Origin of the sequence: Microbulbifer zhoushanensis, from assembly GCF_021729055.1 — a bacterium.
In the GTDB taxonomy this organism is placed as follows: domain Bacteria; phylum Pseudomonadota; class Gammaproteobacteria; order Pseudomonadales; family Cellvibrionaceae; genus Microbulbifer; species Microbulbifer zhoushanensis.
This window is the reverse complement of the sequence record NZ_JAJSAO010000001.1, coordinates 461,371-576,713: the sequence shown is the minus strand read 5'-3', so window position 1 is coordinate 576,713 and position 115,343 is coordinate 461,371. Positions and strand designations below refer to the sequence as shown.

At 58.5% G+C, this 115,343-nt stretch carries 94 protein-coding genes and 5 tRNA genes (2 of these 99 only partly in view); 70 read left to right on the top strand and 29 right to left on the bottom strand.

Annotated features, from left to right (window positions below):
* Positions 1 to 1,020, top strand: the 3' portion of a protein-coding gene (gene katG / locus LVD10_RS02485) for a catalase/peroxidase HPI (RefSeq protein ID WP_237061697.1). Its footprint begins 1,251 nt before the window's first position; the window shows 1,020 of its 2,271 coding nt (coding positions 1,252-2,271); the start codon falls outside the window, past its left edge; the stop codon is at positions 1,018 to 1,020.
* Between the two features lie 565 nt (positions 1,021 to 1,585).
* On the top strand, positions 1,586 to 2,167 hold the full coding sequence (locus tag LVD10_RS02480) for a GIY-YIG nuclease family protein (protein WP_232942853.1): 582 nt from the start codon (positions 1,586 to 1,588) through the stop codon (positions 2,165 to 2,167).
* Between the two features lie 98 nt (positions 2,168 to 2,265).
* On the opposite strand, the gene acnB is transcribed toward LVD10_RS02480, so the two are convergent.
* Entirely contained in the window at positions 2,266 to 4,881 is a 2,616-nt protein-coding gene (gene acnB / locus LVD10_RS02475; protein ID WP_232942852.1) for a bifunctional aconitate hydratase 2/2-methylisocitrate dehydratase, read from the bottom strand.
* 320 nt (positions 4,882 to 5,201) lie between these two features.
* Here acnB and LVD10_RS02470 point away from each other — a divergent pair, with 320 nt between their 5' ends.
* The 3 genes from LVD10_RS02470 (at position 5,202) to LVD10_RS02460 (ending at position 7,141) form a co-directional block, all read left to right on the top strand.
* Positions 5,202 to 5,657: a DUF1289 domain-containing protein gene (locus LVD10_RS02470; protein ID WP_237061695.1), complete on the top strand. Its 456-nt coding sequence runs from the start codon at positions 5,202 to 5,204 to the stop codon at positions 5,655 to 5,657.
* An 84-nt stretch (positions 5,658 to 5,741) separates the two neighbouring features.
* Positions 5,742 to 6,689, top strand: coding sequence for a lipid kinase (locus LVD10_RS02465; RefSeq protein ID WP_237061694.1), 948 nt, complete (start codon positions 5,742 to 5,744; stop codon positions 6,687 to 6,689).
* A gap of 17 nt (positions 6,690 to 6,706) precedes the next feature.
* Positions 6,707 to 7,141 carry a hypothetical protein gene (locus LVD10_RS02460; RefSeq protein WP_232942849.1) on the top strand — a complete coding sequence of 145 codons (435 nt, stop codon included), beginning with the start codon at positions 6,707 to 6,709 and terminating at the stop codon, positions 7,139 to 7,141.
* A gap of 21 nt (positions 7,142 to 7,162) precedes the next feature.
* On the opposite strand, the gene LVD10_RS02455 is transcribed toward LVD10_RS02460, so the two are convergent.
* Positions 7,163 to 8,140, bottom strand: a complete 978-nt coding sequence (locus tag LVD10_RS02455; RefSeq protein ID WP_237061692.1) for a hypothetical protein — start codon at positions 8,138 to 8,140, stop codon at positions 7,163 to 7,165.
* A gap of 160 nt (positions 8,141 to 8,300) precedes the next feature.
* Here LVD10_RS02455 and LVD10_RS02450 point away from each other — a divergent pair, with 160 nt between their 5' ends.
* Both LVD10_RS02450 and LVD10_RS02445 read left to right on the top strand, forming a co-directional pair.
* Complete coding sequence (locus tag LVD10_RS02450; RefSeq protein ID WP_237061690.1) at positions 8,301 to 9,041, top strand: iron-containing redox enzyme family protein; 741 nt, start codon at positions 8,301 to 8,303, stop codon at positions 9,039 to 9,041.
* Between the two features lie 147 nt (positions 9,042 to 9,188).
* The gene (locus LVD10_RS02445; RefSeq protein WP_232942846.1) at positions 9,189 to 9,818 is read left to right on the top strand and encodes a MiaE family protein; all 630 of its coding nucleotides are present in this window, start codon (positions 9,189 to 9,191) and stop codon (positions 9,816 to 9,818) included.
* A 70-nt stretch (positions 9,819 to 9,888) separates the two neighbouring features.
* Here LVD10_RS02445 and LVD10_RS02440 read toward each other — a convergent pair whose 3' ends face one another.
* Positions 9,889 to 10,146 (bottom strand): DUF3081 family protein, encoded by a 258-nt coding sequence (locus LVD10_RS02440; RefSeq protein ID WP_232942845.1) that lies wholly within the window; start codon positions 10,144 to 10,146, stop codon positions 9,889 to 9,891.
* An 81-nt stretch (positions 10,147 to 10,227) separates the two neighbouring features.
* Between LVD10_RS02440 and LVD10_RS02435 the strand changes: the two genes are divergently transcribed.
* Positions 10,228 to 10,719, top strand: coding sequence for a DUF3429 domain-containing protein (locus LVD10_RS02435; RefSeq protein WP_232942844.1), 492 nt, complete (start codon positions 10,228 to 10,230; stop codon positions 10,717 to 10,719).
* A 55-nt stretch (positions 10,720 to 10,774) separates the two neighbouring features.
* The gene (locus LVD10_RS02430) at positions 10,775 to 11,407 is read left to right on the top strand and encodes a malonic semialdehyde reductase (RefSeq protein ID WP_232942843.1); all 633 of its coding nucleotides are present in this window, start codon (positions 10,775 to 10,777) and stop codon (positions 11,405 to 11,407) included.
* 21 nt (positions 11,408 to 11,428) lie between these two features.
* Here the strand turns inward: LVD10_RS02430 and LVD10_RS02425 are convergent, their stop codons facing one another.
* The 4 genes from LVD10_RS02425 to LVD10_RS02410 all read right to left on the bottom strand — a co-directional run bounded on the left by LVD10_RS02425 (position 11,429) and on the right by LVD10_RS02410 (position 14,385).
* Complete coding sequence (locus LVD10_RS02425; RefSeq protein ID WP_237061688.1) at positions 11,429 to 11,893, bottom strand: DUF2269 domain-containing protein; 465 nt, start codon at positions 11,891 to 11,893, stop codon at positions 11,429 to 11,431.
* A complete protein-coding gene (locus LVD10_RS02420; RefSeq protein ID WP_237061686.1) occupies positions 11,890 to 13,050 on the bottom strand; it encodes a saccharopine dehydrogenase family protein in 1,161 nt (386 codons plus the stop codon). Before LVD10_RS02420 ends, LVD10_RS02425 begins: the two co-directional genes overlap by 4 nt.
* 78 nt (positions 13,051 to 13,128) lie before the next feature.
* Positions 13,129 to 13,854, bottom strand: coding sequence for a UDP-2,3-diacylglucosamine diphosphatase (locus LVD10_RS02415; protein WP_232942840.1), 726 nt, complete (start codon positions 13,852 to 13,854; stop codon positions 13,129 to 13,131).
* Between the two features lie 21 nt (positions 13,855 to 13,875).
* Complete coding sequence (locus tag LVD10_RS02410; protein WP_232942839.1) at positions 13,876 to 14,385, bottom strand: peptidylprolyl isomerase; 510 nt, start codon at positions 14,383 to 14,385, stop codon at positions 13,876 to 13,878.
* A gap of 220 nt (positions 14,386 to 14,605) precedes the next feature.
* On the opposite strand from LVD10_RS02410, the gene LVD10_RS02405 reads away from it, so the two are divergent.
* From LVD10_RS02405 to LVD10_RS02360, 10 genes are all read left to right on the top strand, one after another.
* Positions 14,606 to 16,279 (top strand): glutamine--tRNA ligase/YqeY domain fusion protein, encoded by a 1,674-nt coding sequence (locus LVD10_RS02405; RefSeq protein WP_232942838.1) that lies wholly within the window; start codon positions 14,606 to 14,608, stop codon positions 16,277 to 16,279.
* A 106-nt stretch (positions 16,280 to 16,385) separates the two neighbouring features.
* On the top strand, positions 16,386 to 17,759 hold the full coding sequence (gene cysS, locus LVD10_RS02400; RefSeq protein ID WP_237061875.1) for a cysteine--tRNA ligase: 1,374 nt from the start codon (positions 16,386 to 16,388) through the stop codon (positions 17,757 to 17,759).
* Between the two features lie 108 nt (positions 17,760 to 17,867).
* Entirely contained in the window at positions 17,868 to 18,068 is a 201-nt protein-coding gene (locus LVD10_RS02395; RefSeq protein WP_232942837.1) for a DUF3012 domain-containing protein, read from the top strand.
* Positions 18,069 to 18,083: 15 nt separating this feature from the next.
* Complete coding sequence (locus LVD10_RS02390) at positions 18,084 to 19,544, top strand: Wadjet anti-phage system protein JetA family protein (RefSeq protein WP_237061684.1); 1,461 nt, start codon at positions 18,084 to 18,086, stop codon at positions 19,542 to 19,544.
* Positions 19,537 to 20,310: a DUF4194 domain-containing protein gene (locus tag LVD10_RS02385; RefSeq protein ID WP_232942835.1), complete on the top strand. Its 774-nt coding sequence runs from the start codon at positions 19,537 to 19,539 to the stop codon at positions 20,308 to 20,310. Before LVD10_RS02390 ends, LVD10_RS02385 begins: the two co-directional genes overlap by 8 nt.
* Positions 20,311 to 20,434: 124 nt before the next feature.
* Entirely contained in the window at positions 20,435 to 24,061 is a 3,627-nt protein-coding gene (locus tag LVD10_RS02380; protein ID WP_237061681.1) for an ATP-binding protein, read from the top strand.
* Between the two features lie 170 nt (positions 24,062 to 24,231).
* Positions 24,232 to 24,684, top strand: a complete 453-nt coding sequence (locus LVD10_RS02375; RefSeq protein ID WP_232942833.1) for a hypothetical protein — start codon at positions 24,232 to 24,234, stop codon at positions 24,682 to 24,684.
* Positions 24,685 to 24,837: 153 nt separating this feature from the next.
* Positions 24,838 to 25,308, top strand: coding sequence for a free L-methionine (R)-S-oxide reductase MsrC (locus LVD10_RS02370; protein ID WP_232942832.1), 471 nt, complete (start codon positions 24,838 to 24,840; stop codon positions 25,306 to 25,308).
* Positions 25,308 to 26,063 carry a spermidine synthase gene (locus LVD10_RS02365; RefSeq protein WP_237061679.1) on the top strand — a complete coding sequence of 252 codons (756 nt, stop codon included), beginning with the start codon at positions 25,308 to 25,310 and terminating at the stop codon, positions 26,061 to 26,063. Before LVD10_RS02370 ends, LVD10_RS02365 begins: the two co-directional genes overlap by 1 nt.
* Positions 26,064 to 26,171: 108 nt before the next feature.
* A complete protein-coding gene (locus LVD10_RS02360) occupies positions 26,172 to 26,627 on the top strand; it encodes a hypothetical protein (protein WP_232942830.1) in 456 nt (151 codons plus the stop codon).
* A 68-nt stretch (positions 26,628 to 26,695) separates the two neighbouring features.
* Here LVD10_RS02360 and LVD10_RS02355 read toward each other — a convergent pair whose 3' ends face one another.
* From LVD10_RS02355 to folD, 3 genes are all read right to left on the bottom strand, one after another.
* The gene (locus LVD10_RS02355; protein WP_237061677.1) at positions 26,696 to 27,706 is read right to left on the bottom strand and encodes a class I SAM-dependent methyltransferase; all 1,011 of its coding nucleotides are present in this window, start codon (positions 27,704 to 27,706) and stop codon (positions 26,696 to 26,698) included.
* A gap of 34 nt (positions 27,707 to 27,740) precedes the next feature.
* The gene (gene rsuA, locus LVD10_RS02350) at positions 27,741 to 28,433 is read right to left on the bottom strand and encodes a 16S rRNA pseudouridine(516) synthase RsuA (protein WP_237061675.1); all 693 of its coding nucleotides are present in this window, start codon (positions 28,431 to 28,433) and stop codon (positions 27,741 to 27,743) included.
* A 106-nt stretch (positions 28,434 to 28,539) separates the two neighbouring features.
* A complete protein-coding gene (folD, locus tag LVD10_RS02345) occupies positions 28,540 to 29,388 on the bottom strand; it encodes a bifunctional methylenetetrahydrofolate dehydrogenase/methenyltetrahydrofolate cyclohydrolase FolD (protein ID WP_232942827.1) in 849 nt (282 codons plus the stop codon).
* Positions 29,389 to 29,775: 387 nt separating this feature from the next.
* On the opposite strand from folD, the gene LVD10_RS02340 reads away from it, so the two are divergent.
* From LVD10_RS02340 to LVD10_RS02310, 7 genes are all read left to right on the top strand, one after another.
* Positions 29,776 to 29,852: transfer RNA gene (locus LVD10_RS02340), tRNA-Pro, on the top strand.
* A gap of 20 nt (positions 29,853 to 29,872) precedes the next feature.
* A tRNA-Arg gene (locus tag LVD10_RS02335) sits at positions 29,873 to 29,949 on the top strand.
* Between the two features lie 460 nt (positions 29,950 to 30,409).
* Positions 30,410 to 30,485 (top strand) — tRNA-His (locus LVD10_RS02330).
* A gap of 217 nt (positions 30,486 to 30,702) precedes the next feature.
* Complete coding sequence (gene cysC / locus LVD10_RS02325; RefSeq protein ID WP_232942826.1) at positions 30,703 to 31,326, top strand: adenylyl-sulfate kinase; 624 nt, start codon at positions 30,703 to 30,705, stop codon at positions 31,324 to 31,326.
* A gap of 317 nt (positions 31,327 to 31,643) precedes the next feature.
* Complete coding sequence (locus LVD10_RS02320; protein WP_232942825.1) at positions 31,644 to 34,016, top strand: DUF6351 family protein; 2,373 nt, start codon at positions 31,644 to 31,646, stop codon at positions 34,014 to 34,016.
* A gap of 132 nt (positions 34,017 to 34,148) precedes the next feature.
* Positions 34,149 to 34,224 (top strand) — tRNA-Val (locus LVD10_RS02315).
* A gap of 45 nt (positions 34,225 to 34,269) precedes the next feature.
* Positions 34,270 to 34,346 (top strand) — tRNA-Asp (locus tag LVD10_RS02310).
* Between the two features lie 668 nt (positions 34,347 to 35,014).
* Here the strand turns inward: LVD10_RS02310 and LVD10_RS02305 are convergent.
* On the bottom strand, positions 35,015 to 35,995 hold the full coding sequence (locus LVD10_RS02305) for a zinc-dependent alcohol dehydrogenase family protein (protein WP_237061673.1): 981 nt from the start codon (positions 35,993 to 35,995) through the stop codon (positions 35,015 to 35,017).
* 224 nt (positions 35,996 to 36,219) lie between these two features.
* Between LVD10_RS02305 and LVD10_RS02300 the strand changes: the two genes are divergently transcribed.
* The 17 genes from LVD10_RS02300 to LVD10_RS02220 all read left to right on the top strand — a co-directional run bounded on the left by LVD10_RS02300 (position 36,220) and on the right by LVD10_RS02220 (position 59,754).
* Positions 36,220 to 36,585: an MbcA/ParS/Xre antitoxin family protein gene (locus LVD10_RS02300; RefSeq protein ID WP_232942823.1), complete on the top strand. Its 366-nt coding sequence runs from the start codon at positions 36,220 to 36,222 to the stop codon at positions 36,583 to 36,585.
* Positions 36,582 to 37,367 carry an RES family NAD+ phosphorylase gene (locus LVD10_RS02295; protein ID WP_232942822.1) on the top strand — a complete coding sequence of 262 codons (786 nt, stop codon included), beginning with the start codon at positions 36,582 to 36,584 and terminating at the stop codon, positions 37,365 to 37,367. The genes LVD10_RS02300 and LVD10_RS02295 overlap by 4 nt, the downstream gene beginning before the upstream one ends.
* 69 nt (positions 37,368 to 37,436) lie before the next feature.
* Positions 37,437 to 38,372 carry a 1-aminocyclopropane-1-carboxylate deaminase/D-cysteine desulfhydrase gene (locus LVD10_RS02290; protein ID WP_237061671.1) on the top strand — a complete coding sequence of 312 codons (936 nt, stop codon included), beginning with the start codon at positions 37,437 to 37,439 and terminating at the stop codon, positions 38,370 to 38,372.
* A 212-nt stretch (positions 38,373 to 38,584) separates the two neighbouring features.
* Positions 38,585 to 39,460: an NAD(+) kinase gene (locus LVD10_RS02285; RefSeq protein WP_237061668.1), complete on the top strand. Its 876-nt coding sequence runs from the start codon at positions 38,585 to 38,587 to the stop codon at positions 39,458 to 39,460.
* Positions 39,461 to 39,674: 214 nt separating this feature from the next.
* A complete protein-coding gene (locus tag LVD10_RS02280) occupies positions 39,675 to 40,508 on the top strand; it encodes a hypothetical protein (RefSeq protein ID WP_237061666.1) in 834 nt (277 codons plus the stop codon).
* A 72-nt stretch (positions 40,509 to 40,580) separates the two neighbouring features.
* On the top strand, positions 40,581 to 42,218 hold the full coding sequence (locus LVD10_RS02275) for a class I SAM-dependent methyltransferase (RefSeq protein WP_237061659.1): 1,638 nt from the start codon (positions 40,581 to 40,583) through the stop codon (positions 42,216 to 42,218).
* 410 nt (positions 42,219 to 42,628) lie between these two features.
* Positions 42,629 to 46,177: a glycosyltransferase gene (locus tag LVD10_RS02270; protein WP_237061658.1), complete on the top strand. Its 3,549-nt coding sequence runs from the start codon at positions 42,629 to 42,631 to the stop codon at positions 46,175 to 46,177.
* Between the two features lie 39 nt (positions 46,178 to 46,216).
* Entirely contained in the window at positions 46,217 to 47,266 is a 1,050-nt protein-coding gene (locus LVD10_RS02265; protein WP_237061657.1) for a hypothetical protein, read from the top strand.
* Between the two features lie 74 nt (positions 47,267 to 47,340).
* A complete protein-coding gene (locus LVD10_RS02260; RefSeq protein WP_237061656.1) occupies positions 47,341 to 48,405 on the top strand; it encodes a GSCFA domain-containing protein in 1,065 nt (354 codons plus the stop codon).
* A gap of 13 nt (positions 48,406 to 48,418) precedes the next feature.
* The gene (locus LVD10_RS02255; RefSeq protein ID WP_237061655.1) at positions 48,419 to 49,843 is read left to right on the top strand and encodes a glycosyltransferase; all 1,425 of its coding nucleotides are present in this window, start codon (positions 48,419 to 48,421) and stop codon (positions 49,841 to 49,843) included.
* A 329-nt stretch (positions 49,844 to 50,172) separates the two neighbouring features.
* Positions 50,173 to 50,514 carry a MarR family EPS-associated transcriptional regulator gene (locus tag LVD10_RS02250; RefSeq protein ID WP_237061654.1) on the top strand — a complete coding sequence of 114 codons (342 nt, stop codon included), beginning with the start codon at positions 50,173 to 50,175 and terminating at the stop codon, positions 50,512 to 50,514.
* A 104-nt stretch (positions 50,515 to 50,618) separates the two neighbouring features.
* Positions 50,619 to 53,834 (top strand): glycosyltransferase, encoded by a 3,216-nt coding sequence (locus LVD10_RS02245; protein ID WP_237061653.1) that lies wholly within the window; start codon positions 50,619 to 50,621, stop codon positions 53,832 to 53,834.
* A 49-nt stretch (positions 53,835 to 53,883) separates the two neighbouring features.
* Positions 53,884 to 54,711, top strand: a complete 828-nt coding sequence (locus tag LVD10_RS02240; protein ID WP_237061652.1) for a hypothetical protein — start codon at positions 53,884 to 53,886, stop codon at positions 54,709 to 54,711.
* 607 nt (positions 54,712 to 55,318) lie between these two features.
* Positions 55,319 to 57,073: a hypothetical protein gene (locus LVD10_RS02235; RefSeq protein WP_237061651.1), complete on the top strand. Its 1,755-nt coding sequence runs from the start codon at positions 55,319 to 55,321 to the stop codon at positions 57,071 to 57,073.
* A 61-nt stretch (positions 57,074 to 57,134) separates the two neighbouring features.
* Entirely contained in the window at positions 57,135 to 58,001 is an 867-nt protein-coding gene (locus LVD10_RS02230) for a glycosyltransferase (protein ID WP_237061648.1), read from the top strand.
* Between the two features lie 62 nt (positions 58,002 to 58,063).
* Positions 58,064 to 58,831: a glycosyltransferase family 2 protein gene (locus tag LVD10_RS02225; protein ID WP_237061646.1), complete on the top strand. Its 768-nt coding sequence runs from the start codon at positions 58,064 to 58,066 to the stop codon at positions 58,829 to 58,831.
* On the top strand, positions 58,828 to 59,754 hold the full coding sequence (locus tag LVD10_RS02220) for an NAD-dependent epimerase/dehydratase family protein (RefSeq protein ID WP_237061645.1): 927 nt from the start codon (positions 58,828 to 58,830) through the stop codon (positions 59,752 to 59,754). The genes LVD10_RS02225 and LVD10_RS02220 overlap by 4 nt, the downstream gene beginning before the upstream one ends.
* A gap of 89 nt (positions 59,755 to 59,843) precedes the next feature.
* On the opposite strand, the gene LVD10_RS02215 is transcribed toward LVD10_RS02220, so the two are convergent.
* From LVD10_RS02215 to LVD10_RS02190, 6 genes are all read right to left on the bottom strand, one after another.
* On the bottom strand, positions 59,844 to 61,505 hold the full coding sequence (locus LVD10_RS02215) for a BatD family protein (RefSeq protein WP_237061644.1): 1,662 nt from the start codon (positions 61,503 to 61,505) through the stop codon (positions 59,844 to 59,846).
* Positions 61,506 to 61,573: 68 nt separating this feature from the next.
* The gene (locus LVD10_RS02210; RefSeq protein ID WP_237061643.1) at positions 61,574 to 63,538 is read right to left on the bottom strand and encodes a VWA domain-containing protein; all 1,965 of its coding nucleotides are present in this window, start codon (positions 63,536 to 63,538) and stop codon (positions 61,574 to 61,576) included.
* Positions 63,535 to 64,581, bottom strand: coding sequence for a vWA domain-containing protein (locus LVD10_RS02205; RefSeq protein ID WP_237061641.1), 1,047 nt, complete (start codon positions 64,579 to 64,581; stop codon positions 63,535 to 63,537). Before LVD10_RS02205 ends, LVD10_RS02210 begins: the two co-directional genes overlap by 4 nt.
* A complete protein-coding gene (locus tag LVD10_RS02200; RefSeq protein WP_232942794.1) occupies positions 64,574 to 65,140 on the bottom strand; it encodes a DUF4381 domain-containing protein in 567 nt (188 codons plus the stop codon). Before LVD10_RS02200 ends, LVD10_RS02205 begins: the two co-directional genes overlap by 8 nt.
* Positions 65,137 to 66,126, bottom strand: coding sequence for a DUF58 domain-containing protein (locus tag LVD10_RS02195; protein WP_232942793.1), 990 nt, complete (start codon positions 66,124 to 66,126; stop codon positions 65,137 to 65,139). Before LVD10_RS02195 ends, LVD10_RS02200 begins: the two co-directional genes overlap by 4 nt.
* Entirely contained in the window at positions 66,126 to 67,100 is a 975-nt protein-coding gene (locus LVD10_RS02190) for an AAA family ATPase (protein WP_232942792.1), read from the bottom strand. Before LVD10_RS02190 ends, LVD10_RS02195 begins: the two co-directional genes overlap by 1 nt.
* Before the next feature lie 310 nt (positions 67,101 to 67,410).
* Here LVD10_RS02190 and LVD10_RS02185 point away from each other — a divergent pair, with 310 nt between their 5' ends.
* Positions 67,411 to 72,309 (top strand): NAD-glutamate dehydrogenase, encoded by a 4,899-nt coding sequence (locus LVD10_RS02185; RefSeq protein WP_233006756.1) that lies wholly within the window; start codon positions 67,411 to 67,413, stop codon positions 72,307 to 72,309.
* A gap of 36 nt (positions 72,310 to 72,345) precedes the next feature.
* Entirely contained in the window at positions 72,346 to 73,425 is a 1,080-nt protein-coding gene (locus LVD10_RS02180) for a quinone-dependent dihydroorotate dehydrogenase (RefSeq protein ID WP_237061639.1), read from the top strand.
* Between the two features lie 100 nt (positions 73,426 to 73,525).
* On the opposite strand, the gene rmf is transcribed toward LVD10_RS02180, so the two are convergent.
* Positions 73,526 to 73,777 (bottom strand): ribosome modulation factor, encoded by a 252-nt coding sequence (gene rmf, locus LVD10_RS02175; protein ID WP_232942790.1) that lies wholly within the window; start codon positions 73,775 to 73,777, stop codon positions 73,526 to 73,528.
* Positions 73,778 to 74,421: 644 nt separating this feature from the next.
* Here rmf and rlmKL point away from each other — a divergent pair.
* The gene (rlmKL, locus tag LVD10_RS02170; RefSeq protein ID WP_237061874.1) at positions 74,422 to 76,599 is read left to right on the top strand and encodes a bifunctional 23S rRNA (guanine(2069)-N(7))-methyltransferase RlmK/23S rRNA (guanine(2445)-N(2))-methyltransferase RlmL; all 2,178 of its coding nucleotides are present in this window, start codon (positions 74,422 to 74,424) and stop codon (positions 76,597 to 76,599) included.
* 27 nt (positions 76,600 to 76,626) lie between these two features.
* On the opposite strand, the gene LVD10_RS02165 is transcribed toward rlmKL, so the two are convergent.
* From LVD10_RS02165 to LVD10_RS02155, 3 genes are read right to left on the bottom strand one after another with little or no spacing between them, the layout of a single operon-like run.
* Positions 76,627 to 77,016, bottom strand: coding sequence for a hypothetical protein (locus LVD10_RS02165; RefSeq protein WP_232942789.1), 390 nt, complete (start codon positions 77,014 to 77,016; stop codon positions 76,627 to 76,629).
* Between the two features lie 32 nt (positions 77,017 to 77,048).
* Complete coding sequence (locus LVD10_RS02160; protein ID WP_237061637.1) at positions 77,049 to 79,520, bottom strand: bifunctional serine/threonine-protein kinase/formylglycine-generating enzyme family protein; 2,472 nt, start codon at positions 79,518 to 79,520, stop codon at positions 77,049 to 77,051.
* Positions 79,521 to 79,534: 14 nt separating this feature from the next.
* A complete protein-coding gene (locus LVD10_RS02155; protein ID WP_232942787.1) occupies positions 79,535 to 80,440 on the bottom strand; it encodes a PP2C family protein-serine/threonine phosphatase in 906 nt (301 codons plus the stop codon).
* Positions 80,441 to 80,886: 446 nt separating this feature from the next.
* Between LVD10_RS02155 and LVD10_RS02150 the strand changes: the two genes are divergently transcribed.
* Together LVD10_RS02150 and LVD10_RS02145 are read left to right on the top strand one after the other, a co-directional pair.
* Complete coding sequence (locus tag LVD10_RS02150; RefSeq protein ID WP_232942786.1) at positions 80,887 to 81,771, top strand: FHA domain-containing protein; 885 nt, start codon at positions 80,887 to 80,889, stop codon at positions 81,769 to 81,771.
* A 3-nt stretch (positions 81,772 to 81,774) separates the two neighbouring features.
* The gene (locus LVD10_RS02145) at positions 81,775 to 82,044 is read left to right on the top strand and encodes a glutaredoxin family protein (protein ID WP_232942785.1); all 270 of its coding nucleotides are present in this window, start codon (positions 81,775 to 81,777) and stop codon (positions 82,042 to 82,044) included.
* A 114-nt stretch (positions 82,045 to 82,158) separates the two neighbouring features.
* On the opposite strand, the gene LVD10_RS02140 is transcribed toward LVD10_RS02145, so the two are convergent.
* Positions 82,159 to 84,120 (bottom strand): transglycosylase SLT domain-containing protein, encoded by a 1,962-nt coding sequence (locus LVD10_RS02140; protein ID WP_237061635.1) that lies wholly within the window; start codon positions 84,118 to 84,120, stop codon positions 82,159 to 82,161.
* A 158-nt stretch (positions 84,121 to 84,278) separates the two neighbouring features.
* On the opposite strand from LVD10_RS02140, the gene LVD10_RS02135 reads away from it, so the two are divergent.
* Positions 84,279 to 86,150, top strand: a complete 1,872-nt coding sequence (locus LVD10_RS02135; RefSeq protein ID WP_232942783.1) for an ATP-binding cassette domain-containing protein — start codon at positions 84,279 to 84,281, stop codon at positions 86,148 to 86,150.
* Between the two features lie 99 nt (positions 86,151 to 86,249).
* Here the strand turns inward: LVD10_RS02135 and LVD10_RS02130 are convergent, their stop codons facing one another.
* Entirely contained in the window at positions 86,250 to 86,690 is a 441-nt protein-coding gene (locus LVD10_RS02130; protein WP_232942782.1) for a universal stress protein, read from the bottom strand.
* 154 nt (positions 86,691 to 86,844) lie between these two features.
* On the opposite strand from LVD10_RS02130, the gene LVD10_RS02125 reads away from it, so the two are divergent.
* The 4 genes from LVD10_RS02125 to LVD10_RS02110 all read left to right on the top strand — a co-directional run bounded on the left by LVD10_RS02125 (position 86,845) and on the right by LVD10_RS02110 (position 91,196).
* Positions 86,845 to 87,366, top strand: coding sequence for a hypothetical protein (locus tag LVD10_RS02125; RefSeq protein ID WP_232942781.1), 522 nt, complete (start codon positions 86,845 to 86,847; stop codon positions 87,364 to 87,366).
* Positions 87,367 to 87,576: 210 nt separating this feature from the next.
* Positions 87,577 to 90,276 (top strand): type I DNA topoisomerase, encoded by a 2,700-nt coding sequence (topA, locus tag LVD10_RS02120; RefSeq protein ID WP_232942780.1) that lies wholly within the window; start codon positions 87,577 to 87,579, stop codon positions 90,274 to 90,276.
* Between the two features lie 5 nt (positions 90,277 to 90,281).
* Positions 90,282 to 90,779 carry a DUF6586 family protein gene (locus LVD10_RS02115; RefSeq protein ID WP_232942779.1) on the top strand — a complete coding sequence of 166 codons (498 nt, stop codon included), beginning with the start codon at positions 90,282 to 90,284 and terminating at the stop codon, positions 90,777 to 90,779.
* A 162-nt stretch (positions 90,780 to 90,941) separates the two neighbouring features.
* Positions 90,942 to 91,196, top strand: coding sequence for a hypothetical protein (locus LVD10_RS02110; protein ID WP_232942778.1), 255 nt, complete (start codon positions 90,942 to 90,944; stop codon positions 91,194 to 91,196).
* A 341-nt stretch (positions 91,197 to 91,537) separates the two neighbouring features.
* Here the strand turns inward: LVD10_RS02110 and lexA are convergent, their stop codons facing one another.
* On the bottom strand, positions 91,538 to 92,143 hold the full coding sequence (gene lexA / locus LVD10_RS02105) for a transcriptional repressor LexA (RefSeq protein WP_232942777.1): 606 nt from the start codon (positions 92,141 to 92,143) through the stop codon (positions 91,538 to 91,540).
* 175 nt (positions 92,144 to 92,318) lie between these two features.
* On the opposite strand from lexA, the gene LVD10_RS02100 reads away from it, so the two are divergent.
* A complete protein-coding gene (locus LVD10_RS02100) occupies positions 92,319 to 92,960 on the top strand; it encodes an LOG family protein (RefSeq protein WP_232942776.1) in 642 nt (213 codons plus the stop codon).
* Between the two features lie 9 nt (positions 92,961 to 92,969).
* On the opposite strand, the gene LVD10_RS02095 is transcribed toward LVD10_RS02100, so the two are convergent.
* Positions 92,970 to 93,290: a DUF6763 family protein gene (locus LVD10_RS02095; RefSeq protein WP_237061632.1), complete on the bottom strand. Its 321-nt coding sequence runs from the start codon at positions 93,288 to 93,290 to the stop codon at positions 92,970 to 92,972.
* A gap of 134 nt (positions 93,291 to 93,424) precedes the next feature.
* Between LVD10_RS02095 and LVD10_RS02090 the strand changes: the two genes are divergently transcribed.
* The 4 genes from LVD10_RS02090 to LVD10_RS02075 all read left to right on the top strand — a co-directional run bounded on the left by LVD10_RS02090 (position 93,425) and on the right by LVD10_RS02075 (position 96,931).
* Complete coding sequence (locus LVD10_RS02090) at positions 93,425 to 94,063, top strand: TetR/AcrR family transcriptional regulator (protein WP_232942774.1); 639 nt, start codon at positions 93,425 to 93,427, stop codon at positions 94,061 to 94,063.
* Positions 94,064 to 94,125: 62 nt separating this feature from the next.
* Entirely contained in the window at positions 94,126 to 95,151 is a 1,026-nt protein-coding gene (gene nagZ, locus LVD10_RS02085) for a beta-N-acetylhexosaminidase (protein WP_237061630.1), read from the top strand.
* A 151-nt stretch (positions 95,152 to 95,302) separates the two neighbouring features.
* Positions 95,303 to 96,400 (top strand): mechanosensitive ion channel family protein, encoded by a 1,098-nt coding sequence (locus LVD10_RS02080; protein ID WP_233006754.1) that lies wholly within the window; start codon positions 95,303 to 95,305, stop codon positions 96,398 to 96,400.
* Between the two features lie 315 nt (positions 96,401 to 96,715).
* The gene (locus tag LVD10_RS02075) at positions 96,716 to 96,931 is read left to right on the top strand and encodes a cold-shock protein (protein ID WP_091512424.1); all 216 of its coding nucleotides are present in this window, start codon (positions 96,716 to 96,718) and stop codon (positions 96,929 to 96,931) included.
* A gap of 284 nt (positions 96,932 to 97,215) precedes the next feature.
* Here the strand turns inward: LVD10_RS02075 and LVD10_RS02070 are convergent, their stop codons facing one another.
* The 3 genes from LVD10_RS02070 to mfd form a co-directional block, all read right to left on the bottom strand.
* Positions 97,216 to 98,451: a DUF819 family protein gene (locus LVD10_RS02070; protein ID WP_232942772.1), complete on the bottom strand. Its 1,236-nt coding sequence runs from the start codon at positions 98,449 to 98,451 to the stop codon at positions 97,216 to 97,218.
* A gap of 59 nt (positions 98,452 to 98,510) precedes the next feature.
* Complete coding sequence (locus LVD10_RS02065; RefSeq protein WP_237061628.1) at positions 98,511 to 99,239, bottom strand: peptidoglycan binding protein CsiV; 729 nt, start codon at positions 99,237 to 99,239, stop codon at positions 98,511 to 98,513.
* Between the two features lie 63 nt (positions 99,240 to 99,302).
* Positions 99,303 to 102,758 (bottom strand): transcription-repair coupling factor, encoded by a 3,456-nt coding sequence (gene mfd, locus LVD10_RS02060; RefSeq protein WP_232942770.1) that lies wholly within the window; start codon positions 102,756 to 102,758, stop codon positions 99,303 to 99,305.
* Between the two features lie 309 nt (positions 102,759 to 103,067).
* Here mfd and LVD10_RS02055 point away from each other — a divergent pair, with 309 nt between their 5' ends.
* The 11 genes from LVD10_RS02055 to LVD10_RS02005 all read left to right on the top strand — a co-directional run bounded on the left by LVD10_RS02055 (position 103,068) and on the right by LVD10_RS02005 (position 114,044).
* On the top strand, positions 103,068 to 104,528 hold the full coding sequence (locus LVD10_RS02055; RefSeq protein ID WP_370636830.1) for a glyceraldehyde-3-phosphate dehydrogenase: 1,461 nt from the start codon (positions 103,068 to 103,070) through the stop codon (positions 104,526 to 104,528).
* 369 nt (positions 104,529 to 104,897) lie between these two features.
* Positions 104,898 to 106,238, top strand: a complete 1,341-nt coding sequence (locus tag LVD10_RS02050; RefSeq protein ID WP_232942768.1) for a Na(+)-translocating NADH-quinone reductase subunit A — start codon at positions 104,898 to 104,900, stop codon at positions 106,236 to 106,238.
* A gap of 2 nt (positions 106,239 to 106,240) precedes the next feature.
* Positions 106,241 to 107,452, top strand: coding sequence for an NADH:ubiquinone reductase (Na(+)-transporting) subunit B (locus tag LVD10_RS02045; RefSeq protein WP_232942766.1), 1,212 nt, complete (start codon positions 106,241 to 106,243; stop codon positions 107,450 to 107,452).
* A complete protein-coding gene (locus LVD10_RS02040) occupies positions 107,445 to 108,227 on the top strand; it encodes a Na(+)-translocating NADH-quinone reductase subunit C (RefSeq protein ID WP_232942764.1) in 783 nt (260 codons plus the stop codon). Before LVD10_RS02045 ends, LVD10_RS02040 begins: the two co-directional genes overlap by 8 nt.
* A 2-nt stretch (positions 108,228 to 108,229) precedes the next feature.
* On the top strand, positions 108,230 to 108,886 hold the full coding sequence (locus tag LVD10_RS02035) for an NADH:ubiquinone reductase (Na(+)-transporting) subunit D (RefSeq protein WP_232942762.1): 657 nt from the start codon (positions 108,230 to 108,232) through the stop codon (positions 108,884 to 108,886).
* A gap of 3 nt (positions 108,887 to 108,889) precedes the next feature.
* Positions 108,890 to 109,498: an NADH:ubiquinone reductase (Na(+)-transporting) subunit E gene (gene nqrE / locus LVD10_RS02030; protein ID WP_232942760.1), complete on the top strand. Its 609-nt coding sequence runs from the start codon at positions 108,890 to 108,892 to the stop codon at positions 109,496 to 109,498.
* A gap of 18 nt (positions 109,499 to 109,516) precedes the next feature.
* On the top strand, positions 109,517 to 110,740 hold the full coding sequence (nqrF, locus tag LVD10_RS02025; protein WP_232942758.1) for an NADH:ubiquinone reductase (Na(+)-transporting) subunit F: 1,224 nt from the start codon (positions 109,517 to 109,519) through the stop codon (positions 110,738 to 110,740).
* Positions 110,741 to 110,823: 83 nt separating this feature from the next.
* Positions 110,824 to 111,828, top strand: a complete 1,005-nt coding sequence (locus tag LVD10_RS02020; protein WP_237061626.1) for an FAD:protein FMN transferase — start codon at positions 110,824 to 110,826, stop codon at positions 111,826 to 111,828.
* The gene (nqrM, locus tag LVD10_RS02015) at positions 111,825 to 112,064 is read left to right on the top strand and encodes a (Na+)-NQR maturation NqrM (RefSeq protein WP_232942754.1); all 240 of its coding nucleotides are present in this window, start codon (positions 111,825 to 111,827) and stop codon (positions 112,062 to 112,064) included. The genes LVD10_RS02020 and nqrM overlap by 4 nt, the downstream gene beginning before the upstream one ends.
* 121 nt (positions 112,065 to 112,185) lie before the next feature.
* On the top strand, positions 112,186 to 113,583 hold the full coding sequence (gene sthA / locus LVD10_RS02010) for a Si-specific NAD(P)(+) transhydrogenase (RefSeq protein WP_232942752.1): 1,398 nt from the start codon (positions 112,186 to 112,188) through the stop codon (positions 113,581 to 113,583).
* The gene (locus LVD10_RS02005; protein ID WP_232942750.1) at positions 113,580 to 114,044 is read left to right on the top strand and encodes a thioesterase family protein; all 465 of its coding nucleotides are present in this window, start codon (positions 113,580 to 113,582) and stop codon (positions 114,042 to 114,044) included. Before sthA ends, LVD10_RS02005 begins: the two co-directional genes overlap by 4 nt.
* Before the next feature lie 59 nt (positions 114,045 to 114,103).
* Here the strand turns inward: LVD10_RS02005 and LVD10_RS02000 are convergent, their stop codons facing one another.
* A complete protein-coding gene (locus tag LVD10_RS02000; protein WP_232942748.1) occupies positions 114,104 to 114,415 on the bottom strand; it encodes a hypothetical protein in 312 nt (103 codons plus the stop codon).
* A 198-nt stretch (positions 114,416 to 114,613) separates the two neighbouring features.
* Between LVD10_RS02000 and LVD10_RS01995 the strand changes: the two genes are divergently transcribed.
* Positions 114,614 to 115,343: the start of an alpha/beta hydrolase gene (locus LVD10_RS01995; RefSeq protein ID WP_237061624.1), read on the top strand. 902 nt of this gene lie beyond the right edge of the window; 730 of the gene's 1,632 nt are visible here — the first part of the coding sequence; the start codon lies at positions 114,614 to 114,616; its stop codon lies off the right edge, out of view.

Genomic DNA, 115,343 nt, shown 5'->3' with positions numbered 1-115,343 from the left:
TGGTTCAAGCTGACTCATCGCGACATGGGGCCCAAATCCCGCTACCTGGGCCCGGAAGTACCCGACGAAGACCTTATCTGGCAGGACCCCGTGCCCAAGGTGGATCACAAGCTGGTCAGTGACGGGGACATCCAACAGTTGAAAGCCAAAATACTCGATTCAGGGCTTACTGTTCCCCAGCTGGTCCGCACCGCCTGGGCCTCGGCCTCCACCTTCCGTGGTTCTGACCTCCGCGGTGGCGCCAACGGTGCCCGTATCCGCCTGGAACCGCAGAAAGACTGGCCGGTAAATGATCCGCAGGAGCTTGCCTCTGTGTTGAGCAAGCTGGAGAGCATCCAGCAGGACTTCAACAAATCCGCGTCCGGTGGCAAAAAGGTATCACTGGCGGATGTCATCGTGCTGGGCGGGAATGCCGCGGTTGAGCAGGCAGTTAAAAAAGCCGGCCATAACGTCACCGTGCCCTTCACGGCCGGACGTAGCGATGCCACCCAGGAGATGACCGAAGTGGACTCTATTGCTTTCCTCGAACCCAGGGCGGATGCCTTCCGCAATTTCTATGGCAAGGACAACAGTATGTCCCCAACCGAGATGATGGTGGACCGCGCCGACCAGCTGACGCTGACCGTACCGGAACTGACCGTGCTGGTCGGCGGGATGCGGGCCCTGGATGCCAACACCGGAGGCGTAAAACACGGTGTATTCACGGACAAGCCCGGTACCCTCACCAACGACTTTTTCGTCAACCTGCTGACCATGGATACCGAGTGGTCCAAGTCCTCGAAAGGGGAGGGCATCTACGAAGGCAAGGATCGCAAGAGTGGCAAGGTTAAGTGGACCGCCACCCCGGTAGACCTGATCTTTGGCTCCAACTCGGAGTTGCGGGCCGTGGCTGAGGTCTACGCCACGGAGAATGGCGAGAAGCGGTTTGTGAATGACTTTGTGGATGCCTGGGTGAAAGTGATGAACCTGGATCGGTTTGATAAACCGAAAGATGGTTCGCAGCAGACCGCAGGCAGGTGACTGCTGGGCGGGCAGGGGGCCGAAAGGCCCCTTTTTTGTTTCCTTGACTTTAGGGCGGCAGGTTGTAAACGCAAAAGGCAGCTGCGCTATTCCCGACTCCTTCTTGACGCGGCGGGAAGTCATAGCTTTCCGCCCAATGCTTTCCGCTGAATTTACCAATCGTCTTTATTGTCAATCCGGAGCAGTAAGCTGTTCGCGTGTCGGGACGGATAAAGCCATGCCGCAAGTGCCCCGGCCGTTAATTGGAAGTCCAATGCCTAAGTAACGCAGCTGCAACGTCGCTACTTTTTGCTAGATTGCTCAACATAAAGAACCAGGTAAAAGCCGCTGTGAAGCTGCCGCCGGCCATACACAGCCGGTCGGTTGTGGCTGGCGAGGGGAAACCAATCCCTGTTTAATTTCTGAACACGGTCACCGCTGGATACTGCCTGAGCGGACCGGCTCAATTCTGCTTGTATTCCCACCAAGTCAAGACTGCACTTTTATTGATATCTCATTAGAATGCGCGCCCATTTACCCGTTTGGAGACTTCTGAATGGGTGCCAGTGTTGTTGTTTGAGGTTGTATGATCGTATTTACCCTTATTAATGAAGTGACGGACGATGTCTGGGTTGGCACCGCGCGCGAGGGTGTGTCACCGGAAGCCCGGTTCAGGCAGTTTCAGGATGCGCTTGAGCTGGGGATTGACCATCCCTTTTATAAGGAACTAAAGGAATTTGGCCCGGATGCTTTCTCGGTGAACCTGTTCGCAGCGGCGGAAGATGCGGCAGAACTGAAGATGCTCCTGGAGGAGGCGCTGGAGGCCTATGGGGGGAAAAGCCTTGCGGGCATAAAAACGGTCCGACCTGGCACCACCAAAGCGGCCCTGGCGCCACGGCCCAAGCCCGGGTCCAGAACCTCCGCCTCCAGAAAGACCAAGACAGAAAGTAGCTCCAATTCCAAAGTTGCCACCAGGGTGGTCAAGGAAAAGCTGCCGAGTGGCCGTACCGGCAGCGCCGCCAAGGAAAAGAAGATCAGGGAGGCCATCGAGGCCGAGAAGGCGGCCATCGCAGCTGCCAGGGCAAAGCGGGCCGAGGAAGAGGCCGCTGAGATGAAAGCGATCCTGGCGGGACTTGATGCCCGGGGTTCAACCCTCAGGAAGCGTTGAGTTAGGTCTCAATGCCGGGGCCATGCCTGGGCCGCGGTCCTGCAGGCAAAAAAAAGCCCCGCGATGCGGGGCTTTTTCATTTCAGGCCAGGCTAGCGCTTAAACACTCACTTCCTGAATCTCGGTCGCGGCGATCCGCTTGCCTTCCTCGGCAGACTTCTGGAACTCCTCGATCTGGTCGAAATTCATGTAGCGGTAGATCTCTGCCGCCATGGAATTGATGTTGTTGGCGTACTTCATGTACTCGTCGGGCGTGGGCAGTTTGCCCAGGATGGCGCCCACAGAGGCCAGCTCCGCGCTGGTCAGGTACACGTTGGCACCGTCGCCCAGGCGGTTGGGGAAGTTACGGGTGGAGGTGGACAGCACGGTGCTGTTGGCCGCCACGCGCGCCTGGTTACCCATGCACAGGGAGCAGCCCGGCATCTCGGTGCGGGCACCGGAAGCGCCGTAGATGTTGTAGTAGCCTTCCTCCATCAGCTGGTGCTCGTCCATCTTGGTGGGCGGAGCGATCCACATGCGGGTGGGGATGCTGCCCTTGTGCTGGGACAGCAGCTTGCCCGCGGCGCGGAAGTGACCGATGTTGGTCATGCAGGAACCCAGGAACACCTCGTCTACCTTGTCGCCGGCTACTTCGGACAGCAGGCGGGCATCGTCCGGGTCGTTCGGGGCGCACACGATGGGCTCCTTGACCTCGGCCAGGTCGATCTCGATCACCTCGGCGTACTCGGCGTCCTTGTCGGCTTCCATCAGCTCCGGGTTTTCCAGCCACTCTTCCATGGCGCGCGCGCGGCGCTCCAGGGTGCGGGCAGAGCCGTAGCCCTCGGCGATCATCCAGCGCAGCAGGGTGATGTTGGAGCGCAGGTACTCGGCGATGGTGTCCTTGGACAGCTTGATGGTACAGCCGGCGGCGGAGCGCTCGGCAGAGGCGTCGGACAGCTCGAAGGCCTGCTCCACGGTCAGGTTCTCGAGGCCCTCGATCTCGAGGATGCGGCCAGAGAAGGCGTTCTTCTTGCCCTTCTTCTCAACGGTCAGCAGGCCCTGCTGGATGCCGTAGTAGGGGATTGCATGGACCAGGTCACGCAGGGTAATACCCGGCTGCAGCTCACCCTTGAAGCGCACCAGCACGGATTCCGGCATATCCAGCGGCATTACGCCGGTAGCCGCGGCAAAGGCCACCAGGCCGGAACCGGCCGGGAAGGAGATGCCCATCGGGAAGCGCGTGTGGGAGTCGCCGCCGGTGCCCACGGTGTCGGGCAGCAGCATACGGTTCAGCCAGCTGTGGATGATGCCGTCCGCCGGGCGCAGGGAAACGCCGCCGCGGTTCATGATGAAGTCCGGCAGTTTGTGCTGGGTGTCGATGTCCACCGGCTTCGGGTAGGCGGCGGTGTGGCAGAAAGACTGCATTACCAGGTCGGCCTGGAAGCCCAGGCAGGCCAGGTCTTTCAGCTCGTCGCGGGTCATCGGGCCAGTGGTGTCCTGGGAGCCCACGGTGGTCATCTTCGGCTCGCAGTAGGTGCCCGGGCGCACGCCTTCCATGCCGCAGGCCTTGCCCACCATCTTCTGCGCCAGGGTGAAACCCTTACCGGTGTCATTGGGCTGCTCCGGCTTGCGGAACAGGTCGGACGGCTCCATGCCCAGCGCCTCGCGAGCGCGGGTGGTCAGGCCACGGCCGATGATCAGGTTGATACGGCCACCGGCCTGGACTTCGTCCAGCAGTACTTCGGACTTCAGTTCGAACTCGGACAGGACCTTGCCGTCCTCGCTCAGGATCTTGCCGTCGTACGGGCGGATCTCGATGATGTCGCCCATGTTCAGGTCGTCGACCGGTGCCTCGAATACCAGTGCGCCGGCATCTTCCATGGTGTTGTAGAAGATCGGGGCCACCTTGCCACCGATGCAGATGCCGCCGGCCTTTTTGTTGGGTACGCCGGGCATGTCTTCGCCGAAGTACCACAGCACGGAGTTGGTGGCAGATTTACGGGAGGAACCGGTGCCGACCACGTCGCCCACGAAGGCGACCGGCATGCCCTTGGCTTTCACTTCCTCGATCTGCTTCAGCGGGCCGGTAACGCCCGGCTCTTCCGGCTCCAGGCCGTCGCGCTTCATCTTGTACATGGCCAGCGCGTGCAGCGGGATGTCCGGGCGGGACCAGGCATCCGGGGCAGGGGAGAGGTCATCGGTGTTGGTTTCGCCGGTTACCTTGAACACGGCAACCTTGATGCTTTCCGGTACTTTGTTGCGCTTGGTGAACCATTCGCCCTCGGCCCAGGACTGCATCACTTCTTTGGCGTGCTCGTTGCCGGCCTTGGCTTTCTCTTCCACATCGTGGAAGGCGTCGAACATCAGCAGGGTGCCTTTCAGTTGCTCGGCTGCCAGTCCGGCCAGGTCGCCGTCGTCCAGCAGGTCCACCAGGGTGGAGATGTTGTAGCCGCCCAGCATCTGGCCCAGCAGCTTGGTAGCGTGTTCACGGTCGATCAGCGGGGATTCTGCCTCGCCCTTGACGATGGCGGAGAGGAAGCCGGCTTTCACGTAAGCGGCCTCGTCCACACCCGGCGGTACGCGGTGGGTGATCAGGTCGACCAGTTCCTGTTCCTCGCCGGCCGGCGGGTTCTTCAGCAGCTCAACCAGCCCGGCCACTTGTTCGGCGTCCAGGGGCTTGGGCGGAATACCCTGTTCGGCGCGTTCGGCGACGTGTTTGCGATAGGCTTCAAGCACGGATAAGTCCCTCTTTGTGTGTGGGGTGGACCAACAGCTGGTGGAATTCACCGCAGTTATTTCAGTGCGGATTTTTCCGGTTTCTTGGCCGCTGGGGATGGGCGCGGATTCTACAGGAAAGCCCCACGGCTGTTAAGTTTATTGAAAAATCAATAACTTATGCGAATTGCCACTATTTGTCTGGTGAATTTTGGTCGTAAAATATGCAGCGACGGTCTGGCATCTTCCCATTGGAATGCAAACAAAATAGTCTACGGGCTCAATTTTACCGCCGCCCGGCGACCGGCCCGTGAAAACTTCGCGCAACTTCTGGTTAATTGATGTACAAGAAAGTCCGCACTCCCTGTATTGGCGTCTGCTCCACCGGTATCGGTGACGATGTCTGTCGTGGCTGCAAGCGCTTTGCCCACGAGGTAATCGACTGGAATGCCTACACCGAGGAGCAGCGCCGTATTATTGCCGAACGGCGCGAGGGATACCTGGCCAACGCGGTGCGCAGCCAGTTGGAGATTGTCGACCAGCGCCTGCTGGAGGCCCAGCTGCGCCACCAGCAGATCCGATTCGACGAGCAGCAGAATCCCTATTGCTGGGTGTTCGAACTGCTGCGCGCCGGCGCCAGCCAGATCAGCGACCCGGCCGACTACGGCCTGCAGCCGACGGTGCAGGGCCGGGATGCTTCCCTGGTGGAGTTGCGCCGGCGGATCGATGAGGATTTCTACGCGCTGTCGGTTGCCTATTACCTGCGTTTTGTCGCCCCGGGCCTGCAAAGCGCCTGACCGGTCGCCCGGCGGCTGGCCTAGAATCGGAAGAAGCGCGCGGCCGGGCCCGCGCAGTGAACAGGAGTTCTGCCTATCAGCCAGATGCCGTCGGCGCCCCTGCGCGCGCTGCTCGTCCTGAACCCCAAGAGTCGCAGTGGCTCCAGTGCCGACCTGGATGCCGGGCTGGCGCTGCTGCGCGATGCCGGCATGGAAGTGGAGGAGGTTGCCTCCAGCAGCCCCGAGGAGACGCGCGAGGCTATCCGCAGCCGCTGTGGTGAATTTGACCTGGTAATCATCGGCGGTGGGGACGGCACCATCAGTTCCGCTGCCGGGGTGCTGCTGGAATGCAAACTGCCCCTGGCAATCCTGCCGCTGGGTACCGCCAATGACCTGGCGCGTTCCCTTGGCATAGGTAATGACCTGCAACAGGCGTTTTCGGTTATCGCGGCCAATCACCGCAGGCAGATTGACCTGGGCGAGGTGAACGGCAAGTACTTTTTTAATGTCGCCAATATCGGGCTGGGCGTTATGGTGACGCGGGAGCTGTCGGACGAGGTCAAGCAGCGCTGGGGTGTCTTCAGTTACCTCCGGGCCCTGGGCCTGGCCCTGGCCCGCAGCAACCAGTTTCGCGTGCGGCTGATGATCGACGGCCAGAAGAGGGTCCTGCGCTCCATCCAGCTGGCGATTGGCAATGGTCGCTTTTATGGTGGTGGTAACGTGGTGGATGACGATTCGACCATTGATGACGGGTTACTCAATCTTTACAGCCTGCGTCCGCAGCGGCTCTGGGAATTGTTGACCCTGGCGCCGCTGCTACGAGGTGGCCGCCACGACCTGGCCCGACGGGTCTTCAATACATCGGGCCGGGAGATCGAGCTGGTGACGGTCCCTGAAGGGATGGAGGTGCATGCCGACGGCGAGCCGGTGACACGCACGCCGGCGATGTTCAGGGTGTTGCCCCGGGTGTTGGAGGTGGTTGTGCCCCGGGATGCGCCCGGGCTTTCCGCTAACGGGCCGGAAGCGGCGGAAAATAATTTGAGTGGGCAATAACAGGGAGAAAGGCTTAGATGGCTCTGATTCGCGATGATGTACAGGTGGCCCTGCATGACCTGCATGTGGCACTGAAACACAGCGCCGATAGCTACAGCCACGCGGCTGATTTCCTCAACGATGCGGGCGCCAGCAATCGCTGCCGGAGCATTGCCAGTGAGCGTGACAAGCTGGCCGCCCTGGTGGCTGCAGCGGTCCGCGAAGCCGGTGACCTGCCGGCGGTTCCGGACAGTGAGCGCGAGGTGGGCGAGCAGTTGCTGCAGCGATTGGAGTCCCTCTTTTCTGCGGACCAGGCCCGGGAGGTCATGGCGCAGCGCCGTGAGGCGGACCGGGAGCTGCTGACCTGGCTGGAGGGTGAGGATCTATCGCCGCTGGAAAAAGGCTACAGCGACCTCCTGTTGCGTTGCCGGGCGAGTGTGAGCGACACGCTGGCGCATTTCGACAGCGAATAAGCCTCGGTGTCGGTTGGGCGCTCAGCTCCCGCCGCGCAGGTGCACCCGCAATGCCGCCAGGAAAGGCTCGCGGGGCAGGGCCAGGTCACGGCGCTGGCGGCGCCGGCCGGCGCCGGGCTCGTGGTCCACGCGACTGAAGTCGGGCAGGCGGCCCGCTGCATCCGATCTCACCAGTACCGGCATGGCCGCGTACCCCACCTGGCGATAGCTTTCTCCCGCGCTCCCATCACTCGAACCCTGCCCATTCACGTCTTCACGGAAAATCTCCGCCACCTGGAGGTTGGGGCGGCTCTGTACCTGCACCTGGCGCAGGTCGTCATGCCGGTTCCGAGGCAGGTTGGCCAGTAGCTGGCGCTGGTACTGGATACCCGGATCTGCTCCCTGTGGATCCATGGCTACGAGCTTTCTATCGCACCAGCTGACCGTGACCTTGCGGATCGACTTGCGCGCCTTGATCCAGCTCAGCGCAATAGCGTCGGGATGGGTGGGGCAGAGCAGCACCTGGCGGTAACACTGCCGCAGGTGCGTGCGCGGATGGCCGACTTCTGCAAACAGGTCGCGCAGGCGGCGGTCCCGTTCCGGGGCAGGGCGGTCTTCGACTGCGTGGCGGAAAGCACTCACGGCCCCGGCAAAGCTTTCCTTGGCCCTGTTGAGTTCCGCCGCTGCGCTGATCACATTCTCCGGTACTGCCAGTACCCCGGGAATTTGCAGGGTGCCGCGGGCGTCCCCGCCCGTGAGATCGGTGTGTTCCAGGGCGGAATAAAGCGCGCCGGCAAGGGAGAAGGGACGCTCGAAACTCCCGCCAAGCTGCTGTGCCGCGTCCTGCGCAAACGCCGGCTGCAGCAGGTAATGCTCCCACTGCCGGGACGACGCCTGCATGCGCTCCAGATCGCCCTGCAGCACATGCGCGCAATGATGCAGCCTCTCCAGTTGCGGCCCGACCTTTCGCGCCAGCTGGGCGATCTCGCGCTGTTGTTGCGGCCCGGTCCCGTTCGCCATGAAAAAGCTCCTGTTGGGATTACCGGATAATAACCATGTAATAAGTCGTTATCAATTTATCGTTTCTTGTATGGTCCCATCTTGGCCTCGTGCCACCATCGACGGTTAGCCAGGCAGGGCGATTACCCGCCGGGACCGCTGCGCCCTAATATTCCCGGCTATGAACCGAACTGAATTCAGGGATTCCCTGCTGCGCGTTATGGAGCGCAAAGTGCACTGGTCCGACCCGGCAGTGGAGCATGGCCAGCTGCCGCCCGACCGGCTGCACATCCTGCTTGAGCAGGAATATGCCACCTGGGTACGGGACTACGGCATATTCCTGGGGAGAGCCTATGCACAGTGCCCGCTGCCAAAGGTCAGGCGGGAACTGGCCGAGAGCCTCTATGAAGAGGAGACCGGCAAGATCAGTGGCTCTGGGCCCCATGCAGAGCTGTTCCTGGAAATCCCCCGGGGCCTGGGGATGAACGTGGACCGTTTTCGCCACCCGCAATTGCTGCCGCAGGCGGCCGCATACCGCGCCGTACTGGATGAGGCCACGGGAGAGAAAGGCTGGGCAGTGGCCTCTGCGGTTACCACCCTGTTCCTGGAGGGGTCACGCCACGAGCGGTGGGTAATCGAGCCGGGCCAGGAAAAGCCACCCGTGCCCCGACCGCACCACCACCCCCTGGTAAAGCACTACGGCCTGCCTGTGGGCTGCCTTGCTCTAGAGCGCGCGCAGCGCGCGGTCAACAGCGCGCACCGCAAGGCCGCCTGGCACCTGATGCTGGATTTTGTCGATGAGCGGGAGCGCCCCGCGGTGCTCACGTGGATGGGCCACGTGCTCCACGCCTGGATCCATTACCGGGATGAGCTTGCCGGGCAGTGTGGCCTGGTGACCGGTCATGTCCGGGCGGCCGGGTAGGGCCCGGGACTCCTGGTATCCTGGCCTCCCGGAGGTGTGGCTGTAGTGGCCTGGTGTTCGCCGGCGCGGGCCTGCTGCGATTCACGGGAAGCGGTGACGCCGCTATAATCGCGCCCCCTGATACTGCCAGCGCGATGATGTGTGCCGATGACTGACAAGACTGCCCAGGTTCCCGACCTCTCTGCCATTCACGATTTCCTGCTGTGTCCCACGCCGGATGCTTGGGTCGAGGCAGCCCTGGCCGAGCCCGAACTTATGCTGGTGGACCACGCCAACTGCGAGAAAAAGGCAGCCGGCACGGCCCTGAACCTGATGTTCCGCTACCTGGACAATTTCGATTTGCTGAACAAGATGTCACGGTTGGCGCGGGAGGAACTGCGACATTTCGAACAGGTGCTGTCCATCATGCAAAAGCGCGGTATCGCCTATCCCCACCTGAGCGCCTCGCGATATGCGGCGGGTCTGCGCGAGCAGGTGCGCAGTGCCGAGCCGGGGCGCCTGGTGGATACGCTGATCTGTGGCGCCATCATCGAGGCGCGCTCCTGCGAGCGCTTCGCCCGTATAGCGCCACAGCTGGATGACGAGTTACAGAAGTTTTACCTTTCACTGCTCAAGTCCGAGGCGCGGCATTTCCGTGATTACCTGACGCTGGCGCAGGGAGCCACGGAAGAGGATATAGCGCCGCGTGTGCAGGAGTTGCTGGAAGTGGAAAAGTCACTGGTGCAGGACGTCGATGGTGAGTTCCGCTTCCATAGTGGGGTTCCTGCCAAGGGCTAGGGCTGGTTTGCGTCCAGTACGAGGTGCGTTCGAATCCCCGGGAAGTGGGCCGGTTCGGCGCGAGAAGCCTTTATTTATCCAGCTTCTTCAGCAGTTCGACAAACTCCCCCAGTTCGTGCGCGTTCTTGTAGTCCACCGTGTACTTGTTATGGAAGAACACGGTGAGCCTTACTTTTGGTGAACTGATAAACACGGTGTAACCATCGAAATCGGTTTCCGCGGTCAGTCCCCGGTAGTGCCAGCCATCGTCGCGTTTTTCTCCCTCCCGCGTGATCCGGTCAAACACACGCAGCGCCTGCTTCACGTCAATCTTGTGTTCCTGTTCCACTGGGACTCCCGGTTTTGTATGGACTAAGCTTGGACTGCCACCTGGCGGTGCGCACAATTGCAGCTTGTCAGCTTAGACCACATGACTCAAGGCAGCGAGACAATAACAACCCCAGCCCCCAGTACCCGCCTGTTCAATATGCTGGCCTATGCCGGTGTTGCCCCGTTTGTGATCGGTATCCTGATGGAGCTGGCGGGGGTGGAGGTAATGGGCGTGGGCGGCCTTTTCCTGTTCGTGGCCTACAGTGCCTGCATCCTGAGTTTCCTCTGTGGCATCTGGTGGGGTGGGGCTTTGAACCGGGGCGCGCACCCGCATCGTATCCTGCTGGGGATACTGAGCAATGCTGTATGTCTTGGAGCCTGGGTGGCGCTCCTGTTGTTCCGCTCGCCAATGGGATTGGCGCTGCTGCTATTTGGGTTCGCCTTTACGCGCTGGGCGGAAGCGCGGCTCAATCCCAATGTGCCGGGGCTCTATGCATACTTTCGTACACGCAGCCGGGTCAGTTATATCGTAATGGGCTGCCACGTGGTGATGTTGGCCTTGTTGCTGATTCGCCAGCCAGTAATCAGCTGAAGATATTTCGCGGGCTTCAGTTGCAAAAATGGAAACCGACTGACAGGAGATGTTTATGGGCCATTCGCTTTCACAGCATGCGCTGGAGCAGTTGTTCACCGAGGCGCGTACCCACAGCCACTGGCTCGAGCGCCCGGTGACCGACGACACCCTGAAAAAGCTTTACAACCTGATGAAAATGGGGCCCACCAGTGCCAACTGTTGCCCCGCGCGGGTCTTGTTCCTGCGCAGCAGGGAGGCCAAGGAGCGCCTGCGCCCGGCCCTCAACGAGGGCAATGTGGACAAGACCATGGCGGCCCCGGTGACGGCGATTATCGCCTACGATATGCGGTTTTATGATTACCTGCCGAGACTGTTTCCCCACGCCCCGGCGCGCGACTGGTATGTCGATAACGCTGAGCTGGCTGCAGCCACGGCATTTCGCAATGGCTCGTTGCAGGGCGGTTATTTTATCCTCGCGGCGCGCTCCCTGGGCCTGGACTGTGGCCCCATGTCGGGCTTCGACAACGGCAAGGTAGACAGTGAGTTCTTCAGTGATGAGGGTGATGGCATCACCTTCCAGCAGGAGCATGGGCCGGGCTGTCACATCAGGTCCAATTTCCTGTGCAACCTGGGTTATGGCAACCCGGAGATGCTGCATCCCCGCAGTCCGCGGTTCGACTTTGACGAGGTCTGCAAGGTTCTCTGACTGCGACGGTTCGTGCGGTTGTCAGAAGGCGGGCTTCATTACCATCAGGAATACGATCGCGACCATCAGCGGTAGGGCCAGTGCACCCAGCAGGTACCAGCAAACCAGCAAGCGCCGGATGCCCGGGGAGGCTTCGCGGGCGGGCGCAGTTCGCAGGCGCCTGCGGATGTTGTACTGGATAAACACGACCGGTACCCAGAGGCAAAACACCAGAAATGTCAGGAACGCGGAGAGGCGCAGCCAGGGCATTTCCAGAAGAGTGGGGCTGGCATACAGCATGCCGCTGGCGCTGCCCAGCAACAGCAGAATCGCGGCGGCGGTGAAAATCCAGTCAGCCGCCACGGTCTCGGCACTGATCCATTGCATGATATGAATATCGCCGGTGCGCCAGCCACGGAGCGCATACCATGCAATGCCGATTCCCGTGCCGAATACCACCATCGCGCCCAGTACATGCAGCGCCTTGAATACAAGGTATGCATTCATACCTGGAAATCCGGCAGCACCTGCCGGCCACAGGTTTCATCCAGTCTTTCACAGGCACTGATCACCGAGAAGCGGTTCAGCTCCAGCAGAATGTCCCGCAGGTCCAGCAATTGCCAGCAGGCCCGGGCCCCACTTTCGCTGAATGTGCCATCGAGGATCTTGCGGGCCATGGCGGCCGCCGGGGCGGCCGGGATCCAGGTGCCATCGCCACCCAGGCCCAGCACCTGCCAGCGATAGCCCAGTGGGGCCTGCTGGTGATCGAGCCCGCCGATATGCACCACCATGCCGCCATGGGGCGATCCCCCGGGCCAGCGGGCAGCCAGTCGATGTCCCTGCCGGGCGAGCCACGGCATTGATAGTGGCAGGTGAGCACGGGCCAGCCGGGCGCAGAGCGCCAGGCCCAGCTGTAGTGTTCGGGGCTGGACCCCGGTACCGAAACGGGCATTTTGCAGCCCGGGCAGGGCGCGGGGCCACAGCTCGAGGTCCGGGACATCGAAGTCGCACAGCCAGCGGTCCCCCACCGGGTGGGCCAGCTGGATCTTGCGCAGCTGGGCGCCGGTGTAGGACTCCCGCCACTGCCCATCCTGCAGGGCCGGGAAGCCCTGGCCCAGGGATTCGAATCCGGCGCGCACGGTGGCCAGGCCGCGGTCGATACGGTGTGCAGGGGCAATGGCGATATCGACGGAATCAATGCGGCTGAACTCGTCACGCAACTCCGCCAGCACTGCCGAGCTGAGGGCGGGCAGTGAGCTGGCACCGGAGACCAGCGGCACACCGGCGTGCTCGGCGGCGGGGGAGAGTCGATGGAAGTCACACACGAAACGGCGCGCGTCGGCGATATCGAGATAGGGGGTGCGGGAATCGATACAGGCCCGGGCTACCCGGTAATCCTGCTCCTGGAAGGGGCCCGCGCAGTGAACCAGGAGATCCAGGTGCAGTGTCTGTAGCTGCGCTGTGAGATTGACTGAGTCCCGCTCCAGCCGCAGGCCTTCGGCCGGGCCGGGCAATTCCGCAGCCAGTTGTTCTGCCTTTGACCTGTGGGGCCCGGCAATAATGAGCTGCAGGTCGTCCCGGTCCGACAGCAGCCGGGCAATGCGGGAGCCAAAGGTCCCATAACCGCCGAGAATCAGTACGCGTTTTTTGAGGTTCCTGACCAAACTGCCACTCCGTTCGGCCCCGGCAGAAACCGGGGCTGGCCGTTTCCGTGAATCATTTCCAGATTCGATCTCAGGAAATCATGCTATGGGCCAGTGGACCAGATCAAGGGAATTCTTGTCCGCGCGGATGCACCAGCCGTTTTCCCCCCAGTCGCCGAGCACGATGCGCTGCGCAGCTTCGCCATCGACTTCCAGGTCGTGAGTGGCCGGGCGGTGGGTGTGGCCGTGCACCAGGGTGCGGACACCGTGCTCGCGCATAACGGCCTCCACTTCGGAGGGTGTGACATCCATGATGTCTTCCGCCTTGCGGCTGTTCATGCTCTTGGATGCGGCGCGGATCTCCGCGGCGATCTGGCGGCGCTCCGCAAGCGGCTTGGCCAGTAGAGCCGCCTGCCAGTTGGGGTCGCGGGCCTGCTGGCGGAAGGCCATGTATTCCTCGTCGCGGGTGCAGAGGCTGTCGCCATGCATCAGCAGGACCTTGCGGCCGGCCAGGGTGACCAGGCTCGGGTCGGGCAGCAGCACCGCGCCGGCCCGGTGGGCAAATTCCTCGCCCAGGAGGAAGTCACGGTTACCGTGCATCAGGTACAGCTCGGCGCCGGTGCCGCTGTAGCGGCTGAGCTCGTCGGCTACCTCGCGGGCGAGGGGGGCATCGTCGTCGTCCCCGATCCAGACCTCGAAAAAGTCCCCGAGGATGTACAGGGCCTCTGCGCCGGCGGCCCGCCCGCGCAGGAAGTCAAAGAAGGCCCGGGTAATCTCCGGGCGGTTCTCATCGAGATGCAGGTCTGAAATCAGGTAACTGGACAAAGTGACGCCCTTTCGTCTGCTTTACTTATCGGCGTAGTCTTCGGAAATGGTTACACCGGTGATCTCGATGGTTTCCAGCGGCACGTCCTGGTGGAAGCCCTTGCTGCCGGTCTTGACGCCCTTGATCTTGTTGACCACGTCCATGCCCTCGACAACCTTGCCGAATACACAGTAGCCCCAGCCCTGTGCGTCCTTGCTGCGGTGGTTCAGGAAGTCGTTGTCGTTGACGTTGATGAAGAACTGGGAGCTGGCGGAGTGCGGGTCCATGGTGCGGGCCATGGCCAGGGTGCCGGTGTCGTTCTTCAGGCCGTTGTCAGCCTCATTCTCGATCGCGTCGCGGCTGGCTTTCTGCTCCATGTCCGGGGTCATGCCGCCACCCTGGACCATGAAGTTATCGATCACCCGGTGGAAGATGGTGCCGGTATAGAAATCGTCGCGACAGTATTGCAGGAAGTTGGCGGCGGTCTTCGGCGCCTTGTCGAAATCGAGTTCAATGGCAATATCGCCGTGGGTTGTGTGTAGGGTGATCATAAAACATCCTAATCAGGGTGAAGTTGGGGCGGCATGATACCTGTTCGCTGGTAGCTGTGAAACGGACTTTCGCTGACTACCGTAGCAGTGGTCGAAAAGTGATCGCGTCCGGGCTGCAGGGTTCGTTTTGCGCAAAAATCGACCAGTGCGCGGTCGGTATTCCCGGCGCCAACTAGGCTATAATCCGCCGCTTAAGTTTGCACAGCTGTAAGAGAAGATTATGACATCCGAGAGCAAGCCCGCTCACTTTCTGCAGAACATCATCCGCGAGGACCTGGCCGAGGGCCGGGTGTCCCAGGTGGTCACGCGTTTCCCGCCGGAGCCCAACGGCTACCTGCATATCGGCCATGCCAAGTCCATCTGCCTGAACTTCGGCCTGGCGCAGGAGTTCGGCGGCATGTGCAACCTCCGCTTTGACGACACCAACCCGGCCAAGGAAGAGGCCGAGTACGTGGCCTCCATCAAACGCGATGTGGAATGGCTCGGGTTTGAATGGGCTGGCGACGTGAAGTACACCTCCGATTACTTCGACCAGCTGCACGACTGGGCCCTGCACCTGATCCGGGAGGGCAAGGCCTATGTCTGTCACCTGAACCCGGAGCAGGCACGGGAGTACCGCGGCACCCTGACCGAGCCGGGCAAGAACAGCCCCTATCGGGATCGCAGTGTGGAAGAGAACCTGGCGCTGTTCGAGCAGATGAAGAACGGCGAGATGGAAGAGGGCGAGTGCAGCCTGCGCGCCAAGATTGACATGGCCGCGCCCAATATCAACCTGCGGGACCCGGTCATCTACCGGATCAAGAAGATGGCCCACCACCAGACCGGCGACAAATGGTGCATCTACCCCAGCTATGACTTTGCCCACGGCCAGTCCGATGCTGTCGAGGGCATCACCCACTCCATCTGCACCCTGGAGTTCGAGGACCACAAGCCGCTGTACGACTGGTTTATCGAGAACCTGCCGGTTCCGGCCCGCCCGCGCCAGTATGAATTCGCCCGGCTGAACCTGAACTACACCGTGGTTTCCAAGCGCAAGCTGAAACAGCTGGTGGACGAGGGGCACGTGGACGGCTGGGATGACCCGCGCATGCCGACCCTGTCCGGGCAGCGCCGCCGTGGTGTCACACCGGCGGCCATCCGCAACTTCTGCGAGATGATCGGCGTAACCCGCTCCGACTCCGTGGTGGATGTGGGGATGCTGGAATACTGCATCCGCGATGACCTGGACAAGAAGGCCCCCCGCGCCATGTGCGTGCTGGAGCCGCTCAAGGTGACCCTGACCAACTACCCGGAGGGCCAGGTGGAGACGCTCTCGGCCCCGGGGCACCCGGTACGGGATGACCTCCCGGCGCGCGAGCTGCCGTTCAGCCGGACCGTGTACATCGAAAAGGAAGACTTCCGCGAGGAAGCCAACAAGAAATACAAACGCCTGGTATTGGGCAAGAAAGTGCGCCTGCGCAATGCCTACGTGATCCAGGCCGAGGAAGTGATCAAGGACGATGCCGGCGAGATCGTTGAGGTACGCTGCTCCGTGGACCTGGACACGCTGGGCAAGGACCCGGCTGACGGCGTCAAGCCCAAGGGCGTGATCCACTGGGTGTCTGCCGATCGCCATGTGGATTGCGAGGTGCGGTTGTACGACCGCCTGTTCGACGACCCTGCACCGGATTCCGGCGGCAAGAACTTCCTCGAGCACGTAAACCCGGAAAACCTGAAAGTGCTTTCCGGCTGCAAGGCGGAAATCGGCCTCGCCAATGCCGAGCCTGAGCAGGGCTACCAGTTCGAGCGCCAGGGTTACTTCTGTCGCGACAACAGCTACGGCAGTGCCGACAAGCCGGTGTTCAACCGTACCATCGGCCTGCGGGACAGCTGGGCGAAAGAGCAGAACAAGTAATAGCCCGTTGAGCGGCTGTAGCACTGGGTTCCGGCGCTGGCCGGAATCCAGCGCCCACTGAGTGCGCCAGATGGTGCAAAACAAGATTCAGGCATTGAAGGAAGTTATGGCACTCCAGCTCTACAACACCTTTTCAGGCACGAAAGAACCCTTCCGGCCGCTGGTGGAAGACCGCGTGCGCATGTACGTTTGTGGCCCCACGGTCTACAACCGGGTCCATATCGGCAATGCGCGCCCTGCGGTGGTATTTGACACCCTGTACCGGTTGCTGAAGGAGCAGTTCAGCGACGTTGTCTACGCGCGCAATATCACCGATATTGACGACAAGATCATGAAGGCCGCCCGAGACCAGGGTGAGGAGATCGGGGCCCTTTCGGCCCGTTTCTCCCGGGCCTATTTCGAGGATATGGCCGCGCTCAACAACCTCGAGCCGGATATCATTCCCTACGCCACCCAGCACCTGCCGGAGATGATCGAGATGATCGAGGCCCTGCTGGAGAAGGGCAACGCCTATGTAGCCGAGGGTCATGTCCTGTTTGCGGTGGAGTCCATGCCGGACTACGGCAAGCTGTCCAGGCGCTCCCTTGACGACATGCTGGCCGGGGCGCGGGTAGAGGTTGCGCCGTACAAGAAATATGCCGGCGACTTCGTATTGTGGAAACCGTCAAAAGACGATGAGCCGGGCTGGGACAGCCCCTGGGGCCGCGGGCGCCCGGGCTGGCACCTGGAGTGCTCGGCGATGATCAAGAAGCACCTTGGCGAGACCATCGATATCCATGGCGGTGGCCGGGACCTGACTTTCCCGCACCACGAGAATGAGCGTGCGCAGAGTTGCTGCGCCAACGGTACCGACTTCGTGCGCTACTGGATGCACAACGGCTACGTCAATATCGAAGGCGAGAAAATGTCCAAGTCGCTGGGCAATTTCCGTATGGTCAATGACCTGTTGCAGCAGTACCCCGGTGAGGTCTTGCGCTTCGCGCTCCTGTCGGCACACTATCGATCTGAGCTGAATTTCAGTGCGGACCTGCTGGACCAGGCCTGGCGCAGCCTCGATACGCTCTACGGTTTCCTGCGTGATGTGGAGCAACTGGCGGTTGACGGTGACGCGTCCGCGGATGCGGCATTCCTTGAGGCCCTGGACGATGACCTCAATACCCCTGTCGCCATCGGCGAGCTGCACCGTATCGCCCGCGAGCTGAACAAGGCAGAAGAGGCGCAGAAACCGCGTCTCAAGGCTGCCCTCCTTGCGTCCGGGCAGCTGCTGGGCATTTTGCAGCAGGACCCCGAAACCTGGTTCAAGCAGGCGCGCGGTGGGGAATCAATTTCCGAGGAAGAGATCGAACAACTGATTGCCGAGCGCCAGCAGAGCAAGAAGGATAAAAACTATGCCCGCGCCGACGAGATCCGCGAGGAGCTCAAGGCCCAGGGGGTAGTGCTCGAAGACAGCCGCGAAGGAACCAAGTGGCGGCGTGAATGACACCTGCCGGTTTTCCCTTTGCCTGCGAGCGATGGGAGCCGGCAAAGCCTACTCATATATTCGATAACAAGGCCGTACAACAAAGCCCTGATAAAAAGGAACAGTTCCATGAAAAAACTCTTTACCCTGATTTTCGCTGCAAGCGCCCTGGTTACCCTGACTGCCTGCGAGCCCGAGCGCGGTTCCGATGCCTGGTGCAAGAAGATGGATGACGTTCCCAAGGCCGAGTGGACCCTGCAGGACGCCGGCGATTACACCAAGTACTGCGTGCTCAACCAGAAGCCGGGCGAAGACAAAAGCGGCCAGTAACCGGACCTGACCGCGTTGTTTTTCGATGACCCCTACCAGCACTTCTTCCGCCCGCTCACCGGTAAGTACCGGGAGCAGGTGGTGGAGTGCCTGCGTTTGCTCTACGAGCGGCTTTACACCGCCAAGGCGGACTATGGTGAGTCGCTCGGGCGCGAGCAGATCCTCGAGATTTTTTCCGAGGCGCTGACCCGTGCGCCCCAGCTCGATGGGGATGACAGGGGAGAGGCGGGGACTCCCGGGAACCATGCGTCTGCCACCACCAGGGAGCATCGCTTTCGCAACCTGCGGGAGCAGGCTGGCTGGACCCTCAACAGCCTGCTCGAGGCCGGCTGGCTGGAGAAGCAGGTGGACAGCGCCACCCTGACCGCGACTTACCCGTTCAGCCGGCGGGGCCGTCTTTTCACCCAGCCGCTGGTCGAGGTAAACAGTGCCCGGGTGCGCACGCGACACCGCAACACCCGCAATACCCTCAACGCCCTGGAAGCCTTTGCCGCACGCGGCGAGATCCACGACCTGATCGATGCCTGGGAATACTCCGAGCGTATCGTCGCCGACTTCACCGATATGATTGCCGAGCTCGAAGAGCGCAAGCGCGAGCTGGTCCGCGAGGTGGAGGCACAGTTGCTGGTGCAACAGGCCACGGACGAATTCTTTTCCTTTATGGAGAGCCGGTTCCAGCCGGACCTGGCAATCCGACTGTCTGCCGACAGTGTGGAGAAGCACCGCGATGCGATCGGTCGGGTGATTGCCCGTATCCGGCGCAAGGATCGGGAGCGCAAGGCAGAGTGGGAGCGGCGCCTGCGGCAGTTGCTGCCGGAATTTGTGGAAGAGGGCCGGTCGCTGTTGTGGCTGATGCTCGACACCATCGAGGATCGTATGCGCCGCGCCTGCGAGGTGAAACTGCCGGCACTGCGCCGTGCACTGCAGGGTTTTACCAAGCGTGCCGATATCATTATTCGCCAGCTCAGCTATATCAACAGCCAGGCCGAGGGCCAGTTTGCCGACCTGAGCCAGCAGCTGGGCGAGCGGGACGACCGGGACAAGTTATTGGGCAGCCTGGGCGATCAGCTGGGAGGATTCCAGCTGCGCCTGTTTGACCCCAAACAGACGCAACTCTGGCAGCGCCAGCGCCGCGAACCGGTCAACACCCGTGTGGAAGAGGCAGTGGAGCTGGGCGAGGACAATCGCCGGGATATCCTGTTGCAGCAGATGCTGGACCAGGCTTTCAATTTCAACAGCGCTGACCTGCGCGACTACCTGGCCCGGGCCCTGCGGGGCGGTCGCCGCGTCCACAGCAGCGAACTGCCGCTGGAGAGTGCGCGCGACCTGCTTGCCATGAGTCACGCGCTGGAGGCCGCCGCCGTCAGCCAGGGTGGCGGTCCGGCAGTGACGGTGGAGTTTACCGGCGGGACCGCCAGTAACGATTACTTCGCCGCGTACGATGAATATTACCTAGAGCTGAAAGAAAGTGATTGAACAGGCCCTGGAAGAAGCGCTGGCACAGAGCCGCGTGACAAGAGCGGAATTTTCCGAGTTGCTGGTCCGGTTGCTCGATTACGGTGTCATCTGCCGGGACGAGAGCCAGGTAGAGACCCAGCTGTACGACCGTTTCCTGCGCTGCGAGCAACTCCTGCGCGAATGGCTGGCGCCGCTCGGCCTGCGCCTGCAGCATGACAGCCGCTTCCAGTTTATCCGGGTCTATCCCCCGGGCGCCGAGGTGCCGGGCATGCCGGACCAGGAAGAGCCGCACCATGGGGGCTTCCGCGCGCGCCTGACGCAGCAGGAGGTGGCCGCAATCCTGGTGCTGCGGGTGGAGTACGACAAGGCACTGCGCGAAGGCCAGGTCGATGAGCATGGCTGCGTGGCGCTGTCCCTCGAGGCCCTGGAGCTGGGGTTGCGCAATCTGCTGAAGATGTCGCTGCCGGACAAGCTGGCCGAGCGTCGCAGCCTGCTGCGCCGCCTGCGGCAACTGCGGCTGGTACAGCTGGCCGGTGAAGAGTCGGAATCGGTGGCGGAAGTGTGGCTGAGGGTGCGGCCGACCATCGCCCACTTCGTGACTGAAGCCGCACTGCAACAACTGCTCGAACCCGGGAATGACCAGGTGATTGGCGACCCGGCTGGCTCCACCACAGCGGACGGGGCCCAGCCTGGCGCGGGCGAGCCCGCAGTCTCCACCGGCAGTGATGAGCGCCTCACGCCGGAGAGCGAGGACCACAGCCTCTTCGCCGCCAACGAATCATAACCAGACCACGAATTTAAGAACTGCAGGCGCGGGCATTCCACGGGGACCGCTCCCGGCCGGACCGCCCCTGCAGGGCACTATTCAGCATCAACGCTCTGTTCAGGCACTGGCGCCAGATAAAAATATGTTTCTAAAAAAACTGATACTGATTAACTGGGGCAATATCCCGCAACTCGAATACGACTTCGGGCCGATCAATCTTTTTTCCGGGGGCAATGGTTCCGGCAAGACCACCGCTGCCGATGCCATCCAGACCCTGATGACGGCTGCCCACGACACGCTGTTTACCTTCAACCCGGGCCAGGATGAAACCACCCAGCGCGGGCGAGGCGGCAAGCAGGTGCGGACCCTGGCTTCCTATGTGCTGGGTTGTGACGATGGCAGCTATGCGCGCCTGCAGCCCACCGATTGCTACATTGCCGGAATTTTCCACCCTACTGAGGGTGAAGACGGTGAGCCGTTTACCGCGGTGATGGCAATTCGTGCCCACCTGGACAGGAGCAGCCGCCCGGCCCAGGCGCGGCAGGATGACCTGCGCTTCTTCCTGTTCCCCGGCGAGCAACTGGCCATGGGGGACTTTGTCCGCGAGTACAAGGACGGCAAGCACCTGGTCCCGCTGGACAAGTTCTACCCGGTGCTGGGCAAACAGTTCGGCAAGGTGGAGCAGTACGACAAGAAAAAGGCTTACCTGCGTCGTCTCTATGGCGCGCTGCGGGGGCGCCGGGATGCTGTCCCGGATCGCGAGGCCATGCATGCCGCGCGTACTTTCGCCAACTTCATGGCCTACAAGCCGGTCAAGAGTATCAATGACTTTGTCGCCCGGGAGGTGCTGGAAAAGCGCGACCTGGGGGAGGCCATCCGCTCTGTCTCGGAGCTGATGAAAACCATTCATTCCATGGAGCAGGAAGCGCGCCAGATCGTCGATCGTGTCGCTTCCCTCGACCAGCTTGCCCAGTGTGCCGGGCTCTACCGTGAACAGTGGCTGGAGCTGCGCCTGCAGGAGTACCGGCGGGCGCGCCATCGCCACGGGCGGGTGCAGAAAACCTACCTTGCCGGTAAGAACAGCCAGCAGCAGCTTCAGGCGCAGCAGCGGGATAACGAACGTGAAACCCGGGTGGCTGCGGAGCGGGTCGAGCAGCTGGGGCAGCAACTGGTGGAACTGCAGGCACAGCGGCTTGGCGTCGGCGCACTGCGGGACAAGGACCAGCTGGAGCAGCGTATCGAGCGCGCGCACCAACAGCTCTCCGGTCTCGGGGCGCCACTCTCGGCCCAGGAGACGCGCTGGCAAGGCAACCGTGAGGCCGCCGGCGAGTTACTGTCGCTGTTGAACGGTTCCGCCGCGGAGCTGGAGCTGCCGGCGCTGCGCGATCCTGCGCTGGTGAAAACCATCAAGCAGGTCGCCCGGGAGGAGAGCCTGCCCGACCTGCAGAAGTTGCTGGGCAAGGACTGGATCGACCTGGCAGCGCTGGAGCCGTTGCGGGAGGGGGCCGCCTCCATTGAGGTATTGCACAATCGGCTGTGTTCGTTGCTGTCCGGTTCCGGTTCCGCCGAGGTATCCCTGCGGGAGGAGTTGAACCAACAGGTTTCCCGCTGGGAGCTGCGGGTCCAGCAGACACAGAAGCAGTTGCACCAGCAGGAAAACCGTATCCAGCACCTGCAGGCCAATCGGGTGCGCTACCCGCAGTCGGTTGAGCTGGCCCTGGCAGCCATCCGTGAGCAGTGCCCGCAGGCTGATCCCCGGGTCCTTTGTGATTATGTGGAGATCATCGACGAACGCTGGCAGATGGCGGTCGAGGGTTACCTGGGCGGTGCCCGCTTTGCGATCCTGGTGGAGCCGGAGCACGAGGCCACGGCGATCCGAATCGTGCGGGGCCTTTCCGGCCGTGGCAGCCGGGCCCGTGTGATCCAGGGGGACAAGGCGCGTCGCGACGCCGAACGCGCATCCACTGCCCAGGGTTCGATTGTCGACCTGATGGCGTTCAGTCATCGCACGGCGGAGGACTACCTGCGGGCATCCTATGGTTCCGTGCTGCAGGTGCGGGATGCTGAGGAGCTGCGCGGTACCCGCCGGGGCCTGACGGCCGACGGTCTAGCCAGTGGCAGTTACTCCATGTGGCGCTGCGATATTGACGAGGGCGAACTGGTATTCGGCCAGGGCGCGCGGGCACGGGCGCTCGCTGCCCAGCAGCAGGCCCTGGAGCAGTTGCTGGTTGAGGCGCAGCAGGTCAATGGCCAGCATGCGCTATATCGCCGGGTTGCCCGTTCGGTTCGGGAGCTGGCGGAACTCGACCTGGTGTCCCTGGTGGATACCGCGTTGGCGGCGCAGCGGGACTGGCGCAGCGCCGAAACCGCACTGGAGAACCTTGACCTGCAGGACAGTGAGCAACTTGAGCAGCAGGTGGCTGACCTGAAAGCCCAGCTGCAAGGGCAGCAGCAGGCGCACTCGGCGCTGTTGCAAGCGGCGGGCAAGCTGGAGCGCGACCTTGAGAATACCGCGAAGCAGCTGAAGGCGCTGGCGACAGAGCTGGATGTGCTGGATGAGGAGCTGACGGACAGCGAGGCTGCAGTACGCAGGGTGGCCGCTATTTACCCGGATTTTGACGCCGAGGTGGCCCTGCAGCGCGCCGATGACCAGGTGGCGCAGGCCGGTGACACCTTCGACTTCGCTGCTGAGATCGAGGAATGGCAGGGGCGGCTGGAAAAATACTGCCGCCAGCTGGACCGGGCAGTGATGGACTACAATGCCGCCACCGCGGCCGGCGATACCCTGGTATTCGAGCCGGATCCGGGTGCAGGGCACGGCGAGCCGACCTTCAAGCTGGTCTGTGGCCTACGCGACCAGGTAGATACGCTGCACAACCGGCTGAAGAACAACATGCTGGTGGAGCGGCACGAGCAGTTGCAGGGGCTGAAAAAGTCTTTCAACACCACATTCGTTACCCACCTGTGCCATGCGATTTACCAGTCAATCAACGATGGCAAGCGGGTGCTGGACGACCTGAACAGCGAGCTGGAACACCACCGGTTTGGCGCCGACCGCGAGCGATTCCGTTTCGCGTATAGCTGGGTGCCGGAATTCCGTGAGTACTGGAACTTCTTCAAGGCGGTCATTGAATTGCCGAACCTGGGCGAGGAGCAGAGCCTGTTCGATGCCGACCTGCCGGCCAAGCACCAGCGGGTGCGGGACCGCCTGCTGGATATGTTGCTGACCGAGGACGAGCAGCTGGCCCGCCGGGAGCTGGAGCGCATCAGCGATTACCGTAATTACCGCAGCTACGAGATCTACAAGGAGCCGGAGGGCAAGGAGCCGATTGCCCTGAGCCAGTACGGCACCGGTTCCGGTGGCCAGCTGGAGACGCCGGCCTATATCATCCGCTCGGCAGCTGTGACCTCGGCGTTCCGTTTCAACGAGGGCAGCTCACACCTGCAGATGGTGCTGGTGGACGAGGCATTCTCCAAGATGGATGAAACCCGCTCGCGAGAGGTGATTCGTTACCTGACGGAGACACTGGGCCTGCAATTGCTGTTCATCATGCCCAGCAGCAAGTCGGGGCCATTTATGGACCTGATCTCGAACCAGTTCGTGTTCAGCAAGTGTCCCAGCAGCCAGCCTGTGGGCGAGTTGAACACGCGGGTTTTCGTGGACCGCAAGGTCTGCAACCGGGAGAGAATTGCCGAGCTATGGGCCAATCACCGCCGCACCATCCGCCAGCAGGCGTCGCTGGACTTTATGGAACTGGTGGATGCCTGACCCGGGCCCTGGCGGCCGGGGGAGGGCGACTTTGCGACCGGAAATTGAGCTTCCGGTCACAAAAATCTGCCCGGGTAGCTTGCGGGACTTGCGCTGATTCGCAGAAGATAGCCCCACGTTGATTACATAATTGGAACAGTTGTAATAAAGGGACTTATCGGGGGGATAGTATGCGTTATTTTCCGATTCTGGTGTTTTTCGTACTGGCATTTGGCGGTGCGGCGGTCTTTTACGAGAAAGAAAGCCGCAAGGTAAAGGGTGTCCTGAGCCAGATCACCGACCTTCAGGCGAAGGTGGGCGATCTGCAGGCAGAGGTCAAGCAGCTCCGCAGTGAACTGGAAGCTTCGCAGGTAGCCGAGCGCCGCCGGCCAAGCCTCAGGAATATCTCCCAGGCGAGCGCTCGTCGCTCCCAGGCGACCCGGCCGGCCGAGACGCGCCAGGCTCGCACAGGGCAGTCCAGTGACAGCGGCCTGGTGGCCTCGGATGTGACCTCCGCGGGACCGGCAATCAGCAGGGAGGCCGAGGACGACGAATGGGCCCGCCCGACAATGGACGCAGATGAGTATCGCCCCGAGGGCGAGGCGGATACTGACGCGGAGCCGGTCACCGATCCCTACCAGTAATCCCATTTGCCATCAGCGGCGCCCCGCGCCTTGAAAGCCGTGGCGCCGCCCCCAGATACAGCGCAGTGAGAGGCGCTGTATCCGGGCCGGGAGCATTCCGGCCCGGCTTGCCAGTTGCCTCCCGGACACGATTTCCCGGCTGAGGTCAGACCCATGTCTTCCAGTGATTTCTATTCCTCCCTCGCTGCACAGCTCGAGGGCCTGCTTTCCGGTGAGCGCGACTGGCTCGCCAATACCGCCAATGCCAGTGCGCTCCTGTTCATGGAGCTGCCGGACATTAACTGGGCGGGCTTCTACTTCCTGCATGGGGATGAACTCCGGGTCGGCCCCTTCCAGGGCAAGCCGGCATGCACGCGTATTCCGGTAGGTGCGGGTGTCTGCGGCACCGCCGTCGCTACCGGGGAATCGCAGCTGGTGGAGGATGTGCATGAATTTCCCGGACATATCGCCTGTGATGCCGTGTCGGCGTCGGAGGTGGTGATTCCGCTCTATAACGGTGACCAGTGCCTCGGGGTGCTGGATGTGGACAGCCCCAGCAAGTCGCGCTTTACCCGGGAAGACCTCGCCGGGCTGCAGTCGTTTGCCCGTGTCCTGCTGGCCCAGTCCGACCTGCCCACCGGCTGATGGCCCTGGTCTGGGAGCAGCACCTTGAGGGGAACCATTACCAGGTGCGTAGCCACGGCGCCAGCGTGCGGCTGTACACCAACGGTGTCTTCCATAGCCAGTGGAATCCCCGTGACCCTCTGAAGGGGTCCCTGTGGGAGCTGTTGCTGCTGCCGGCATTTTTCCGTGATGCGCGCCAGCTGCGATCGGTGCTGGTCCTGGGGGTTGGCGGTGGGGCGGTCATTCGCCTCCTGCAACGCTTTGTCGGCCCTGAGCGCATTGTCGGCGTTGACCTCGACCCGGTGCACCTGGATGTAGCCCGTAACTATTTCGGTGCCGGCTCCGGTACCGGCCAGATCGAGCTGGTATGTGCGGATGCCCGTGAATTCATGGCAGACACGACTTCCCGGGCCAGTCAGTACGACCTGGTGATCGATGACCTGTTCGGCCATATCGATGGCGAGGCGCGGCGCACGGTGCCCGTGGATCCTGCCTGGTGCCATCGATTGCTGGGCTCTCTCAGCCCCGCGGGGGTCCTGGTCGGCAACTTCGGCAGTCGCCGTGAAATGCTCGCCAGTGGCTGGCGCTCACCTGGGATACGCCGGGTCCTGCAGGGAAGCTGGAGCGCCGAACTGCCAGGCTACGAAAACTGTGTCCTGGCAGTCAGTCGGGCACCGCTGTCCCGGGCTGAACTGGTTGCCCGTGCGCCCGCCGCCATCAATCCCGCCAGTGCCTCCAACCGACTTCACTGCAAGCTGGGCCGTCTGCGCGGTTAGGTTTGCCCGGGTGCCGGGGCGCCCGGATTTTCTCCCTGTCTGATTTGGCGTCATTTACGACTAGCTGTCTATACTCAATGGAAACACGGTCATTTCCGGGGTTGGTGCATGCGTTACAAAACCGTCGAGGATGTTATCCAGGAGGGCAGGGAGTTTCACCAGAAGTTGGCCCGGCAGTATGGGGAGTACGAGCAGCTGGCGGGGGATCGCCGGGTGGTCTTGTTACTTGACCAGCTGAAGCGGCGTGAAAATGAAATGACTCACACGCTGGAGGAATTCCTCATGGATGTGTCCCCGGGGGCCCTGCATACCTGGGTTCAGTTTGCGCCCGAGGGGCGGGAGCCTGAATTCCTGCAGCGCCTGCGGCAAATTGACCTCCACGACGCGGACGGCATCGCCAAACTGGCAATGGACATCGATATGTATCTTGTCGACCAGTATCGCGACCTGTTGCAGGATGCGGATACGCCCTCGGCGAAGGACGCCTTCCAGAGGCTCCTGGAGCTGGAGGAGCTGGACGAGCACCACCTGTCAATGAACCTCTACAACCTGCGCGACTACTGATGATTGCCAGCTGCTGGGCAACGCTGGTAATCGGTGAGTCGCGGTGATGGGATAATGTGCGGGAGTGGCTAACGTGCCAGCCGGAAGGTACGGAATCCATCCCGATGTTCCAGGGGCGTAATCCCGCTAAAGTAGGCAGTCGCCTTTTTTTGCAGCGGAATAAACTCGTTCACCACGAAGAGTGCCATACCGTCACTCTTCAACAGGCGCGCCGCATTTTCCAGGAAGCGCCCGGTGAGATCACCCTCTACCTGGAAACCCTGGTGGAAGGGCGGGTTGCAGATCACCAGGTCGGCGAACCCGGACTGCAGGTCCCGGCCGGCATCGGATGGGGTTACCACGCCGGCAATTCCCGCTTCATGAAAGTTGCGTTCGCACGCGACCAGCGCAGCGGCATTATTGTCTGTGGCGGTAAAATGAAACTCACCCAGCTTTGCCAGTTGGCAACTCAGGTAGCCGTAGCCACACCCCAGGTCAACGATATTTGCACCGGGCCCGGGCAGGTGGGTAAGGAACTGGGCAGCCAGCAGGGCACTGCCCCGGTCAATTTTATTCCAGCCAAACAAGCCCGGTTTACTGTACAGGCCTGCCAGCGAATCCAGCTGGCGTAAGCGGGGATAGTCCTGGTCATCGAGCAGCTCTCCGCCGTCATGGTGTAAAACCAGTGTGCTGGTATATTCCTGGCCGTGTTTGTCCAGGTTCTTGCCACAACCAAGTCGAACCGCAGCCTTCGTGGCATAGGTCTTGATCCCGCTTTGCTTGCCTCCCAGTAGAACCAGCTCACCGCCCTCGCCAAGAATCCGGGGAACGCAGTTGATGATGTGGTGTACCACGGCTTTTTCCTTGGAAACAGGGAAAACGACCCGGCGGTAGTGCCGCCCGGCCTCCGTGAAATGGAAGTCACTGAAGAAGCTGCGATTGCAGCGACCGTCTGCGAGGTGGGCGATATCCCAGCGGTTGGTGATCAGGTCCCCGGCAAAAGTGAAACCGGCCTGCAGCAGGGCCTTACTGTTTTCGTCTGCGATCCACAGGGTCTCGCGTGGATTTTGCTGTAGCAGCTGTTGGAGCAGGTGTGGCATGGATTTCAGTATTATTCCCTGTTCCCGGCAATAGTCACTTCACCGAGCTGATTTCTTCCGGGGTCAGGGAGCGGTAATCGCCCTCGACCAGCTCCTCGTCCAGGAGGATATCGCCAATACGTTCCCGGTGCAGTTCCAGCACCCGGTTTCCCAGCGCCGCGAACATGCGCTTGACCTGGTGGTAGCGCCCCTCGTTCAGCGTGACCCGGGCCTCGTTGGCAAACAGGATTTCCAGTCTGGCGGGACGGGTACGTTTTTTCTCGCTGTCTAACCACAATCCCTTTTCGAACTTGGCGACTGCGTCTTCCTCTATGCGATCGGCCAGGTGCGCATAATAGGTTTTGTCGCAGTGGTGGCGCGGGGAGGTGATCCTGTGGGACCACTGGCCATCGTCGGTGAGCAGCACCAGGCCGGTGGTGTCGATATCGAGCCGGCCGGCAATATGCAGCTGGTGCTTGTTGGGCTCGTCGATCAGGTCGAGCACGGTGGGATGCTCGCTGTCCTTGGTGGCGCAGACGTAACCGAGGGGCTTGTTCAGCATAAAGTAACGAGGACCCGGCTCACCGACGGGCTCGCCGTCGAGGCAGATCTCGTCGGTTTCCACAATCTTGGTGCTGGTGTCGGAAACGGGTTCGCCGTTGACGGTAATGCGCCCGGCGCGGGCGGCACGTTTCACATCGGCGCGGGACAGGTCGGTAACCTGGCTGACGGCTTTGTCGAGTCGCATGGGAATGATATCTCCCTGGTCCTCCCGGTGAGGGAGGTTTCAGTCAGTGATGTGGGCTTTGCTCCCCCGGTGCCGTAATGCCCGCGGGGGAGCGTAAGGGCACGGATCAGCGCCCGATCTTGCGCTCACCGGAATCAACAGACTGGTAAATCAGGGTATTGATGGTCATGGGGCCGACACCGCCGGGCACTGGCGTATAGGCGGCGACCCGGTCGACCAGCGGGGCAAGTTCGATATCGCCCAGTCCGCCCGGGTGGTAACCGGCATCCACCACCACGGCGCCGTCCTTGATCCATTCCGCCTTGATAAACTCCGGCCGTCCCACCGCACCGACAATGATATCTGCCCGGCTGATATGTTCCGCCAGGTCCTGTGTACGGGAGTGGCAGATGGTGACGGTGGCGTTGGCATTCAGCAGCATGGCGGCCATCGGCTTGCCCAGGATCGGGCTGCGACCCACCACGACAGCGTGCTTGCCGGCGATGTCGATCTCATAGGCTTCCAGCAGGCGCATGATGCCCTTGGGAGTGGCGCAGCCATAGGCTTCCTCGCCCATGGCCATGCGGCCGAAGCCGAGGCAGGTGACCCCGTCCACATCTTTGTCCAGGCTGATGGCATCGAAGCAGGCCCGCTCATCGATCTGCTCCGGCACCGGATGCTGCAGCAGGATGCCATGCACGTTGTCGTTGGCGTTCAGTTCTTCGATCTTGGCCAGCAGTTCTTCCGTAGTGGTGGAAGAGGGCAGCTCTACCTGCATGGAATCCATGCCGATGCGCCGGCAGGCGTTACCCTTCATCTTTACGTAGGTGGCGGAAGCGGGATCATCACCTACGAGGATGGTGGCCAGGATAGGGGTCTGGCCCCCGCTCTTTTCCTTCAGGGCCGCCACGCGGGCCGAAAGCTCTTCCTCGGTCTTCTGTGCCAGGGCTTTGCCGTCCAGAACCAGTGCAGACATACAGTATTCTCAACTTAACCGTCAGTGTGGGACCGCTGGTGGCGGACCCGCTTGGGAAATCATCCGGACGCCGCAGTCTGCAGGATAATAAATGGCGTACCTGCAGGGGCGCCGGGCTCAGGGCGCGCTATTTTCGCACAGGCCGAGAATAATTTCGCCATGTGGTCACCGTTCCCGGCTGCGGTCGCTGGTCATCGGGTAAACTTCTGCAAAAAGAATAGCTTAGCGGCGTTGACTCCCCCGGGGGGTGTCAGTATTATGCGCGCTCTCGCAGGGGAGGCGGCAGCTGACCGGTGAGATTCGGGGCATTTTTCGGGCCCGAACAGCCTGCGAGTCGGGCTGGCGCAGGCCCGGGTTGTTGCTCCGTGATACAGTTAGATGATGTATCGGGGCATAGCGCAGTCTGGTAGCGCGCCTGCTTTGGGAGCAGGATGTCGGGGGTTCGAATCCCTCTGCCCCGACCAGACATAGACCGGGTTTCCTTGCGCCCGTAGCTCAGCTGGATAGAGCATCCGCCTTCTAAGCGGATGGTCGCAGGTTCGAGTCCTGCCGGGTGCGCCAACCTTTAAAAGGTGGTCATAGTCAGGCAGTCTCGACTTAGTCCGCTGTCGGATTGTAGTTGCAGGACTATTCCGGCCGATCAGCACAGCTGATCGGCGCCGAAGCAAACGCGAAGCAGTACTTCGCAGGCGTTTGCAGCGGCCCTGCCGGGTGCGCCAACCTTTAAAAGGTGGTCATAGTCAGGCAGTCTCGACTTAGTCCGCTGTCGGATTGTAGTTGCAGGACTATTCCGGCCGATCAGCACAGCTGATCGGCGCCGAAGCAAACGCGAAGCAGTACTTCGCAGGCGTTTGCAGCGGCCCTGTCGGGTGCGCCAACCTTTAATAAGGTGGTCATAGTCAGGCAGTCTCGACTTGGTCCACTGCCGGATTGTAGTCGCAGGACTATTCCGGCCCTGCCAGGCCTCGTGCCAGGGCAGGTTCAGCGTTGCCACAAGACGCTGTACATAGCACTTTCAATGGTGGCCGTAGCTCAGTTGGTAGAGCACAGGATTGTGGCTCCTGAGGTCGCGGGTTCGATCCCCGTCGGCCACCCCATATTTTGCCCCCTCCCGGAGGCGCGAGAAAGCCCCGCTTATAAGCGGGGCTTTTTTGTATATGCCGAAATCGATGGCGGTAACTTTTGCGCCAGCCGGCGGGATACAGGATAATGATCATATTGGAAGGGCCGCAGTGACTGGTGGTCCGCGAACTCGAATCTAATACCCTCGCGCGTTTGCGGGGGTTTTGTTTAACGGGAACAGGGGACATTTTGGTGACGGTATCTGCAGAGCCTAAAGCAACCAACGTACACTGGCATCATGGCGAGGTGAATCGTCAGGACCGCGCAAGCATTCTTGGCCACAAGGGTGTGACCCTGTGGTTCACCGGACTGTCCGGTTCCGGCAAGAGTACCGTGGCAGTGGCGCTGGAGAAGGCCCTGGCCGCCCGCGGTGTCCTGAGCTATCGCCTGGACGGGGACAACATCCGCCTCGGGATCAACTCCAACCTGGGCTTTTCGGCGGAAGATCGCGCCGAGAACATTCGCCGGGTGGGTGAGATTTCCCGCCTGTTCGCCGACAGCGGTGTGGTTGTGCTCAGCAGCTTCATCAGCCCCTATCGCCAGGATCGGGATATGGTGCGCCGTATCCACGAGGAAAATGACCTGGAGTACCTGGAGGTATTCGTTGATTGCCCGCTGGAGGAAGCGGAATCCCGCGACCCCAAAGGCCTGTACAAAAAGGCCCGGGCGGGTGAGATCAAGGGCTTTACCGGCATCGACGACCCCTACGAGGCGCCTGAGGCCCCGGAGCTGCACCTGCGCACGGCCGAGATGACCCTGGAGCAGGAAGTTGATGCCATCATCAAGAACCTGCAGGAGCGCGGGATCATCGTCTGAAGATGATCGCGCGCCGGGCTGGCCTCCCATAAAGGGCCAGCCCGGTTAATTCTTCGAAATCCCAGTTATCCGCCCCCAGCTGTTCCCAGAATATCCTTTCCCATTTCCTGCGTAGCCAGCAATAACCCTGTTGCCGGTTTCCCTGCCATGGTTCCAAACCGGGTGTCGGCTCTCTCGTCGTAGGTAATTGTTGTTGCGCCCCCCGTTCGTCTCTCTCCGCACTGTCGTTGATGGGAACGCCATCTGTCCGGATGGTCGGGTTTTCCCTTCTTATACTCATGCTGTACCAAAAGGAAGTTCGCTGAGCGGAGGCGATTATGCAGGGACGGAGAGCAAGGATTCTCTCTGGGGTAGGGCTCGCGCTGCTGGTTGCAGTGGCGGCTGGCGGATGGTTTTTTATCGATCGCCTCCCGCATATTCCCGATACACCCCCGGCCCCGGTCGTGGGAGTGCCGGATGGCGCACTTGAGCATGCCCCCACACCGGCATATTCCGGACCGCACCCCCGCACGACAGAGCGACCACCCGAGTACTTTCCCTTCCCGATCAGTATTGGCGAGATAGGACCCGTTGAGACGCTGTTTTCCGGGCCTTCGACCTATCCCTTCTACTGCGGCATAAACAACGTGACCAACCGCCAGCCTTTAGTGGATAACCATGACCGGGAGGGGGTTCCTGTATTTGCCCTGGACGAGGAGGGCAAGCGGACAGATGAAGTGATCGGCTACAGCAGGGACTGCAGTCACCCCACACAGGTTGCCTATTATTATCGGAGCACGGAAGACGGCGATTTCCACCCGCTTGAGGCGGCGAACGGGGACATCGACCAGGTGACGGTCAACGGGCGCTCGGTCGATTTTGTCGTGCGGCTCGAGACCGGGACCATCAATCGTTTTTTCTATGCCATCGCCGCATTGAGGGGGGAGGGTGAAACTGCCGGCAAGCCCAACCCTGCCAACTGGAATCGACGGCTGATCTACCAGTTTCGTGGTGGCGTTGGGGTTGGCCGGCGCCAGGGGGATATCAGCAAGGGGGACATTGTCAGTCGCCGGGCCGACCAGTTGGCGCGCGGCTACGCCATTGTCTATTCGTCCGGTAACCAGACCAGTAATCACTACAACATCTGGCTCGCAGAGGATGTGGCCCGTCGTCTCAAGCAGCAGTTTGTCGCGCTATATGGAAAGCCGCTGTATACGGTCGGTGTTGGTGGTTCTGGTGGTGCGATCCAGCAGTATCTCTTTGCCCAGAACGCCCCGGGGCTGATCGATGCGGCGCTGCCGCTTTACTCCTACCCGGATATGGTCAGCCAGACAATTTACGTATTCGATTGCGAGCCACTGGAGTACTTTTTTGATGTGGTGGATGCGGAGAATCCCCGCTGGAGACAGGTCACGGAGCGTTCACTGGTGCAGGGGCTGCCGGCCAGCCGGGAGGTCACCAGTCGTTTCCACGTACTGGAGACAGCGGCCGCATTGTTCGATGGGAGATACCGCACCGGGCGGGATGGCACCACCGAGTGCACCCAGGGCTGGCGGGGGCTGGTGCCGCTGGTTAACAACCCCAATTTCGTGCACTTCATCAAGAGCTATGCGGATGATGTCGCGGAGCAAACACACTGGTCCCACTGGGAGGACCTGCGGGCATTCTATGGTGCCGATGAAACCGGTTATGCCAACAGCGCCTGGGACAACGAGGGCGTCCAGTACGGATTGGAGGCATTGCGGTCTGGTGACCTGTCGATGGACACCTTCCTGCGGATGAACGCCACGGTGGGTGGCTGGAAGGCCCCTGAAAACCAGGGCGGGGAGAAGCTGTGGTTCCTGAATGGGCGCGTGTTCCCGATGGAACTCTCCGTCTGGAGCGAACACAACATGAACCTGGGTAGCCTGGATAATCCTGCGCCGCGATCCCGCGCCAGCACGGCGGCAATCGAGGGTATTTACCGGTCCGGCCATGTTTTCCTGGGTGATGTGGAAATCCCTATTATCGACCTGCGTCACTACCTGGATGACGACCTGGACATGCATCACAGTGTGGCCTCCTTTTCTGCGCGGGAGCGCATCCGGCGGGCCCGCGGCCATGCGGATAACCAGCTGATCTGGACCAGCCACAAGGACTATACGCCGCTGGATGAAGCCCTGGATACCATAGACCGGTGGATGCAGAACATCATCGACAGCCCGCAACTCGGGGTTGCCGCAAACCGCCCGGTGGATGCCAGCGACCAGTGTTTCGATAGCCAGGGCAATGTGATTGCGGCGGGGGAGGGTGTCTGGGACGGGGAATGGAACGGCCGCCCGGCAGGTGCCTGCATGCGGAAATACCCGATTCATAGCACTCCGCGCCAGATGGCTGGTGGCCCGATGACGGATGACGTATTCAAGTGTCGCCTTCAGCCCGTTGCGGCAGCGGTTGAGCGGGGGGTATACGGTGGGGCAACCGAATCCGTCGCCGAGCGGTTGCAGGACCTGGAGCGGGTATTCCCATCCGGGGTGTGTGACTACAGTGCGCCAGACCTGGCCCGCCCCGAAGAACAGCTGATACCCGGCCGGACCCCGGTTTCGATCGCGGGCCACATGATCCTGCCGGACTACCGGCAGCCAATTCAGCGCTTTGCCGGGGACAAAGAAGACGCCCCGGACCCTGTCACCCCCGAGCCGGTGGCCCTGCCGGCCAGTAACAGCGATTGAGGCCGGCACTGGTATACCCCAAGTGCCGGAAATGAAAGGAAAAAGATGCAAATTGTGGCGCGGAATTTGTTGACAGGGCAGCCCAATCGGGTATGATTCGCGTCGCTCGAGAGGCACAGCCCGGAGCAATACGGGTGGTTAGCTCAGTTGGGAGAGCGACGGCCTTACAAGCCGTAGGTCACAGGTTCGACCCCTGTACCACCCACCATCTCTCTGGCAGTAGCCTGCAAAAATTGAGAGATGCGCCTACCGCGGACCGGTAGTTCAGTTGGTTAGAATGCCGGCCTGTCACGCCGGAGGTCGCGGGTTCGAGTCCCGTCCGGTCCGCCATATACGAAAAAGGCCCACACGAAAGTGTGGGCCTTTTTCGTATATGGCTGATCGTCGTGACAGAGCCCCCGTTCGACAAAATTGCCAGGAGCAATTTTGGACGCCGAAGGCGCCCGCAGGGCGAGGGCCATGGATGGCCCGAGTCAGTCCCGCAACTGGAGTTTCAGTTGGCAGGGGCGTTCTTCGAAAGTGTGGGCCTTTTTCGTATATGGCTGATCGTCGTGACAGAGCCCCCGTTCGACAAAATCGCCAGGAGCAATTTTGGGCGCCGAAGGCGCCCGCAGGGCGAGGGCCATGAATAGCCCGAGTCACTAAATTGCCTGGAGCAATTTTGGACGCCGAAAGGCGCCCGCAGGGCGAGGGCCATGGATGGCCCGAGTCAGTCCCGCCACAGTTGTTCCAGTTGGCACGGAAAGATCAACCCAGGCGAGGTTTTTTTGTGTATCGCTGATCGCCATGGCAAAACTGTCTGGAACAGTCTGGGACGCCGGGGCGGAGAGGCGACGCCCGCCTCAGATGCAAGTCCGTGACCTTCTATCCCGTCGTTCCGGCGCAGGCCGGAACCCAGCTGCTACTGCCAAGGATGCCGACCTCCCTGGGTTGACGAGTACCTTTATCTAGAGTCAGCTGCCCCGCGAGCGAAGACAAGCGGGCCAGCATCCCTCTCGTCACGCGGTTACCAGCACCTTACCTTCTCGCCCACCTTGCGCCGCCATCGCAACAGCATCCTTGATATCTTTCACGCTGAATGTGCTGTCGATTGGCGCTTTCAGTTTTCCGCCAATAATCAGCTTTGTCAGTTCGCCGTAGACCCTCTGCTGGTCCTGGGTAGATGCCTCCTCGAACCACCGGGCCAGCCAGAAACCGCGCATGGAAACCCCCTTGAAGATCAGCGCGGTGGGGGAGATCTTGCACGGTTTGCCGCTCATCATGCCGTAATTGACCAGGGTTCCACCTTCAGCCAGGCAATCGGCGATACGGCCAGTGGCGGTATCGCCCACGGCATCGATCCCCAGTTTGATATCCGCCCCGCCAGTCGCTTCCTTGACCCGGGCAGGCAGGTCGTCACCGTCTACCAGCACCACATCGGCGCCCTGTGCCTTGAGAGGCTCCACCAGGGATTCCCGGCGGACAATGTTGACCGTCTTGAACCCGCGGATATGCGCCAGCTGGATCAGGTAGTTTCCCACACCGGAGTTGGCTGCGTTCTGGATTACCCAGTCACCTGGCTGCAAATCCACGAACTCGCTGAGCATCAGTGAGGCCGTCGGCGGATTGATGGAAATCATCGACAGCTGCAGCGGGTCTGCCTCATTGGGGAGGGGAAGCAACTTGTCTGCCGGAACCGTGAAATGGGTGCGCCAGGTACCGATGCCTACCGGGAGCAGTACTGTCTGCCCGATTTCTGGCGCGCTGACGCCTGGCCCGTGTTCGACCACCCGGGCGACCCCCTCGTTGCCGCCGACAGCGGGGAGGGGCGGCAGCATGCCGTAATCACCGGTGAGGGTCAGGACGTCGGAAGGGTTGATGGGAGAAGCCAGGAGCTCCAGGAGCACCTCGCCTTCCTTCAGTTCGGGTGTTTCACATTCGACTGCTTCGATGACTTCCTGCGGTACCGGGCCGCGGGACTGGTATTCTGCTTTGAGCATCTGTTGCTCCTCCTGTTTCGGGTCTCTGGCTTCCGTTAGAACCATGGACCGCAATTTAGTCGATCTGTTTTTGCCGTGACCACTTTTAATCATTGATGGCGCCTTATCACGCAGCTTGATAAGCGTCAGGTCAGGGCGGTGCCGTGGATCCTTGCCAGGGTTGCCAAATGGCCGAAAAGCGGATAAATTTGGTCATATGTCCAGACCAAAACGGAGGGGTGGATATGGCGTCAATGCCTTCCCTGGAGCCGCAGCCGGCAGAAGACGAGGTATTGCTGGAGGCCCTGCTGAATACCGCATCCTACCTGGGCCTGCGCAAGCGCGAGCTGGCCGACATCATCCATATGGATGAGCGTACCCTGAGGCGAAAATCCGGCCTGGCCCCGGACAGTGCCCCGGGCCAGCTGGCCCTGTTGCTGGTGCGGGCCTATCGAGCGGCCTTTGTATTAATGGGCGGCGCGGAAGGGGCCCGGCACTGGTTCGATACCCCCAACAAGTCACTCAATGGCACCCCGCGGGAAATGGTTGTCCAGATTGAGGGCCTGGTGCGGGTGGTCAATTACCTCGATGCCATGCGGGGCAAGGTATGAGCGACGGGCTGGGCCAGCTGATCGACAACAGCCGCCAGCGACTGATGGGCAGGCTTTTCCGGATGGTGGAGTCACAGGAGGATGTCGCTACCCGCAGCCTGGTGGACAGCCTGCAGAAGCAGGAGGCCCTGGAAAACCTGCTCGAGCGCAGTAAGCCCAAGCGCCTGCCCGGCACAGAACAACTCCATTACCTGCTGGCCACGCCTTTCCGCTATCCACCACTGCCCTGGGGATCCCGTTTCGGCAGCACTGCGGAGAACGGCATTTTTTATGGCAGCAAGACCATTCCCACCGTACTGGCGGAATCCGCCTATTATCGCCAGCTGTTCTTCAATGACATGGAAATCCCGCCAGCGGTGCCGATCACCAGTTACCATAGTATTTTCTCCGCCCGCTATGCCGCCGATCCCGGGGTGCGCCTGCAGGCGCCGGACTGGGAGTCGCACTGGGACAGGATTGCCGACCCGGTGAATTACAGCTTCTGCCAGCAACTGGGGGCGCGTATGCGGGCATCGGGAATTGTCGGCATTGAAGCTCCCTCCGCCCGGGCCCGCCAGGCTGGCATCTCGCCATTTCCGCCCACTGACAGTGAGGGCGTCAATGTGGCGCTGTTCTCCCCGGAGGTCCTGCTGCGGCGGGCGCCGATGCAAGAGGCGGAGGTTACGGCGGAAACCGGTGCTGATGGGGTCGCCTTCCTGCTCAAGCTGGGTGACGGCACCGTTACCCATCGCTTTCCCGCCACTGCTTTCCGGGTCGGCGGCCGCCTGCCACAGCCGGCCTGACCCGCGCCCGCCAGGCCTGGTGCGTTCTTGCTCCAGGCCGGCAAAGGAACTTTCTCTCGAGGCCCAGCCATGCTCCCGCGTTACCTGACCCGCTTTGACCCGGACTATATCCGCGGCGTCGCTCGCCAGATTCCATACCAGCGGCTGCAAGGGGGACTCTTCCCGGGTATAGAGGTGTGGATGCGGCGTGACGACCTGCTGGATCCCCTGGTTTCGGGTAACAAGGCCTACAAGCTGCTCTACAACATACAGCGGATGCGGGATCAGGGGCTGGATACCATCATTACTTGCGGTGGCGCCTGGTCAAATCATATACATGCGACCGCGGCAGCAGGGCAGCGCTTCGGCTTCAAGACCCTGGGAATTATCCGTGGGCACCGTCCAGCCCGATTCAGCGCAACGCTTCGGGATGCCGAGCGGTTTGGTATGGAGCTCTATTTCGTTTCCCGGGCTCATTACAAAAAGCGAGCTGCTGGCGATTTCTTGGCCAGCCTGGATCTCCAGACCCGCCGGGGACACTTCATCCCCGAAGGTGGAGCGAATATGGAAGGGCTGATGGGCCTCCGCATGTTGGGTGAGGTGATTAACGAGAGCTCTCCCGTAGATTTTGACCAGGTGTGGCTAGCGTGTGGGACGGGGGTGTCACTCGCGGGGCTGCAGGCAGGCCTCGGTACGGCAAAAGTAGTGGGCATTCCTGTACTCAAGGCTGAAAGTGGCATTCGGAAAGAGGTGTCCACCTGGCTGGCAGACGCCCGCTGCCGTCGGACCCCGGAGGTGCTTAACGGATACCACTGTGGCGGATATGCCCGACAGACTGTCGAACTAACGGATTTCCAGCAGCACTTTGAAAGAGTAACCAGAATCCCGCTGGAACCTGTTTATACGGCCAAGCTGGCCTATGCGCTGAGCAAAGAAATTGACGCCGGTAACCTCGCTCCGCACTGTCGCATACTGCTGCTCCATACCGGCGGCCTGCAAGGTCGCCGGGGGCTTTGCCTTGGCTAAAAAATGAGCGGCTATATGGTTTGTCGTTCTGGAAAATCCCGGCTCTCGCGCCCACCTGACTGCCGGGACTTGGTTCGACTCACACCCAAAGCTCAGGCATAATCGCCTATCGCTTTTCGGGGCGGAGTGGACGCCCTTTGATTAGAAAACAAACAGTTAACCTGGGAAAGAACCAAATCGCTGGGCCCGTCTCCGGGCACCATGGGGGAGCGGTGTCGGAATTCAAGAATATCGGGCTAATCGGCCGGACAGAGAGCGATAGTGCGGTTCTCTCGCTCAAGCGCCTGATGGCGTTCCTGCAGCGGGAGGGCTACGCAGTGGTACTCGAGCAGGAGACCGCCAAGGCGGTAGCTGCTCAAGGCACCCGCATTTCCTCCAAGGATAAACTTGGTGAACTCTGCGATCTTGTGATCGTTGTAGGTGGTGATGGTAGCCTACTCGCAGCCGCCCGTGCATTGGCCAAATTCAGTGTTCCCCTCCTGGGAATAAACCGTGGTCGCCTGGGTTTCCTAACAGACATCACCCCCGATGAAATCGAATCCAAGGTTGGCGAAGTCCTGTCTGGCAAATACATGGCGGAAAGCCGTTTCCTGCTGGATATGTCAGTGACACGCGATGGCAAGCCAGTGGGCAAGGGTTCTGCACTCAACGATGTGGTGATCCACCCGGGCGAATTTATCCGGATGATCGAATTTGACCTCTTTATCGATGGTCAATTTGTATACACCCAACGATCTGATGGCCTGATCATCTCCACACCGACAGGATCAACAGCCTACGCCCTCTCGGGGGGTGGCCCCATCATGCATCCGAAACTTGATGCCATCGTGCTTGTCCCATTGAACCCGCACACGCTGAGCAGCCGTCCCATCGTGGTTGAGGGGAGCAGTGAGTTCAAAATCATCGTGGGAGAACACAATGTGGCAAGGCCGCATGTGACTTGTGATGGGCACGATCAGGTGATTACCCAGCCAGGGGATGTGGTGCGGATACATAAGAAGCCCCACCGACTGACATTAATACATCCGATTGATCACAATTTTTATGAAACATGCCGCTCAAAATTGAATTGGCAATCAGGAGCTTAATGTGGTGTGCGTCAAACAAATTGGGTCAAATGAATCTAAAAAGTTAGAAACAGAAGTTTTCGGCGGCGAAATTCTTATCGGCTTATGAAACAACAGAATTTTAAAAAAAAGGTGATGCCGTGTATTGCTGGCTTAGATGCAAGTCAGATATCAAAATCGGTGAAAATCACTTCAATAACAACGATATACATTAAAGACCTGGGAGTTCGTTAGAATGGCTTTGATTGTAGGCGCTATGCCTGGGACCAATTGGAAGCGGATCGCCCCACTGCTGGAAAGCTTGGGCTGGAGTAGGGTGGAGCCACTGGAAGCTGAAGAATGGTATAAGTGCGGCAAGCATAGTCCTGCTGAAGCTACTTCAGATAAATATCTATTGTTGCATTCGCGTCCAGAGATCATTGTTGCGAATGCGATGAGTCTTGAGAGAGACCCGATGGAGACCCTTGAACAATGGAAAGCCTCAGCAAATTGTTTAATTGATTTTTATCTGAACAATCGGGAACGCTCTTTGCTGCTGGAAGTTGAGGCAATTCTTCAGAACCCAAAGCGTTTTATGACAAGTGTGATTAAGCACTTTCAGCTCACCCCGGAAAGTCCCGAAAAGAGAATCATCCCTGATACATTGGAAGCCCCCCCAATGTACCAACTGCTAGCCAACCAATTACTGGCTCAAACTGATGAGCTGTCACGAATGATTCCTGAACTTCAGGCTTGCACTTTGCCATTGTCGGAAAATTCCTATGTTGTTCCAGATGTGGATATCTTTAGTCTGTGCGAGGAGCATAGAGCTCGTCGACCACTTGAGAAAGAGAATAGTCTTTTACTGGAACAACTACACCGAGTTCAGGAGCATTTAGAGAATTATTTTCTGAGCAACAAAAGCTTAACCGCCAAGCTTGAAAGTGCTCTGGCTGAAAATAAAAAGCTGAGAAGCGAGAGTAAGCGTGCGAAGGATAAGGTAGAGCAGATAAGGTATAGCACGTCATGGAGAATTATGGGCCCGGCCAGGGTAATAAAGAGAACTCTTTCTGGAAGTAAAAAACCCTAGCCAGCATTGGGTGATATAGTCTTACCCCTATTTTCTGCCATTTAGATGATAAGTATAAGTGAAGCATTTACTATGCAAGAAGTTCCAGTCGGGATAGACAAAATAATTCACATTGGTGCAGGCAGCGGGGAGGAGCTACATTGCTATCTGGCATCGGATGCTCATGATATTCTCTTGGTGGAGCCTAATCCCTCGATGGCAGAATACCTACGGATACGGACGCAGGTTGACTCTCGTGTAAGAGTTTTAGAGTATGCCGTGACTGATGAAAATAAACTGAATAAGCTGGCTACTTATAACTTTTCTGCTGTTAATAGTATTTACCCTGCAGTTGATATATCCCATGTTCTTCCTGGACTACGGTTGCAAGAATTATTTCCCGTTGAAAACAAATCAGTTTCCGATTTCCTCGTGGACTTAGATCTTGGAGGAAAAGGCAACCTTCTAGTGATTCAGGCGCCTGGTGCTGAAAGTGCGATTATCTCTGGTCTTATGGAGAATCGGGTCCTAGACCATTTTTCGGAAATCCGTCTCACCTTTAACCGGAGTGTGACGTATGAAAATTCATGTAATGCTGGAGAACTTCTGGAGCTACTCCGCGGCCAATGCTTTGACAGTCAAAGAATTACTGATGTAAAGCCTTACTTGACGCAATGGAGGTTGAGGCTCAATCGAACTGCGCAAGAAGTCAAGTCGCTGAAGAGTGACAATCACTTACTGGAAAAGAGCATAGAAGAGGTAAAGTCTGTCAATAAACGGTTGGTAAAGGAAAACCGAGAGATTCAGATCCGTCTCAACCTTTTAGTTGAGGAGCTGAAGAAATTCGGAGATCAATCCGAGCTAACCAATAGCCTGGAATCATTAGACACTGAGATTTTGATCCGCCTCGCCGAGCGGGCTCATCAGGAAAGTCGCTATGATGATGCAATTCGGCATTGGCAATCCTTGGCTGGTGTGATGCAGGAGTCCATGCCGCAAGTATATTATGATCGCCTTGATGAAGCTTATAGATTACAGGATAGCTTTCCCCTTGCTTCTGAAGAGAAGGAACGATTGTCTGGTCAAGGCGATAAGCACCAGCTGTTAACACAAATTCATCAACAGCTCAAGCCAAGCTTGTATGTTGAAGTTGGAGTACAGACTGGAAAGAGCTTGCTCTTGGCCGAGTGTAAAGCTATTGGCATCGATCCAATGCCCCGCCCAAACATTCCTCTTCAAGACAATCATCATTTGCTTCGAATGAGCAGTGATGACTTTTTTAGGCTCCATGCAGGTCAGTATTTAACGCAGTCACCAGATTTGGTGTTTATTGATGGAATGCACTTATTTGAATATGTTCTAAGAGACTTTATCAATGTGGAGCGCTACGCGGCGGCAAATACCGTCGTGGTAATAGATGACATATTCCCAGGTCATGCCGCTCAAGCAGAGCGAGAGAGGCAAACGAGAGGGTGGACCGGTGATGTCTGGAAGCTGCCTGCGCTGTTGGAAAAATACCGTCCCGATTTAACCATCCGGAAGGTAGATGTATTCCCCACAGGCTTACTTGTGGTAACGGGGTTTAACAATATACCGGTTGATAATGACCTTTTATTAGAAAAATCTGAACGAGAGGATTTTTCAGAGGAGTTACTTAAAAGTTTCATTAAGCGAGAAGGAGCGATGTCGCCTCAAAGTCTGCTAGATTCTCTGGTTGAAGAGATTGGCTAAAGACTAATGAAATTCTGTCTTAACGAAATATGCCCGGCAAGAATAGACCCAAAATGCTATTTGACAGGCTACTTGAATCTGGAGTTATCAAGCTCAATAGATATCGGCCTTACTGACTACCAAATTTTCGGGACAAGTTTTGAAAGGGTTTACTGGGTAGTTTTAAGAGTAAGCAGAATAAAGAATTCGCCGTTATTGGGCATACATTGTCGATTTCCTGTAACGCCAACCGCGTTGGTCAGAATTTTTTCTAGTGCCTCTCGATGATAGTTCAATGAATAAAGGCTACACCCTGCAAATAGTGACAGGCAGTCCCTCGGCACCCAGTGCGCGATATCAGGCAAGATAGCTTTAAATTAAAAGTTCGAATATTTGACATAAATATAAAGTAAGTACGGAGTTGGATTGATATGTCCAAGAGTGCAGAATTAAAAGAAACGGCGTTATCTAAGGGGAATAGTGCGTTTCGTGAAGGGGACATAGATCTTGCAATTGCTATGTATAAAAAGGCGTTAGCAGCTGCGCCTGAGCTAGCTGATCAAATAACGTTTAATCTTGAATATGCGAGGAGTGTCAGGGATCATCAAGAATTTGATGTTTCTACAGCTCCCAAGCTGAATGATGTAAAGCGTATATCTAAAGAGTTATCTCCGTCAGATAAGGTGTTGCTTGACCGGGTTAGGGAATATAACGCTGCCAAAGCGAACCGTAAGGCAAAAGTTACTGTTTATACTTCAATAACGGGTGGCTACGATGATGTCATCTTGCCCGAATTGATTGTTGATGATTGGGATTATGTTATTTTCACTGATCTGGAGATTTTCGGCGAAACTATCTTTGAGGTTCGGCCGCTACCAGTAGATGATTTAGACCCGGTAAGGATTGCCAGGTATATAAAGCTAAATCCACACAAGGTGCTTCCCGATAGGGAATACACACTCTGGATTGATGGAAATGTGCTTTTAAAATCCGGTGATTTTTCTGAGTATATCAATGAGTTAATCAAAGAGGAAGTCGGAATAACGTTCAGGAAACACCCGGAACGCACTTGCATTTATCAGGAAATTGAGAAATGCAAGGAGCTTAAGAAAGACGATTTTGGTCTGATGAGTAACCAGCTTGAAAAATATCGAGCGGAGTCATTCCCGGAAGATTACGGTCTGTTTGAAACGAATGTAGTCCTTCGAAAAAACGATCCAACTGTTAACAAGTTTAATGAAGCCTGGTGGAGCGAGTTAGATTGTGGCAGTCGGCGAGACCAGTTGTCAGTTATGTATGCTATACAAAAGCACTCTATAGACTATCGACTGTTCGAGGAGAAGAACGATATTCGGGAGCAAGCGAATCCCTGGTATTACATTTTTTCTCATAATACAGGAAAAGTGGATAGTGGGTATAAGCAGCCAGGATTTTATCGTTCTGTGTATTCGGGTAGTAGCTCTGTAGAAAATCAGGCTTTATCAAAAGAGCCACTAAAGAAGGAGTACTCACGCTACAAGCCTCCGTATAAAGTTAAAAAAGCCGCTTGTCTACTAAAAGAGCTCGGTTTTTCAAACGAAGGATATGAAGAGCTCACCTTTCTTGCAGAGAATGACAAGTCCCACGAGATTCGTGAGCATGCTCTTTGGCAAATAGTCTTGCATCGCCTGGATAATCCGCAAAAATTTAAGGCTTCTGAAACTCAAAATCTCATCATTACGCTACGACGCGACTGCAAGAACCCGATTATCCTTAAGTACTTGGAGTTTCTTCTCTTTGATTCGTTTAGCGAGAGCGGATCAGGCGATGAAATTTCCGCCAAAAGTCAAGATTCACTGCATGTCGATTACCTAGTGTCCGAGATGAATAGTGCGGGAACGGAAAATGGGAAGATTGAACTTATAAACCAGGTTTTTTCCAAATACAATTTGTCGCCGGTTCGCTATGTGAAATTCGGCCAGGAAGCCTTGTACGATTCAATTTTTCCTGCAAGTCCTATTAATAGGTTTAGGTATATAGAATCACAACTAAAGGTCTCCGTTATTGTTCCCGCTTATAATGCTGAACACCAGATAAAAACTACCCTTTTTTCAATGCTTTCTCAGACGTGGTACAACATTGAAATTATAGTTGTCGATGATAACAGTTCAGACAACACCGTGCAGGTAGTTGAGGAGTTGGCGCGTTTTGATGATCGGATAAGGCTGTTAAAGAATAGTTGTAATTCAGGGCCCTATGTATCGCGTAATTCAGCGCTAAAGATTGCGAATGGTAATTTCGTGACAGTGGTTGACTCTGATGATTGGAGCCATCCACAGAAAATTCAGTTACAAGTCGAGTCCCTGATAGAAAATCCCAATCTGGTAGCAAATGTTGCCTGCTGGATTCGGACGACAGAAAACTTAGACGCAATTCGCAGGGGAAATCCGTTTTATAAGCATCTCAATATCTCATCTCTGATGTTCCGAAAAAATGAGGTGCTGCCATTTCTTGGAGGCTGGGATGCAGTTAAGTTTGGAGCGGATGGCGAGTTTTACAAACGGCTTATAAGGATGTTCGGAAGAGACAGAGTTCAAGAGTTGGACGCTGTGACTTCTTTGGGGAGAGTAGAAGAACGCTCTCTTACAAACAGCTCTAAGTTCGGGTATAACGGATTTCCGTTTGGTGCACGAAGAGAGTACTTGGAAAGCTATGAGTTTTTCCATCGACATAGTGAGGATTCAGAGCTTAATTACGGTCTAGGAGGTCAGGTAAGGTATCCAGTGCCTTTGCCTATGCGACCGGGAATATCTTCATACGAATCCAAAGTCGATCTTTGCTTGATCGACGACTTTAGAAATATCAATTCAGCAGACAACGCTATTGATTTTATTGAGAGCTGTCGTGATAAGGGCCTTACATTTTGCTTGGTACAAATCAATTCACCTGAATTTGACCCTAGAGCTAAAGTTCATGATCGCCTTCGAAGTTTCCTGGTCAAGCATAGTTTAACACTTACGGTTTATGGTGAAGCCATCCTGGCTAAGGAAGTGATCGTTCACAGTGTCAAGTCTCTTCTTCATCAACAGAGATATGTACCCAACATCACTGCTGGCATAGCAAAGTTAGTTTTTCGGCAAAGGGATTTTCGCGCTCATTTCCTATCTGATCTTGAGGAGATAAAGGAGAAAGCTTCATCTTTTATCAGATCTACCTATTCTCCAATACTCTTTGATAGTGACGCTGAAGCTGCTGCCTCCAGGTATGAAGTCAATCAACTTTTTGGGAGCGCTCTATATTCTGAGAATCTCATCGTTACATCGTCGAGCAAACTTGATAACTTTTCGTACAATGGCTCAAAGAAAGTTTGTGTTGTGATGCCATGTATTGATTTGGAGCTTGGAAAGAAAGCTGCAGAAATAATGCTTTCCAGGGCCGGCATTGATTGCTCTGTAGTTATAGTAATGGATGACATTCGCAAAGGTTTTATAGCTACCTTAAATCAAGCTGCCAGAAAAATTGATTCCCGCTTTATTTGCTACGTTGCGCAAGACGCTTTTCCGGGCCGGAACTGGCTAAATGAGGCATATGCTGCACTTGAGAATTCCGGCAAGGGGGTGCTCGGTTTTAACGACGGTAAATGGAAAGGTCGTATCGCAGCTTTTGGTATGGTTCGAAAGCGCTGGGTTAGAAAGTTTTATGATGATGAAATACTTGCTTCAAGCTACCGTTCGCATAAAGCTGATAATGAAATAACAGTTTTGGCCAAACTTGATAATAACTACGTGTACTGTTCAGACAGCGTGTTGCTCGAAGTGGATTATCGGAAAGATGCGGGCGGCTCTAACTTATATGATGACCAGATTTTTGCTGAGAGATTCAATTCATACTTCGGTGGTCGGTTCGAAGCTGAGGAGGTGGAATCCCTTAGAAAGGAATACAAGGTTAAGCCGGAAACTAAAAGTAAGAGCGGCAAGAAATGGCGTTTTTTACCTGTGTAATCATTGCTTCTTGAAGGGAAGCTTTTTTACTGAAATCATATGAAAAAATTGCTTTTACATATTGGCACAGGAAAGACTGGCAGTAGCTCAATCCAGCGAGTCTTCTCGGATCTCTCACGTTCGAGAGGTTTGCGAGACCTAACGTACCCCGTGCTCTCAAAGAAGACAAATCATAATGAAATAACAACGATATTTCAGACTCACCAAAGATGTGCCCGAGAGTTCAGATCTAAGTACCCGGACGATGATTTGAAGTTTAGGCGCTTTGTTTCCAAAATTGAGTCGAAGTTCCGTAATTACCTTTTCTCTGAGGATAATCTGGTCGTCTCTTCTGAGTATCTTTCTGGTTTCAATGAAGGTGAAGTCGCTGATTTTGCCAGCTATCTTAGGGATTTTAATTTTGACCAGATAAAGGTATTGATCTATTTGCGGGAGCCTTCTTCATATTATTTGTCAGCGGTGCAGCAGAGAATAAAAGCGTCACACACATTTGAAAGCCCCACCAGTTTCTTTTTTGATTATGTTTCGATTATAAAGAGGTGGAAAAGGTTCTTCCCTGATACTGAGATTAGAGAGTTTGATCCGAAAGAATTGATAAATGGCAGTGTGGTCGCTGACTTTATCGATGTTTGTGGAAGGTTCTTAGGTTGCGAATTTAACTCAGTGGAGGGCAGCTTCACTTCGTCCAATCAGTCGTTATCTGCGGCCGGCATGAGATTCCTTCAAACCTATCGATCGGTATGCCATTCTGGCAGAGATAATCAAATTAATGCTGCAACAAACCAATTAATTAAGATGGTCCAAGAGGTTGAGAAATCGAGATCCGCAAGGTCTTGTAAGCCTCGGCTCTCTCACCAGGTGGAGCGGATAATCAGGTGCAATCACAGTGAGCAAGTCAAGGAGCTAAGGAAGCTATTAGGCTGTGACATATTTAAGGGGTTCTCCCCCCCCGAGAGTTGCGGCGGGGCTGAGGAATTGGAATTTAGTGGATCCGTGATGGATATCTTGCACCCTGACTCTGTTGATTGTGAAAGCGTGGATAGGCTGATTATGGAAGTTGTGGACAAGTTGCTGTTGGTTAAAGCGTGAATCGTAGATTAGTTATATTATTGTCAGTCCAATATTGATTATAGCCATGTGAATAAAGTTATTTTGAGGTTAATATGAAACGATATAACGCTAGAGATGCCTTGAAGCGTGCTAAAGCGAATACTTATGGTAAGTGGTCACAGGGGGAGTTGTCTGCGAGAACTCGTCTTGAAAAATCTGTAACGATTCCCTATCTTGAACCTACATTTAAGCTTACGAAGGGCAGTAAAATTTTTGCTATAGGGTCCTGTTTTGCCAGGAACGTTGAAGAATCGCTTTCTCAGAGCGGTATTGAAGTCAAAAGCTTAGAGCTAGAGTGTCCCTATAAAGTAAATTCCGCGCGAAAAACGGGAATTATTAATAAGTATAACCCGGCACAAATCTATCACGAGTTAGCCTGGGCATTTGAGAAAGAAACGTTTTATGACGATATTTTAATTGATGTTGGTGGGAAGTTTATTGATCCATGCTTGAAGTCTGGTGAAGAGCCCCAAGAGCTGAGTCTGGCTCGCGATTTTCGAGGTACATTGAAAAAGTACTTTCAGTCCGTTGCTGAATGTGAGGCAGCGATATTGACGCTGGGCATGGTTGAGTGCTGGTATGATAAGGAGTTTGAGGTTGTTTTGAATCAGCCTCCGCACCCTAAAGCGGTTAATAGTTTTCCAGATCGCTATCAGTTTGTTTTGTTGGAACTGGATGATATCCTTGATTATTTGCGAAAATCTGTAGAAATATTACAAGAAAATGGTGTGCGGAATGTAGTTATTACGACTTCTCCGGTATCGTTGGCTCGTACATTTACGGATAAAGATGTGGTTGTTGCCAATTGCTACTCTAAATCTTTATTGCGAGTCGCTTGCGAGATGGTTGTTGATGAGTTCACGGGCGTGGACTATTTTCCAAGCTTTGAGTCTGTCATGTACAACCGCACTGAAATCAGCTGGCAGAACGATTTGGCTCACGCAAGTGACTACGTGGTAGGCAGGATCATTGATCAGTTTATACAACGTTATGTTGAAGGTGCCAATACTTTACTTTCTTCAGAAGAGAGTGGTCGTTCTTTATCCGATGTTGAGCTGCTTAGGAGGCAAGTTGATCGCTATAAAAACCTGTTAATCAAAGCAGGTGTTTCATTCTAATGATGATGTAATTATGTCGAACAAATTTCAGGGATTGACGCTACGTGAAGTTGCGTACCAGTCATTGCGGTCGGAGCTTCCAGAAAAAGCGGTCGCGCTCTATTTTTTGGATTCTCTTAGGGGGTGTAACCCTGCAGACTGTTCAGAGTTCTGGCTGAGCCTGGCTCGAAAGCGATGGCTGCGCTCTCGTCGTGGACAGCGTAAGAAGGTCGGCGTATGTTGCTGGAGCCTCTCTCACAATCCCGCTGGCCGTGCAATGGCTCTGGCTGAAGCCTACGCCCCACATGCAGACGTGGAGATTCTTGGCTGCATGATGCCAGGTTATGGTGACGAACTTTGGCCACCTATACGTTCGTCTTCGTTTAATTGCAGCTACATTATTGTAGAATCCGATGCAGAGTTTGCCAGACAGGCATTAGAGCTTGTGATTCAGCATCCTTATGATGTTGTCCACCTGTCGAAGCCCAGAATTCACAATGTGATTTTTGGATGGCTATACCAGTTGGTATGGGGGGCTCGTGTCATTATGGACGTTGACGATGAGGAGCTCGCATTTGTCGAGGCAGACGCGCCACTCAATCCCCGGGAATTTATACGAAATCATGGTGCCCTCCCGGAACTTAAGGATTTACGTCAAAAGCTGTGGACTCAATTGGCTGTCGGAATGGTTGATCAATTTGATGGTGTTACTGTTTCGAACCCAGCCTTACAGAAGCGCTATGGTGGACAGATAATTCCCCATGTTCGTCCTGAGAGCCGCTTTCGTCCTTCCCTTCTTCGCAGCAAAGCGAGTCGTCGAGAGTTTGGTATTTCCGAAGATACCAAGGTTGTACTTTTTTTTGGTACACCTAGAAAGCATAAAGGCGTTGCAGAGACGGCCCGTGTTCTGGCCTCTCTACAGAGATCAGACATTTGTTATGTTGTTGCCGGAGGCGAGCCAGATGTAGAGTTGAAAAGGGAGCTAGCTAATATTTCTGGGCTTGAAATAATCTTGATTGGCGAGCAACCATATGAGCGAGCACCAGACATTATCGCCTTAGGAGATGTCTGTATACTACTTCAAGATGAGACAGCACAGGTCTCCCAGTTCCAGTTGCCGGCTAAATTAATTGATGCTTTAGCCATGGGCTTGACTGTCTTTGCGCAGAAAACACCTCCCCTGGAAGGTTTGGTCAATCAGGGTGCGATTATCCCTGTTACCCGAGAAAATATCGCTACTAAGCTTCAGGCGCACTTTAATGACCCTGATCCATGCCAGTATTTACGAGCACGAGAGGCTTTTGTTTCTGGCCTGACGGTTGAGGCTGTTACTCCAGTTGTAGACGGTATACTTAAAGATGATTCTCCCCGCCGAGCTGAGCATTTAACTTGGCAAGGGCAGTTAGAGCAGATTCTGAAAAAGAGGAAGTTGCCTCTAGGAGTTCCGGTTCCCAGATAGGCGCAGTAATCTGGCTTAGTTGCCTTTTAGCACAATGTTTAATATTGATGCGTCAATACGCTGTGCTCATTGATGGAGGTCACTATCTTTCTCTGAGTTGCTAGCTCGCGCTCAAAATATAGCCAATACGATTGAAGCCTGCGCAGTGCCAACTTTTTTTTCCGCCCACCAATTTGTCTCCATTCTTGCGTTGAGTGCCGGACAGGATTCGAGTATCATTCCGTTCAGCCGTTGAACGGTCATGAATTGGTATGCATGTTTAAGCCACATGAAAGCGACTTCAGTCGTCGGATTGTCGAAGTTTTAACGCTAGGAATAGGGTACTTTTGATGCCTAGTGACGAATACAGCTATAGAGTGTTGAAGCTACTCTCACAAAACCCTCACCTCAGTCAGCGAGAACTCGCCAAGGAGCTAGGTATCAGCCTTGGGAAGGTTAACTATTGCCTCAAGGCTTTGATTGAAGTGGGACTCATTAAAGCTAAAAACTTTAAAAGCAGTCGAAACAAGCAAGCTTATGCTTACCTGCTGACCCCGAAGGGCATCGAGGAAAAAGCTAGAATCACTCTTAGGTTCCTGAATTCCAAGGTTGCAGAGTTTCAAGCACTGCAAGCGGAGATCGAGGATTTACAACGCGAAGTTGATGGAACGGTTGAATCACTTTCGAAATGAAAGCTGAAGCTGCGATAGGCGTTGCCTGTTACATCATTCTTGCCAGGTCCTAGTACAATTTCGAGCCTGAAAGTGATGGTGCTCATTGATTTTTGGAGTAAATAATGGCCGGAAGAGCTACGTTTATACGCAAGGCATTTAAAGAAATGAAAATAATCGCCTATCGTGCTGCAAGGTATATTTATCGTAAGCTCAAAAATGAGTGTGGGATCGATGCGCTGAATCTTAAACTGCCTTTCTCAGGTAGAACCCTGAAAGGATTAATATACCCAGGAATTCGACTGAATACTGTCCGGGAGTCCGCAACACGCCCTCCAATATATAAAATACCTAAACGCAAACCAGGCCAGTACATTCTTTTTGTGAGAACTATAGGGAACGACATTCAGGGCTTGCATGATGAGAACCAGAGCCTGGGTAATCTGGAATATATTCTTAAAAATGAAGGTGAGTTTCCTGGAGTCGACAAGCTATTCATTATCAACCGAGTCGTATCAAGGCACAAGCTGGAAAAGATAGTAAGGCTATTGCGTTACTATAAAATGCCCTATCTCGAATTGGCCTTTGAGGCCGACCGATTCAAAGAGATTCCGCTAGTTGAGCAGCCTACCCCTGGTGAGGGGGAAAATTGTATTAGGGCACTCCCTGATCTTCGTGAGTTAGTCCATAAGGTGGCAATTCGTTCCCACCGTAGCGCATACCTTCTTAACAATCTAGGCGCCAAAAACTTTGCTCTTAATTGTGGAGCAAAGAATGGCTATAAGTGGGTTCTTCCGTGGGATGGCAATTGCATTTTGTCAAATGAAGAGTTTCTGAAGATAAAAAAAGTTATAGACTCTGCCGGCAAAAAAGCTAAATATTTTCTGGCTTCTATGGAGCGTTGCCCTCAAGAGCCCTCGATGCTTCGACCCTCCCCAGCGGACAACGTGGCAAGTGGCCGGCAATTAATTCTAAGAGCTTCGTCCAAGAATTCAATTGACCTTAGCCAGTTCTTCTCGGGGGGGCGCAAACCGCAAGGATTATCCTCCGAGATGCCCTCTGGACTACGTGATGCCTGGATTTATGAACAAGCTTGCGGTGCGAGCGATTTTTTGAACGACCGCGGGATGTCGGACTCACCCGAAAATGGTGCAGCCTTAGTCAGTCTCGGTGAGGCTATCGCTAAGTGCTCGCCTGCTGGTCTAGGGATGGATAGCAGGCCAAGTTCCATTATTGACTTCATTGATGAGATATACGACTACAGCACAAGGAAGTTGGCAGGTAAGAGTCAGGTTGATTATCTGTATTATCGCCAGGTTAAGGCAGATCAATCGAAGTGCCCTGAAAACTGCGTCGAGTTAAGCGCTGTCTTTGACAAGGTCTATTTGGTTAGTTTGGAGCATGACCTGGAAAAGAGGATTAAAGTCGGCTTCCAGCTTAGATCTCTAGGCATTGACTATGATTGGTATCCGGCAGTAAATGGTTATGAAGGGCGACCGTTGCAGGACTTTCAGGAGTATATGAAGAGGCCGCTGGGCAAGATGGCTCATTTTTCGGATTGCAGTGACTACGAAAAGAGGCGTGGATCAAAGATGATCGAGTCTCCCGGCGCGCTAGGATATATATACACGTATATATCTATAATGAATGATGCAAAGTCGCGGGGTTTTAAGAATATTCTTATAGTAGAGGATGACATAATTCTTTGTTATGACTTTAAGCAAAGATTTCATCGATTCATCACTTCCGTATCTGATGATTGGAGAATTTTGCTGCTGGGAGCCTCTCAATATGACTGGGGTGGAGTCGATGTTTCTGAGTCTCTAAAAAGGGGCTTTTACAGACCTGAGTTACATAAAACCAAGGGGTCTTTTGCGATTGGGGTCAATGAATCGATCTTCGATGAGTTAATCGAAAACCTCAGTTATTTGGATGCACCATTTGATAACTTCCCGATTGGCTACCTCTATGAAAAATACCAAAGTTCATGCTTTGTCGCCTATCCCTATCTCGTGATGCCTGATGTGGGTGATAGCGCAATCCGGGGTGCTCGTTCACAGTATACGCATTCTAATCGCGTCGGTTGGTGGGTCTCCGACTTCAAATATCCTGCACAGAAACCATGTGTTGGAGTTGTACTGAAGTCAAGTGACAACTTGCGGTTACTCGATTTTAAGGCTGACCCTGGTTTACCTTATCTTGTTAATTTTTATTTCGTTAATGAGAACGGGATATCTCCTCTTCACAACAGAGCGATGTTGCCAAGTGAGTACCATGTAGAGAATGTAAATGATCAGTTATATGCATCTACATCTTTGACGCTCGACGTTTTGTTTGAGGCGGAAAAAGAAACTCCTCTTAGCGAGAAGGATATTCATGATGCGGTTCTAGACACCCTTTCCGGTGGATCGACTAGTGGTCCCCTCAAGGAGGTTAACCTATCAGTAGAGGAGCGGGTGGCAGGTCGAGTTTCAGTCGTAATTCCAACCTATAAGCGATCTGAACATCTTCAGAGGGCAGTTGAGAGCGTCTTGGAGCAAGACTATCACGATACTGAGCTGATCGTTGTTGATGACAACGGTGTAGATTCCAGTTTCTCGCGCGAGACGAGTCAAGTCATTGAAGACTGCGGCAAACGCTATCCTAAGAGGCGTATCAGGATGGTCCAGCATGTTAAAAATGCTAACGGGGCTGCCGCTCGAAATTCGGGAATCTTCGCTAGTACTGGAGAGTATATTTGTTTTCTTGATGATGACGACATTTATCTGCCCGGAAGGATATCCAAGAGTGTCCAAGAGCTGATAGGGTCAAGCGAGTCAATCGGGGCTGTCTACTGTGGTTTCCTTGGCTGGAATTCGCCCAGATTGGACTTGGGTAGATTCAAGGATGGAGATTTGACGAGGGAAATTTTCATGCTTGACTATTTTAGGCACTATTTGCATACCAATACTGCAACATACAAGGCAAGCGCGATCTTGGCAGTGAACGGTTTTGATGAGTCTTATCGACGGCATCAGGATCTCGAATTCAATTTGCGTTTCTTCGAGCAGTTCCAAATTGGCGTAGTAAGAGAGGCTCTGGTCAGGTTGGCTCCTGAAAAGTCCGCAGTGGACAATAAGCTCTATGGAGCTGACATGTTGAACTTGAAGAGGAAGTTTCTGACTGACTTTGAGTATCTAATTGCTAAGTTCAGCGAGGAAGAGCAAAGGCGAATTTACGATGTCCATTGCCGAGAAGTCTCTCGTTACACAGGGGAACTTGCTAGTAATATGGATATCTACGAATTTATTAGCGGTGGTAATGTGAGTGATAATGTACGCTTAAGTTTGGCTGCTGATTAATTGATTGTTAAATTTTGTTTTTAAGCACAAGTTGGTTGGATAGCGATTAATGAGAAGTTTAGGAATTGTCTCACCAAATTTCGGTGGTAGCACAGTGTTTGGTCACTTACTAGGCGGATACGAGGGGCTTTCCCATGTGGGCGAGATACACAAGGTGTACTCTGGAAGAGAAGGTGAATGCAGAGAGTGTGGTTCTTCATGCCCGCTATTCACCGCCGAAAATATTGCCAAAATTCAAAATGTAAAGCGTCCAATATACAATAAATGTGCGGACATCCTTGGTTTGGATGTGCTCGTAACTGGCGATAAAAATCCCTATTTTTATGATAAGACTACGGGTCTCCCAGATGCGTTGGTTGTTCTGCTTAAGGATCCAATGGCTCATACTTATAGCTTTTACACCCGCTCATTGAAGCAAAGCTTTCACTCCTATAGCAACGAGTTTAGGTGGCTAAAGTTCAGAGAATCTGCGCTCACATACTATACAACCCTGGTTGACAGAGTGGCCTGGGCGGCTGAAGTAAGCCAGCGGCACGGCATACCTGTCAAGGTGGTTTCACTTGAAGAGTTTATCGACTTAGATGACGAGGGTAAATCGGGGTTGGCCCAGTCATGGTTAAATGGGCGAAAATACGATTCTTCACGTTTAAAGGCAGGATCACATTACATTGCCGGAAACCACAAGATCAGCAATGGGGGCAATGCAAGAGGGATTAAGTTTTTTAAGGGCATGTTTAAGAGGGATGATCGCTACAGCTCCGAGTTTGGGCAGGCTCACGTCGATGAGCTCAATTACTCCCTGAATGAATTTTCTGAGTTGCGGGGGTATGTGTCTCGTCTTGATGTTTTAACTCCTGTGAGCTGGCTGGGTGTATAGCTCTATCATCTGTGAGTTACGACGAACTCTATGAAGATCCCAGCTATTGTCCTTTTTTGACCGCAAAGCTAGTGGACCGTTTAGACGTTTAGCGCGTAGATGACAGGGGCTTTTGTCTTGAGCACGGTGGTCTGGAGTAGAGCTTACATATCGCGACAAGAAAGTAGCTATGCGTCTTGCACGCATTGAGTTGCTGGGGATCGCAAAGGAATCATGTCGATTAATAAGTGGATAGTACAATTCTACCCCCTGGCTTCAGGCAATTGCGGGGTCTCTAAGGGCATTTATGTACCCATACTTCGCAGTTGAAAAATATTTGGGTGAAAGATATCACTACTCTCAGTACGGGTCGGTAACCGTTCTCTTACCGGCCCGGCATGGCTTGCATAAAGCTGTTGAAGTTCTACAGGGTAAACTTTGGGAGCGGCTGTAAGTTGATTTATCTTAGCTCTGATGTGAGCAGTGATGTACGTAGCGTAGGAGTAGTATTGCTGGCTCCCCCCTCTAAGATCCACACGTCGCTATTGGGTCGCTGTGTAGCCGATGTGAGAACGAGCTGTCCTCCATCGAGAATATTTTTTGGAGTATTTCCTAAGGAAATTAAGGTATGACTTCTGGCGTGCGTAGCTCTCTGCGCTGGTGCCTCTCACTCGCTTCCAAGTTTAAAAGGGTGGTATTCTGGCGCACTTCTCTTATTGTTGTTCTTACCCTCGTGTCGCAGATTGCAATGATACTTGCCTTCTTTTTGCCATTGAAGGTTGTAATTTTGCTCGGCTCTACCGGCATACCTCGGTATTTCCCAGAGTTCCTTGAAGCCCTTGGTCGTGACGTTTTGATACTTGGGATCAGTTTGTCTGCAGTCATATTTTATGTTGTGCATTTAGCTTCTGAGCGGCTGATTAATGTTGTGACTGAAGGAGCATCAAGCCAAGTCCTGTCTCATAACAAAAAAGTCGTACTATTTCAAAATCAAGACACTATAGCCAGGAACGCCTACAAACGTGTTTCCCGTGTTTTTGCTGGTGGCGTATTCATTGTTCTTTCGCTGACCGCGATTGCCATATTTTATCTGGATATGGCGGCCGTATTGATATGCTATGTTATCGCTTGGGCGGTTGGTGTTAACTCTTTCGCCAAGTTAAGCTCTTCCTTTCAAAGTCATTTGAGTGACAACCCTCAGGGTGTAACAGGGTTGTTTGCGGGAGTAGGTTTTTTTGTCGCCTTTGCATACTTGGTTATTGACTTTACCTTTATGACGCCCCCATCAGTTATTGTTGCAATCTTATCAGTTCTCCTGTGTCGGCAGCTTTTTGGTCGATTCTCTGCCGTTATAAATGATGTGCATCGTCTCTCTTCTCAACGCCTAAAGATTGATGCTCTGTTCTTTCACAAGAAAGTTCTGCTGCCTAACCGAGATGCTAAAGCTAAGGGTATCTGGTCGCTTCTGAATCGAGATACTGTAGTCGAATGGGTTAATTCCATCATTTCTGGCCTTGTTGAGGCTTGGAAGGGGTGTGATGGGGTTTTTTGGCATGCATCAAGCTCTCCAGGAATCGCAGTATTGCTTGTGAAGGGTACCGAGGGCTTGGACAATTACCTAGTAAAGTTCTATGACAAAAAAAATAATAACCTGGCGATGCATGAATCAACCCTTTTGAGCGAGTTCCCACAAGGTCTACCAGCGCCTGAGCTCGTTGGGGTTGACGGTATTAATGATTTTACCTGTCAGGTTTACAGGCTACCGTGCTCTGAATTACCTGCGAAGCCGAAGGATATACGGTCAGCGACATATGCGCTACGAACCAGTATTTTGAAGGTAGAGCCCCCGCTAGTGCTTTCGGACCGCTACCAACGGTCCAAAGCGTTACTTTGGCAGCGTCTGCACGAATCTGATATTAAAAAGATCTCTATTGCGGTCTCCTCTGAAAATGAGAAAGAGCAAGTAAATCGCCTAATAAACCATTTGCCGGAAATTAAAACTAAATTACGGTTGTTGCCACTTACTTTTTTTAATCCAGATATGCGTCCTGTTAATGTTGGTGAGTTACATCAAGCTAACTCAGAAGTTCTAGTTAACTGGGGTCGTTGGTCACTTGAGCCTATTGGCGTTGGTTTTGGCGTGGGCCAGAAAGAGATAAAGCAGGTTGGTGATGCGCTTCGTGAGGCGGCTTCTGTTCGGCGTTGTCTTGAAGGTGTTGATGTAAGAGTCGTTGAACTGGCCGCATTCTTGTCTGTTCTTGAGGCAAGATGCGCAAAGCATCAGTTTAATGAGGCTCTTGAGATTGTCGCTCCTATATTGGAGCGATGCGACTCATTGTCTATGGGTTTTTCATCGAGGGAAGCTCATTCAGAGGCGTTGTGAGGAGGTAAGTGCCTCCCCCTTGACTTTATCAGTTTTGGAACTAGCTGCTGGAACTTCTTCTATGTGTGTTGAGATATCTATCATTATTCCGATTTTTGAGCAGTGGAAGTTTGTACCTGAACTCCTCAATTGTCTTTACTCGCAGTCGTATCCGATGGATAAGGTTGAGGTTGTGCTAGTTGATAATGGCTCCCGGGGGATTCACGTTCCTGCTGACCTGCCAGATGGCGTAAGGATCCTCCACTGTGAAACTCCTGGTGCCTACGCTGCGAGAAATTTCGGTGTTCAGCATTCGCGTGGGGAATGGCTGGTTTTTACCGATGCAGATTGCTTGCCTTCCAGGAATTGGCTTAGTGAGATTGCGAAAGCAGGAGTTTTTGGGCGGTGTGGTAACGAGTTCGTTGCCGGCAGGGTTGATTCAATTGATAAGGAGTCTCCTTCCGTATACGAAATTTATGACATGGTGAGAGGTATTCCCCAGGCACACTATGTTAGCAGGGGGTATGCCGCAACTGCGAACCTCGCAGCTTCTAGGGCCATGATAAATCGGGTTGGTGGGTTTAACGAGCAACTTTACTCCGGAGGTGATGCAGATTTTTGTCGCCGTGCCGGTAAAAGTGGTTTTAAGATCGTATATGTCGATTCTGCGGTTGTGAGGCATAGGACTAGGACAAGCTGGAAAGAGATTGCGACTAAGGCGCGAAGGGTTAAGGGAGGTCAGCTTACGCGTCGAACGCTGCAGCACAAGTTATGGGTGTATTTTCGCACTATAGTGTCTCCTGGAATAACAGCAATTCGCCTCTTAAGAAACCGCCAATTTCCTTTCAAATATCGGGTAATTGCAAGTTTTGTATATTTGCGGGTCTGGGGCGTTGAGCTTATAGAGTTGATTCGTGTTGCTTTAGGCAGAGAGCCAGAGCGCCGGTAGTTGTTTTTTATTTCATGGGTTTAATTGATTTATGTGTGACTGGGGTGGGGTGGAAATCCTAGATGCCAAAAAAATTCGATAACAGCATCAGTGTTATAATGCCTGCCTTCAATGTGGCTCCCTTTATTCAGGAAGCAATTGAGTCAGTCCTCCAGCAGAGTCATTCAGAGCTTGAGCTCATCATTGTTAATGATAGTTCTACAGATCGAACATGTGACGTTGTAGAAAGTTTTTGTGCTGTTGATCCGAGAGTGAGGGTGCTTAACAGCAGGAAGAACCTCGGTGGGGCCGGTGCTCGAAACTTGGGGCTTGAGGCTGCACGATTTCGTTATGTGGCCTTTATTGATGGTGATGATCTTTGGCACTGTGAAAAGCTAAAGCGTCAATTGTCTGCTTTAAAGAGTAGGGGTGCTCAGCTTACTTACACCGCAGTCCAGAAAGTCGATTCCACAGGGTGTCCATTTGGGGCAATGCAGGCCGTCGAGCTCGAGGTTAATTACAATACCCTCCTTGCTAACCCACTTATAGTGTGCTCAAGCGTGCTGATTGACTACGATGCTCTGGGTAGGCCATTAATGCCAGATATTAGAAAGCGTCAAGACTTTGCTTTTTGGCTCAAGTTGCTCCGGGAGGGAGCGCTTGCGCATGGAATTAATGAACCCTTAACCTACTACAGAGTTAGAGCAGGATCTCTCTCCTCTAATAAATTGAGTGCCGCCCGTTATACATGGCGTGTCTATAGGGATTTTGAGTTACTTCCTTTGAGTGAGGCTATCCCAAGTTTCGTTTCTTATGCTTTGCGCGCCTTTTTAAAAAGGTTGAACCGATGACTGGCAATCGATTTCTGGTGACGGGTGCAACGGGAATGGTGGGCAGCGCACTGGTCTCTCGTTTAAGGACTTCTGGAAAATCTGTGATAGCTGTGGGTGGAACGGCAAAGACAGATGCTGAGGCGGATTATTATTGGGGATTGGGTGATCGAATGGGTGGGGCGCTGGCTGATGTACACACGGTGATTCATCTGGCAGCCCGGGTGCATGTTAGAGGCCGGGGTTTCTCGGATAGGGTTGGTTTCAATCGGGATAATGCCGAGAGTACATTGGAGTTGGCAAAAGAGGCTCACTCCCAAGGAGTTAAAAGATTTGTTTTTGCAAGCTCAATTGGGGTTCTAGGGGCAAGCTCTTCATCTGCTGTTGATGAGTCTCGTGCTCTTTCCCCCCATAATGCCTATACCCTTTCCAAGGGGTTGGCCGAGGAGAAGCTTGAAGCATTTGCCCGCAGTGCTGGTATGCAGCTGATTATATTGCGTTTCCCTGCTGTTATTGGTCCTGGCGTAAAGGGGAATGTTGAGAGCCTGATTCGTGCGATCAAGCTGCGAGTCCCGTTGCCTTTTTCTAAAATTAATAACCAGCGTCAGTTTATAACCCTCAAAAACTTAGTTGATGGGATAGCACTAGCATCCCACCATGGTGAGGCCGCAGGCGAAACCTTTCATTTAGCGAATCCTGAGCGCGTATCGACTTTGGAGCTATGTGAGATTATCGCCCATGAGCTTGGAGTTGGTCTCCGTAGTTGGCCTGTGCCTGCAAGACTTCTGAGGGCAGGGTTTTTGGCTGTTGGCCGTAAGTCCCTCGCTGACGCTCTAACAGCGGATATGCTTGTGGATACTTCAAAAGTCTCGAATATGCTGGGTTGGCGAGCGGAGCAAAGCTTGCAGTTGGGGTTGCGTGAGGTAGTTACCCGCAGCATTTAGCTTAGCATGACGAATGATAGGCTAAGTTGAACGGATAAAAAGTTCGGGTATCTACTAGCGCGGAGGGGTGAGGCCGCGGCCAGAATGATTTATGTGAATAATTCAGGTAGGGCGCCAGCACGCTTGTTATTCATTCTTTTTCTTTCTCGCTTAAGTAGTCTTCGCACTAATATACCTACCTGCTGACGATTCAATGGCCGTGGCGGTTGCACGTAGAGAGCGTTATCCAGTAGCGCGTGTAGCTTGTCTAATTCGTCGAAGTCCAGAATTCCCCGTGCCTCCTGAAAGCTCTTGCCTCTAAGATCGGGCCAGCGGGCCTGGAGCCAGTTTTTCAGCCCATCCTGTAGTTGTGCCGGATCTCCATTTTCGGCAGCCGCCAGTAGTTGCTCGGCTTGCCTTCGGGCATCCGGTGTTATCTTTTTGGGCTTAACAGGTGCGGGGGCCACCAAATGCCGCCGGAACCACCAGAAGTAGAAAATCCACAACAGGTGCGAGGCCACGGCGGCAATGGCCAGGGTGCGCCAGAAGTTCTCGGCGGGTAGCTGGCTGGTGCGGGCCGGACCGGGCAGGGCGGTTGGACTGCCGTTACTGCCCATAGCCGCGGGTGTACCGCTGACGGTAAACCGGAACGCGGGCAGCTGGGTCACGCGCTGGCGCCCGGACTTGGTGTCCCACCAGCTGAGGGTCACCGGGGGTAGCCGGTACTCGCCGGGCTTGGTGGCGACGATGGCAGTGGTCTCGATGCGGCTGCCACTGATGCCGTTGGCGCCGGCCTGGTCATCCTGTTGGGGCTGGTCGGGATAGGTCTTGAGCCCATCCACATTGATCTTGGGCAACGGTGGCAGCTGTGCGGCGCGCAGCCCTTCGGCGCGGATGGTGATGATTCGGGTGATGGGCTCGCCCACCTTGAAACTGTCGGGATCCTGGCTCCAGCTCTGGACAATGCCCAGGCTGGCGGCCGGGAGCCAGTGCTCGCCACTATAGCTGTCCGGCTTTGGCAGTACCTCGATCTCCTTTGCCTCGGAGCGCAGGCGCAGCCGCTGGGTATTGCGATTGAACAGGGAGAAGGGGTCGCGCCGGCCGGCCACCGCGACGTAGGTGAGGGCGGGGATACGCAATTTGCCCGAGCTCTCCGGGAAGATGGCGTAGGTCAGTTCGTAGACGGCGTGCCCGACACCATTTATGCGTCGCTCATAGCGCTGCTCATCCACTTTCTCGATATGGGCGCCGGGAATCTGTAGCGGCTCAGTGGAGATGTCGTGCAGGCCAATGACAGTATACAGGCGCACTTTCACCAGCAGCTGTTCCTGAACGTAGAGCTGCTCCTTGTCCAGTTCCACTTCCAGGAATGCCTTGCGGTCCTCACTGTCCGGGGCCGAGCCGGCCTCGGTGACGGTAATGGGGATGGCATCTGATACCTGGCCGTGGAGGTGAAGGGAGGGGACGAACAGCCGGCCCTCGCGCTTGGGGGCGAGGGTGAGCATCCATTCCACATAACTCTCGGCGCGTCCGTTGATTACACGGTACTGGTTGGACTGCTGCCGTGAGAGAATATCGAAATCCTGCTCCAGCAGCTCGAAGTCCGGCTGGCCACCACTCTCCTTGCCCGAATAGCGCAGGCGCAGGTTCAAAGTCTCATCCACACCGATGGTATTGCGGTCGACGGTGGCGGTGAGCTCGCTGTCCGCGGCGGCGGTGTTGGCCAGGAGCAGTAGCATGGTTGCGATGAGCAGCAGGGTGACTCTGAACATGCAGCTAAAGGGTTCTCCTGGTTTTTCGCGGCCATGGGCCGCTCCTACGGCGAATTGGGAAGGTGAGGCTACCATCTTTCTGTGGCTCCGTTCTCCGGCGGCTTCCAGTCGCCAGTGCGGTACTCGCGCCGGCGTTGCAGGCTCTCATACTTGAATTTCTCCCGCATCAGTCCGGCGGGATCATCGGGAATTTGTCGGAGCCACTGGTCCAGGGCCTGCTGCGTTTCCGGGTCGAGCGCGTTTTCGGCGGTTGGCTGTTTCTGCTGCGAATCGCTTTCCTGGTCGGTTTCTTCGCCCTGGCCGCCCTGGGACTGTTGTTGCTGGCTTTGCTGCTGTTCTTCTTCGCTACCGGACTGTGAGTCTTTGCCAGCCTGTTGCTCCTGTTCCCGGGAAGACTGGCCGGATTGGGAGCCGGACTGCTGCTCGCCCTGTTGTTGCCCCTGCTGGTCCTGTTGCTGCTGGCCCTGCTGCTGCTGGTCCCCGGACTGCTGCTGTTGTTGCTGGCCCTGCTGTGATTGCTGTTGCTGCTCCTGCTGCTTTTTCTGCTGTTCGCGGAGCTTGCGGGCGATCTCGCGGTTGTGTTCGGCGTCCGGGAATGCCGGTTGCCGCTCGAGAGCCTCGTCGTAGGCGGCGATGGCCTCGTCGAAGCGTCCCTGGCGGGTAAGGCTGTTGCCCAGGTTGTACAGGCTTTCGGGATCGCTGCCGCCGCGGGAAAACTGCTTGGCGGCAGCGGGGAAGTCCCCGGCGCGGTACTTCGCTGTGCCGCGCCACTGGGGGTCCTCGAATAGCTCTGCTGCCTGTCCCGGGTTGCCCTGTTCCAGCAGGCGACGGGCCTGCTGGTCCTCGCGCAGCCACAGGTCCTGCCACAGCCCGCCTGATCGCGATGCTCCGGCCCGGGCGGAATCGGGCCGGGTCCCGCCTGGTTGGGGTATATCGGCCTGGCTGTCAGCCTGGGCCTGGCGCGATCCATCCGCAGTGGCCGGCTCGGGTAGCGCCAGGGTCATTGGCAATGTCAGTGCCAGTGGCAGGGTGCAGGCCAGGGCCCCGCGCCGGAAAAGCAGGGCGGCAAGGGGGAGCAGTAGCAGCACCAGCCAGGGTCCCTCCTCACGCCACTGGTCGAATTCGCGTTCGGTGAGGGCGGCTTGCTCGGGCGTTTCTCCCCGGGCCATCAGGTGCGTGATGTCCCGGTCGTCTACGGCAATTTCTGCGAAGCGGCCGCCGCCCTTGCGGGTGAGCTTGCGCAGCTGGCCCTCATCGTAGCCGGCAATCACGATGGCGCCGTTAGCGTCGGTGATAAACCCACCGCCGTTACCCCGCGGGATCGGGCTGCCCTCGCCACTGCCCACGGCGAGTACGGAAAAATCGATGGCCGAACTGTCGATCATCTGTGCCAGGGGGCCCAGCGCCGCGTCGTCAATACCATCTGTCACGGCGAGGATACGGCCGCGACCGTTGGCGCCATCCTGTAGCAGGCGGATCGCCGCTTCCACAGCCATTTCAATATTGCTTCCCGGTACGGGGATGATTTTCGGTGACAGCGCCGGTACCAGGTTGGCGATGGTGGCGGTGTCTTCCGTCAATGGCGTGACAACGTGGGCCTCGCCGCCATAGGCGACCAGGGCCGTCAGCCCGTCCTCCCGCTGCTTGAGGATGTCCAGCACTTTCAGCCGTGCCCGGGTAAGGCGGTCCGGTGACAGGTCGGTGGCCATCATCGACGGGGACAGGTCCAGCAGTATCACCAGGGCATCCTGGTTGCTGAATACGGGGGTCGGCAGCTTGCGCCAGGTGGGCCCGGCGAGTGCGATGATCATGCCCGCCAGTAGCAGGAAGATCAGCGAAAAAAGCAGCGGGCGGCGTGACCCGCCCCGCAGTAACAGGTGGGGGAGCAGGTCGGCATCTACCAGCTTCTGCAGCTGGCCGCTGTTGAACACCGTTCGCGCCAGGCCCCAGCACGCGAGTGCGGCCGGCAGCAGGAGCAGTAACAGGTACGGCCGCAGGAAATGAAACTGTTGCAGGTCGGCCAGCAGGTTCATGTCAGTTCCTCCCCGCGCTGGCGCTGTCTTATGCCAACTCGTCCGGCGAGGAATGTGATGCCCGAGCGGGCCAGGGGTACCAGTGCCCAGAGCAGTGCCAGCAACAGGGCTGCTGCCAGGGGCCAGATATACAGTGAGCGCAGCGGACGGTAGGAAGCGGCCTCCTGCTCCACAGGCTCCAGGCGATCCAGCTCTTCATAAATGCGCGCCAGTTCCGCCGGGTCCCGGGCGCGGAAATATTGCCCGCCGGTACGGTCGGCAATAGCCTGCAGGGTTTCGCTGTCCAGGTCCCGGGACGGGTTGATGCGCCGCGACCCGAAACGGCTGCCCAGTAATCCGGGGCGTACCATTTCCTCCGCGCCCACGCCCACGGTGTATACAGTGACGCCGGCCTGCTGGGCGAGTTCAGCGGCCTTGAGGGGGGCGACTTCGCCGGCGGTGTTGGCGCCGTCAGTCAGCAGGATCAGGACCCGCTGCTCGGCGGGGCGCTGGGTGAGGCGTTTAACCGCCAGGCCGATGGCGTCGCCGATTGCGGTGCCCTGGCCGGCAAAGCCGATCTGCGCCTCCTGCAGCAGGGTACCCACGGTTTCCCGGTCATAGGTGAGTGGCGCTTGCAGGTAGGCGCGGGTGCCGAACAGCACCAGGCCCAGGCGGTCGCCCTGGCGCCGTTCGACAAAGTCACCCACAACCCGCTTGACGGCATCGATACGCATTGCCGGTCGCCCATTGAGCAGCATGTCCGGGGTTTCCATACTGCCGGAAATGTCCACCGCCAGCAGCAGGTCGCGGGCACTGCTGGTCTGCGTAATCGGCTCGCCATACCACTGCGGCCGCGCGGCTGCCGCGACCAGCAGCAGCCACAGGAGCCACAGCAATAGCAGGTTGGCCATTTTCCCCGGGGTGCCGCTGCCGCGCTGGGAGAGCTCGGCATAGAAGGGCACCTTGAGGGCGCTGTCCAGCGGCCGGGAGCGGGGCAGCAGCTGCCGGGTCAGCAGCGGCAGGGGCAGTAACAGGAAGGCCCAGGGCAGAGCGAACTCAAACACTTTGGGCCTCCGTTATGTTTGTGCTCCGGGCATCATCAATACGGGTTTTGTGCGACCTGGCCCAGTCGATGGCGAACTGCTGCAGGGCGCTGTTGGCATCCGCGTCGAATGCGTCGCGTCGGTAAAGCTGTTCCAGTAGCGCTTGCTGTGCCATGGGCGGGCAGGGCCTGCCGCCACTCTGTTCCAGGAAAGAGAGCCATTGCCTGCCGGTCAGGGTGCCGGCGCGGCGGCGGCCGTAGCTGGCGACGGCCACCCGCTTGAGGATCTCATTGAGCTCTTCGGTTGCCCGGGGGCTTTCAATATCGACTTCCTGCAGCAGGCGAACCGCCTCCTGCCGGTAGCGTCCACGGCGCACCCGGTCCCGTGCATGCTGTATCCACAGTGCGGCCAGGATCACCGCTGCCACCACCAGGGCGGCCAGCAACCACCAGCCCGGCGCAGGCGGCCACCAGGCCAGTGGTGCCGGCTCGTGAATATCCCGCAGCTGTGCCAGCAGTTCCTGTTGCTCTGGCGAAAGGGGCGGCTGGGCCGGTGCCTGCTGGGCGATGGGGATCCTCATGGGACCACCACCTTATCGGCTGTGGAGCCGCGCGGGGAGGTATCCGGCTGGCGGGTGCCGAAGTAACTGAGCAGGGCAGGCACCAGCGGTTCGCTGGTGTCGAAGTCGAGCAGCGGCAACCGGTGCCGCCGGCACAGTTGCTCCACGGCCTCCCGCGCTCCCGCCTGGCGCTCGGCGAAGTGCTCCCGCAGTGGCCGGTTATTGCCATTGAGGAAGGTGCGCTGGCGACCGTCCGAGATGGTGAGCGACTCCCGGGGCAGGTTGAGCTCAAGGGGGTCCGTGATGCGGAGCACCTGCAGGTCGGCGTGGCGGGTCAGCAGGTACAGGGCCTGGGCGCAGCTGTCATCGAGGTCGTGGCAATCGGATATCAGGAACAGTGCGGTACCCGGGCGGCTGATACGCCGTGCCTCTTCCAGCAGGACCGTGAGCGGTTGGCTGCCGGGGGCGGGTACCGGGTTGCGCAATTCCCCGGCGAGTTCGACCATCGCGTGGATCATTGCCAGCACCGCGTGGTGGCTGCGGCGCGGGCGCACGGTATCGATACCATCGTCGGTAAACAGTATGGCGCCGATGCGATCGCTGTGGTGCAGGCCGGCCCAGCCCAGGGCCGCGGCGATACCACTCGCCACCACCGACTTGAACGCGCGGCGGCTGCCGAAGAACATCGGCGATCGCAGGTCCACCAGGATGACCACCGGGCGCTCGCGCTCTTCCTGGTAAAGCTTGGTGTGGGTCTCGCCGGTGCGGGCGGTTACGCGCCAGTCGATCGAGCGCACATCGTCGCCGGCCTGGTAGTTGCGTACTTCCTCGAAATTCATCCCGCGGCCGCGATAACGGGTCAGCAGCCCGCCGGCCTGGTCGCTGCGGGCCAGGCGGGGCTGGAACATCTGCAGCTGGCGCGCGATGTAACGTAGCTTCACCAGTGGCGTCACTTCGGGATAGGCGCCCCGGGGGCTGAGTTCGATATGGGAAACCGCTTTTGGCATCAGATTGCCGGCACCAGTTGCAGCAGCCGCTGGATCACCTGGTCCGCGGTTATGCCGGCAGCCTCGGCCTCAAAGCTCAGTAACAGGCGATGGCGCAGGATATCGGGCGCGACTTCCATCACATCGTCCGGGGTGACGAAGTCGCGGCCGGCGAGCCAGGCGCGCGCGCGGGAGCAGCGGTCCAGGGCAATCGTGGCCCGGGGGCTGGCACCGAAATCTAGCCAGCTGGCGAGCTCGCTGTCATACTTCGCCGGCTCGCGGGTGGCGATGACGAGCTGGACAATATAGGTCTCGACGGCCTCCACCATCTGCAATTCGAGCACCTGGTTGCGGGCGCGGAAAACCTCTTCCTGGCTGACCACGGCGGTAGGGCGATTTTCGCCAATACTGGCCTCGGATCTGGCCAGTCGCAATATTTTTGCTTCCGCGCCAGCATCGGGATAGGCAAGATTCACCTGCATTAGGAACCTGTCCAATTGTGCCTCAGGCAGCGGATAGGTACCCTCTTGTTCGATAGGGTTTTGTGTGGCCATCACCAGGAACAGCTGGGGCAGCGGATACGTTTTGCGGCCGACACTGATCTGGCGCTCGGCCATGGCCTCGAGCAGGGCGGACTGGACTTTCGCCGGCGCGCGGTTGATCTCATCCGCCAGCACCAGGTTGTGGAACACTGGCCCTGGTTGAAAATGGAACTCTCCGGTTTCCGGTCGGTAGATATCGGTGCCGGTAATATCCGCCGGCAGCAGGTCCGGCGTAAATTGGACGCGATGAAAATCTCCCTCAATAGCATCGCCGAGCGTCTTGATTGCCTTGGTTTTCGCCAGGCCCGGCGCACCTTCCACCAGCAGGTGGCCATCCGCCAGCAGGGCGATGAGTATGCGGTTGACCAGTGTTTCCTGGCCGATGATCTGCTGTTCCAGCCATTCGCCCAGGGCCCTAACGCGATCCCTGATATCTTGCGTCGTCGATTCCATAATGTCTCTTCTGTCGAGGATGGTCCTGCTCCCTTTCCCGCGGGCGGCTATCTATCATCTTTTATATATAGTCGCCCGCGACCGGAGACGTGATTCCGTTGATTCTAGCGGCACACAGCGGAGAGGCAACCGCCGGTTGCATTAGGCTGCCGGTCTGCTCAAAAGTTCGCCGCCCAGCCAGGCCCATACCAGCTGGCGGGCGGCCAAGGCGATGATGATGCGCGGCCACAAGCTGCGAAGACTATAAGGATAAGCCGGCCAACCATTCCTGCCGGCGCCACTGAGTGAACTTTGGAGGTTTTGTGTGAATATGGCCACGGTGATCACCGATAGCCGCGAGGAGCTGGTTGAACAGGTCAGCGTATTAATCCGCGAGAAGCTGGGTGACAAGGCGGAACCGGTGGTGGCATTTGCCGAGCAGTTCCTGCACCAGTACCCGCTCGAGGACCTTGCCGGCCGGCGTATGGCCGATGTCTACGGTTGTATTTACACCTGGTGGGACTTTATCCAGCAGCGGACCCCGGGCAAGCCGAAGGTGCGGGTTTTCAATCCCCGCCTCGAGGATGACGGCTGGGAATGCTCCCACACGGTGGTGGGCGTCCTGCAGCGGGATATGCCGTTCCTGGTGGACTCCGTCCGTATCGAAATCAACCGCCGCGATACGGTTATCCACTCTATCAAGAGTACAGTGCTGCATCTGGAGCGCACCGCCAAGGGCAAGCTGAAGAAACTGCTGCCCCGCCTCAAGCCCGATGACGACGTGCCCGTCGGCGCCACTTCCGAGGCGCTGGTCTACGTGGAAATCAACCTGGACACCTCCGCTGGCCGCCACGCCGACCTGTCATCGGCCCTGGAAGACGTGCTGGGTGATGTCGAGCTGGTTGTTGATGACTATGTGCCGATGCTGGATACCTGCAGCGCCATGGAGGACCAGCTGCATAACGGCGTGGCCGAGGACGACGCCAACCTGCAGGAGGCCTGTGCGTTCCTGCAGTGGATGCGCGATGGCAACTTCACCTTCCTCGGTTACCGCGAGTACGAATTTACCCAGCAGGGGGATCGCAAGGTCCTGTGTGAGGTCGAGAACCGCCGGCTGGGTATTTTCAAGAAGCTAGAAGAGTCAGCAGAACCCACCCCGGAAGCTGCCTTTAACGAAGGCAAGCAGCGTTTTTACCAGGGGCCCAACTACCTGACGTTCGCCAAGTCCTCGGTGAAATCACGGGTTCATCGCGCCGCCTATTCCGATTATGTGACCATCAAGCGCTACGATGCCGAAGGTGAAGTGATTGGCGAGTCCGCGATCATGGGACTCTATACTTCGCCGGTTTATACCGAGAGCCCGGTCAAGATCCCGATTATTCGCCGCAAGATCGCCTCGATTATGGAATCCAGCGGTCTTTCCCCGCACAGCCACGACGGCAAGGCGCTGCGCCGCATACTGGATACCTTTCCGCGGGATGAGTTGTTCCAGAGCAGTACACAGGGATTGTTCGATACGGTGATGGGCGTGCTGAGCATGAACGAGCGGGCCCACATCCGGCTGTTCATGCGTCGCGATCCTTTTGGCAAGTTTGTTACCGCAACCGTTTATGTACCGCGGGAACAATTCAATAGTGATGTCCGCGAGGAGATCTGCGCGCATATCGCCAAGGCGATCGATGCCCGTGAATCCGAATTTACCACTTATTTTTCTGAATCCATTCTTGCAAGGGTGCATTTCGTATTCCGGGTCGACCCGGCCGAGACCCTGGAGATTGACGAGGCGCGACTGGAGGCGCAGATCGTGGATATAACCCGTTCCTGGGAAGACGTTTTCCATAAGTCCCTGGTTGAGAGTCACGGCGAGGAAGAGGGCAACCGACTCTACGGTGTCTACGGTCGCGCCTTCCCGGCCGGCTACCGCGAGGACTTCGAGCCTCGTATCGCGGTGCAGGATATCTCCTCAATGGCGGAGCTGAACCCCCACAACCGCGTCGCGATGAGCTTTTACCAGCCGGTGGGCGCTGCCCCGGGCAGCCTGCGTTTCAAAGTGTTCAACTGGGGCGGCAACCTGCCACTGTCCGATGTAATTCCGGTGCTCGAGCACCTGGGCCTGCGGGTGATGGGCGAGTTCCCCTATACCATCCGGCCGAAAGGCGTCAGCGATGTATGGATGCACGAGTTCCACCTGGAGTTCGGCCTGCCGACCCGCATCGATGCCCAGGCATCCCGCAACCTGTTCCAGGATGCCTTCGCGGCCATCTGGAATGGTGTTGCCGAGAGTGACGGTTTCAACCGGCTGGTGCTGGCGGCGCGCCTGAACTGGCGCGAGGTCACCATGCTGCGTGCCTACGCCCGTTACCTGAAGCAGACCAAGTTCAGCGGCAGCCAGCCCTATATCGCGGCCACACTCGCCAATCATGTGGAGATTACCCGTAACCTGGTAGCCCTGTTCCGGGCCATGTTCGATCCGCGGGTGGGCAGCAGCAACAAGCAGGACCAGACGCGGGTAGAGCGCCTGGTGAAGAAGATCCACGATGGCCTCGACAAGGTGGACAACCTGAACGAGGACCAGGTACTGCGTCGCTACCTGGACCTGATCCTTGCCACCCTGCGCACCAACTTCTTCCAGCCGGCCGAGGACGACAAACCCAAGGATTACATCTCCATCAAGTTCAGCCCGCGCAATATCCCGGGCCTGCCGGAGCCGCGGCCGGAGTTCGAGATTTTCGTCTACTCACCCCAGGTCGAGGGCGTCCACCTGCGGGGCGGCAAAGTGGCCCGCGGCGGGCTGCGCTGGTCCGACCGGCTGGAGGATTTCCGTACCGAGGTCCTGGGCCTGGTGAAAGCCCAGAATGTGAAGAATGCGGTGATTGTGCCCAGTGGCGCCAAGGGCGGCTTTGTGGTGCGCCGCCCACCGTCGGATGGTGGTCGCGAAGCCATGCTCGAGGCGGGAATCAATTGCTACAAGACATTTATTCGCGGCCTGCTGGATATTACCGACAACCTCAAGGAGGGCGAGGTGCTGCCCCCCGAGCAGGTGGTACGCCGGGATGCGGACGACCCCTACCTGGTTGTGGCGGCGGACAAGGGCACCGCGAGCTTCTCCGATATCGCCAACGGCATTGCCGCGGAATACGACTTCTGGCTGGGTGATGCATTCGCATCCGGAGGCAGCCAGGGCTATGACCACAAGAAGATGGGGATCACCGCCCGCGGCGCCTGGGTCTCAGTACAGCGCCATTTCCGCGAGATGGGCGTGAATGTCCAGGAAGAGGACTTCTCGGTAATCGGCATTGGCGATATGGGGGGGGATGTCTTTGGCAATGGCATGCTGCTGTCCGAACACATCTGCCTGAAAGGCGCGTTCAACCACCTGCATATTTTCGTTGACCCCAACCCGGATGCCGCCACCAGCTTTGCCGAACGCAAGCGGCTGTTTGATATGCCCCGGTCCAGCTGGACGGATTACGATACTTCGCTGATCTCAAAGGGCGGCGGTATTTTTGACCGGAGTGCAAAGTCGATCGCGATTACACCGGAAATGAAAGAGGCCTTTGCGATCGAGGCGGACAAGCTCAACCCGAACGAGCTGATCAACGCGATGCTGAAGGCCCCGGTGGACCTGATCTGGAACGGTGGCATTGGCACCTACGTCAAGGGCTCGACGGAATCACACCCGCAGGTGGGCGACAAGGCCAACGACAACCTGCGCGTGGACGGCCATGAACTCCGTGCACGCGTGTTTGGCGAGGGCGGGAACCTGGGCATGACCCAGCGTGGCCGGATTGAGTTCGCCCTGAAAGGTGGCCGTTGTAATACCGACTTCATCGACAATGCCGGCGGCGTGGACTGTTCGGACCACGAGGTGAATATCAAGATTCTCCTCGACAAGGTGGTGGCCAATGGCGATCTCACCGGCAAGCAGCGCAACCAGATGCTGGAGGAAATGACCGAGTCGGTGTCGGAGCTGGTGCTGCACAACAACTACGAGCAGACCCAGGCCCTCAGTGTTGCCGAGCGGCAGGTGCCGGAGCGCCTCGACGAGTATCGCCGCACCATCAACGCCCTGGAGAGTGAGGGCCGCCTGCGCCGCGCACTGGAGTTTATCCCGGACAACGAGCAGATCAACGAGCGCCAGAACAAGGGGCAGTACCTGACGCGTCCCGAGCTGTCGGTACTGATCTCCTACGTCAAGGTGAAGCTCAAGGAAGAGCTGCTGGAGGCGGCGATCATCGAGAACCCGCGGGTGCTGGAAGCCGTGGAATCGGCGTTCCCCGAGGAGCTGGTGGCGCGCTACCGGGAGATGGTTTACGACCATCCCCTGCGCCGCCAGATAGTGGCGACCCAGGTGGCCAATGAGATGGTCAACAATATGGGGATCACTTTCTACCACCGCATCAGTGGTGCAACCGGAGCGGATATCGATAGCATCGCCGCCGCTTACATCAGTGCCCGTGACGTCTACCTCATGGACGACTTCCAGGAGGCTATCGCGGCGCTGGATTACCAGGTGTCGGCAGACCTGCAGCTGGAATTGCTGAACTCGATGATCGGCCGCGTGCGCCGTGCCGCGCGCTGGTTTATCCGCAATCGCCGCAGTGACCTGGATGCTACTGATGGGCAGATGCCGTACCGGGATTCGGTACAGCGGGTGATCAAGGCCCTGCCGGAGGTCCTGAGCGGCCGTCCCAGGCAGTTGTGGGAGGAGAAGTACGAGGAACTGCTGGCTGGCGGTATCCCGGAGGGTGTCGCACTGCTTGCGGCTTCCCCCACCTACCTGTACTCCGCCCTGGGTATCTCCGAGTCGGCGCGGGTCAGCAACCGCCCGGTGGAAGAGGTGGCGCGGATCTACTTCCAGCTGGCCGACGCACTGGACCTGCCCTGGTTCGGCGGCCAGATCATCGACCTCCCGGTGGAGAGCTTCTGGCATGCACAGGCGCGCGAGACCAGCATGGATGACCTGGACAACCAGCTGAGCAGCCTGGCGGTGAACATCCTGCGCCTGGCGGCGGAGAGCGATCTCGATGTGGATGGCGCGATGGACCGCTGGAAGGCTATCATGGCGCCCGCAATCCAGCGCTGGAATGGCATCCTGGCCGAGCTGCGGGCAGCACCGAGCACGGATTTCGCGATGTTCACGGTGGCCCTGCGGGAGTTGATGTACCTGGCCAATGCCACCGCCGACCAGGAAAGCCTTACGGATCCGGACGAGATCCCGGCTGGATAAGTGATACACGGTAAGACATTCAGGTAACGAGAGAGCATGTATTCGTATCTACGCAAGGCCCTGTTCGCCCTCGATCCGGAGCGGGCGCACCATATTTCCATGGATGGTATCGGGGCCGCGGAGCGGCTGGGACTACTGTCACTGTTTGCTGACCCGCCGGCCGACGACCCGGTGGAGGTCATGGGGCTGACCCTGCCCAATCCGGTAGGCCTGGCTGCAGGCCTCGACAAGAATGCGCAGGCATTCAATGGGCTGGGCGCCCTGGGTTTTGGCTTCGTCGAGGTCGGCACAGTGACGCCGCGGCCACAGCCCGGCAACCCCTCGCCACGGATCTTCCGCCTGGAAGAGGCCGAGGCGATCATCAACCGGATGGGGTTCAATAACGAGGGCGTGGATTACCTGGTGGAGCGCGTGCGTCGCCGTCGCTACGGCGGGGTGCTGGGCATCAATGTAGGCAAGAACTTCGATACCCCGGTTGAGCGGGCAGCGGACGACTACTGCCACTGCATGGAGAAAGTCTATCCGTACGCGGACTACATCACCGCCAATGTCTCATCCCCCAACACCAAGGGGCTGCGGGACCTGCAGTTCGGGGAAAGCCTCAATAGCCTGCTGGATGCGCTGAAGACCAAGCAGGCGCAGCTGGCACAGGATGGCGATCGCTATGTCCCCCTGGCAGTGAAAATTGCCCCCGACATGGAGGAGGAGGCGATTGCCGAAGTGGCCGCCGCACTGCGCAAGTACGAGATCGATGGGGTGATAGCCACAAACACGACTGTCGACAAGTCAGCCGTCAGTGATTTACCCCATGGCCAGGAAGAGGGCGGCCTGAGTGGTCGGCCGCTGGCGGAACGGTCGACCAATGTAATCCGGATCCTGTCCGTCGAGCTACAGGGAGCCCTGCCGATTATTGGTGTCGGCGGTATCTTTGATGGCGAGAGTGCGGTGGAGAAGGTCCGCGCGGGTGCCACTGCGGTACAGATCTACACGGGCTTCATTTATCGCGGGCCGGCGGTCATTCGCGAGGCGGTCGAGGCGATTGCGCTGCTGCGTCGCCAGGGTGGTATCGATAAAAAGCTTGCCGCCCAGCCCCAGGCGGAAGGTGAGAATCGCTAGGACCCTGGAGTCGGGTTCCCTGGTGGGCGTCGGGGGATGGTATAAATCGGGCCGGAACGCGCCCGGAGGCTGATCCCAGCCACCGGGCGCCTGCCTTTATTCAGACGGTGCTCCACCCGTTGGGATGGTGGATATTGGTACTTACGGTGCGGTAGGTTTCTAGTTTCTGGGCCTTCGTGGAGTCCCCAAATCCGTTCCAGTAATCCTGGCGGCCGTCGCGCCATCCATTTACCCATTCCTGGTGAAGGTATCCGCTCATGTAGGGACAGCTGTCCATGGGTCTTCTCTGGGTGGCGGCAAGGTATCCCTTGCAAAAGGCTCTGCTGGACTGGTTACGTTTTTGGCGTTTCATCGTATACAGCACCTCTCGGTCAGTTTGGGCTGGTTGTTACGGACCTTCTGGCCCGCGGATGGTCTTTGCGTACTTTTTATGGTCCTTTATCCCTAAGCTTAGTGAAAGTTATGGCCGGGTTGCCGCCTGGTGGTTAGTTCTGTATTGCTGTTTCTAGATTACTGTGGCCACCGGGGAATCCAAGCATTCTCCCCGGGTTGGAAGCGCGGGACGCAAACAGGCGACTGTCATTGGCAAGTGTTGCCTGTAAGCCTGTCGGGTAAGACAGCATCAAGTATATTTTTAAGCATTCATGGCCCCCGGAAATAGTATGTACGGGACCGTTTATTGGTGACCGGTCAGCCTGAGGCGTTGAATTTCACATTCTGGCTTTGTGCTGTGGAGCAGCCGCTGGGCGCAATAAGTGGGTCGCAGGAGCCGGTCTCTGGAACAGTTTGCCGGGAGCTGCACAGGTTCCCGCCCTGACTCTGGCGATTGCCGGTAATTGTGTTCCGGCGTTTGTTTTATCTGGATTTCCAGTAGAGCAGAATGTTGCCTTTGTGTGAATGATCGCTTGGGTCTCAAAAACCTGATTGATAGAAGAAACCGCTATAGCCGTTTCTGAACAGCAAATAGAGCGTGGAAGAGAAGTTTTGCCAAAAGATATGATCCCCCTGACCGCAACCTGCCCCCGTGGTCTCGAAGGCCTGCTTGCGAGTGAACTGCAGGTCCTGGGCGCGGTGGAGTTGCGGGAGCAGCCGGCTGCGGTGCATTTTGCCGGTGACCTGGAGCTGGCATACCGGTGTTGCCTCTGGAGCCGACTGGCGAACCGGGTGTTGCTGCGTCTCGACCGGACCACAGTGCGCACTGCCGATGACCTGTACCGTGCAGTGGCGGCACTGCCCTGGGAGGAGCATATCAATCCCAGCGGCAAGCTCTGGCTGCAGTTCTCCGGTACCAACCGCGAAATTCGCAACAGCCAGTTCGGCGCGCAGAAGGCCAAGGATGCCGTGGTTGACCGGCTTCGGCAGAAGACCGGGGAGCGGCCGTTGGTAGACCGGAACCAACCGGACCTGACAGTTGCACTGCGCCTGCAGCGGGATTCACTCGATATTGCCCTCGACCTGAGTGGGGATAGTCTCCACAGGCGCGGCTACCGCACACATATCGGCGCCGCGCCGCTCAAGGAAAACCTGGCGGCGGCCCTGCTGCTGCGCAGTGGCTGGCCGGATATTGCGGCAAACGGCGGGGCCTTGCTCGACCCCATGTGTGGCTCGGGCACGATTTTGATTGAAGGTGCCATGATGGCGGCGGATATTGCACCGGGACTGTTGCGGGGGAGCTTTGGTTTCGAGCGCTGGCTTAACCACCAGAGTGATGTCTGGAATCGCCTCCGGGAGGAGGCCCTGGAGCGCCGCCGGAACGGCATGCAGCGGCAACTTCCCGAGATCCGCGGCTATGACGCCGACGCCAAGGTGCTGTTCGCGGCTGAGGCCAATATTGCGCGGGCCGGTCTGGAGCGCCAGGTCCGGGTCAGTTGCCGGCCGGTCGCCGCCTTCAAGGTGCCCAGCCATCGCGAGATCAAGCCGGGCCTGGTGTTAACCAATCCTCCCTACGGAGAGCGCCTGGGAGAGCAGGAGGCCCTGCGGGAGACCTATGCCGAGCTGGGACGCCAGCTCAAGGCAGACTTCCCGGGCTGGCTGGTGGGTATCTTTACCGGGAACCCAGAGCTTGGCCATGCTACCGGCTTGCGTTCCCACAAGCAGTACAAACTCTACAACGGCAGTATCCCCAGCCAGTTATTACTGTTCGAGATCCGTGCCGCTGCGGAGGCTGGCGGGCAGGCTGGTACTGGCGGCCCGCGCCTGTCGGCAGAGGCAGAGATGGTGGCCAACCGGCTACGCAAGAACCTCCGGACAACCGGTAAATGGGCCCGCAAGGGCGGTCTCAGCTGCTACCGCCTTTACGACGCGGACTTGCCCGAGTACGCCGCGGCAATTGACCTCTATCGCTCACTGGAGGGAGAAGACTTCGCCCACGTGCAGGAGTACCGCGCCCCGGCACAGATACCCGAGGAAAAGGCCCGGGCCCGCCTGCGGGAACTGGTGCGCGCGGTAGAAGTGGTGCTCGACATCCCGCAACGCAATATCAGTATCAAGGAGCGACGCCGTCACAGCCACAAGGGCCGTGGCAGCCAGTACCAGCGTCGCGATGACTCCGGCAGGTCTTTCTGGGTTGAGGAGTACGGTGCCGAGTTCGAGGTTAATCTCTGGGATTACCTCGATACCGGGATATTCCTGGATCACCGCCCGGTCCGGCAACACCTGAGAACGCTGGCTTCAGGCAAGAAACTGCTGAACCTGTTCTGCTATACCGGCACCGCCACAGTGCAGGCGGCCCTGGGCGGGTGCGCGCAGAGTACCAGCGTCGATATGTCCAAAACCTACCAGGCCTGGGCGGCACGTAACTTCCGTCGCAATGGCCTGGATCCGTACCGCCACCAGCTGGTAGAGGCGGATTGCCTGCAATGGTTGCAGTCCGCACAGCAAAATCGCCGCGGGGAGTACGACCTGATTTTCCTGGATCCGCCGAGTTTCTCGAATTCTGCCAGGATGCGTGGCGTGCTCGATATCCAGCGTGACCATGAATCCCTGATTCGCCAGTGCATGGCCCTGCTGGCACCGTCCGGGACGCTGCTGTTCTCCAACAACTTGCGCAGTTTCAAGATGGGGGAGGGTGTCTCGGGAGAGTTTGCGGTGAGGGAACTGTCCAGCCAGCTGCTGGACCGGGATTTCCAGCGCAACCCGAAGATCCATAATGTCTGGGAAATACGCCGGGGTTGACCGCTTTACGGGGGGAGCGCCGGCCGTTTAAGGGCGGCTCTGGCGCTCGGGCACTGAATAGGCCATGCCTCGACATTCCAGGTACACCCGGCAAGTGCCCAGCGCAGCCTTGCCGCAGCTTTCTACCACAATGCCGTTGCCGCCCATGTCGTGCACCCGTTGCTTCATCTTGCGAACGAGGTCCGAGCGCTCCGGTTCCGGTGCGTCGATGCGGTCCTGGCATGCAGAAGAATCCACAAAGCCGAGTGAAACCGCATCGTAGCGGCCGATCTCCACGGGCGAGTATTCCCGCACTCCGGCGCTGGCGATACGGCTCTTGGCATAGGGGCCCACATTCGTCCGGAAGTCGACGCCGTTGCAGCCGGCCATAAGGCCGGCAACCAGAAGGTAAGTCGTAAATTGCGGGATCTTTCTCACGGCCTGTTTCCTGTCCAGTAATTCACCCGGGTTCAGTCGAGTTCCATGACTACACGAAACCCAATCTCTTTCGACATGGAAATCTCGTTTTGCCCGGCCCGGTGCACGGAACTCACGTTGTATAGCGGATCGCGCATGGAGCCGCCGCGCACGGTGCGCAGGTTGCAGTTTTTCACCTTTGCCGGCTGGCCGTCACTGCGGGCATTCTGGTAGTCGGCCACGAAGCAGTCCCGGGTCCACTCGGCGACATTGCCCGCAGTATCAAAAAGCCCGAAGCCGTTGGCCGCATAGTGGCCTACAGGAGCGCTGCCGGCCCGGAAAATGCCCACGAATTCGCTGTCGCAGCCACGCCGGCAATTGGCCTTACCCCTGGGGTCTGCATCGCCCCACCAGAAAGGTTGCGTTTCACCGCCGCGGGCCGCGTATTCCCATTCGGCCTCGCTTGGCAGGCGAAAGCGTTTGCCGGTCTGCTCCGAAAGCCAGCGTGTGTAGGCCTGTGCATCTCTCCACGAAACATTGATGACGGGGCGGTGCTCGCGGCCCCAGCCCTCGTCGCCCGGCAGTGCGGCACCGGTGGCTTCCGCGAAACGGTCGTACTGGTTGAAGGTGATTTCGTGCCGGGAAATCGCGAACGGCTGCTCAATGGAAACCCGGTGCTCGGGACTCGCCGAAGCCCGTTTGTCATCTCCCATGGTAAAGCTGCCGGGCCCAACGATTACCAGGCTGGGCGAGCTGCCACCATCGGCAAGGGCAGGGCGCAATACCTCGCCGCGCGGGTAACTGCGCGCGAGCCGGATGGAGACATCCCGGTCTGCATTGCTGATCTGGATCCAGCGGCGTTCGGTGTTATAACCGGGCCTGCTCACCTCCACATCGTAGCGTCCCGGCGCCAGTGCCATGCCGGCCTCGTACCGGGGGGCAATATTCATGATCCGGACCTGCGCGTTGGCGGGGCGGGTCCTGACATTGAGCGTGAACTTTTCCGCACCGCCCGGGGCTGCTTCGGCTGCTGTCTCGGTCCCAGCCCCAGTCCCGGGATCCTCGCCGGTCTCCGCGCCAGTCGCGTCCGCGACTAATCCGCTCCCCGCTGGTTGGGTGTCTCCTGCAGCTTCCCCGGGTGAATCGGCTGGCTGCTCTGCAATGACTGCTCCGGATTCGGCTTCATTCCCTGCCGGGCCAGTGGTGTCAGTCTCCCCGGCGGGTTGCTGGTTTCCCTGGTCGGTTGTAGCTGCTGCAGCGGCGACCGGTTGGGAGTCGCCGGCGGGGGGTGCCTCGGGTGTGTCTACCGGATCGTCCTGTGGTTCGGGTAGCAGTAACCTTGCCGTGAATTCGCTGGCACTGCTAATAGCGGAATCATCCGACCACCAGTCGTACTGGTAGCTGAGCAGGCTGAACAGGATCCAGGCGACCAGCAGCCCGCCGGCGGTTACCGAGCCGAAGGTCCACTGTTGTACTTTTTTCCTGGGGGCCTGCTGGATCACCTCCTGGATCCGCATGATGGTGGCCTGCTCGGCGCGCGGATGGTTGGTGTGCAGGGGTTTGTCCCGCCAGCGGGCCCAGGCTGCGGCGATGTGGTCGCGGGCGGTGCCGTACAGGGTCATGATGAGGGCGCGCACCAGGCTAGAGGTACGCACGGCGGTGTTGTTCAGCTGGGTGGCACGAGGCGAGGGCTTGCCCGCCAGCGTGGCGATCAGCTGGTCGATGGCGTCGACTACATCGAGTCCACGCTGGAAGCGATCCTGCGGGTCCTTCGCCAGGAAACGGTCGATCAATCCCTGGTACAGGGAGTGCCGGGCCGGCAGGCGCGGCACCGGGTCGGTGAGGTGTTTGATGGCGATGGCCACCGCCTCATCGGCCTGGAAGGGCACGACACTGGTGAGCATTTCATAAAAAACAATGCCGAGGCTGTAGATATCGGCGCGGCCGTCGATGGCCGCCCCACGTGCCTGCTCCGGACTCATGTAGTGCGGGGTGCCCACCACCATTCCACTGCTGGTCATACGGGTGGTGCGCGCCACGGCGCGGGCGACGCCAAAATCCGTCAGGACCGCGGACCCGTCCTCCCTGAAGAGGATGTTTTCCGGTTTCAGGTCCCGGTGTACGTACCCCTTGCCGTGGGCGTGGTCCAGGGCAAGGGCGATCTGCCGCGTGATATTGAGGGCGTCCATCGGGTCGATGACACCGTTGGAGAACCGGTCGGATACAGAGCCGCCCGGCATAAAGTCCATGGCGATATAGTTGAGGCTGCGAAAGCGGCCGATATCGTGGATGCCGACAATATTGGGGTGTGACAGTTGGCCAACAATATTGGCTTCGCGCTGGAAACGCTCACTGAAAATCGGGTCGGCGTTCAGGACCGGCGACATCACCTTGAGTGCCACCTGCCGGCCCACGCTGCGCTGTACCGCCAGGTACACGGTAGACATCCCGCCCTGGTTGATCTTCTTCAGGATGCGGTAACCCGGTATCTCCAGCGTGTTGTTACTGTTGCTGACAACCTCCATCGATCTTTCTTTCCCTAACGCGGTAGCAGGCCGAGAAGCCAGCCGGTAAAAACCATGGTTATCGCGGTGGCCGCCAACACTGCCAGGATAATCCGGACGGTGTTGCCGTTGGCGGCAGCGGTGTTTTTACCCGGTGTGGCGGCCGGGTCCGGTGCGTCAATGATTTGCACGGTGATATTGTCCTTACCTCCGGCGTCCAGCGCGGCGGCAACCAGGAGGTCTGCGGCGCGGCGACAATCGGCATTGTTTGCCAGGATTTCCGCGATCACCTGCGGTTCGACCTCTGCACTGAGGCCATCGCTGCACAGCAGCAGGCGGTCGCCTGGCCTCCAGGGGGATGACATGCGGTCCACATCGAGGCTGGGGTTGGTGCTGCCGCCGATGCAGCGGGTGATGACATGCCGGTTCGGGTGACTGGCGGCCTCCTGGGGATTGATGGCCCCGGAGTCGACCAGCATCTGCACGTAGGAATGGTCGTTGGTGAGCTGTTTCAGCTGGCCGTTCCCCTCGCCGGGAGACCAGAGATAGGCGCGACTGTCGCCGACCCAGTAGATATGGAAATATGCGCCTTCCTCGGCTACCACCACCGCGGTAGAGCCCATGTTGCCAGTGCTCTGTTCATCACCCAGGAGCAGGGCATGGGCACGCTGCAGCGCGTGTTCATAGTGGCGGTCGGTGGCGGAGGAGCGCTGGATTTCCTCCACAACCGTCTTGCTGGCGATTTCACCGGCCTGGTGGCCACCCAGCCCGTCTGCCACAACCCACACGCCGCGCTGCTCATCGGACCAGAGTGCGTCCTCGTTCTGCTCGCGCTTGAAGCCGGGGTGTGTCGCGCCAGCGCTGCGCGCCGGCGGTTCTGGCTCTGCCGGTCGCTGGGGAACCGTGTGCCTCGATACATCGCGTACTTTGGCTTCACTCACTGCGTGCAACTACCTGTGTCTTATTGTGGTTTTTGGCGCCAGCCACCAGAGGGGCTTTCCCGTCAAAGTTGCGTGACTGTGCAACAGATAACCAGGGGCGCCGATTCCTTAACCGGGCTGAGTTTATGCCTTCCCGTACTTCGCATTTCCGTGGGCACAGCAGCGGGAAGGACTGCCAGAGAACGCCTGGGGCTTACTGCGAAAGGCAGGAATTCTGTGACAGGGAGCATATTGCAGTCAGAGATTGTACGCTGCAAACCCAATCACATGCCATGCAAAAACTTCGTGATAGACTTTTTCCGTTAACAACAAGATGGGTGGTCTCACAACTCTTCCCGGAGCCTCAGGGACAATAAAGTAGTGAGTCGAAACGCCGGCCGGGGCAAGGCTATGAATGCTTCCCCGGTGATGGCGTGCCTGACCCCGCATCATCAGGAACATAATCAATGTTTAAACTCTGCGATCTCAAGGATGCCGGACAGGGCGTCTGGCTGGTGGCGCCAAGGGTAACTATCGGTCGTGCCTCGACCTGTGACCTGACCCTCGCCAGCGACTCGGTGGCAAAACTGCACGCCGAGGTTGTCGTCGACGGTGACACACTGACCCTTCGCGACCTTGCCGGTTATGGCGGGCTGGCTGTGAATGGCAAGCCCGTTACCGGTCCGTGCCAGCTGAATTTGAACGATCGTGTCACAGTCGGTGATCGCCAGCTCGGGGTTGTCGACCCCAAAGTGACCCGTTTCCGGTCCGGCTCTTCTGCCAGCAGTGCCGTTTCGTGGGCGCTGCGAGCCAATCATCCGGCCATCGCCGGGCGGGTCTTCCCGGTCAAGGAGACCAGTGTGGTGGGGCGCTCGGATGAGTGCGATATCACTTTTTCCCTGTCACACCTCTCCCGCAGGCATGCACGCCTGGAGGTTCGCGACGGGCTGCTGTTCGTGGTGGATCTCGGTTCCGCCAATGGCACTTACCTGAACAACCGCCGGGTATCCGAGACGCGGGTTCGCCGCGGTGATGAACTGCGTTTCGACACCCTGAGCTTCAGCGTGGTGGGCCCCGCGGATGAACTCGACAAGACCACTGTGCGCCCCGCCGTGACAATTCCGCCGCAGCATGAGCCTGCGACACAGCATACCGGCGGGCAGGCACAGGCGTCGGCGGTCCATGGCGAGCCAGTACCTGAAGCGGAAATGACCCGCGAGCGCCAGCGCTACGCTGGTGACGCAGCCACCGCCGAGGCCGGTGGCAGCCCCTGGCTGTGGTTCAGTGTGGTGCTGTTGCTGGGGCTGGGTGTGGCAGGTGTCCTCTGGGCCCGCCAGCAGGGCCTGCTCTGAATCATGGCGGGAGATAAACCGGCAGAGCTTCTGCTTTATACCACCCTCGGCTGCAGCCTGTGCGAGAAGGCCAAGGCAGAAATCTGGCCGGTGCTGGATAGCTTTGGGTTACGGCTCAGGGAAGTGGATATCGCCGCTGATGACGACCTGGAGCAGCGCTTCGGTACCCGGATACCGGTTGTGGGCCTCGGCGATCCGGAGGATGTGCTGGGGTGGCCGTTCGATCGCGATGGGCTGGTGGACTGGCTGCGGGTGCGTATCCGGCACCCATAGCCGGAGGCCAGGGCTGGAGAGGCAGCCCGGGCTCCCGGTTTCATTTCCTTTTCTTTCCTGTGCAGGCTTGCTTCTTTCACGCCAGGGTCCGGGATTCCCCCGGACCCTCCAGGCTCAGAGCTTGCTGGCGGCCTCGTTATCCCTCAATAAAGGTTTTGTCGTGCCGCTGCGATAGGCATAGATCACCGAGTACGCGAGTACATTCTGTACGTACTTGCGGGTCTCGTGGTATGGAATCGTCTCAATCCAAACGTCGTAGGGCAGCTGTCGGCCGGTTTCCCGCAGCCAGCCGGCCACCCGGGTGGGTCCTGCGTTATAGGCCGCGGCAGCGAGGATCCGGTTGTTGTCGAAACGGTTCAGCAGGGTCCGCAGGTAAAAGCTGCCCAGTGCGATATTGGTTTTCGGGGTCAGCAGGTCCCAGCTGCGACGATAGCTCACCCCGGCCTTGCGGGCCGTGGCGCGGGCAGTGGATGGGAGTAGCTGCATCAGGCCCAGGGCGCCGGCGTGGGACCTGGCGTCGTGCGCGAAATGGCTTTCCTGCCGCGCTACGGCGTAGATCAGGTAGGGGTCCAGCGCGGTTTTCTCGCTCATCCGGTTGCTGACATCGGTCACAATATCGGCAAAGGCGAGGGGGAAGCGCAGCTCCAGGTCGTCCAGGTAGTCTGCGGCGAGCACCGAGCGGATCGACTTGTGGTACCAGCCCCAGGCACTGGCGACCTTGCCGGCGGTCAGCAGCTCCGTGTGACCCAGCCCTTCGGTGGCATAATTCCACTCGCGCCGGGCATGGTAGAGCTCGCCAATGGCCTGCAGTTCACGGGCACGCAGCATGCCGGGGCGGGCAGCCATCTCCTCTACCAGCTCCGGTGTGACCTTGGCGGGACGATCGACGAAGCTGTAGTTCAGCCCAAGAATGTCGGCCGATAGAAATCCGTAATAGCTGCGCTCTTCCGCCGCCTGGCGATAGAGCTGTACAGCCTCGTCCGCGCGGCCCTTGCCGTACTGCTCTTCCAGGGAGCGCGCCTTCCAGTAGAGCCAGACATCCTGTAGCTGTTCCTCTGCGGGCAGGCGATCGATCCAGAATTCCACCTGGGCCCAGTCCAGCTCGCGCATCGACTGTCTTGCCAGCCAGCCGATGGTGCGTGGGTCGGTAAACTTCTCGGTCCGCTTGAAGAAGGCCCGGAGGCCGTCGATATCGTCCTGGCGGGCAAACTGCAGGGCCAGGTTGCGCAGCAGCTGTTCCCGCTCTGCATCGGCAAACAGGTAGCTGGTCTCGAACCGCTGCCAGGCCTGCTCTGCCTGGCGGGCATCTTTCCGGGCGAGGCGCTCGAGCCCGTGCAGGACAATCTGCCGGTACTCGGGGCGCTCATTGATAAAGCGCGTGTAATTGGAGAGCTGGCCGGGATCCCGGTGCACGGAGCGCAGCAGCTCGGCAAGGCGGGCCTGTTCGGGCTCCATTTTGCGGGCGATATACTCCGCCAGGTCCAGGTTGCGGTTCTCCACTGCCAGCAGGTGGCGACCCCAGGCCAGTTCGGGGGTCAGGCCGCCGTCTTTCATCCAGCGGTTGAATACCGGGTCACATTCCTCGGCCTGCGACCGGCCCACCATCCACAGCTCCTCAACCAGCGCGTATGCGGTATCCTTGTCGCCGTGACGGGACAGCGCGTCGGCGTAGTAACACTTGAGTGAGGTCCGGGTGATCTTGTCCGGTTCGTAGTACTTCAGGTAGGCGCGGAAGCGCTTGCGACTCCCCAGTTCGCGCAGGATTCGCACGCGCATCCAGTCACCGATGGCGGTGTCCCGGTGCTGGCTGATGAACTGGTCGATCTCGTCGTAGGGGAGGCGGTGGATTTTCCGGCTGATGGCCCAGTAGTCGAGATAGGGCAGGAGCGGGTAGTCTTGCAGCTCCTGTTTCAGGCGCTTGAGCTCGGCAGTATCGCCGCGGCCAATAGCCTCGCGGGCTTCCTGCAGTTTCTCCCGCTGGGCAACTGCTTTTTCCGCGTTGGTTTCGCCGAGTGCCGGGAAGGCAGCCAGCACCAGGAACAGCGTTAACGCGATTCCCTTTGCGTCAATCGACATAGTACTCACCCGATTGATAACTCGCGCCGGTAAAAGTAAAACAGCGCGTCAAATAATGCGTAAAATATCCTTTTCGCACAAGCCCGAATCGCCGGCCGGCAACAGTCCCGGGCGAGAATGAGAACGGGTACACCCTCAAATAGTGTAGTTGTAAAAGTATGTTGCTTCAGTTGGATGCCGTGAGCCTGCGGTATGGAACCCAGGTCCTCGCGGACAATGTCAGCGCCATGGTCGATCGCGGTGACCGGATCTGCCTGGTGGGGCGGAATGGCGAGGGCAAATCGAGCCTGCTGCGCCTGATTGGCGGCCAGGTGGACCCCGACGGCGGCGAGCTGGTGCGCACCACCGGTACTGTGGTTGCGGCCCTGGAGCAGGAGTTGCCCTCGGGGTGCCGCGAGAGTGTCTACCGCTTCGTCGCCGGGGGGCTGGGCCAGGTTGGCCTGTGGCTGGCGGATTACCGCGACGATCCCCGACCTGACCTGCAGTCACGTATCGAGGATTCCCATGGCTGGGACCTGATGCCGCGTATCGATAGTGTGCTCGACCGCCTGGGCCTGGACCCGGCGTCAATTGTCGGCGATCTATCCGGAGGCTGGCAGCGCCGTGCGGCCCTGGCCCGCGCACTGGTGATCGAGCCCGACCTGCTGATCCTGGACGAGCCCACCAACCACCTGGATATTGCCGCCGTCGAATGGCTGGAAAACTTCCTGGACACCTTTCGCGGGGCGCTGCTGTTCGTGAGCCACGACCGTGCGCTTGCCCAGCGACTGGCCCGCACGGTCTGGGACCTGGACCGGGGCGTCCTGCGGGTCTTCAATTGCGACTTCAACCGCTACCAGGCGGAAAAGGAAAAGCTGCTGGCCGAGGAGGCCCGCCACGAGGCCCTGTTCGACAAGAAGCTGGCCCAGGAGGAGACCTGGATCCGCCAGGGCATCAAGGCCCGCCGGACCCGCAACGAGGGCCGGGTGCGCGCCCTGCAGGACCTGCGTCGCCAACGGGAGGCGCGCCGTTCGCGCCAGGGCACGGCCAGGCTGTCCGTTGATTCCGGCGAGCTGTCGGGCAAGCTGGTGGCCGAGTTGACGGATGTCAGCTTTGCCTACCCGGGGGAGCCGCCGCTGGTGCGGGACCTGAATTTCACCCTGATGCGCGGTGACAAGGTGGGACTGATCGGGCCCAACGGCGCCGGCAAGAGCACCCTGATCCGGCTGCTGCTGGGCGAGCTGCAACCAGGTAGCGGCAACGTGCGCCTGGGGACGAAACAACAGGTAGCCTATTTCGACCAGCGACGGGACCAGCTGGACCCGGAAATGACCGTGCTGGACAACGTGGCCGGTGGGCGCGAGTCAATTACCGTCGGCGGCAAGACTCGCCACGCCATGTCTTACCTGGCGGATTTCCTTTTCTCCGGGCAAAAGGCGCGCACAGCGGTGTCGGCCCTGAGTGGTGGGGAGCGCAACCGTGCGCTGCTGGCAAAACTGTTCAGCCAGCCGGCCAATATCCTGGTACTGGACGAGCCAACCAACGATCTCGATGTGGAAACGCTGGAATTGCTGGAGCAGCTGCTGCTGGACTTTTCCGGCACCGTGCTGCTGGTGAGTCACGACCGGGCCTTCCTGGATAATGTGGTGGACTCCTGCCTGGCCTTCGAGGGTAATGGTGTCGTGCGCGAGTACGTGGGCGGGTACGAGGATTTCCTGCGCCAGGGTGGCCGGTTCACCTCGCCGGAAGGAGAGGGCGCTGCAAAGGCTGGGGAAAAGCCAAAGCCGCGGGATGACCAGGGTCCAGCGGCGAAACCCGCTGCGAAGAGCAAAAAGCTCAGTTACAAGCTGCAGCGTGAGCTGGACAGCCTGCCGGGCAAAATAGAATCGCTGGAAGAGCAAATCGGCGAGCTGGAAGAAGAGGTTTCCGGCCCGGGCTTTTACCAGCAGGAGCAGTCTCTTGTAGAGGAGCGGTTGCGCCTGCTGGCAGATCGCCAGGCAGAGCTGGAGGCGGCATTTGAGCGCTGGGCCGAGCTGGATGAGGGCGCCTGAGGAGCCCGTTCAGCCCGAGTGCCGGCGTTGCCGTCACCGCTGCGGAAGTGTCAGGCTAGTGCTGCCGTCCACGAGCGGCATTCCCTCCTTCTATTCGTCTTACTCGTCGGAGTGCACGCGCACCGCCAGCACGTCACAGCCTGCTCCGTGTAAAACGCCATTGGCGGTGGAGCCCAGTAGCAGCGCCAGGCCGTGACGCCCGTGGCTGCCGATGATCACCAGGTCGGCGCCAATCTCCTCTGCCAGGCGATGAATCTCTGAAGCCGGCTGGCCCAGCACCACATGCTGGCGTTCCTCGGGAATGCCCATGGATACCGAGGCCTTCTTGAGCTGGTCCCGGGCCTGGTCCTGCAGTTGTTCCTGCACTTCCGACAGGTCCATGGGGATATCGCCGCCGTACGCGAACGTCAGGGGTTCAATCACGTGAGACAGGCTCAGCTCTGCCCCGAATGCCTTGCCAATTTCCTCTGCTTTTTTCAGTACCTGGGAGGAATCCTCGGAAAGGTCCAGGCCCACGAGAATCTTCTTATAACTGGCCATCGGCATGCTGCTCCTTTTTTATTGGCTGGTGATAACTGTCCCGAATGCTCGATCAGTTTTACCCTCGAAAGAGTCTAATGTAAAACAAACCGGTTGACACAACTGGCATCGGGCGCAACACAATAGGCGCCTCAATCACCGAAATGGAGTTCGCATGTCTGGCTGGCTTCCAGTGCTAATCATCATTCTCGCGATCGCACTCGTGATTGGTCCCGTGATGTGGCTCAAGCCCAGTAGCCGGGACCGGCGGCTCGCGGGCCTCCGGCAGCGTGCAGCCGGCGCGGGTATGGTGGTGCAGATGTCCCGGTTACCGGAATCCCAGGGGCAGGGCACCGCGGCGGTTTACATCTCCCGCTGGGAAGATCCACGACGCCTGGAAACCGGCTGGGTGCTCGAGTTGCAGCGAATGGAACACGGCATGCATTTCAGCGGTCGCTGGGACTGGCGCGGGGACAAGTCGGCGCCCCGGCAGGCCTGGCCCTTGCTGCATGAGTTGCTGGATTCGATGCCGCCGGATGCGCTCGCCCTGCACGCCACCCAGGCCGGCCTGGGCATCCAGTGGCGGGAGCAGAGCGGTGACTCCGGTATGGATAGCCTCCTTGGGGCTCTGGAAAAGTTCCGGCCTGGAATCGAGGAGGCGATCCGCCGTCCCGCCCCCGCTGACGGGGGGCGATAGCGGCTCCCGGGCTGCACTGCGAGGCCGCCGGGAAGGGGCCCGGCAGAGGCCCCCGGGGTCATCCCTGTGAGGGTCGGCGGGGCAACTATTTTGGCGCTCTCGCTTGACCCCACTGGGGGCGGGGCTTATATATTCGCGCACAGCGGCCTGTCCAAAGTGGCGGTGCCAGAGTCTTAGCACTAAGAAATTTTCATTAAAAAACAAGTACTTATGGGTAAATCACTGGTCATCGTCGAATCACCGGCCAAAGCAAAAACGATCAACAAGTATCTCGGAAAGGACTTCGTGGTGAAGTCCAGCGTCGGTCATATTCGTGATTTGCCCACCGCCGGGGGTAACAAGCAACCTGTGGATCCGAAAGAGCGCGCCCGTCGCGCGGCGGAAACCCGCAAGCTGTCCCCGGAGGCAAAGGAAAAGTACAAGCGCAAGAAAAACCGCGAACAGCTGATCCGGCGCATGGGGATTGACCCCGACCACAACTGGGAGGCCCAGTACGAAATCCTGCCCGGTAAGGAAAAGGTGGTCAGCGAGCTGCGCAAGCTGGCGGAGAACGCCGATCATATCTATCTCGCGACGGATCTCGACCGCGAGGGGGAGGCCATTGCCTGGCACCTGCGCGAGTCCATTGGTGGGAATGAGGATCGCTACCGGCGCGTGGTGTTCAACGAGATCACCAAATCTGCGATCCAGGAAGCGTTCAAGGATCCCGGCCGGCTGAATATCAATCGGGTCAATGCCCAGCAGGCGCGGCGGTTCCTGGACCGGATCGTTGGCTATATGGTTTCGCCACTGCTGTGGGAGAAGGTAGCCCGCGGCCTGTCCGCCGGGCGCGTGCAGTCGGTAGCGGTGCGCCTTGTGGTGGAACGCGAGCGCGAGATCCGCGCCTTCATACCCGAGGAATACTGGACCCTGTTCGCCGACACCGAGACCGCGAAAGCCAACGCCCTGCGCCTGGAAGTGAAAAAGCAGGCGGGTGAGGCCTTCCGGCCCACTAACGAAGAGCAGGCCATGGCGGCGACGAAAGCGCTGCAGGGCAGCGACTTTACCGTCAGTGCCCGGGACGATAAGCCCACCAGCTCGAAGCCCTCAGCACCATTTATTACCTCGACACTGCAGCAGGCGGCCAGTAACCGCCTTGGTTTCAGCGTCAAGAAAACCATGATGCTTGCCCAGCGCCTGTATGAAGCGGGTCACATCACCTATATGCGTACCGACTCCACCAACCTCAGCAAGGAGGCAGTGGAGTCCGCACGGGAATTTATTGGTGAAAAGTTCGGTGACAAGTACCTGCCGGACAGCCCCAATAATTACGCCAGCAAAGAGGGGGCCCAGGAGGCGCACGAGGCCATTCGCCCATCCGATGTGCGGATGCAGCCCAATATGCTGACTGGTGTCGAGCGCGATGCCGAGCGCCTGTACAACCTGATCTGGCAGCAGTTCGTCGCCTGCCAGATGACCCCGGCACAGTTTACCTCGACCTCGGTTGTTGTCTCCGCCGGGGACTTCGAGCTGCGTGCCCGTGGCCGTGTTATCCGTTTTGACGGTTTCCTCAAGGTGGCCCCGCAGACCAGTAAGAAAGAAGAGGATGCGGTGCTGCCGGACGTCAAGGTCGGTGAAAAACTGGCCCTGAAGAAACTCGACCCGAAACAGCATTTCACCAAGCCGCCGGCGCGCTTCAGCGAGGCGGCGCTGGTAAAAGAGCTGGAAAAACGCGGTATCGGCCGGCCCTCGACCTATGCATCGATTATTTCCACCATCCAGGATCGCGGCTATGTGCGGCTCGAGAACCGCCGTTTCTATGCCGAAAAGATGGGGGACATCGTCACCGACCGCCTGAGCGAGAGCTTCAAGAACCTGATGGATTACGGGTTCACCGCCAGCCTGGAGGAGTCACTGGACTCTGTCGCCGAAGGTGACAAGGGCTGGAAGGACCTGCTCAACGAATTTTATTCCGACTTCTCCTCGCGCCTGGAGAAAGCCCAGGCGGCAGAGGGCGGCATGCGCCGCAACACGCCCACAGACACCGATATCGAGTGCAGTAAGTGCGGGCGCCATATGCAGATCCGCACCGGGTCCACCGGGGTTTTCCTGGGCTGTTCCGGCTATGCGCTGCCACCCAAGGAACGATGCACCAACACCATGAACCTGGTGTCCGGGGACGAGGCAGTGGATGCCGACAAGGACGAGGACGCGGAATCCCGCCAGTTGCGAGAGAAGCGGCGCTGTCCCAAGTGCGGCACGGCCATGGACAGTTACCTGCTGGACGAGCAGCGCAAACTCCATATCTGCGGCAACAACCCGGACTGTAATGGCTACGAGGTAGAGAAGGGCACCTTCAAGATCAAGGGTTACGATGGCCCGGTGATTGAATGTGACAAGTGTGGCAGCGACATGCAGCTCAAGTCGGGCCGTTTCGGCAAGTACTTTGGCTGCACCAATGACGAGTGCAAGAACACCCGCAAGCTGCTCAAGAATGGACAGCCTGCACCGCCCAAAATGGATCCGGTGCCCATGCCTGAACTGCCCTGCCAGAAGGTGGAAGACCACTATATCCTGCGCGACGGTGCCTCGGGGCTTTTCCTTGCCGCCAGCCAGTTCCCCAAGAACCGCGAGACGCGGGCACCGCTGGTCAAAGAGGTGTTGCCGCACAAGGATGAGATCGATCCCAAGTACAGTTACCTGTTCTCGGCGCCCACCGAGGACGACCAGGGCCGCGATACGGTAATTCGCTTCAGTCGCAAGACCCAGGAGCAGTACGTACAGTCCGAGGAAGACGGCAAGGCCACCGGCTGGCGCGCGTTCTATCGCGATGGCAAGTGGCAGGTGGAAGCGACCAAGAAGGCGGCGACCAAGAAAGCGGCGACCAAACGCAAGCCGGCACGCAAGAAAGCCGCCGCCAAGGACAAGTAGGGTCTATGGCCAACCCCTACACCGGCAGCGTGGCCGCGGCATTGCGCAAAAGCCAGCTACTGCTTGAGTCCGCTCCCGCAGGGGGGCTGCACCAGGCTGCCGTGCAGGATGCCGTGGTGTTGCAACTGTGGCTGGCATACCGGGCGTTCCTGTGTGAGCTGGCGCACCAGCTGCAACTGGGCAGCCAGCCGGAGTCGCCGGGGCAGCTCGCCCGTGATGCTGCCTCCCGCGGTATGTCGTCTTCCGAGGCGGCCGAACTGGAGGCCCTGGCAGGGGACCCGGAGAGCTGGCTGGCGGGTATAGAAGCGGCCTGGCTGGGGTTATGGCAATTCTCCGGTAGCCGCGCCTCGCAAGGCAATGGAGCGGGCTCCCCGGCACAGGTAATTCCCCTTCGCGACCTTTCACGGCAATCTGCCGCCCCTGACCTGGATGCCCTGCGGAACTGGCGGGAGTCGATGGTGGAGCTAATCCGGCGCCAGCGAGCGCATATGGAAGAGTATTAGCGGCCAACCCGGGGGCCGCGATCCAGCAACTGCCTGCTGCGCTCCGGCTGCAGCAGCCCTGGCCGCCCCAGGCCCGCGGGCCAGTCCGGAGCCTCCCGTACACTGATTCTACCTCCTTCCCTGTGTTACACTGCGCAAAACTTGATGTTGCAGGAGAAGCGAATGTCCTCCGAAACTTTTGAAATTATCGAACTCGCCAACGGCGATGTCGCCCTGCGCCGTGCCGGGGAGAAGGAGGATCCGCTGGTGCGTATTCATTTTTCGGACGCCAGCTCTGAATTCTTGCGCGAGCACAAGATTGCAGTGGCCCGTGCCATGTTGGAAGCCGGCATCGACGCCGTGCAGAATATTGATGAGATTGCGGCCGAATACCTCGAGGAAGAGGAATTGGAGCCTGTTAACCACACAATCCACTGATCCCCTCGCCGGGGCCGGCCAGCGGTGCGGCAACACAGCCGATGCTGCTGCTGGTCGCCCATCCAATACCCTCCAGCCCCTCACTGGGCCCACCTGATACCCATCCCGAACCGGCTGTTGAACTGTGCCAGGCCGCCGCGCCGTCCTGCCCGGGCGCACGCCAGGGGCGCAGACGCGTGTGCGTGGCTGATGCTGGTGACAGTTACGGACGGCGGCAGGTACCCGCGGGACTATACGAAACCCGCGGAATAGTGCGAAGGCGTGGGTTGCTGAGAAGATAGGGGGTTACGCCCTGCCCAACTGGGAGGGCAGGGGTTTCGTCGTTACAGAGTGTGCCCGGGTCAGGGACTCTGCCGGATCACGCCCACGGCCAGGCCCTCAATGACAAAGTGCTTGTCGCGCATATCTACCTGAATTACATCGAATTCCTCGTTCTCCGGCAGCAGTTGCACGGTTGCCTGGTTGCCCTTGCGGCGGAAGCGCTTGACGGTTACCTCGTCCTCAATCCGGGCGACAACGATCTGCCCATTGCGTACCTGGTCAGTGCGCTGCACGGCCAGCAGGTCGCCGTCGAGAATTCCCGCATCCCGCATACTCATTCCGTGGACGCGCAGCAGGTAATCTGCCGGCGGGTGGAAGAAGTCTGTGGGCAGGTCACAGTAATCCTCGATATTTTCCTCGGCGAGTATCGGGTTACCCGCTGCTACACGACCGACGATCGGCAACCCCGGGTGATAATCGGGTATACGGATTCCGCGGGAGGCTCCCGCCACCATTTCGATGGCACCCTTGCGGGCCAGCGCCTTGAGGTGTTCTTCGGCGGCATTGGGGGATCGGAACCCCAGCTGCCGGGCAATTTCCGCGCGGGTAGGGGGATAGCCGGTTTCATCGAGGTAGGTCTTGATCAGCTCGAGTACCTGGGATTGGCGGGCCGTGAGATTGGTCATAGATTCACCTGGTCGTGTGTCTGTATTTTTATACAGTTGCTGTGATTATATACAGATTTACCCCCGGCGCAAATTCACAGCGCTGTCGTCACATACTGCTACATTGGAAGGAGAGACAGGGAAGAACCGACAAAATAACAAGCGTTGAGAAACGCGACAGAACAGGGAAAGTGGAATGTTAGATGCCAAGATGCCCGAGGCCTGGCGCGTCCTGCGTATCCAGTCCGAGCTGGTGGATGGAATAGAGCGCCTGATTGCGCTGACCGGTGCGGTGACCGTATTTGGCAGCGCGCGGTTTACCGAAGAAAGCCCGGAATATAAACAGGGAGTACGGCTCGGGGAGCTGTTGGCTGCGGAGGGAATCTCGGTAATCACCGGCGGCGGGCCGGGATTGATGGAAGCCTGCAACCGCGGGGCACACCCGCAGCCGGGGGCATCCATCGGCCTCAATATTGAATTGCCGTTCGAGCAGACGGCCAACCCATACCAGGATATCAGCCTCCACTTTCGCTACTTTTTTGTGCGCAAGTTCATGTTCGTAAAGCACGCCGTGGGGTTTGTCGGCTTGCCAGGCGGATACGGCACGCTGGACGAGCTCTTCGAGGCCCTGACCCTGGTGCAGACGCAGAAAGTCCTTCATTTCCCGATTGTTCTGGTAGGGCGCCGCTACTGGGCGGGCCTGCGCGACTGGCTGGTGGATACGGTACTGCAGAGCAAATGTATCGACGCATCCGACCTGGACCTCTTCCATGTTGTCGATACCGTCGATGAGGCGGCAGAAATAATTATCGACTACATCCGCGAGCGCGAGCAGTAGTCATTCGCTTCAGAGGGATTCATCGGTACCGCTGAAGCTCTCTCCCTCCAGGTAATCCAGCGGGTTTTGCTCTTCGGGTATGCCGGGATCGCTGGAGCTGGCGCTGTGCTCCCGTGCGGTCATGCCATAGGCGATATTGGCGTCTTCGGGTGGAGGAGCCGGAGCCAGCGGCAATACCTGCCATTGCTCCATGTCCAGCTCATCGAGGGTGCCGTCGAGGTACTGGATTTCGATTGTCCTGTGCAGGTCGTCGAGGGCGACCACCTCGAACAGTTGTCCGCTCTCCAGCATCTCGAACCAGTTGCCTATGTCAGGGTGGCTATGTGCCATGATCCTTGTCCCCTTGCGTTTGACTTCCAATCTAATGTCTGCCTGCCGCCTTCAGTACCCGCGATTTTTCGGATACAAGTGTGCTAATCTCAGCCAGATCAAAACAAGTGTTTAAATTGTTGGTTTGAATTTGTATGACCCAGACAGATACGGTCAGTCGGATTCTGGATGCCGCAGAGGTACTGTTTGCCGAACGTGGCTTCACGGAGACCTCACTGCGCACCATTACCAGTACCGCCGGGGTCAATCTCGCAGCGGTAAATTATCATTTCGGGTCAAAAAAAGAACTGATCCAGGCGGTGTTTGAGCGTTTTTTGACGCCCTTTACAGAGACCCTGGCCGCAGACCTGGACCGGCGGGTGGCTGCAGGCGAAAAGCTGGAAGTGGAGGAGCTGTTGGGTAGCCTCTTCCGCGGCGGTGTGGCGAGCCTGGCGGCGGAGGGGCGTGATCCCCAGCGGTTCATGCGCCTGCTGGGCATGGCCTATACCCAACACCAGGGCCACCTGCGTCGCTATATCGTGTCCCGCTATGGCGAGAGCTATCGTCGTTTCGCCGGCCTGCTGAGCCAGGCATTGCCGGGAATCGACCCGGTCACTTTCTACTGGCGGCTCTATTTTATGCTGGGGGCGACGATCTTTACCCTTTCGAGCTTTGATGCCATCGACGCTATCCTCAGGGAGGATTTCGACGCGCAAAGCAGCCTGCCGGAAACGCTCGACCGCCTCGTGCCCGCAGCTGCGGCCATGTTGCGGGCGGATACGGAGAAGTCATAAGCGAGACTTTAGCGCCGGCGGATGCAGGCTGTACCGCCAGTGTTAAGCAATGAGGGAATAAGATGGGTGAATTGATTGGTCCGGTAATGGTTGATGTCGAGGGCACCGAGCTCACGGCAGAGGACCGGGAAGTGCTTCGCCATCCGCTGGTGGGTGGGCTGATTTTCTTTGCCCGCAACTACAGCAGCCGCGCACAGTTGCGGGCGCTTGTCACCGAGATCCGTGACCTGCGCCCGGAGATCCTGCTGGCAGTTGACCAGGAGGGCGGGCGCGTGCAGCGTTTCCGTGACGACTTTACCCGCATCCCCTCCATGCAGTTGTTGGCCGCCAATGCGGATGCGGACCAGTTGCGTGATGCGGGCTGGTTGCTGGCGGCGGAATTGCGTGCCGAGGATGTTGATTTCAGCTTTGCCCCGGTGCTGGACGCCGATGACCAGCACTGCCGCATTGTCGGTGACCGCAGTTTTGCCGCAGACCCGGCACAGGTCGCCTCCCGGGTGCGTCCTTTCATGGAGGGGATGCACGAGGCCGGCATGGCGACTACCGGAAAGCACTTTCCCGGCCATGGCCATGTGCTGGAGGACAGCCACGAAGAGCTGCCTGAGGATGAGCGCACGCTGGAGGACGTAATGGCCTCCGATGCGCTGCCCTTTGTCGAGTGCATGGGGGCAGGGGAGCTGGATGCGGTCATGCCCGCACATATCCGTTTTGTTCGCGTCGACCGCAATCCGGTTGGCTTTTCCCGCCTGTGGCTGCAGCAGATACTGCGCGGTGAGCTGGGATTCAACGGTGTAATCTTCAGCGATGACCTGTCAATGGAAGGCGCGGGTGCCGCCGGCGGTTATGGAGCCAGGATCCGGGCGGCCATGGATGCTGGTTGCGATATGGGAGTGGTGTGCAATAACCGGCAGGGGGCGCTGGAATGCCTGGAGGCGCTACAGGGCTTTACACCACCCCCGGAGTCTGCCGCCAGGCTCCGGCGCATGCGCGGCCAGCCCGGGGCAATGGGCTGGGAGGCACTGCAGCAGGACGAGCGCTGGCAGCGTACGCGGAGCTGGCTGGAAGACCTGCTGGCCCGTGGGGGCTGAAGTACTGCCCCGACACTGGGGGCTAATTCTGTTTTCTTCGGGGATTGGTGCTGGAAATCCCCCCGCCACCCGCGTTATTTTCCGCAACCATTGAATCTGAATATCGCTATATCAGGAGTAACCGCTGGTGGAATCTGCACAGTCGATGGTAATGGCCTGGATCGGGGACAACCGGTTCTGGATCGTCGCAATCTTTACGATCATCCTGGTGACCGCGTTGGCGGCATGGCTGTTCGGGCGCTTTGCCGCACGGCTGGAGAAGCGCGCCGAGCGTACTGTCAACGCCTGGGATGATGCGCTGGTCAAGGCGCTGAACCCACCCGGCGCAGTCCTGATCTGGCTGTTTGGCCTCACGATCGCGGCGGGGCGCGCGGGCAAGGCCACCGGGGCAGAGATATTCTCCCTGGCTGGTACGGTACGGGAAATCGGGCTGATCCTGGTCATTACCTGGTTTGCATTGCGATTCGCCCGGACGGTCGAGCACAACCTGCGCGATCCCCGGTATATGGCCAAACCCATGGATGCGACTACGGTGCGGGCGCTGGGCAAGCTGGTGCGTGCATCCATTGTCATCACCTCGGCGATGGTGGTGATGCAGTTCCTGGGATATAGCATCAGCGGCGTGCTGGCATTTGGTGGTATTGGCGGCCTGGCGGTGGGCTTCGCGGCGAAGGACCTGCTGGCGAACTTTTTTGGCGGCCTGATGGTGTACCTGGATCGCCCGTTCAAGGTTGGGGACTGGGTGCGCTCACCGGACAAAGAGATCGAGGGCACGGTTGAAGATATCGGTTGGCGCCTTACGCGGATCCGCACTTTCGACAAGCGCCCGCTCTATATCCCCAACGCGGTTTTTAACCAGATTTCCGTGGAGAATCCCTCCCGGATGCTGAACCGGCGGATCTTTGAAACCATTGGTATCCGTTACCAGGATGCGCCTTTGATGGCGGCCATTGTGGCTGATGTAAAGGCGATGCTGCAGGAGCATCCGGAGATTGATACCAATCTGACGCTCATTGTGAACTTCAACAGTTTTGCGCCGTCCTCACTGGACTTTTTTATCTACACATTCACGAAAACCACTGACTGGATCCGCTATCACGAGATCAAGCAGGATGTTTTGCTAAAAACCCTGAACATTGTCGAACAGCATGGCGCATCCTGCGCTTTCCCGACTTCGACATTGCACGTGGCGGAGTTGCCGGCGGAGCTGCACGGGATTGGCGCACCCGAGGCGACTGGTACGGCCTAGGGCGAATCGCAGGGGAGCTTGCCTTGCCGACACGGCGCGCACACGGCCGGGGCAAGACAGGAAAAGCACAAATGTTCAGAAAAGGGGGCCTGGCCCCCTTTTTTTGTCCTTTTATTGCGCAGCTCACGAAATCTGTAGTAATTATTTCACGCTCAAACCTAGACACTGGCGTCGTTTTATCTAAGAATCAGGTAGTGTGTTCGTTGGTGAACCGGTGGACACATTGTGGTTCAGTGAGCCGAGGAACGGCCGCTGCAATGGAGAGTCGTTCGCTGCACCGGTGGTGGGCGCAATAACAATAATGAGGTTGTCTTAATGAGTGATCGCGTTACAGGTACTGTGAAGTGGTTTAATAACGCCCGGGGTTATGGCTTCATCACCTGTGGAGAGGGTACGGAAGATATCTTTGTTCACTACCGCAGTATTCGCGGCGAAGGGTACAAAACCCTGAACGAGGGCCAGTCGGTCGAGTTCGAAATGCAGAAGGGCGACAAGGGGCTGCTGGCGGAAGACGTCGTTCCGTGTGAGTGACCCCACCCGATTGTCGATCTCGCCAGTCTGAATTGATGTTTACCGGGCCGGAATGGCCCAGCCGCATTGACCAGGGCTGGCAGGTCGCTTTCTTCTAACCCGCCTCAAATAATTCCCGCTGCCTGTAATATGGTGTGAGCGCCTCATGTTCGCGCGCCTGTGGGATACGTCCTGCTTCCACTTCCCCCACGATATCGAGAACTATTCTTCTCTTGGCCCCCCCCCTATACCAGTGCTGTGGACAGCGCCGGGGCTCCATTCCCGGCAGCTGTCGGTCCGCAGCCTTATGCTGCCCCGATCACACGTAACAGCTGGCCGCAGAACCAGGCGGCATAAGTGCCCAGCGCGTAGCCCATTACTGCCAGCAGGACGCCCACCGGTGCCAGGGAGGGGTGGAAGGCGGCAGCGACGACGGGTGCTGATGCGGCGCCACCGACATTGGCCTGGCTGCCCACCGCCATAAAGAAGGTGGGGGCTTTGATCAGCTTGGCCACCAGTAACAGGAGCCCGGCGTGGACGGCCATCCAGATGGCGCCCAGCAGGAACAGTTCCGGGCTGTCGCGCAGCGCGGTAATGTCCATATGGGTACCAATGGTGGCCACCAGGAAATAGATAAAGACCGATCCCACCTTTGAGGCGCCCGCGCCCTCGAGTTTCTTGGCCGGGGAAAACGCCATGGCAACGCCCAGGGTAGTGGCGATGATGATCAGCCAGAAAAACTGGCTGGTGAAGCTGAACCGGGCCAGCTGTGGCGCGTTGGTCTCGAACCACGGCGCCAGGGTATCGGCAAAAGCATGGGCAATGGCGGTGACACCAAACCCGACCGCCGCAATCAGCATCAGGTCCGGCAGGCTGGGGATGCGCGAGTGCTTTTTCTGGATTGCCTCGACTTTCTCGCGCAATTCGGTGATCGCCGTGGTGTCGGCACCGCGACGGGCGTCCAGCTGTTTGGCATTACCGGCCATGATCAGCAGCGCGGCCATCCAGATATTTGCAATGATCACATCGACGGCCACCATCGCCGAGAACACCTGGTCGCCAACGGAGAAGATTTCCTTCATTGCGGTCTGGTTGGCACCGCCGCCGATCCAGCTGCCGGCCACCGTGGTCATGCCGCGCCAGACAGCTTCCGGGCCACTGACGCCCAGCATGCCGGGGTCGAGCTGCGCCATGACAAGCAGTGCCAGCGGTCCGCCAATCACGATCCCCAGTGTGCCGGTCAGGAACATGATCAGCGCCTTGGGACCCAGGCTCACAATGCCTTTCAGGTCAATACTGAGCGTCAGGAGCACCAGGCTCGCCGGCAGCAGGAAGCGGGAGGCCACGTAGTAAAGCTGCGATGCCTCGGCATCGATAATGCCGAATGTAGTCAGCAATGAGGGCAGGAAGTAGCACAGCAGCAGTGCGGGGACAAAGCGGTAAAAGCGTTTCCAGAAGCGGTGTTCGCTGCCAGCGGTATAAAAGACAAAGCCGAGAATTGCGGCCAGCATGCCGAGAATGATGGCGTCGTTGGTAATCATGGATTCCTGCTGGGGGTCTGTGGATTGTCGTTATTGGTCTTATTTCGCAGTGGTGCGGGCTATACGCCCGCATCCGCCGCTTCTTCGGTCTCATCCACCTTGCGTACCTGGATCAGTACGCCGAAGAGGGGGTGGTCAAGGTAGTGCAGCTCACCGCTGCGCATGCGTCGCTCCTGCTGCAGCGTTGCAACCCGGGCGGCATAGGCTGGTGATTCGGCTCGCAGCGGCGCGATGCCGGCACTGCCGGTGGCCAGGTCCAGGGGCTCGTCCTCCTGCTTTGTTGGTGTCGGCAGGAGTATCCCGCCGGTGGCTGTCTCCGGCCCCCCAAATTCACTCATCCAGAGATTCGTGCTCAGGTGCAGGTAGCGTGACACGCTTAACTTGACTGTGCCCTCCAGCTGGCTGTGGCTGCCATGGGTCTCGCCACCGCTGACCAGGATCGAGGGCGAGCGGCGCTTCTGCCAGAGTTGCTGCTGCCAGGCCTTGTGGAACAGTACCCGGTAACTGCTGGACCGCTGCAGGGCGGCGGCCTTGTTATCCAGCTGGGTAGCGACCTGTGTGAGTACGGGATTGCCCCCGTCATCGGTGCTGGAGAAATCGATCCAGCGGCTCGGGTAAGACAGTCGTGGCGCGGCCGGCCAGTCCTCGCGAGCGCCCTCCATGCCGGCGGTGCGACTGAAGACGATCATTTCAATCTCGAACGTATTGCCGGCATAGCTGGCGGCCTGGGTGCCTGCAGCGCAGGTAGCCAGCAGCAGGGCGGTGCACAGTTTGATGAATCGGGTCATGTTGATACCGCTTGCTTTGTTATGTTTGGGGCGCCGACGCACGGCGCCAAAGAGCACAGTCTATCATTGCGCCAGTTGCTCCAACACTCCTGCGACCTGATTCAGGCGCATGTCCGCACCCTCCTCGTCGAGGGCAAAACTGAGCTGGTTGGCACCCTGCAGCTGGTAGCGCCCGGGCTGGTTCTGCACCAGCTTGACCAGGGTGAGTGGATCCACGGCGGTTTCCTCGGAAAACTCGATGCGCCCACGCGCGGCCGAGGCCTCCAGTTTGCGGATGCCCATCTGCTCCGCCTTCAGCTTTATCTCGGTGGTCCGGAACAGGTGCTTGACCGGCTCCGGCAACAGCCCGAAACGGTCGATCATCTCTACCTGCAGCTCTTTCAGCTCCTGGGCATCCCGGGCGTTGGCGATACGCTTGTACATCATCAGGCGCCCGTGCACATCGGGAAGGTAATCCTCGGGGATCAGGGCCGGTACGCGCAGGTTGACGTCGATCGCCGGCGATTCCAGCGGCTCGTCGATATTCGGTGTGCGTCCCTCGCGGATGGCCTTTACCGCCTGGTCCAGCATTTCCATATAGAGGGTAAAGCCGACGCTCTGGATCTGGCCGCTCTGCTCCTCACCCAGCAGTTCACCGGCACCGCGGATTTCCAGGTCGTGGGTCGCCAGGGTAAAGCCGGCGCCCAGGTCCTGGGCCTCACTGATGGCCTCGAGGCGCTTCACCGCATCGGCGGTCATCGAGCGCTTGTGCGGGGTCAGCAGGTAAGCGTAGGCCTGGTGGTGGGAGCGGCCTACGCGGCCGCGCAGCTGGTGGAGCTGGGCGAGGCCGAACTTGTCGGCACGCTCGATCAGGATGGTATTGGCACTGGGTACGTCGATACCGGTCTCGATAATGGTGGTGCACACGAGCACATTGAAGCGCTTGTGGTAGAAGTCGCTCATTACCTGTTCCAGCTCGCGCTCACGCATCTGGCCATGGCCGATACCGATACGGGCCTCGGGAACCAGGGCCTCCAGCTCCCGGGTAATGCGCTCGATGCTCTTGACTTCGTTGTGCAGGAAATACACCTGGCCGCCGCGCAGGATTTCCCGCAGCACCGCCTCCTTGATCAGGGCCTCGTCCCGCTCCCGCACAAACGTTTTTACCGACAACCGGCGCGCCGGGGGCGTGGCGATCACCGACAGGTCGCGGATGCCGGCCATGGCCATATTCAGGGTCCGGGGAATCGGGGTGGCGGTGAGTGCCAGGATATCCACCTCGGCCCGCAGGCTCTTCAGGCGCTCTTTCTGGCGCACCCCGAAGCGGTGTTCCTCGTCAATGATCAGCAGGCCCAGGTTCTTGAAGTCCAGGTCGCTCTGCAGCAGCTTGTGGGTGCCCACGAGAATGTCGACCTTGCCGCTGGCGACACGGTCCTTGACCCCTTCAACCTCCTTGCCGCTGCGGAAGCGGGAGATCACCTCGATATTGACGGGCCAGTCGGCGAAACGGTCCTGGAAGGACTGGAAGTGCTGCTGGGCCAGCAGGGTAGTGGGTACCAGCATGGCAACCTGCTTGCCGGCATGGGCGGCAACAAATGCCGCGCGCATGGCCACTTCGGTCTTGCCGAAGCCCACATCGCCGCAGACCAGCCGGTCCATGGGCTTGGCTGACAGCATGTCGGCCACCACTGCCTCGATCGCCTGCTGCTGGTCCGGTGTTTCCTCAAACGGGAAGCCCGCCGCGAATTCCCGGTACGAGAGTCCGGGGTCGGCGAAGGCGTGGCCGACGCGGGCTTCGCGCCGTGCATAGATGTCGAGCAGCTCGGCCGCGGCATCACGGACCTTCTCGGCGGCCTTGCGCTTGGCTTTCTGCCACTGTTCGCTGCCGAGCTTGTGCTGTGGAGCCAGTGCCTCGTCTGCCCCGGAGTAGCGACTGATCAGGTGCAGGCTGGCCACGGGGACATAGAGCTTGGCCTCGTCGGCGTACTCGAGGGTCAGGAATTCTGCCGGCTGGCCGTCGATCTCCAGGTGCTGCAGGCCCCGGTAGCGACCGACGCCGTGGTCAATATGCACTACCGGTGCGCCGATGCGGAGCTCGGCCAGGTTGCGGACCGCGTTTTCCGCGTCATCCTTGGCTTTCTTGCGCCGGCGCTGCTGCAGTACCCGCTCGCCGAACAGCTGTGGCTCCGCGATCACGTTGAGGGCGGGCTCCCGCAGGCACAGTCCCTGGTCGATGGGGGCCACGGTAATGCCGTGGGTCTCGTCACTTTCCAGGAACTCGGACCAGGAATTGAACAGCACCGGTTTCAGGCGGATGCTGTCCAGCAGTTCCAGCAGGGATTCACGCCTGCCGCTGCTCTCGGCACAGAACAATACCCGGCCGCTGTATTCCATCAGGTAGGCTTCCAGCGCGGCCAGGGGATTTTCGGCCTTGCCGTCCACCGGCAGCCTGGGTGGGGTGACGGTGGGAAAGTTGTAATTGCCCTCCGCCTCCGGAACCTCATCGGAAGAGAAGATGGCCCGTTTCAGGTTTTTCAGGGCGCCATTGAACTCGTTGATTTCCAGCAGGATCTGCCGCGGCTCGAGGATTGGCCGGGTCAGGTCGCCGCGCCGGCTCTCGTAGCGGTTGCTGACTTCCCGCCAGAAGTTTTCCAGCGGCTCCTGGATCTCCCCCTGCAGGAAGGCCGCGCTGCCCTCGGGCAGGTAATCAAAGAGGCTGTCGCAGCGGTCGAAGAACAGTGGCAGGTAATACTCGATGCCGGCCGGGGCGATCCCCGCACTGATGTCCTGGTAGATGGAGACCTGGCTGGGATCGCTGTCGAACTGCTCATGCCAGTTCTGCAGGAAGCCGCTCAGGGCGGCCTTGTGCATGGGGAACTCGCGCGCCGGCAGCAGGTTAACGCTGTCCACTGTCTCAACGGTGCGCTGGGTCTCAGGGTCGAAGGTGCGCAGGCTCTCAATTTCGTCATCGAACAGGTCGATGCGGAAGGGCAGGGAGCTGCCCATGGGGAAGATATCCATCAGGGCGCCGCGTACCGCGAACTCGCCATGCTCATAGACAGTATCGACACAGTGGTACCCGGCCTGCTCGAGTACGCGGCGCTGGGTGTCCAGGTCGAACTGCTGTCCCTCCTTCAGGATCAGCGCATTGCCAGCCACATAGTCCCGCGGCGGCAGCCGGTGCAGCAGGGTGCTTACCGGGGCAATTACGATACCCGGCCCCATCTGCGGCAGCCGGTAAAGGGCGGCCAGGCGGTCAGAGATGATGTCCTGATGGGGTGAGAAAGTGTCGTACGGCAGGATCTCCCAGTCCGGGAAATGGATGATCTCCGTCGGCAAACCCCTGTTAAAAAATTTCAGCTGGGCTTCCAGGCGCTGGGCTTCCAGGCTGTCACGGGCCACCAGCAGGGTCGGCGCGTGGCTTTGCCGGGCGGTATTCAGGATCGCCAGTGCGGCGGCCGCGCCATGCAGTCCACCCCAGAACTGGCGGTCAGTTCCGGATCGGAAGGGGGGCGGGGAGAGGGGCTGCAAATCTGTCATCTTTCCTTATATATCCACGCTTTCAGGCGGGCCTCGGCCCGGGCGGCGGTTATTGTAACTGCGAACAGATCGCGGTGCAGGCCGGTCCTGTCCGTGGGCGCCATTCGGGTCGTTAAAGGTGGGGTGTGAAGCGATTCCGGGACCGGGGATCCGGTGGGGATGAACTGGTAGTTTTACTACAATTTTTTGGTGTTTTTTTGCCCGGTTGCGCGCCCCGGGGCATATCCTGATAATGCGCAGCCACGCGGCCTGGGAGCCTTTTTCCGGCCGCGATTTGCCTGCCTACACAACTGATTGCAGAGGTGTCTGATAGTGACTCAGAAGCGACCCAAGCCCGCGGATTTTTTCAAGGACTGGAAAGAGCGCGAAGCGCTGGCTGAATCCATGATCCCGATGATCGGCAAGCTCAACCGTGAGCGTAATGCCGGCATCTACATGTACGGCCGCAACCTGGTAAACCGCTCCGTGTTGAGCATCATGAAGGCACACCGCTTCGTGCGGCAGGTCGAGGGTAACGAACTCTCCGAGTGGGAGACCTACCCGGTGCTGGAAGCGATTACCAAGCTGGACCTGGGGCCGGTGCATATCGACCTGGGAACGCTGACCAACAAATATATGCGTGACGACCGCGGCATGTCCGTGGATGAGTTTGTGCGCGCAGAGCTGGCCGGCGCAGAGGGTGCCGGCAAGCCGATTCCCGAGCCGCGCGATGTAGTTATTTACGGCTTCGGCCGCATCGGTCGCCTGGTGGCGCGCCTGCTGATCGAGAAGGCCGGCAGTGGTGATGTGCTGCGCCTGCGCGCAATCGTGCTGCGCAAGGGCAAGGCGGACAACGACCTGGTGAAGCGCGCCTCGCTGCTGCGTCGCGACTCTGTCCACGGGGCTTTCAAGGGCACCATCCGTGTTGATGAGGAGACCAGCTCCCTGATCTGCAACGGTAATGAGATCAAGGTGATCTACGCCAACTCCCCGCAGGAGGTCGATTACACTGCCCACGGTATCCACGATGCGATCGTGGTGGATTCCACCGGCGTATGGCGTGATGAGGAAGGCCTGAGCCAGCACCTGCAGAGCCCCGGTGCCTCCAAGGTGATCCTGACTGCCCCGGGCAAGGGCGACATCAAGAACATCGTTTACGGTATCAACAACGGTGATATCACCGACGATGACAAGATCATCTCCGCCGCATCCTGCACCACCAATGCGATCGTGCCGGTGCTGAAAGCAATGATGGACGGCTTTGGTGTCGAGCATGGCCACGTGGAAACGGTCCATGCCTATACCAATGACCAGAACCTGATCGACAACTACCACAAGGGTGAACGTCGTGGCCGTGCCGCAGCGCTCAATATGGTGCTGACCGAGACCGGTGCCGCCAAGGCGGTGGCCAAGGCTCTGCCGGACCTGAAGGGCAAGCTGACCGGTAATGCCATCCGGGTCCCGACCCCGAATGTGTCCATGGCGATCCTGAACCTGCGCCTGGGCAAGAAAACCACCAAGGAAGAGCTGAACGAGTACGTCCGGGAGGTGGCCTTGCACTCACCGCTGCGCCAGCAGATCGACTACACAAACAGCCCGGAAGTGGTCTCCTGTGACTTTGTGGGTTCCCGCCGTGCCTGTGTGTTCGACTCCAATGCCACCATTGTCGAGGACGACAATGCAGTGCTGTACTGCTGGTACGACAACGAGTTTGGCTACAGCTGCCAGGTGGTCCGCTGCCTGGAGGACATGGCCGGCGTCCGCTACAAGCTGTTCCCGAAGCGCGACTGACCGACCTGTCCCTGCGGTCACAGCAGTGGCCGCCGGCCCCGCCGGCCTCATGCCGGCGGGGGCCGAGCCCCGGACCTCCGCGGCTCCCCACCTCAAATCCTTGTTTTTCCAGCAAAAATTTCCTTCTGATCGGCCATTTCGGCCACTTCTGCTCTGGTAAAGCAACGGTCCCATCTTTATAATGCGCGCGATTTTAGTGGGGCCACCGTGCGCCGAGATTAGCTCCTCCCGCCCGTCCATCGGGTGACTGCGGTTTAAGTCCTCGCAAAGCGTGAATTCCTGGATACAGCCCCCGGGCCGGGCCAGATGTCACCGGTCTGACAGCTGTATTCGCACAGTTTCTTAAACTAGTAACTTAGGCATAGGCGTATGAGAAAGATCCGTCGGGGATTGGATTTACCCATATCCGGCGCGCCCGAGCAGGCCATCCATGATGGACCTGCGCTCAAGACCGTCGCTGTGCTCGGCCCCGATTACCACGGGATGAAGCCGACCATGGCGGTGGCAGAGGGGGATAGCGTCAAACTGGGGCAGCTGCTGTTTACCGACAAGAAGACCGAGGGTGTGCGCTACACCGCACCCGCGGCCGGTAAGGTAGTCGCCATTAATCGCGGCGCCCGCCGCGTGCTGCAGTCTGTGGTGATCGAGATTGACGGCGACGAGGCGGAGCAGTTCGCTTCCTACAGCGCCGAGCAGCTCAAAACCCTGACCGCGGAGCAGGTTCGTGAGAACCTGGTGCAGTCCGGTCTCTGGACCGCCTTGCGCACGCGCCCGTACAGCAAGGTCCCGGCCCTGGATGCCGAGCCCTCAGCCGTCTTCATCAATGCCATGGACACCAACCCGCTGGCGGGTGACCCGGCGCTGGTGATTGCCGAGCAGCGCGATGCCTTCTCCCGCGGGGTCGAGATCCTGGCCAAGCTGGCGCCGAAGACTTTTGTCTGCACGGCCCCGGACGCCGATATCCCGGTGCCGGAAGGTGCCGGTATCAGCCGTGAAGCCTTCGCCGGCCCGCACCCGGCCGGCCTGTCCGGTACCCATGTCCACTTCCTGCAGCCGGTCAAGCCGGGTCGCAGTGTTGTGACCATTGGCTACCAGGACGTCATTGCCGTGGGCAAGCTGTTCGAGACCGGACGCCTGTTCACCGACCGCGTGGTGGCCCTGGGTGGCCCGCAGGTGGAAAAAGCCCGCCTGCTGCGTACCCGCCTGGGCGCGAACCTCGAGGAGCTGACCGCAGGTTCCCTGAAGGAAGGCGATAACCGCATCATCTCCGGTTCCGTCTTCGGTGGTCGCAAGGCCAGTGGCCCACTGGGTTACCTGGGCCGCTACGCCAACCAGGTAAGCGTGCTGGAAGAGGGCCATGAGCGTCCGTTCCTGCATTACCTGCGCGCAGGTAACAAGCGCTTCTCCGCGCTGCCGATCTACCTCTCGCGCCTGTTCAAGAACCGCAAGTTCAACTTCACCACCAGCACCAATGGCTCGGAACGTGCCATGGTGCCGATCGGTGCCTACGAGCGGATCATGCCGCTGGACATCCTGCCCACACAGCTGCTGCGTGCACTGATCGTGGGGGATACCGCCACTGCCCAGCAGCTGGGCGCGCTGGAGCTGGACGAAGAAGATCTGGCCCTGTGTACCTTCATTTGCCCGGGCAAGTATGAATACGGCCCCATTTTGCGGGACAACCTGACCCGTATTGAGAAGGAGGGTTAAGGATGCTGCGCAAATTCCTCGATTCCATTGAGCCGCACTTCCACAAGGGCGGTAAATACGAAAAGTTCTACGCGCTTTACGAGGCGATCGACACTGGCCTGTTCCAGCCCGCCGAACGCACCAAGACCACCGCGCATGTGCGCGACGGTATTGACCTGAAGCGCATCATGATCAGTGTGTGGGCCTGCGCGATGCTGGCCGCATTCTGGGGTATGTGGAATATCGGTTATCAGTCCAACCTGATTATTGCCGATATGGGCACTACCGAGTTCGATGGCTGGCGCCACGCGATTATCGGTGCGCTGACCAGCTACAACCCGGCCAGCACCTGGGACAACTTTGTCTACGGTGCCATGTTCTTCCTGCCAATTTATCTCGTCACCTTCGTGGTCGGTGGTATCTGGGAAGTACTGTTCGCCGCAGTGCGCGGTCACGAGGTGAACGAAGGCTTCTTCGTGACCTCCATCCTGTTCGCACTGAGCTGCCCGCCGGACCTGCCGCTGTGGCTGGTAGGTATGGGTATCAGCTTCGGCGTGGTGATCGGTAAGGAAGTGTTCGGTGGTACCGGCAAGAACTTCCTCAACCCGGCGCTGACCGGCCGTGCGTTCCTGTACTTTGCCTACCCGGCCTCCATGTCCGGTGACATGGTGTGGACCGCCGTCGACGGTTACTCCGGCGCTACCGCGCTGTCTGTGCTGGCCAACGAGGGTGTCCAGAACGGTGTGGTGGCCGCTGCCGCCGGTCCGCTGACCTGGTGGGATGCGTTCTTCGGCAACATGCACGGCTCCATTGGTGAGACCTCCACCTTTGTGATCCTGATTGCCGGTGCCATCCTGATGACCATGAAGATCGCCAGCTGGCGCATCGTTGCCGGTACCATGCTGGGCATGATGGCCACCGCCACGCTGTTCAACTTCATCGGCTCCGACACCAACCCGTTCTTCAATGTGCCGTGGTACTGGCACCTGGTAGTCGGTGGTTTCGCGTTTGGCCTGATCTTCATGACCACCGACCCGGTATCGGCGGCGATGACCAACATGAGCCGCTGGTACTACGGTATCCTGATCGGCGTCATGACCGTGCTGATCCGTGTCGTGAACCCCGCCTTCCCGGAAGGCATCATGCTGGCGATCCTGTTCGCCAACCTGTTCGCCCCGCTGTTTGACCACTTCGTGGTGCAGTCCCATATCAAACGGAGGTTGGCACGTGGCTAATAAAGAAACTGTCAAGGGAACCCTGATCGTAGCCCTGGTGCTGTGTATCGTGTGTTCCGTCGTGGTCTCCACCGCGGCCGTTATGCTGAAACCCATGCAGCAGGCCAATGCGGCGCTGGACCTGAAGCGCAATGTACTGCTGGCCGGTGGCCTGATCGATCCCGACCAGGCCGGTAAGGCGGCGGTGGAAGAGGCATTTGCCAACGTCACCAAGAAGTTCGTCGACCTGCGCACCGGCAAGTTCACCGACGAGCAACCGGCTGGTGGCAGCGGTCGTGCAGCGGCCAAGGTCCCGGATGCCAGCGAAAAGCTGACCCCGGAGCAGGATGTTGCCAAGATCATCCGTCGCGAGAACATCAAGGAAGTATTCCTGGTGGAAGAGGGCGGTGAGCTGAAGAAGATCATCCTGCCGGTCCGCGGTTACGGCCTGTGGGGTCAGCTGTATGGCTTCCTGGCCCTGCAGAGTGACCTCAACACCGTTGCCGGCCTGGGTTTCTATGAGCATAAAGAAACTCCCGGACTGGGCGGTGAAGTCGACAACCCCAACTGGAAGGCGATCTGGGAAGGCAAGGAAGTGTACGACCAGGATGGTGATGTTGCCCTGAGCGTTATCAAGGGTAGCGTCGACAGCAACACCCCGAACGCTGAATACAAGGTCGATGGCCTGTCCGGCGCGACCCTGACCAGTAAGGGTGTCGACAACCTGATCGAATTCTGGCTCGGCAGTGAGGGCTATGGTCCCTTCCTGAAAAACCTGAAAGCAGGGGAGGCGTAAGCATGAAAGTCAAAGACACTCTGCTGGAACCTATTTTTAACAATAACCCCATTGCGCTGCAGATCCTGGGTATCTGTTCCGCACTGGCGGTAACCAGCTCACTGAAAGTGACACTGGTAATGTGTGTGGCCCTGACCGTGGTGGTCTGTTGCTCCAACGTACTGGTGTCCCTGATTCGTACCCGGATCCCGAGCAGTATCCGCATCATCGTGCAGATGACCGTGATTGCCTCGCTTGTAATCCTGGTGGACCAGGTGATCAAGGCCCTGGCTTACGACATCTCCAAGCAGCTGTCCGTATTTGTCGGCCTGATCATCACCAACTGTATCGTGATGGGTCGTGCGGAAGCCTTCGCCATGAAGAACGGCCCGGTGGCCAGCTTCTTCGACGGCCTGGGTAACGGCCTTGGCTACAGCGTGATCCTGATTGGCCTGGCGGTCATCCGCGAACTGTTTGGTGCCGGCAAGCTGCTGGGCGTCGAGATCCTGCAGACCGTCAATAACGGTGGCTGGTATGTGCCCAACGGCATGCTGCTGCTGCCGCCGAGCGCCTTCTTCCTGATCGGCCTGTTTATCTGGGCGATCCGTACCTGGAAGCCTGCGCAGGTGGAAGAGGACGAGTTCAAGATTGCGCACAACACCAAAGCGCAGGAGGCCTGATAAGTGGAACATTATATTTCTCTGGTAGTTCGGGCCGTGTTCGTCGAGAACATGGCTCTGGCCTTCTTCCTGGGTATGTGTACCTTCCTGGCAGTGTCCAAGAAGATCGAGGCGGCTGTGGGCCTGGGTATCGCGGTTATCGTGGTGCTGACCCTGACCGTTCCGGTCAATAACCTGATCTACATCTATCTCCTGAAAGACGGGGCTCTGGCGTGGGCGGGTTACCCGGACGTTGACCTGAGCTTCCTTGGCCTGCTGTCCTATATCGGCGTGATTGCCGCCCTGGTGCAGATCCTCGAGATGTTCCTGGATAAGTACGTACCAGCGCTCTACAACGCCCTGGGTGTATTCCTGCCGCTGATTACCGTGAACTGCGCCATTCTGGGTGCGTCCCTGTTCATGGTGGAGCGCGAATACAACTTCGGCGAGAGTGTGGCCTACGGCTTCGGTGCCGGCCTCGGCTGGGCACTGGCGATCACCGCACTGGCGGGTATCCGCGAAAAACTCAAGTACAGTGATGTACCGGATGGCCTGAAGGGTCTGGGTATCACCTTTATCACCGTTGGTCTGATGTCACTCGGCTTCATGTCCTTCGGTGGTATCGATATCTAATCGGGGGAGCGCAATACGATGAATCTGGAAATTATTCTCGGCGTTGCGATGTTTACCGTCATCGTGCTGGCACTGGTGGCGGTAATCCTCGTTGCCCGTTCCCGCCTGGTAAACACCGGCGACGTCAACATCCTGGTAAACGGTGAGAAGACCCTCACCGTACCGGCCGGCGGTAAGCTGCTGCAGACGCTGGCGGCCAACAACCTGTTCCTGGCCTCCGCCTGTGGTGGTGGTGGCAGCTGCGCGCAGTGTGTGTGTAAGGTCACTGCCGGTGGTGGCGATATGCTGCCTACCGAAGCGGCCCATTTCACCCCGCGCGAGGCGAAGGAAGGCAAGCGCCTGTCCTGCCAGGTTGCAGTAAAGCAGGATATGGAAATCGAGGTGCCGGAAGAGGTGTTCGGTGTGAAGCAGTGGGAATGCACTGTGGAATCCAACCCCAACGTGGCCACCTTCATTAAAGAGCTGACCCTGAAGCTGCCTGAAGGCGAGAACGTCGACTTCCGTGCCGGTGGTTACGTACAGCTGGAGGCCCCGCCCCACCACGTGAAATTCTCCGATTTCGATATCGATGAAGAGTACCGTGGCGACTGGGAGAACTTCGGCTTCTTCAAGCTGGAGTCCAAGGTGGACGAGCCGGTGGTACGCGCCTACTCCATGGCCAACTACCCGGAAGAGAAGGGCGTGGTGAAGTTCAACATCCGTATCGCCACCCCGCCGCCGCGCACCGAAGGTGTGCCGCCGGGCCAGATGTCCTCTTACGTCTTCAACCTGAAGCCGGGCGACACCATCCGCGTTTACGGGCCCTTCGGTGAGTTCTTCGCCAAGGACACCGATAACGAGATGGTATTTATCGGCGGTGGTGCCGGCATGGCCCCGATGCGTTCCCATATCTTTGACCAGCTGAAGCGCCTGAACTCCACGCGCAAGATCAGCTTCTGGTATGGCGCACGCTCCCTGCGTGAGATGTTCTACGAGGACGACTACAACGGCCTGCAGGACGAGTTCGATAACTTCCAGTGGCACGTGGCCCTGTCCGATCCGCAGCCGGAAGACAACTGGAGTGGCTACACCGGGTTTATCCATAACGTGGTTTATGAAAACTACCTGAAGGATCACCCGGCACCGGAAGACTGCGAGTACTACATGTGCGGGCCGCCCATGATGAACGCTGCTGTTATCAACATGCTGAAGGATCTCGGCGTTGAGGATGACAACATCATGCTGGATGACTTTGGCGGCTGATCGGAGTGATTGATTTGCCCAGAGCAGTTAAGCACCCGATAACAACAAAAACAGGGCCCGCATTCCGGGCCCTGTTTTTGCTTGTGTGTACGGTTTTCGCAGTGCTGGTACTGGCGGCGTGTGTCCCCGGGGAGCAGAGCTGGAAACTGACGGGACCCACCATGGGTACCCGCTATCACATCACCGTGGTGGATGCGCCCGACGGCGTTGATCGCGAATCGGTGCAGGCACTGGTGGACAGTGAGCTCGAAGCTGTCAACCAGGAGATGTCCACCTATATCCCCGACTCGGAGTTGATGCGCTTCAATGGCGGGCCGGTTGGGCAGCCGGTACCGGTCAGTGCACCGCTGGCAAAGGTGGTGGAGCTGTCGCTGGATATCTACCGGCGCAGTGACGGCGCGTTCGATATCACAGTGGGGCCATTGGTGAACCTGTGGGGCTTCGGCCCGACAGCCGAGCCCGAGCAGGTGCCCGCGCAGGCGGAGATCGACAGGCTGCTCGCCGAGATCGGGTCGGACGCACTGGCGCTCCAGCGCAATCCGGACCGGTTGACGCGCAAGCGGGATGTGCAGCTCGACCTCTCGGCCATCGCCAAGGGCCATGGTGTCGACCGGGTTGCGCTGTTACTGGAAGGGCAGGGCATCACCAATTACCTGGTGGAAATTGGTGGTGAATTGCGAACCAGTGGCCGGAATCCGGATGGCAGGGAATGGCGTATCGGCATCGAGAGTCCCACTGCCGCAGGGCAGGTGGTGCACAAGCCGGTGCGGGTAAGTAACCGTGCAGTGGCTACAAGCGGCGACTACCGCAATTACTACGAGCGCGATGGTGTCAGGTACTCGCACAGTATCGACCCGCGCACGGGCCGCCCGCTGTCCCATCGACTGGCCTCGGTAACGGTGATTGCCGATAACTGTGCCGAGGCGGATGGCCTCGCCACCGCCCTGAATGTGATGGGTGCGGAAGCGGGGTTACAATTGGCAGAGCGGGAGGGCTTGGCCGTTTTCATGCTGGTAAAAACCGGGAACGGTTTCCAAGAGCGTTACAGCAGCGCATTTGCTCCCTACCTGGAGGAGTCTGAATCATGACTGTTTATATTTTTGCCTTCGTTGCCATGGTATTGGTAATTGCGGGGATGGCGGTCGGCGCCATCGTCCAGAACAAGCCGTTGAAGGGCTCCTGCGGTGGCCTGAACACCCTGGGCCTGAAGGAGAACTGCGATATCTGCGGTGGCGACGATGATGAGTGCCGCAAGGAGCAGGAGCGGCAGGAGCAGCTGGCGCAACAGGCTGACCTGGCCTACGACGCCACCCGCAAGCACTGAGAATAACTGTTAACCAGTCCGCAGGAGCGCCCCGTGGCAGCGATACCCTGCGGCCTGTTCGGTTTTGCGGCCCCGGGCCGCTTCTACGCTAAACAAAACCAAAACTATTAAGAGCTGGTAGATGGCAGAACAGAAATTTGACCTGGTAGTGATCGGATCCGGCCCCGCCGGCGAGGCGGCGGCCATGAGCGCAGCCAAGAAAGGCATGCGCGCAGCGGTGATCGAGAAGCGCCCGGCGGTGGGTGGTAACTGCACCCATAAGGGCACCATTCCGTCCAAGGCCCTGCGCCACTCGGTCAAGCAGCTTATGCGTTACAACACCCAGCCGGTGTTCCGTGCGCTGGGCGAGCCGTGCCGGCTGTCATTTCCGCAGGTAATGGAATCGGTGCACAAGGTCATCAATTACCAGGTGGAGATGCACACCAGTTTCTATGCCCGCAACCGGGTTGAGCTGATTCTCGGTGAAGCCCGTTTCCGCGATGCCAATACCGTTGAGGTACAACTGCAGGATGGCGCCGTAGAGGTACTCAAGGCCGACAAGTTTGTGATCGCCACCGGCTCGCGCCCGTACCGTCCCGCCGATGTGAATTTTGACCACCCGCGGGTTTACGACAGCGACACCATCCTGGAAATGCAGCACACCCCGCATTCCATGATGATCTACGGCGCCGGTGTGATTGGTTGCGAGTATGCCTCCATCTTCGCCGCACTGGGGATCAAGGTCGACCTGATCAATACCCGTGGCAGCCTGCTGGAATTCCTCGATGATGAGATTTCCGACGCACTGAGCTACCACCTGCGGGATATGGGCGTGACCGTCCGCCACCAGGAGGAGTACGCCAAGGTGGTGCCCACCGATAACGGCGTCATCATGGAGATGCAGTCCGGCAAGCGTATCCACGCGGACGCACTGCTGTGGTGTAACGGCCGCTCCGGTAATACGGGATCACTGGGCCTGGACAATGTCGGCCTGGAAGCCAACCACCGCGGCCAGCTGACGGTCGATGAGCACTACTGCACCGCCGTGGACAGCATTTACGCGGTGGGCGATGTGATCGGCTGGCCGAGCCTGGCCAGTGCCTCCTACGACCAGGGCAGGGCGGTAGCCGCAGCTATCGCCGGTCGCGGGCACCGGGTGATCGAGGATGCCCCTACCGGGATCTACACCCTGCCGGAGATTTCATCCGTGGGCCAGACCGAGTCTGAGCTGACTGCCGCCCGGGTGCCCTACGAAGTGGGGCGGGCACTGTTCAAGCACACCGCGCGTGCGCAGATTTCCGGTGAACGGGTGGGCATGCTGAAGATCCTGTTCCATATCGAGACCCATGAGATCCTGGGCATCCACTGTTTCGGTGCCGAGGCCGCGGAGATCGTGCATATTGGCCAGGCGATCATGAAGCAACCGTCGCCCAATAACGTGATCGACTTCTTCGTCAACACCACCTTCAATTACCCGACCATGGCAGAGGCCTATCGCAGCGCCGCCCTGGACGGGCTCAACCGGGTAATGCGCCTGTGACGGAACCGTCGCCCAGCGAGTTCCGCGAGCTGGTGAGGGGATTCTTTGAGCAGATTCCCTTCAACCAGCAGATCGGGCTGCAGATGCAGGAGCTCGACCTGGAGAACCAGCGGCTTTCGGCATCCTTCGAGCTACGCCCGGAGCTGATCGGCAATATCTGGAAGAAGATCCTGCACGGTGGCGTGATCGCCACTGCCCTGGATACCGTGGGTGGGCTGACGGCTATGGTGGCCGCCTACCAGCGTATGGGGGATATTGACTGGAAGGAGAAAACCGAGCGGCTGTCAAAGCTCGGTACCGTGGATATGCGGGTCGATTACCTGAAGCCGGGCAGGGGGGAGCGGTTCGTATGCCACGGTTCCATCCTGAGGGCTGGAAACAAGCTGGTGGTAACCCGGATGGAACTGCTCAACGATGCCGGGGAGCTGATTGCCACGGGAACCGCGACCTTTCTCTACTGACGGGCCCTGCCAGAGCGGCCCGGTTGGCGCCAGGCCATATTTCCTGGCGCAGGCGGGCCTCAGCCCCGCGGCTTGCTCACCACGTGCAGCACCTTGTCCCACTCGAAGTACACGTAGAAATCCGCATACTCCCAGCGCGAGATGGCGGGATCGCCAACAGGGCCCTGGATGCCGACCGGCTCGCCCAGGCGCGCGGTTACCTGGTCCTTGTCCAGTCCGCGCATGGTTGATGCCTCGGCGACCTGGCCCTGTTCCCCCACGGGTACTTCAACAGTTTCAGCCAGGCTTCCCACTGAGATACCGAGTGCCAGGATACCTGCCAGCATTCCGAGGCGGGGCAGGGCGTCACGGTTAGTCGGTTTGTTGTGCATTCTTGTTCTCCGGCGAACAGGTTCTGTCGTTATTCTCAAGCTGGCCAGCTTTGCAGCCATTAAAGCAGATATTGTGCCTAAACATTTGGCATTATTCACGTTTTTAGTCTGGCCCGGGACCGGTCAGCAGCGCTGGCCGGGGTATCGGATTGCCTGTGCTAGGCTGAGAGAAGAATCCTGTCCTGCGGATAGTCACGGATGCGACTCGCCCATTTCCTCTCCATACCCGGGGTGTTGCTTGGCACCATCTTCTTTGCCCTGTCACTGACTCCCTCATTGATCCCCCGCGATGCCGTGATGCAGGGCATAGTGTCGGGGATATCATTTTCCGCCGGCTATGGCATCGGCGTGCTCCTGGTGTGGTTGTGGCGCTTCCTGGAGTTGCCTGTTCCCCGTGAAGGTGCCCGCAGGGTGATCGGTTGGGTCACAGCGGTGGCCTGTGTGTTGCTGGCCCTCGCTTTCCTTTGGCAGGCAACCGGGTGGCAGAATTCCGTGCGGTCCCTCATGGGGCTGGAGGACGTGGACAGCGGCCGGCCGGTGACCATCACCCTGGCCGCACTGGCGCTTTTCCTGGTGATTCTCCTGTTGGCGCGGCTGTTCCGCCGCATCATGCGCTTCCTGTCCCGCCACCTGGAACGCTTTATTCCCCGGCGGGTCTCCCTGTTGCTGGGACTGGTGGCGGCATTCGCGCTGTTCTGGGCGGCAGTCAACGACGTCCTGATTAATACCGGCCTGCGGGTCACGGATTCGATTTACCAGAAACTCGATGCGCGCATTGCGCCGGATATGCCGGCCCCCGAGAACCCGGATAGCCCCGGGGGCGCCAACTCCCTAGTGCGCTGGCAGGATATGGGGCACCAGGGGCGGCAGTACCTGGCCCTGCGGCCGACACAGGCCGATATCCGCGAGGTGGCTGGCAGGGCCCTCG

Bases quoted from the DNA above. Each gene is read 5' to 3' on its own strand.
- rmf (WP_232942790.1), bottom strand. From the start codon at position 73,777: ATGAAACGCCAAAAACGTAACCAGTCCAGCAGAGCCTTTTGCAAGGGA.
- LVD10_RS02405 (WP_232942838.1), top strand. From the start codon at position 14,606: ATGACATCCGAGAGCAAGCCCGCTCACTTTCTGCAGAACATCATCCGC.
- LVD10_RS02370 (WP_232942832.1), top strand. From the start codon at position 24,838: ATGTCTTCCAGTGATTTCTATTCCTCCCTCGCTGCACAGCTCGAGGGC.
- LVD10_RS02305 (WP_237061673.1), bottom strand. From the start codon at position 35,995: ATGCTCAAAGCAGAATACCAGTCCCGCGGCCCGGTACCGCAGGAAGTC.
- LVD10_RS02365 (WP_237061679.1), top strand. From the start codon at position 25,308: ATGGCCCTGGTCTGGGAGCAGCACCTTGAGGGGAACCATTACCAGGTG.
- LVD10_RS02070 (WP_232942772.1), bottom strand. From the start codon at position 98,451: ATGATTACCAACGACGCCATCATTCTCGGCATGCTGGCCGCAATTCTC.
- LVD10_RS02110 (WP_232942778.1), top strand. From the start codon at position 90,942: ATGTCCTCCGAAACTTTTGAAATTATCGAACTCGCCAACGGCGATGTC.
- LVD10_RS02140 (WP_237061635.1), bottom strand. From the start codon at position 84,120: ATGTCGATTGACGCAAAGGGAATCGCGTTAACGCTGTTCCTGGTGCTG.
- LVD10_RS02195 (WP_232942793.1), bottom strand. From the start codon at position 66,126: ATGCCAAAAGCGGTTTCCCATATCGAACTCAGCCCCCGGGGCGCCTAT.
- topA (WP_232942780.1), top strand. From the start codon at position 87,577: ATGGGTAAATCACTGGTCATCGTCGAATCACCGGCCAAAGCAAAAACG.
- LVD10_RS02320 (WP_232942825.1), top strand. From the start codon at position 31,644: ATGCAGGGACGGAGAGCAAGGATTCTCTCTGGGGTAGGGCTCGCGCTG.
- LVD10_RS02355 (WP_237061677.1), bottom strand. From the start codon at position 27,706: ATGCCACACCTGCTCCAACAGCTGCTACAGCAAAATCCACGCGAGACC.
- LVD10_RS02135 (WP_232942783.1), top strand. From the start codon at position 84,279: ATGTTGCTTCAGTTGGATGCCGTGAGCCTGCGGTATGGAACCCAGGTC.
- LVD10_RS02455 (WP_237061692.1), bottom strand. From the start codon at position 8,140: ATGGCGAACGGGACCGGGCCGCAACAACAGCGCGAGATCGCCCAGCTG.
- LVD10_RS02445 (WP_232942846.1), top strand. From the start codon at position 9,189: ATGACTGACAAGACTGCCCAGGTTCCCGACCTCTCTGCCATTCACGAT.
- LVD10_RS02090 (WP_232942774.1), top strand. From the start codon at position 93,425: ATGACCCAGACAGATACGGTCAGTCGGATTCTGGATGCCGCAGAGGTA.
- LVD10_RS02095 (WP_237061632.1), bottom strand. From the start codon at position 93,290: ATGGCACATAGCCACCCTGACATAGGCAACTGGTTCGAGATGCTGGAG.
- LVD10_RS02300 (WP_232942823.1), top strand. From the start codon at position 36,220: ATGGCGTCAATGCCTTCCCTGGAGCCGCAGCCGGCAGAAGACGAGGTA.
- LVD10_RS02160 (WP_237061637.1), bottom strand. From the start codon at position 79,520: ATGGAGGTTGTCAGCAACAGTAACAACACGCTGGAGATACCGGGTTAC.
- LVD10_RS02065 (WP_237061628.1), bottom strand. From the start codon at position 99,239: ATGACCCGATTCATCAAACTGTGCACCGCCCTGCTGCTGGCTACCTGC.
- LVD10_RS02080 (WP_233006754.1), top strand. From the start codon at position 95,303: ATGGCCTGGATCGGGGACAACCGGTTCTGGATCGTCGCAATCTTTACG.
- LVD10_RS02130 (WP_232942782.1), bottom strand. From the start codon at position 86,690: ATGGCCAGTTATAAGAAGATTCTCGTGGGCCTGGACCTTTCCGAGGAT.
- LVD10_RS02210 (WP_237061643.1), bottom strand. From the start codon at position 63,538: ATGAACCTGCTGGCCGACCTGCAACAGTTTCATTTCCTGCGGCCGTAC.
- nqrM (WP_232942754.1), top strand. From the start codon at position 111,825: ATGACTGTTTATATTTTTGCCTTCGTTGCCATGGTATTGGTAATTGCG.
- LVD10_RS02360 (WP_232942830.1), top strand. From the start codon at position 26,172: ATGCGTTACAAAACCGTCGAGGATGTTATCCAGGAGGGCAGGGAGTTT.
- sthA (WP_232942752.1), top strand. From the start codon at position 112,186: ATGGCAGAACAGAAATTTGACCTGGTAGTGATCGGATCCGGCCCCGCC.
- LVD10_RS02180 (WP_237061639.1), top strand. From the start codon at position 72,346: ATGTATTCGTATCTACGCAAGGCCCTGTTCGCCCTCGATCCGGAGCGG.
- LVD10_RS02275 (WP_237061659.1), top strand. From the start codon at position 40,581: ATGCAAGAAGTTCCAGTCGGGATAGACAAAATAATTCACATTGGTGCA.
- LVD10_RS02230 (WP_237061648.1), top strand. From the start codon at position 57,135: ATGTGTGTTGAGATATCTATCATTATTCCGATTTTTGAGCAGTGGAAG.
- LVD10_RS02470 (WP_237061695.1), top strand. From the start codon at position 5,202: ATGTACAAGAAAGTCCGCACTCCCTGTATTGGCGTCTGCTCCACCGGT.
- LVD10_RS02265 (WP_237061657.1), top strand. From the start codon at position 46,217: ATGAAAAAATTGCTTTTACATATTGGCACAGGAAAGACTGGCAGTAGC.
- LVD10_RS02270 (WP_237061658.1), top strand. From the start codon at position 42,629: ATGTCCAAGAGTGCAGAATTAAAAGAAACGGCGTTATCTAAGGGGAAT.
- LVD10_RS02215 (WP_237061644.1), bottom strand. From the start codon at position 61,505: ATGTTCAGAGTCACCCTGCTGCTCATCGCAACCATGCTACTGCTCCTG.
- folD (WP_232942827.1), bottom strand. From the start codon at position 29,388: ATGTCTGCACTGGTTCTGGACGGCAAAGCCCTGGCACAGAAGACCGAG.
- LVD10_RS02235 (WP_237061651.1), top strand. From the start codon at position 55,319: ATGACTTCTGGCGTGCGTAGCTCTCTGCGCTGGTGCCTCTCACTCGCT.
- LVD10_RS02225 (WP_237061646.1), top strand. From the start codon at position 58,064: ATGCCAAAAAAATTCGATAACAGCATCAGTGTTATAATGCCTGCCTTC.
- mfd (WP_232942770.1), bottom strand. From the start codon at position 102,758: ATGACAGATTTGCAGCCCCTCTCCCCGCCCCCCTTCCGATCCGGAACT.
- lexA (WP_232942777.1), bottom strand. From the start codon at position 92,143: ATGACCAATCTCACGGCCCGCCAATCCCAGGTACTCGAGCTGATCAAG.
- LVD10_RS02430 (WP_232942843.1), top strand. From the start codon at position 10,775: ATGGGCCATTCGCTTTCACAGCATGCGCTGGAGCAGTTGTTCACCGAG.
- LVD10_RS02240 (WP_237061652.1), top strand. From the start codon at position 53,884: ATGAGAAGTTTAGGAATTGTCTCACCAAATTTCGGTGGTAGCACAGTG.
- LVD10_RS02100 (WP_232942776.1), top strand. From the start codon at position 92,319: ATGTTAGATGCCAAGATGCCCGAGGCCTGGCGCGTCCTGCGTATCCAG.
- LVD10_RS02435 (WP_232942844.1), top strand. From the start codon at position 10,228: ATGACTCAAGGCAGCGAGACAATAACAACCCCAGCCCCCAGTACCCGC.
- LVD10_RS02465 (WP_237061694.1), top strand. From the start codon at position 5,742: ATGCCGTCGGCGCCCCTGCGCGCGCTGCTCGTCCTGAACCCCAAGAGT.
- LVD10_RS02000 (WP_232942748.1), bottom strand. From the start codon at position 114,415: ATGCACAACAAACCGACTAACCGTGACGCCCTGCCCCGCCTCGGAATG.
- LVD10_RS02375 (WP_232942833.1), top strand. From the start codon at position 24,232: ATGCGTTATTTTCCGATTCTGGTGTTTTTCGTACTGGCATTTGGCGGT.
- rsuA (WP_237061675.1), bottom strand. From the start codon at position 28,433: ATGCGACTCGACAAAGCCGTCAGCCAGGTTACCGACCTGTCCCGCGCC.
- LVD10_RS02480 (WP_232942853.1), top strand. From the start codon at position 1,586: ATGATCGTATTTACCCTTATTAATGAAGTGACGGACGATGTCTGGGTT.
- rlmKL (WP_237061874.1), top strand. From the start codon at position 74,422: ATGATCCCCCTGACCGCAACCTGCCCCCGTGGTCTCGAAGGCCTGCTT.
- LVD10_RS02045 (WP_232942766.1), top strand. From the start codon at position 106,241: ATGCTGCGCAAATTCCTCGATTCCATTGAGCCGCACTTCCACAAGGGC.
- LVD10_RS02145 (WP_232942785.1), top strand. From the start codon at position 81,775: ATGGCGGGAGATAAACCGGCAGAGCTTCTGCTTTATACCACCCTCGGC.
- LVD10_RS02115 (WP_232942779.1), top strand. From the start codon at position 90,282: ATGGCCAACCCCTACACCGGCAGCGTGGCCGCGGCATTGCGCAAAAGC.
- nagZ (WP_237061630.1), top strand. From the start codon at position 94,126: ATGGGTGAATTGATTGGTCCGGTAATGGTTGATGTCGAGGGCACCGAG.
- nqrF (WP_232942758.1), top strand. From the start codon at position 109,517: ATGAATCTGGAAATTATTCTCGGCGTTGCGATGTTTACCGTCATCGTG.
- LVD10_RS02050 (WP_232942768.1), top strand. From the start codon at position 104,898: ATGAGAAAGATCCGTCGGGGATTGGATTTACCCATATCCGGCGCGCCC.
- LVD10_RS02220 (WP_237061645.1), top strand. From the start codon at position 58,828: ATGACTGGCAATCGATTTCTGGTGACGGGTGCAACGGGAATGGTGGGC.
- LVD10_RS02250 (WP_237061654.1), top strand. From the start codon at position 50,173: ATGCCTAGTGACGAATACAGCTATAGAGTGTTGAAGCTACTCTCACAA.
- LVD10_RS02290 (WP_237061671.1), top strand. From the start codon at position 37,437: ATGCTCCCGCGTTACCTGACCCGCTTTGACCCGGACTATATCCGCGGC.
- LVD10_RS02200 (WP_232942794.1), bottom strand. From the start codon at position 65,140: ATGAGGATCCCCATCGCCCAGCAGGCACCGGCCCAGCCGCCCCTTTCG.
- LVD10_RS02185 (WP_233006756.1), top strand. From the start codon at position 67,411: ATGGCCACGGTGATCACCGATAGCCGCGAGGAGCTGGTTGAACAGGTC.
- LVD10_RS02460 (WP_232942849.1), top strand. From the start codon at position 6,707: ATGGCTCTGATTCGCGATGATGTACAGGTGGCCCTGCATGACCTGCAT.
- LVD10_RS02295 (WP_232942822.1), top strand. From the start codon at position 36,582: ATGAGCGACGGGCTGGGCCAGCTGATCGACAACAGCCGCCAGCGACTG.
- LVD10_RS02190 (WP_232942792.1), bottom strand. From the start codon at position 67,100: ATGGAATCGACGACGCAAGATATCAGGGATCGCGTTAGGGCCCTGGGC.
- LVD10_RS02395 (WP_232942837.1), top strand. From the start codon at position 17,868: ATGAAAAAACTCTTTACCCTGATTTTCGCTGCAAGCGCCCTGGTTACC.
- LVD10_RS02450 (WP_237061690.1), top strand. From the start codon at position 8,301: ATGAACCGAACTGAATTCAGGGATTCCCTGCTGCGCGTTATGGAGCGC.
- LVD10_RS02255 (WP_237061655.1), top strand. From the start codon at position 48,419: ATGTCGAACAAATTTCAGGGATTGACGCTACGTGAAGTTGCGTACCAG.
- LVD10_RS02075 (WP_091512424.1), top strand. From the start codon at position 96,716: ATGAGTGATCGCGTTACAGGTACTGTGAAGTGGTTTAATAACGCCCGG.
- LVD10_RS02150 (WP_232942786.1), top strand. From the start codon at position 80,887: ATGTTTAAACTCTGCGATCTCAAGGATGCCGGACAGGGCGTCTGGCTG.
- LVD10_RS02260 (WP_237061656.1), top strand. From the start codon at position 47,341: ATGAAACGATATAACGCTAGAGATGCCTTGAAGCGTGCTAAAGCGAAT.
- cysS (WP_237061875.1), top strand. From the start codon at position 16,386: ATGGCACTCCAGCTCTACAACACCTTTTCAGGCACGAAAGAACCCTTC.
- LVD10_RS02425 (WP_237061688.1), bottom strand. From the start codon at position 11,893: ATGAATGCATACCTTGTATTCAAGGCGCTGCATGTACTGGGCGCGATG.
- LVD10_RS02280 (WP_237061666.1), top strand. From the start codon at position 39,675: ATGGCTTTGATTGTAGGCGCTATGCCTGGGACCAATTGGAAGCGGATC.
- LVD10_RS02035 (WP_232942762.1), top strand. From the start codon at position 108,230: ATGAAAGTCAAAGACACTCTGCTGGAACCTATTTTTAACAATAACCCC.
- LVD10_RS02410 (WP_232942839.1), bottom strand. From the start codon at position 14,385: ATGATCACCCTACACACAACCCACGGCGATATTGCCATTGAACTCGAT.
- LVD10_RS02380 (WP_237061681.1), top strand. From the start codon at position 20,435: ATGTTTCTAAAAAAACTGATACTGATTAACTGGGGCAATATCCCGCAA.
- LVD10_RS02245 (WP_237061653.1), top strand. From the start codon at position 50,619: ATGGCCGGAAGAGCTACGTTTATACGCAAGGCATTTAAAGAAATGAAA.
- LVD10_RS02125 (WP_232942781.1), top strand. From the start codon at position 86,845: ATGTCTGGCTGGCTTCCAGTGCTAATCATCATTCTCGCGATCGCACTC.